Origin of the sequence: Arthrobacter sp. TWP1-1, from assembly GCF_049897845.1 — a bacterium.
Classification (GTDB): domain Bacteria; phylum Actinomycetota; class Actinomycetes; order Actinomycetales; family Micrococcaceae; genus Specibacter.
Genome location: NZ_JAFCXC010000005.1, coordinates 115,344 through 229,848 on the forward strand (window position 1 = coordinate 115,344; position 114,505 = coordinate 229,848).

At 60.9% G+C, this 114,505-nt stretch carries 108 protein-coding genes and 3 tRNA genes (2 of these 111 only partly in view); 83 read left to right on the plus strand and 28 right to left on the minus strand.

Going from position 1 to position 114,505, the window contains the following annotated elements; all coding sequences use genetic code 11:
- Positions 1-938: the 3' portion of a lactonase family protein gene (locus ACP7B9_RS10965; protein ID WP_425863300.1), read on the plus strand. It extends 139 nt beyond the left edge of the window; 938 of the gene's 1,077 nt are visible here — the last part of the coding sequence; its start codon lies off the left edge, out of view; the stop codon is at positions 936-938.
- Positions 939-995: 57 nt separating this feature from the next.
- On the opposite strand, the gene ACP7B9_RS10970 is transcribed toward ACP7B9_RS10965, so the two are convergent.
- A complete protein-coding gene (locus tag ACP7B9_RS10970) occupies positions 996-1,706 on the minus strand; it encodes a GTP pyrophosphokinase (RefSeq protein ID WP_425863301.1) in 711 nt (236 codons plus the stop codon).
- 251 nt (positions 1,707-1,957) lie between these two features.
- Here ACP7B9_RS10970 and ACP7B9_RS10975 point away from each other — a divergent pair, with 251 nt between their 5' ends.
- The 3 genes from ACP7B9_RS10975 (at position 1,958) to ACP7B9_RS10985 (ending at position 5,884) form a co-directional block, all read left to right on the plus strand.
- A complete protein-coding gene (locus tag ACP7B9_RS10975; protein ID WP_425863303.1) occupies positions 1,958-3,343 on the plus strand; it encodes a glycine--tRNA ligase in 1,386 nt (461 codons plus the stop codon).
- A 2-nt stretch (positions 3,344-3,345) separates the two neighbouring features.
- Positions 3,346-4,335 (plus strand): GNAT family N-acetyltransferase, encoded by a 990-nt coding sequence (locus tag ACP7B9_RS10980; protein WP_425863305.1) that lies wholly within the window; start codon positions 3,346-3,348, stop codon positions 4,333-4,335.
- Between the two features lie 250 nt (positions 4,336-4,585).
- Positions 4,586-5,884, plus strand: a complete 1,299-nt coding sequence (locus ACP7B9_RS10985; RefSeq protein WP_425863307.1) for a YibE/F family protein — start codon at positions 4,586-4,588, stop codon at positions 5,882-5,884.
- Here the strand turns inward: ACP7B9_RS10985 and ACP7B9_RS10990 are convergent.
- From ACP7B9_RS10990 to ACP7B9_RS11000, 3 genes are read right to left on the minus strand one after another with little or no spacing between them, the layout of a single operon-like run.
- The gene (locus ACP7B9_RS10990; protein WP_425863309.1) at positions 5,819-6,973 is read right to left on the minus strand and encodes an FAD-dependent oxidoreductase; all 1,155 of its coding nucleotides are present in this window, start codon (positions 6,971-6,973) and stop codon (positions 5,819-5,821) included. The two genes, ACP7B9_RS10985 and ACP7B9_RS10990, sit on opposite strands and share 66 nt — an antisense overlap.
- A complete protein-coding gene (locus tag ACP7B9_RS10995) occupies positions 6,966-7,709 on the minus strand; it encodes a class I SAM-dependent methyltransferase (protein WP_425863311.1) in 744 nt (247 codons plus the stop codon). Before ACP7B9_RS10995 ends, ACP7B9_RS10990 begins: the two co-directional genes overlap by 8 nt.
- Positions 7,702-8,874 carry a type III polyketide synthase gene (locus ACP7B9_RS11000; RefSeq protein ID WP_425863313.1) on the minus strand — a complete coding sequence of 391 codons (1,173 nt, stop codon included), beginning with the start codon at positions 8,872-8,874 and terminating at the stop codon, positions 7,702-7,704. The genes ACP7B9_RS10995 and ACP7B9_RS11000 overlap by 8 nt, the downstream gene beginning before the upstream one ends.
- Before the next feature lie 515 nt (positions 8,875-9,389).
- Between ACP7B9_RS11000 and mgtE the strand changes: the two genes are divergently transcribed.
- Positions 9,390-10,748: a magnesium transporter gene (mgtE, locus tag ACP7B9_RS11005; RefSeq protein WP_425863315.1), complete on the plus strand. Its 1,359-nt coding sequence runs from the start codon at positions 9,390-9,392 to the stop codon at positions 10,746-10,748.
- 81 nt (positions 10,749-10,829) lie between these two features.
- Here the strand turns inward: mgtE and ACP7B9_RS11010 are convergent, their stop codons facing one another.
- Positions 10,830-11,402: a TetR/AcrR family transcriptional regulator gene (locus ACP7B9_RS11010; protein ID WP_425863317.1), complete on the minus strand. Its 573-nt coding sequence runs from the start codon at positions 11,400-11,402 to the stop codon at positions 10,830-10,832.
- A gap of 354 nt (positions 11,403-11,756) precedes the next feature.
- Here ACP7B9_RS11010 and dusB point away from each other — a divergent pair, with 354 nt between their 5' ends.
- On the plus strand, positions 11,757-12,938 hold the full coding sequence (gene dusB, locus ACP7B9_RS11015) for a tRNA dihydrouridine synthase DusB (protein ID WP_425863318.1): 1,182 nt from the start codon (positions 11,757-11,759) through the stop codon (positions 12,936-12,938).
- Positions 12,939-13,041: 103 nt separating this feature from the next.
- Complete coding sequence (locus ACP7B9_RS11020; RefSeq protein ID WP_425863320.1) at positions 13,042-14,316, plus strand: deoxyguanosinetriphosphate triphosphohydrolase; 1,275 nt, start codon at positions 13,042-13,044, stop codon at positions 14,314-14,316.
- Positions 14,317-14,341: 25 nt separating this feature from the next.
- On the opposite strand, the gene ACP7B9_RS11025 is transcribed toward ACP7B9_RS11020, so the two are convergent.
- Positions 14,342-14,677 carry a hypothetical protein gene (locus ACP7B9_RS11025; protein ID WP_425863322.1) on the minus strand — a complete coding sequence of 112 codons (336 nt, stop codon included), beginning with the start codon at positions 14,675-14,677 and terminating at the stop codon, positions 14,342-14,344.
- A 202-nt stretch (positions 14,678-14,879) separates the two neighbouring features.
- Between ACP7B9_RS11025 and dnaG the strand changes: the two genes are divergently transcribed.
- From dnaG to ACP7B9_RS11040, 3 genes are all read left to right on the plus strand, one after another.
- Positions 14,880-16,892 (plus strand): DNA primase, encoded by a 2,013-nt coding sequence (gene dnaG, locus ACP7B9_RS11030; protein WP_425863323.1) that lies wholly within the window; start codon positions 14,880-14,882, stop codon positions 16,890-16,892.
- A 61-nt stretch (positions 16,893-16,953) separates the two neighbouring features.
- Positions 16,954-17,029 (plus strand) — tRNA-Asn (locus ACP7B9_RS11035).
- A gap of 119 nt (positions 17,030-17,148) precedes the next feature.
- Positions 17,149-17,221 (plus strand) — tRNA-Asn (locus ACP7B9_RS11040).
- A 107-nt stretch (positions 17,222-17,328) separates the two neighbouring features.
- On the opposite strand, the gene ACP7B9_RS11045 is transcribed toward ACP7B9_RS11040, so the two are convergent.
- Complete coding sequence (locus ACP7B9_RS11045) at positions 17,329-18,549, minus strand: multidrug effflux MFS transporter (protein ID WP_425863325.1); 1,221 nt, start codon at positions 18,547-18,549, stop codon at positions 17,329-17,331.
- Positions 18,550-18,879: 330 nt separating this feature from the next.
- Here ACP7B9_RS11045 and ACP7B9_RS11050 point away from each other — a divergent pair, with 330 nt between their 5' ends.
- The 6 genes from ACP7B9_RS11050 to ACP7B9_RS11075 all read left to right on the plus strand — a co-directional run bounded on the left by ACP7B9_RS11050 (position 18,880) and on the right by ACP7B9_RS11075 (position 24,152).
- Complete coding sequence (locus tag ACP7B9_RS11050) at positions 18,880-19,719, plus strand: phage holin family protein (RefSeq protein WP_425863327.1); 840 nt, start codon at positions 18,880-18,882, stop codon at positions 19,717-19,719.
- Between the two features lie 104 nt (positions 19,720-19,823).
- Complete coding sequence (locus tag ACP7B9_RS11055; protein WP_425863563.1) at positions 19,824-20,465, plus strand: CDP-alcohol phosphatidyltransferase family protein; 642 nt, start codon at positions 19,824-19,826, stop codon at positions 20,463-20,465.
- Complete coding sequence (locus tag ACP7B9_RS11060) at positions 20,462-21,349, plus strand: DMT family transporter (RefSeq protein ID WP_425863329.1); 888 nt, start codon at positions 20,462-20,464, stop codon at positions 21,347-21,349. Before ACP7B9_RS11055 ends, ACP7B9_RS11060 begins: the two co-directional genes overlap by 4 nt.
- Before the next feature lie 56 nt (positions 21,350-21,405).
- Positions 21,406-22,611 (plus strand): glycosyltransferase, encoded by a 1,206-nt coding sequence (locus tag ACP7B9_RS11065; RefSeq protein ID WP_425863331.1) that lies wholly within the window; start codon positions 21,406-21,408, stop codon positions 22,609-22,611.
- An 81-nt stretch (positions 22,612-22,692) separates the two neighbouring features.
- Positions 22,693-22,766 (plus strand) — tRNA-Ile (locus ACP7B9_RS11070).
- Positions 22,767-22,955: 189 nt separating this feature from the next.
- Positions 22,956-24,152, plus strand: coding sequence for an acyl-CoA dehydrogenase family protein (locus tag ACP7B9_RS11075; protein ID WP_425863565.1), 1,197 nt, complete (start codon positions 22,956-22,958; stop codon positions 24,150-24,152).
- Between the two features lie 35 nt (positions 24,153-24,187).
- Here the strand turns inward: ACP7B9_RS11075 and ACP7B9_RS11080 are convergent, their stop codons facing one another.
- On the minus strand, positions 24,188-24,760 hold the full coding sequence (locus tag ACP7B9_RS11080; protein ID WP_425863333.1) for a M23 family metallopeptidase: 573 nt from the start codon (positions 24,758-24,760) through the stop codon (positions 24,188-24,190).
- 346 nt (positions 24,761-25,106) lie between these two features.
- Between ACP7B9_RS11080 and rpsB the strand changes: the two genes are divergently transcribed.
- The 6 genes from rpsB (at position 25,107) to ACP7B9_RS11110 (ending at position 30,776) form a co-directional block, all read left to right on the plus strand.
- Positions 25,107-25,982 (plus strand): 30S ribosomal protein S2, encoded by an 876-nt coding sequence (rpsB, locus tag ACP7B9_RS11085; RefSeq protein WP_425863335.1) that lies wholly within the window; start codon positions 25,107-25,109, stop codon positions 25,980-25,982.
- Positions 25,983-26,145: 163 nt separating this feature from the next.
- Positions 26,146-26,973, plus strand: coding sequence for a translation elongation factor Ts (gene tsf / locus ACP7B9_RS11090; protein WP_425863336.1), 828 nt, complete (start codon positions 26,146-26,148; stop codon positions 26,971-26,973).
- Positions 26,974-27,183: 210 nt separating this feature from the next.
- Positions 27,184-27,939, plus strand: coding sequence for a UMP kinase (pyrH, locus tag ACP7B9_RS11095; RefSeq protein WP_425863338.1), 756 nt, complete (start codon positions 27,184-27,186; stop codon positions 27,937-27,939).
- Between the two features lie 140 nt (positions 27,940-28,079).
- Positions 28,080-28,637, plus strand: a complete 558-nt coding sequence (gene frr, locus ACP7B9_RS11100) for a ribosome recycling factor (RefSeq protein WP_425863340.1) — start codon at positions 28,080-28,082, stop codon at positions 28,635-28,637.
- Positions 28,638-29,221: 584 nt separating this feature from the next.
- Positions 29,222-30,112, plus strand: a complete 891-nt coding sequence (locus ACP7B9_RS11105) for a phosphatidate cytidylyltransferase (protein ID WP_425863567.1) — start codon at positions 29,222-29,224, stop codon at positions 30,110-30,112.
- A gap of 64 nt (positions 30,113-30,176) precedes the next feature.
- The gene (locus ACP7B9_RS11110) at positions 30,177-30,776 is read left to right on the plus strand and encodes a DivIVA domain-containing protein (protein ID WP_425863569.1); all 600 of its coding nucleotides are present in this window, start codon (positions 30,177-30,179) and stop codon (positions 30,774-30,776) included.
- 10 nt (positions 30,777-30,786) lie between these two features.
- On the opposite strand, the gene ACP7B9_RS11115 is transcribed toward ACP7B9_RS11110, so the two are convergent.
- The 4 genes from ACP7B9_RS11115 to ACP7B9_RS11130 all read right to left on the minus strand — a co-directional run bounded on the left by ACP7B9_RS11115 (position 30,787) and on the right by ACP7B9_RS11130 (position 34,861).
- Complete coding sequence (locus tag ACP7B9_RS11115) at positions 30,787-32,283, minus strand: cation acetate symporter (protein ID WP_425863341.1); 1,497 nt, start codon at positions 32,281-32,283, stop codon at positions 30,787-30,789.
- The gene (locus ACP7B9_RS11120) at positions 32,280-32,672 is read right to left on the minus strand and encodes a hypothetical protein (protein WP_425863343.1); all 393 of its coding nucleotides are present in this window, start codon (positions 32,670-32,672) and stop codon (positions 32,280-32,282) included. The genes ACP7B9_RS11115 and ACP7B9_RS11120 overlap by 4 nt, the downstream gene beginning before the upstream one ends.
- Positions 32,673-32,688: 16 nt before the next feature.
- Entirely contained in the window at positions 32,689-33,414 is a 726-nt protein-coding gene (locus ACP7B9_RS11125; RefSeq protein WP_425863345.1) for a LytR/AlgR family response regulator transcription factor, read from the minus strand.
- 211 nt (positions 33,415-33,625) lie between these two features.
- Positions 33,626-34,861 carry a sensor histidine kinase gene (locus tag ACP7B9_RS11130; RefSeq protein ID WP_425863347.1) on the minus strand — a complete coding sequence of 412 codons (1,236 nt, stop codon included), beginning with the start codon at positions 34,859-34,861 and terminating at the stop codon, positions 33,626-33,628.
- A gap of 135 nt (positions 34,862-34,996) precedes the next feature.
- Here ACP7B9_RS11130 and ACP7B9_RS11135 point away from each other — a divergent pair, with 135 nt between their 5' ends.
- Positions 34,997-35,365: a DUF485 domain-containing protein gene (locus ACP7B9_RS11135; protein ID WP_425863571.1), complete on the plus strand. Its 369-nt coding sequence runs from the start codon at positions 34,997-34,999 to the stop codon at positions 35,363-35,365.
- A 3-nt stretch (positions 35,366-35,368) separates the two neighbouring features.
- Positions 35,369-37,021 carry a solute symporter family protein gene (locus ACP7B9_RS11140; protein WP_425863348.1) on the plus strand — a complete coding sequence of 551 codons (1,653 nt, stop codon included), beginning with the start codon at positions 35,369-35,371 and terminating at the stop codon, positions 37,019-37,021.
- A gap of 259 nt (positions 37,022-37,280) precedes the next feature.
- On the opposite strand, the gene ACP7B9_RS11145 is transcribed toward ACP7B9_RS11140, so the two are convergent.
- The 3 genes from ACP7B9_RS11145 to ACP7B9_RS11155 all read right to left on the minus strand — a co-directional run bounded on the left by ACP7B9_RS11145 (position 37,281) and on the right by ACP7B9_RS11155 (position 39,031).
- Positions 37,281-37,958 carry a hypothetical protein gene (locus ACP7B9_RS11145; protein ID WP_425863350.1) on the minus strand — a complete coding sequence of 226 codons (678 nt, stop codon included), beginning with the start codon at positions 37,956-37,958 and terminating at the stop codon, positions 37,281-37,283.
- Positions 37,959-38,032: 74 nt separating this feature from the next.
- Positions 38,033-38,437 carry a DUF4383 domain-containing protein gene (locus ACP7B9_RS11150; RefSeq protein ID WP_425863351.1) on the minus strand — a complete coding sequence of 135 codons (405 nt, stop codon included), beginning with the start codon at positions 38,435-38,437 and terminating at the stop codon, positions 38,033-38,035.
- A gap of 123 nt (positions 38,438-38,560) precedes the next feature.
- Positions 38,561-39,031 carry an Lrp/AsnC family transcriptional regulator gene (locus tag ACP7B9_RS11155; protein WP_425863353.1) on the minus strand — a complete coding sequence of 157 codons (471 nt, stop codon included), beginning with the start codon at positions 39,029-39,031 and terminating at the stop codon, positions 38,561-38,563.
- A 142-nt stretch (positions 39,032-39,173) separates the two neighbouring features.
- Between ACP7B9_RS11155 and pdhA the strand changes: the two genes are divergently transcribed.
- From pdhA to ACP7B9_RS11175, 4 genes are all read left to right on the plus strand, one after another.
- A complete protein-coding gene (pdhA, locus tag ACP7B9_RS11160; RefSeq protein ID WP_425863355.1) occupies positions 39,174-40,346 on the plus strand; it encodes a pyruvate dehydrogenase (acetyl-transferring) E1 component subunit alpha in 1,173 nt (390 codons plus the stop codon).
- Positions 40,343-41,353 (plus strand): alpha-ketoacid dehydrogenase subunit beta, encoded by a 1,011-nt coding sequence (locus tag ACP7B9_RS11165; RefSeq protein ID WP_425863357.1) that lies wholly within the window; start codon positions 40,343-40,345, stop codon positions 41,351-41,353. The genes pdhA and ACP7B9_RS11165 overlap by 4 nt, the downstream gene beginning before the upstream one ends.
- A 2-nt stretch (positions 41,354-41,355) precedes the next feature.
- Positions 41,356-42,765, plus strand: coding sequence for a dihydrolipoamide acetyltransferase family protein (locus tag ACP7B9_RS11170; protein WP_425863359.1), 1,410 nt, complete (start codon positions 41,356-41,358; stop codon positions 42,763-42,765).
- 108 nt (positions 42,766-42,873) lie between these two features.
- Positions 42,874-43,242 (plus strand): SPW repeat protein, encoded by a 369-nt coding sequence (locus tag ACP7B9_RS11175; protein WP_425863361.1) that lies wholly within the window; start codon positions 42,874-42,876, stop codon positions 43,240-43,242.
- A 187-nt stretch (positions 43,243-43,429) separates the two neighbouring features.
- On the opposite strand, the gene ACP7B9_RS11180 is transcribed toward ACP7B9_RS11175, so the two are convergent.
- A complete protein-coding gene (locus ACP7B9_RS11180) occupies positions 43,430-44,023 on the minus strand; it encodes a TetR/AcrR family transcriptional regulator (protein WP_425863362.1) in 594 nt (197 codons plus the stop codon).
- A 115-nt stretch (positions 44,024-44,138) separates the two neighbouring features.
- On the opposite strand from ACP7B9_RS11180, the gene ACP7B9_RS11185 reads away from it, so the two are divergent.
- The 7 genes from ACP7B9_RS11185 to ACP7B9_RS11215 all read left to right on the plus strand — a co-directional run bounded on the left by ACP7B9_RS11185 (position 44,139) and on the right by ACP7B9_RS11215 (position 52,018).
- Positions 44,139-45,746, plus strand: coding sequence for a carboxyl transferase domain-containing protein (locus ACP7B9_RS11185; protein WP_425863364.1), 1,608 nt, complete (start codon positions 44,139-44,141; stop codon positions 45,744-45,746).
- 7 nt (positions 45,747-45,753) lie between these two features.
- Complete coding sequence (locus tag ACP7B9_RS11190) at positions 45,754-47,895, plus strand: biotin carboxylase N-terminal domain-containing protein (protein ID WP_425863365.1); 2,142 nt, start codon at positions 45,754-45,756, stop codon at positions 47,893-47,895.
- Position 47,896: 1 nt separating this feature from the next.
- On the plus strand, positions 47,897-49,060 hold the full coding sequence (locus tag ACP7B9_RS11195; RefSeq protein ID WP_425863366.1) for an acyl-CoA dehydrogenase family protein: 1,164 nt from the start codon (positions 47,897-47,899) through the stop codon (positions 49,058-49,060).
- Positions 49,061-49,082: 22 nt separating this feature from the next.
- Positions 49,083-49,898 (plus strand): CoA transferase subunit A, encoded by an 816-nt coding sequence (locus ACP7B9_RS11200; protein WP_425863368.1) that lies wholly within the window; start codon positions 49,083-49,085, stop codon positions 49,896-49,898.
- 2 nt (positions 49,899-49,900) lie between these two features.
- On the plus strand, positions 49,901-50,554 hold the full coding sequence (locus tag ACP7B9_RS11205; RefSeq protein WP_425863370.1) for a CoA transferase subunit B: 654 nt from the start codon (positions 49,901-49,903) through the stop codon (positions 50,552-50,554).
- 147 nt (positions 50,555-50,701) lie between these two features.
- A complete protein-coding gene (locus ACP7B9_RS11210; protein WP_425863572.1) occupies positions 50,702-51,160 on the plus strand; it encodes a MaoC family dehydratase in 459 nt (152 codons plus the stop codon).
- Between the two features lie 48 nt (positions 51,161-51,208).
- Complete coding sequence (locus ACP7B9_RS11215) at positions 51,209-52,018, plus strand: HpcH/HpaI aldolase/citrate lyase family protein (protein WP_425863574.1); 810 nt, start codon at positions 51,209-51,211, stop codon at positions 52,016-52,018.
- A gap of 150 nt (positions 52,019-52,168) precedes the next feature.
- Here the strand turns inward: ACP7B9_RS11215 and ACP7B9_RS11220 are convergent, their stop codons facing one another.
- Positions 52,169-52,744: an NADPH-dependent FMN reductase gene (locus ACP7B9_RS11220; protein WP_425863372.1), complete on the minus strand. Its 576-nt coding sequence runs from the start codon at positions 52,742-52,744 to the stop codon at positions 52,169-52,171.
- 129 nt (positions 52,745-52,873) lie between these two features.
- Between ACP7B9_RS11220 and ACP7B9_RS11225 the strand changes: the two genes are divergently transcribed.
- The 4 genes from ACP7B9_RS11225 (at position 52,874) to ACP7B9_RS11240 (ending at position 57,127) form a co-directional block, all read left to right on the plus strand.
- A complete protein-coding gene (locus ACP7B9_RS11225) occupies positions 52,874-53,371 on the plus strand; it encodes a MarR family winged helix-turn-helix transcriptional regulator (protein WP_425863374.1) in 498 nt (165 codons plus the stop codon).
- 42 nt (positions 53,372-53,413) lie between these two features.
- Complete coding sequence (dxr, locus tag ACP7B9_RS11230) at positions 53,414-54,628, plus strand: 1-deoxy-D-xylulose-5-phosphate reductoisomerase (RefSeq protein ID WP_425863376.1); 1,215 nt, start codon at positions 53,414-53,416, stop codon at positions 54,626-54,628.
- 39 nt (positions 54,629-54,667) lie between these two features.
- Positions 54,668-55,999, plus strand: a complete 1,332-nt coding sequence (locus ACP7B9_RS11235) for a M50 family metallopeptidase (RefSeq protein WP_425863576.1) — start codon at positions 54,668-54,670, stop codon at positions 55,997-55,999.
- Positions 56,000-56,089: 90 nt separating this feature from the next.
- Positions 56,090-57,127 (plus strand): LacI family DNA-binding transcriptional regulator, encoded by a 1,038-nt coding sequence (locus ACP7B9_RS11240; protein WP_425863378.1) that lies wholly within the window; start codon positions 56,090-56,092, stop codon positions 57,125-57,127.
- A gap of 3 nt (positions 57,128-57,130) precedes the next feature.
- Here ACP7B9_RS11240 and ACP7B9_RS11245 read toward each other — a convergent pair whose 3' ends face one another.
- Positions 57,131-58,771, minus strand: a complete 1,641-nt coding sequence (locus tag ACP7B9_RS11245; protein ID WP_425863380.1) for a GH32 C-terminal domain-containing protein — start codon at positions 58,769-58,771, stop codon at positions 57,131-57,133.
- A 326-nt stretch (positions 58,772-59,097) separates the two neighbouring features.
- Between ACP7B9_RS11245 and ACP7B9_RS11250 the strand changes: the two genes are divergently transcribed.
- The 8 genes from ACP7B9_RS11250 (at position 59,098) to ACP7B9_RS11285 (ending at position 67,438) form a co-directional block, all read left to right on the plus strand.
- A complete protein-coding gene (locus tag ACP7B9_RS11250) occupies positions 59,098-60,678 on the plus strand; it encodes a glycoside hydrolase family 68 protein (RefSeq protein ID WP_425863382.1) in 1,581 nt (526 codons plus the stop codon).
- A gap of 216 nt (positions 60,679-60,894) precedes the next feature.
- Entirely contained in the window at positions 60,895-61,518 is a 624-nt protein-coding gene (locus ACP7B9_RS11255; RefSeq protein WP_425863383.1) for a MarR family transcriptional regulator, read from the plus strand.
- Positions 61,519-61,646: 128 nt separating this feature from the next.
- The gene (locus ACP7B9_RS11260; protein WP_425863385.1) at positions 61,647-62,189 is read left to right on the plus strand and encodes a hypothetical protein; all 543 of its coding nucleotides are present in this window, start codon (positions 61,647-61,649) and stop codon (positions 62,187-62,189) included.
- Between the two features lie 4 nt (positions 62,190-62,193).
- The gene (locus tag ACP7B9_RS11265) at positions 62,194-62,487 is read left to right on the plus strand and encodes a YciI family protein (RefSeq protein WP_425863387.1); all 294 of its coding nucleotides are present in this window, start codon (positions 62,194-62,196) and stop codon (positions 62,485-62,487) included.
- A 129-nt stretch (positions 62,488-62,616) separates the two neighbouring features.
- Complete coding sequence (ispG, locus tag ACP7B9_RS11270) at positions 62,617-63,783, plus strand: flavodoxin-dependent (E)-4-hydroxy-3-methylbut-2-enyl-diphosphate synthase (protein WP_425863578.1); 1,167 nt, start codon at positions 62,617-62,619, stop codon at positions 63,781-63,783.
- A complete protein-coding gene (locus ACP7B9_RS11275) occupies positions 63,740-64,633 on the plus strand; it encodes a GNAT family N-acetyltransferase (protein WP_425863388.1) in 894 nt (297 codons plus the stop codon). Before ispG ends, ACP7B9_RS11275 begins: the two co-directional genes overlap by 44 nt.
- A gap of 252 nt (positions 64,634-64,885) precedes the next feature.
- The gene (locus tag ACP7B9_RS11280) at positions 64,886-66,913 is read left to right on the plus strand and encodes an FAD-dependent oxidoreductase (protein ID WP_425863390.1); all 2,028 of its coding nucleotides are present in this window, start codon (positions 64,886-64,888) and stop codon (positions 66,911-66,913) included.
- Positions 66,914-67,438, plus strand: a complete 525-nt coding sequence (locus ACP7B9_RS11285; RefSeq protein ID WP_425863392.1) for a PadR family transcriptional regulator — start codon at positions 66,914-66,916, stop codon at positions 67,436-67,438.
- On the opposite strand, the gene ACP7B9_RS11290 is transcribed toward ACP7B9_RS11285, so the two are convergent.
- The 3 genes from ACP7B9_RS11290 to ACP7B9_RS11300 all read right to left on the minus strand — a co-directional run bounded on the left by ACP7B9_RS11290 (position 67,435) and on the right by ACP7B9_RS11300 (position 69,356).
- Complete coding sequence (locus ACP7B9_RS11290) at positions 67,435-67,710, minus strand: hypothetical protein (RefSeq protein ID WP_425863394.1); 276 nt, start codon at positions 67,708-67,710, stop codon at positions 67,435-67,437. The genes ACP7B9_RS11285 and ACP7B9_RS11290 overlap by 4 nt on opposite strands.
- Positions 67,711-67,794: 84 nt before the next feature.
- Complete coding sequence (locus tag ACP7B9_RS11295; RefSeq protein ID WP_425863396.1) at positions 67,795-68,550, minus strand: ABC transporter permease; 756 nt, start codon at positions 68,548-68,550, stop codon at positions 67,795-67,797.
- Positions 68,547-69,356 (minus strand): ABC transporter ATP-binding protein, encoded by an 810-nt coding sequence (locus ACP7B9_RS11300; protein WP_425863398.1) that lies wholly within the window; start codon positions 69,354-69,356, stop codon positions 68,547-68,549. The genes ACP7B9_RS11295 and ACP7B9_RS11300 overlap by 4 nt, the downstream gene beginning before the upstream one ends.
- Before the next feature lie 220 nt (positions 69,357-69,576).
- On the opposite strand from ACP7B9_RS11300, the gene ACP7B9_RS11305 reads away from it, so the two are divergent.
- The 3 genes from ACP7B9_RS11305 (at position 69,577) to ACP7B9_RS11315 (ending at position 72,929) form a co-directional block, all read left to right on the plus strand.
- Positions 69,577-69,801: a hypothetical protein gene (locus ACP7B9_RS11305; RefSeq protein ID WP_425863400.1), complete on the plus strand. Its 225-nt coding sequence runs from the start codon at positions 69,577-69,579 to the stop codon at positions 69,799-69,801.
- 356 nt (positions 69,802-70,157) lie between these two features.
- Complete coding sequence (locus tag ACP7B9_RS11310; protein ID WP_425863402.1) at positions 70,158-71,951, plus strand: proline--tRNA ligase; 1,794 nt, start codon at positions 70,158-70,160, stop codon at positions 71,949-71,951.
- A 177-nt stretch (positions 71,952-72,128) separates the two neighbouring features.
- Positions 72,129-72,929 carry a sulfite exporter TauE/SafE family protein gene (locus tag ACP7B9_RS11315; protein WP_425863404.1) on the plus strand — a complete coding sequence of 267 codons (801 nt, stop codon included), beginning with the start codon at positions 72,129-72,131 and terminating at the stop codon, positions 72,927-72,929.
- On the opposite strand, the gene ACP7B9_RS11320 is transcribed toward ACP7B9_RS11315, so the two are convergent.
- The 3 genes from ACP7B9_RS11320 to ACP7B9_RS11330 all read right to left on the minus strand — a co-directional run bounded on the left by ACP7B9_RS11320 (position 72,926) and on the right by ACP7B9_RS11330 (position 76,771).
- Positions 72,926-73,912 (minus strand): aminoglycoside phosphotransferase family protein, encoded by a 987-nt coding sequence (locus ACP7B9_RS11320; RefSeq protein WP_425863405.1) that lies wholly within the window; start codon positions 73,910-73,912, stop codon positions 72,926-72,928. The genes ACP7B9_RS11315 and ACP7B9_RS11320 overlap by 4 nt on opposite strands.
- Before the next feature lie 65 nt (positions 73,913-73,977).
- Positions 73,978-74,709 carry a VIT1/CCC1 transporter family protein gene (locus ACP7B9_RS11325; RefSeq protein WP_425863407.1) on the minus strand — a complete coding sequence of 244 codons (732 nt, stop codon included), beginning with the start codon at positions 74,707-74,709 and terminating at the stop codon, positions 73,978-73,980.
- A gap of 91 nt (positions 74,710-74,800) precedes the next feature.
- Positions 74,801-76,771 (minus strand): DUF4439 domain-containing protein, encoded by a 1,971-nt coding sequence (locus ACP7B9_RS11330; protein ID WP_425863408.1) that lies wholly within the window; start codon positions 76,769-76,771, stop codon positions 74,801-74,803.
- A gap of 168 nt (positions 76,772-76,939) precedes the next feature.
- Here ACP7B9_RS11330 and rimP point away from each other — a divergent pair, with 168 nt between their 5' ends.
- The 5 genes from rimP (at position 76,940) to rbfA (ending at position 82,682) form a co-directional block, all read left to right on the plus strand.
- A complete protein-coding gene (gene rimP, locus ACP7B9_RS11335; RefSeq protein ID WP_425863410.1) occupies positions 76,940-77,569 on the plus strand; it encodes a ribosome maturation factor RimP in 630 nt (209 codons plus the stop codon).
- Between the two features lie 2 nt (positions 77,570-77,571).
- On the plus strand, positions 77,572-78,543 hold the full coding sequence (gene nusA, locus ACP7B9_RS11340) for a transcription termination factor NusA (RefSeq protein ID WP_425863412.1): 972 nt from the start codon (positions 77,572-77,574) through the stop codon (positions 78,541-78,543).
- Between the two features lie 211 nt (positions 78,544-78,754).
- Positions 78,755-78,979: a YlxR family protein gene (locus ACP7B9_RS11345; protein WP_425863414.1), complete on the plus strand. Its 225-nt coding sequence runs from the start codon at positions 78,755-78,757 to the stop codon at positions 78,977-78,979.
- A gap of 176 nt (positions 78,980-79,155) precedes the next feature.
- On the plus strand, positions 79,156-82,101 hold the full coding sequence (gene infB / locus ACP7B9_RS11350; protein WP_425863416.1) for a translation initiation factor IF-2: 2,946 nt from the start codon (positions 79,156-79,158) through the stop codon (positions 82,099-82,101).
- A gap of 149 nt (positions 82,102-82,250) precedes the next feature.
- Entirely contained in the window at positions 82,251-82,682 is a 432-nt protein-coding gene (gene rbfA / locus ACP7B9_RS11355; RefSeq protein ID WP_425863418.1) for a 30S ribosome-binding factor RbfA, read from the plus strand.
- 101 nt (positions 82,683-82,783) lie between these two features.
- On the opposite strand, the gene ACP7B9_RS11360 is transcribed toward rbfA, so the two are convergent.
- The gene (locus ACP7B9_RS11360) at positions 82,784-83,881 is read right to left on the minus strand and encodes a ScyD/ScyE family protein (RefSeq protein WP_425863420.1); all 1,098 of its coding nucleotides are present in this window, start codon (positions 83,879-83,881) and stop codon (positions 82,784-82,786) included.
- Between the two features lie 394 nt (positions 83,882-84,275).
- On the opposite strand from ACP7B9_RS11360, the gene truB reads away from it, so the two are divergent.
- The 8 genes from truB (at position 84,276) to ACP7B9_RS11400 (ending at position 92,749) form a co-directional block, all read left to right on the plus strand.
- Positions 84,276-85,277 carry a tRNA pseudouridine(55) synthase TruB gene (gene truB, locus ACP7B9_RS11365; protein ID WP_425863422.1) on the plus strand — a complete coding sequence of 334 codons (1,002 nt, stop codon included), beginning with the start codon at positions 84,276-84,278 and terminating at the stop codon, positions 85,275-85,277.
- Positions 85,274-85,705, plus strand: coding sequence for a hypothetical protein (locus ACP7B9_RS11370; protein WP_425863424.1), 432 nt, complete (start codon positions 85,274-85,276; stop codon positions 85,703-85,705). Before truB ends, ACP7B9_RS11370 begins: the two co-directional genes overlap by 4 nt.
- Positions 85,702-86,127 (plus strand): hypothetical protein, encoded by a 426-nt coding sequence (locus ACP7B9_RS11375; protein WP_425863425.1) that lies wholly within the window; start codon positions 85,702-85,704, stop codon positions 86,125-86,127. The genes ACP7B9_RS11370 and ACP7B9_RS11375 overlap by 4 nt, the downstream gene beginning before the upstream one ends.
- Positions 86,124-87,302 carry a GNAT family N-acetyltransferase gene (locus tag ACP7B9_RS11380; RefSeq protein ID WP_425863427.1) on the plus strand — a complete coding sequence of 393 codons (1,179 nt, stop codon included), beginning with the start codon at positions 86,124-86,126 and terminating at the stop codon, positions 87,300-87,302. The genes ACP7B9_RS11375 and ACP7B9_RS11380 overlap by 4 nt, the downstream gene beginning before the upstream one ends.
- Positions 87,303-87,384: 82 nt before the next feature.
- Positions 87,385-88,326, plus strand: coding sequence for a bifunctional riboflavin kinase/FAD synthetase (locus tag ACP7B9_RS11385; protein WP_425863428.1), 942 nt, complete (start codon positions 87,385-87,387; stop codon positions 88,324-88,326).
- Between the two features lie 176 nt (positions 88,327-88,502).
- A complete protein-coding gene (rpsO, locus tag ACP7B9_RS11390; RefSeq protein WP_044579107.1) occupies positions 88,503-88,772 on the plus strand; it encodes a 30S ribosomal protein S15 in 270 nt (89 codons plus the stop codon).
- A 368-nt stretch (positions 88,773-89,140) separates the two neighbouring features.
- On the plus strand, positions 89,141-91,381 hold the full coding sequence (locus ACP7B9_RS11395; RefSeq protein WP_425863429.1) for a polyribonucleotide nucleotidyltransferase: 2,241 nt from the start codon (positions 89,141-89,143) through the stop codon (positions 91,379-91,381).
- Positions 91,382-91,384: 3 nt separating this feature from the next.
- Complete coding sequence (locus tag ACP7B9_RS11400; protein WP_425863431.1) at positions 91,385-92,749, plus strand: M16 family metallopeptidase; 1,365 nt, start codon at positions 91,385-91,387, stop codon at positions 92,747-92,749.
- A 91-nt stretch (positions 92,750-92,840) separates the two neighbouring features.
- On the opposite strand, the gene ACP7B9_RS11405 is transcribed toward ACP7B9_RS11400, so the two are convergent.
- Positions 92,841-93,122 carry a MoaD/ThiS family protein gene (locus ACP7B9_RS11405; protein WP_425863433.1) on the minus strand — a complete coding sequence of 94 codons (282 nt, stop codon included), beginning with the start codon at positions 93,120-93,122 and terminating at the stop codon, positions 92,841-92,843.
- Between the two features lie 2 nt (positions 93,123-93,124).
- Positions 93,125-94,240 carry a GTP 3',8-cyclase MoaA gene (moaA, locus tag ACP7B9_RS11410; protein ID WP_425863435.1) on the minus strand — a complete coding sequence of 372 codons (1,116 nt, stop codon included), beginning with the start codon at positions 94,238-94,240 and terminating at the stop codon, positions 93,125-93,127.
- 180 nt (positions 94,241-94,420) lie between these two features.
- On the opposite strand from moaA, the gene glp reads away from it, so the two are divergent.
- The 20 genes from glp (at position 94,421) to dapF (ending at position 114,335) form a co-directional block, all read left to right on the plus strand.
- Entirely contained in the window at positions 94,421-95,764 is a 1,344-nt protein-coding gene (gene glp, locus ACP7B9_RS11415; protein WP_425863437.1) for a gephyrin-like molybdotransferase Glp, read from the plus strand.
- Between the two features lie 53 nt (positions 95,765-95,817).
- Positions 95,818-96,261, plus strand: coding sequence for a cyclic pyranopterin monophosphate synthase MoaC (moaC, locus tag ACP7B9_RS11420; RefSeq protein WP_425863580.1), 444 nt, complete (start codon positions 95,818-95,820; stop codon positions 96,259-96,261).
- Positions 96,258-96,758 (plus strand): MogA/MoaB family molybdenum cofactor biosynthesis protein, encoded by a 501-nt coding sequence (locus tag ACP7B9_RS11425; protein WP_425863439.1) that lies wholly within the window; start codon positions 96,258-96,260, stop codon positions 96,756-96,758. Before moaC ends, ACP7B9_RS11425 begins: the two co-directional genes overlap by 4 nt.
- A complete protein-coding gene (locus ACP7B9_RS11430; protein WP_425863441.1) occupies positions 96,748-97,242 on the plus strand; it encodes a molybdenum cofactor biosynthesis protein MoaE in 495 nt (164 codons plus the stop codon). Before ACP7B9_RS11425 ends, ACP7B9_RS11430 begins: the two co-directional genes overlap by 11 nt.
- Positions 97,243-97,252: 10 nt before the next feature.
- Positions 97,253-98,011, plus strand: coding sequence for a 4-hydroxy-tetrahydrodipicolinate reductase (gene dapB, locus ACP7B9_RS11435; protein WP_425863443.1), 759 nt, complete (start codon positions 97,253-97,255; stop codon positions 98,009-98,011).
- Between the two features lie 24 nt (positions 98,012-98,035).
- The gene (locus tag ACP7B9_RS11440) at positions 98,036-98,488 is read left to right on the plus strand and encodes a hypothetical protein (RefSeq protein WP_425863581.1); all 453 of its coding nucleotides are present in this window, start codon (positions 98,036-98,038) and stop codon (positions 98,486-98,488) included.
- Between the two features lie 31 nt (positions 98,489-98,519).
- Entirely contained in the window at positions 98,520-99,308 is a 789-nt protein-coding gene (locus tag ACP7B9_RS11445) for an alpha/beta fold hydrolase (RefSeq protein WP_425863445.1), read from the plus strand.
- A gap of 92 nt (positions 99,309-99,400) precedes the next feature.
- On the plus strand, positions 99,401-100,306 hold the full coding sequence (dapA, locus tag ACP7B9_RS11450; protein WP_425863446.1) for a 4-hydroxy-tetrahydrodipicolinate synthase: 906 nt from the start codon (positions 99,401-99,403) through the stop codon (positions 100,304-100,306).
- A gap of 2 nt (positions 100,307-100,308) precedes the next feature.
- Entirely contained in the window at positions 100,309-102,000 is a 1,692-nt protein-coding gene (locus ACP7B9_RS11455; protein WP_425863448.1) for a ribonuclease J, read from the plus strand.
- 258 nt (positions 102,001-102,258) lie between these two features.
- On the plus strand, positions 102,259-105,183 hold the full coding sequence (locus tag ACP7B9_RS11460; RefSeq protein WP_425863450.1) for a DNA translocase FtsK 4TM domain-containing protein: 2,925 nt from the start codon (positions 102,259-102,261) through the stop codon (positions 105,181-105,183).
- 55 nt (positions 105,184-105,238) lie between these two features.
- Positions 105,239-105,850: a CDP-diacylglycerol--glycerol-3-phosphate 3-phosphatidyltransferase gene (gene pgsA / locus ACP7B9_RS11465; protein WP_425863452.1), complete on the plus strand. Its 612-nt coding sequence runs from the start codon at positions 105,239-105,241 to the stop codon at positions 105,848-105,850.
- Positions 105,851-105,852: 2 nt separating this feature from the next.
- Positions 105,853-106,347, plus strand: coding sequence for a CinA family protein (locus ACP7B9_RS11470; RefSeq protein ID WP_425863454.1), 495 nt, complete (start codon positions 105,853-105,855; stop codon positions 106,345-106,347).
- A 148-nt stretch (positions 106,348-106,495) separates the two neighbouring features.
- Positions 106,496-106,936: a helix-turn-helix domain-containing protein gene (locus ACP7B9_RS11475; RefSeq protein WP_044579143.1), complete on the plus strand. Its 441-nt coding sequence runs from the start codon at positions 106,496-106,498 to the stop codon at positions 106,934-106,936.
- Positions 106,937-107,080: 144 nt separating this feature from the next.
- Positions 107,081-107,302, plus strand: coding sequence for a DUF3046 domain-containing protein (locus ACP7B9_RS11480; RefSeq protein ID WP_425863456.1), 222 nt, complete (start codon positions 107,081-107,083; stop codon positions 107,300-107,302).
- Positions 107,303-107,650: 348 nt separating this feature from the next.
- The gene (recA, locus tag ACP7B9_RS11485) at positions 107,651-108,703 is read left to right on the plus strand and encodes a recombinase RecA (protein ID WP_425863458.1); all 1,053 of its coding nucleotides are present in this window, start codon (positions 107,651-107,653) and stop codon (positions 108,701-108,703) included.
- A gap of 8 nt (positions 108,704-108,711) precedes the next feature.
- Entirely contained in the window at positions 108,712-109,239 is a 528-nt protein-coding gene (locus tag ACP7B9_RS11490) for a regulatory protein RecX (protein WP_425863460.1), read from the plus strand.
- A 113-nt stretch (positions 109,240-109,352) separates the two neighbouring features.
- The gene (locus ACP7B9_RS11495) at positions 109,353-110,702 is read left to right on the plus strand and encodes a lytic transglycosylase domain-containing protein (RefSeq protein ID WP_425863462.1); all 1,350 of its coding nucleotides are present in this window, start codon (positions 109,353-109,355) and stop codon (positions 110,700-110,702) included.
- Between the two features lie 141 nt (positions 110,703-110,843).
- Positions 110,844-112,391: a tRNA (N6-isopentenyl adenosine(37)-C2)-methylthiotransferase MiaB gene (gene miaB / locus ACP7B9_RS11500; RefSeq protein WP_425863582.1), complete on the plus strand. Its 1,548-nt coding sequence runs from the start codon at positions 110,844-110,846 to the stop codon at positions 112,389-112,391.
- Positions 112,388-113,335 (plus strand): tRNA (adenosine(37)-N6)-dimethylallyltransferase MiaA, encoded by a 948-nt coding sequence (gene miaA / locus ACP7B9_RS11505; protein ID WP_425863464.1) that lies wholly within the window; start codon positions 112,388-112,390, stop codon positions 113,333-113,335. The genes miaB and miaA overlap by 4 nt, the downstream gene beginning before the upstream one ends.
- Before the next feature lie 82 nt (positions 113,336-113,417).
- Complete coding sequence (dapF, locus tag ACP7B9_RS11510) at positions 113,418-114,335, plus strand: diaminopimelate epimerase (RefSeq protein ID WP_425863466.1); 918 nt, start codon at positions 113,418-113,420, stop codon at positions 114,333-114,335.
- Between the two features lie 62 nt (positions 114,336-114,397).
- On the opposite strand, the gene ACP7B9_RS11515 is transcribed toward dapF, so the two are convergent.
- A protein-coding gene (locus ACP7B9_RS11515; protein WP_425863467.1) for a class I SAM-dependent methyltransferase crosses the window boundary here: on the minus strand, positions 114,398-114,505 show its 3' end. It continues 480 nt past the right edge of the window; the window shows 108 of its 588 coding nt (coding positions 481-588); the start codon falls outside the window, past its right edge — the gene reads right to left on this strand; it ends in the stop codon at positions 114,398-114,400.

Sequence of the window (114,505 nt, forward strand, 5' to 3'; positions counted from 1 at the left end):
CTTCGTTCGTCATTGCCGGTGGTAGTTACCTGCTCGCAGCAGAAGAAGGGCCCCAAGGCAAGGTCGTAGCCGTGGATCCAGTGACGCTGGATGTTGCTGGCCGGGTGCCGACAGGTGGTGCCGATTCCTGCCATGTGGCCTTGATCGAAGACCAGGTGTGGGCCGCTAACTACTCCTCGGGAAATGCGTCCGTGGTGCCGCTGTCCGCATTGATTGCGGGAGAACAGGTTTCGCCGCGGATTCTGGCACACCCTGGAAGCGGGCCCCTGCCAGAACGCCAGGGTGAATCCCATGCGCATCAAGTGACGGCCACACCGTGGGGAACTGCCCTTGTGGCCGATCTGGGTGCGGACCGTGTCGATGAATATGCGCTGGCCGCTGGTGGGTTCGCACTGCTGGGCTCGGCACAATTGCCACCGGGCGCCGGCCCTCGACACGTTGCTTTGAAGGGAGACTTCCTTCTCGTTGCAGGCGAGCTTGATGGATACCTTCATGTCCTGCAGCGAACGTCACGAGACGCCGACAGTGACCACTTTTGGCGCTGGCTGTTCAAGTCTCCCTTGGCAGGAAGCGCTCAGGCCGTGGAAGATTCTGAGGAGTTTTACCCCTCGCATATTGAGTTGTCGGAGGATGGTGGCAAGCTGTACGCCGCCGTCCGTGGACCCAACACACTGGTTGTCCTGGACGTCAGTGGTTTGGACGTCAGTGGCCTTGATAGCTCCACGACACCGGCACCGCCCCGTTTCTTGGGAGCAGTGTCCAGCGGCGGCAATTGGCCCCGCCACTTCGCGCTGGATACGGCGAACGGAAAGATCTACGTTGCGAATCAACTCTCCAACAACGTGGCAGTCTTCGCGCTGGACGGCCACGGCTTGCCGGGTGCGGAACCCGTACAATCGCTGGAGTTCGGCAGCCCCACCTGCATCTTGATCGCCTGATCCTGAGCCGAATGGATCCCGAGCCGAATGGTCCCGGAGCCGAAGGGAAACTGCGGCCTAGCCGTGGTTTCCCAGCTCTTCGGAAGTGCTTCGAGCAACTTTGCCCTGGACTTCATCGTGGATTCGTTCCATCTTTGTGTCGAGCCGGCTGGCTACCGCCGCCGCATCCTGAAGCTCCGCGAGTATGGCTGATGGGATGGCGTGATCATATTTGTAGTAAATCTTGTGTTCGAGGCTGGCCCAGAAATCCATTGCCACGGTGCGGATCTGCAATTCAACATGCATGTTCTGAATTGACTCCGAGAGGAAGATTGGCACCTGAACAATGAGGTGCAGGCTCTTGTAACCATTGGGTTTGGGGTTGGCGATGTAATCCTTGGTCGCCACCACCGTAATGTCTTGCTGCGAGCTGATCATCTCGGCAAGCCAGTAGGCGTCCGACTTGAAGCTGCAGACAATCCGAACACCGGCCACATCAAGGACGTTCTTGCTCAGCGACTCAAAGGTGAGCGGTATGCCTCGGCGCCGGGCCTTCTCAAGAATGCTTTCGGGAGACTTGAGACGAGAGTTGACGTGTTCTATAGGACTGTAATCATGCAGATGCTCGAACTCGGTTTTGAGGATGTTGATCTTGGTCATGATCTCCTCTATCGCGAACTGATAGTTGAGCATGAAGCGTGCCAAGCCATCACGCAGCTCTTTGCCCTCAGCCATTCGTTGAATGACCACCGGATCAACGCTGTCGAACCATTCGTTTAGCTCGCTCATCCAAGAGTCTCCTGATAGTGCATGAGTAGTGTCATTGCCGCTTCCCTCGTGACATCTGTGTCGATGAGTCTGCCAATAATAAGCATATGTAACTGGGGACTTGCCTGTGGCGCTACGTTCGCGGCTCATGGCGCGCCAACGTGTCACCGCGCACACGGAACCCGGAATAATTCACCCAAACACGAACCCACCGGTAGTCTTGTCAACGGACGGACCGCACCCAGCGGCCTCGTAAATAATAGGAGTAAAAAGTGGCGCCTCAGTCCAAGCTTGATCTGGTCATTTCACTCGCGAAACGTCGCGGCTTTGTTTTTCAGGCCGGTGAGATTTACGGCGGCTCGCGGTCGGCCTGGGATTACGGACCCCTCGGTGTAGAGCTGAAGGAAAACATCAAGCGCGAATGGTGGCAGTCATTCGTTCGCGGGCGCGAGGACATGGTGGGCCTTGATTCCTCCATCATCCTGCCCAAGGCAGTCTGGGAAGCCTCCGGTCACGTCGCAACGTTCACCGACCCGCTCGTCGAGTGCACCCAGTGTCACAAGCGCCACCGCCAGGACCACCTCGTTGAGGCATTCGTGGCGAAGAAGAAGCGCCAGCCCGAAGATGGCATGAGCGAAATCGTCTGCCCCGATTGCGGCACCAAGGGCCAGTTCACGGAACCGCAGTTGTTCTCCGGTCTGATGAAGACGTTCCTTGGCCCGGTCGACAGTGAGGCCGGCATGGCCTACATGCGTCCGGAAACTGCGCAGGGCATCTTTGTGAACTTCAACAACGTGCTGACCACCAGCCGCAAGAAGCCCCCGTTCGGCATCGGCCAGATCGGCAAGGCCTTCCGCAACGAGATCACACCCGGAAACTTCATTTTCCGCACCCGTGAATTCGAGCAGATGGAAATTGAGTTCTTTGTACCCGGCGAAGACGCCGAGAAGTGGTTCAAGGAATGGGTTGAGCTGTGCTGGGACTGGTTCATCGATCTGGGCATCAACCCTGAGAACATGCGCCGCTTTGACGTCCCCGAGGACGAGCGCGCCCACTACTCCGCCGGCACCATCGACTTTGAGTACAACTTCGGCTTCCAGGGTTCCAAGTGGGGCGAGCTCATGGGTGTCGCCAACCGCACCGACTACGACCTCGGTTCGCACACCAAGGGCTCCGGCACCGACCTGAGCTACTTCAATCAGGCCACGGGCGAACGCTTCACCCCGTACGTCATTGAGCCGTCCTTCGGCCTGACGCGTTCCATGATGGCGTTCCTGGTGGACGCATTCGTTGAGGACGAGGCACCCAACGCCAAGGGCGGCGTGGACAAGCGCACGGTTCTGAAACTGGACCCGCGCCTTGCCCCCGTCAAGGCTGCCGTACTGCCGCTGAGTCGTAACGAGGACCTGTCCCCGAAGGCCAAGGAGCTCGCCAACACGCTGCGCAAGCACTGGAACATCGAGTTCGACGACGCCGGCGCCATTGGCCGTCGTTACCGTCGCCAGGATGAGATCGGCACGCCGTTCTGCATCACGGTTGACTTCGACACCCTCGAAGACAACGCCGTGACCATCCGCGAACGCGACACCATGAGCCAGGAGCGCGTGCCCCTGGACCAGGTTCAGAGCTACCTGGCTACCCGCCTTCTGGGTGCTTAGGCATGGCTGAACTTTCATACCGGCCGTGGCAGGACGGCGATGACCTGACTCTCCTTGAGATTTGGGGAGACGCCGATTCCGCCCCGGCCGGACAGTTCCGCGCCGCGCTGACGACGGCTCAGGACGCCAATCCGTGGCGCCGCACCATCGTGGCCGAGGATCAGGGCATCCCGGTCGCGGCCGGCGTCGTCTATTCCACCAAGTTGCACCCGAACCGGCTCTGGGTCTTTGTTGAGGTTGCCAAGGATCACCAGCGCGCAGGCGTCGGAGCCACCTTGCTGACCATGCTTCGCCGTGAAGCTGACGGAGCCCTTGCCTCAGGGTTGGTAAGTACGACGGCGTTGCGCACCAAGGTTGCCCCCGGCACCTCGGGTGCGGCGTTCGCCGAGGCGATGGGATTGGCTGTGCTGCAGCGCAATCGTGTTGTTGAGGTTGGCCCCGGCGCGCTCAAGCTGCCCGTTTTCGGTGAAGGTACCGAGGAAGAGGCCACGGCACGCGTGCAGGATCTGGCCACCGGCTCGGTTGAACTAACCGATGTTGTGGGCCGATACTACGAGTCCGTGAACCAGTGGGATCCCACAGGAACCCTGAGCGCCGGCGTTGTTCAGCGCATGTTCTTGGACGATCTCACGGGTGCCCACGGTGCACTTGTCCTACGAGCCGAGCCCGAAAGTGCCTTTGGCGCGTCCGTGGCTCCCAGCAAGAAGGGCAAGATCCAGGCCTTTGCGCTGAGCTACTCACAAGGCAGCATCGAGACGAATGAGGACATTCCGGCAAGCGCCTCCGAGGTGTTCCTCGGTGTGGAGCCCACGCTGGAAAACGATGTCGCCGTGCAGGCCGTCTACGATCTGCTCGCGCTCATCACCCACCAGTACCCGGTGCTGTTGGAACTCGACGACTCCATGGACGCCCTCGCGGCCGTGGTCAACCCCATGATTTCCGTGGGTGCGGCCAAGGTCCGAGGCACCGAAACCCTCGTCGTCGGCGAATAGCACCACCACCGCTGGTCGAGCCTGTCGAGACCCTCGCGGGCTGACCGGCATTTTTCCGGCGACTATCCGACACCTCGGCCGCTAGCGGCCTTAGATGTCTCCTTTACGTCGCCTACAAAAAATGCCGGCTCAGCCCGCGTACTGGCCTCCGGCTCCCGCCCGCTGGTGGTCCGTTCCGCCGGTGATCGAGCCTGTCGAGATCCATCCCGCAAGCACGTCGCACGCACAACCGAAGGACTGAATTCAGCCCATGGGTCATTCACATTCGCATGCTGATGAAACGCCGTTGACGCGGCCAGAACTGCGGCGTCGCAAGGCGCTGCGACGGCGGGCGGTGGTACTGCTGAGCTGGATTCTGGTGCCGCTGGCCGTCCTGACGGTTGTGGCCATGGTGGTCATGTGGCCAAGCGCCGATTCGGGCAAGGCCCCCGCGTCGAATCCCTATTCCGCCGCTCCGGGCGCCAGCATCGTGAAGGGTTCTGTGACTCGCACGGTTTCCGAAGACTGTGCCCTCAATGCCGGCGGTTTGGCTGGAACCAGCTGTTTCATCGCTTACACGGCTGTTGCCGGTGGCGCGGATGTTCCGGTTGTGGTCAGCCCCGACATCGAGGCCTCTCGGGCGGTCAGGGCGGGCGATAAGATCAGCTACCTCGACCTTTCCAAGCTTCCTGGTATCACGGGTGCCGAGAATTCCGGCGCCAAATATGTGTTCATGGACTTTGTCCGCACCTTCCCCATGGGCCTGCTGGCCCTTGTGTATGCCGTGGTGGTTGTTGCCGTGGCGCGCTGGCGTGGCTTGCGGGCCATGGTTGGTCTTGGTGGCGCCTTCGCGGTCTTGGCGTGGTTCATTCTGCCCGCACTTGCTCAGGGGCAGTCCCCGCTCATGGTTGCGCTAGTTGGGTCCTCGGCCATCATGTTTGGCGTGCTGTATTTTGCCCACGGCTTTTCCGTGCGCACCTCCACGGCGCTACTCGGGACGCTCTTTGGCCTCGCAGTGACGGCCGGGCTGGCGGCGTGGTCGGTGGATGCGGCCGCGCTCACCGGAACCACCGGTGAAAACGCGTACCAACTGGCCAACATGACCAATGGCATGTCGTTGTCCGGCATGATCCTGTGTGGGCTGGTCATCTCCGGCCTCGGCGTCCTTAACGACGTCACGATCACCCAATCGTCGGCCGTGTGGGAACTGCACGAGCTGGCCCCACACACGAGCGCCCGGGAACTGTTTACCTCGGCAATGCGCATCGGCCGCGACCACATTGCCTCCACCGTTTACACCATCGCGTTCGCCTACGCCGGCAGCGCCCTGCCCGTGCTCTTGATGGTCTCGCTCTTTGAGCAGCCGCTCCTGACAGCCCTGACCGGTGCCGAACTTGCCGAGGAAATTGTGCACATCTTGGTGGGCTCGATCGGCCTCGTGCTGGCCATCCCGGTCACCACAGCCGTCGCTGTCGCCGTCGTGAAGGCCACGGGAAAATCTCCCTCAGCCGCGCCCGTCCAAGCCGTGCATGGTGAAGCGGCGGACAGCAAGGTTTTGGACCCGGCGTAACCGGAAGATCGGTCTGAGGATCGCGTGCAAAACGTGTAAGAACGACGTCGGATAGGCCCGTCCCAGCGCCATGTTCAGCCAGGCTTGGCGCGAGGCCCTGCGGCTGGCTTGCCGCCGCTGACGCTCAAACAGCTGGAGCCGTTTGCCGGTTCTTTCACCGCGGAGGGCCGCCACGATGATCGGGGCCAGGGCGGCGGCATCCAGCCAGCCAAGGTTCATGCCCTGCCCGCCGATGGGGCTGATCTCATGCGCAGCATCGCCCAGCAACGCGATCCGACCCGCAACCATCCGCGTTGCCAGGGTTGACCGGACTCCGAACGCGCTGAGCATGCTATTCGCTGCGGGGTCCACACGCGCCCCGGTGCGTTCCTCGATGAGTGCGGCCAGATCCGTGGCGGTGGCCCCCGCCAACAGGGAGTCGGTGTGGACAACCCACCGGCGTAGACCGCCCGGTACAGGAAACGATTCCACAATTCCGCCCGGTTCCAGATGCAAAACCGCGGCCGCCCCATCCCTACCGCTGTCAGGGAAATCCCCCATCAAATACGTGTCGGGGTAATCGCGCCCGGTAGTAGGAATGTTCGCCAGCTTCCTGATGGTTGAGCGTGCACCATCGGCGCCAATGACCAGCCGCGCCTGAAACGTGGCAGCCGCATCTCCGCGATGGTGACCGGCAAGCGTGACGAACGTTCCGGCGTCGTGCAGGGACGTGACGCACATGCCGCGCACCAGGGCCGCAGGGTCAAGTGCAGCAACCCGGGCGGCCAGGATCGCCTCGGTACGAGCCTGCTTCAGGCTCAGCACGAACGGCCACGTAGCTGTTGCCTGAGCGAAGGACAGCTTCGCCACCTCACGCCCGCCCCTTCGCGCCACGCCAAGGGGGATCCGCACCCCCTCGGCCACCATGGACTCGGCGACCCCCGCGCGTTCCAAGGCACGAAGGGCAGGCGGGTGGATGCCGATGGCGCGTGAATGCTGGCTGGGTTCGGTGCGCTTTTCGAGAATCCGAACCGACAGTCCTTCCTGCAACAGCAGGGCACCCAGATACAGGCCCACCGGTCCGGCGCCCACAATGACGACGTCAAACATGGGGCTTCGATGGGCTGAGCAGCACAAGGTTTCGGTAGGGAAGGGCCGATTCCACACGCCAACCAGGCGGCAGGACGGCGCGCAGTTCCGGGGCCGTATAGCTGCGGCGGATCGAGGTCAGCCCGTCGGTGCGGATGAACGACCCCGGGAAGAATGGCAGCGTTCCCACCGAGAACAGGGCATAGGCCAGTGGGCTGCGGACAATGTCGCTGTGGATCACAGCCCGACGCGCCAAGAGGGCCGAATCGTGCAGCAGGCCCTGGAATTCCCCCGGCGTGAGGTGGTGCAGCATGTGGTTGGAAATGACGACGTCGAACATGGCGCCTTCGGCGACGAGGCTGGCGCTGTGGGCGCAGCGGAACGTCACGCCGGGCTGGGGTGTGCTGGTAGTGGCGGTCCGGGCGAAGTCGATGGCTCGGGAGTCGGGGTCGATGGCAGTGATGGCAAGGCGCAGGCCGTCCCGGGCGGCCCACCGGGCCAGATCGGCGGCGATGTCCCCGCCGCCGCAGCCGATGTCGAGCAAGGTGGTTTCCTGCGTGGGTGAGAGTAGCGGCTTGATTTGATGCTTATAGACGCTGTGCCAGCGCGATACGACGCGGTTGATGAGGGGGAATTGAGCGTAGGTGCGGGCCAGCTTGGCCGGATCGCAGCCGGGCTTGTCCATCTCCTCAACGGCGTTCTCGTCCCGTGTTGAGAGAATCCACCTTTCGAAAGTAGCGGGGAGCGCCTCAGGCATGAGCTGCGAGTGCCTCGTCGTGGTCGAGGAGTAGGGCAGGGCTAATCTTCGTGAACAACCCCGTCTCCACGGTGAGCCCCGGCCCGAAAGCCATGGCACAGATGCTCTCCCCGGGCTCCGTGGCCGGTTGCTCGAGAATGTGTTTGAGGACAAACATGACAGTCGCACTGCTCATGTTGCCGTACCGGCGCAGGGTTTCCCTTGCCGGAATCAGCTGCTCCTCGCTGAGCTCCAGTTTCGCTTCCACCTTGTCGAGGATGCTTCTGCCACCGGGATGGATAGCCCAATGACGGATGCTGCCATAGGGGAGCGAGGCAAGCTCTGGAGATTTCGCCAATAGCGGCTCCAAGGCGCCAACAATGTGCTCGTCGATGATCTTTGGAACATAAGTGTCAAGCACCATTTCGAAGCCGTGGTCGCCGATGTTCCACGCCATCGAATCCTCGCCCACGGGCGTCAGCACAGTTTCAAAATGGTCGAGTTCAATGACCGGGGCGGATAAGGGAAGCTCGCGTGCGGTGATCACGGCGGCTGCGGCACCGTCGGCGAACAGGGAGGAGCCCATGATGGTGTCGGGATCATTGGAGGTGCGCACATGCAAGGAACACAGCTCCACTGAGACCACCAGGACCACGGCCTCCGGATCGGCTTCGCAGAACGCCTTGGCTGCGCGCAGTGCCGGGAACGCCGCGTAACAGCCCATGAACCCCAAGTGGTAGCGCTGCACAGAGGGGTGCAAGCCCAAGGCACGCACCACCTTATAGTCGGGACCGGGATTGAAGAACCCGGTGCAGGACACCGTGATGACATGCGTAATGTCGGCGGCGGTCAACCCCTCGGCAGCGGCAACCGCCTTGCTCGCCGCCTCAATGAATAGCGGGGCGGCCTCGGCGGCAAAGAGATCGTTGCGTTCCTTGGTGGTGGGGTTGAGCAGCAGCCCCGAGGCGCCGTCGTAGAACATGGGGTTCTCACCCTGGAAGGCTGTGCTCAGCTCACGCACCGCGGTATGCCGGGTGTCGATCGCGGCCGAATCGAAGCAGGTGCGCACCAACCTCTGGCCTAGCCGGCTCAGCCCCGGTTGGGCGGCAAACACGTCCCTAGCCTGCTCTTGAATCAGGATGGTGGGCGGAACTGCGGTTTCCAAAGACCTCAACGTGACCGTCATAGTCCATTCTTAGTGGCCCGCGGTGCAGAACACAATGGCTCGCCCCACAGGGTGGGGAACGCGATTCGTGCGCCTTGGCGCCGTGGCCTAGGATTGTAGACATACCCGGTGATCTGCAATGGATCCCTTATATGGGTAGTCAAAGTGCCCATTGGGGCCTGGTGTAGTTGGAGGTGGGACGCACGCATGGAAGACGGACATAGTCGATCTACCGCGCCGCGCGAGCCTCGCCTGCGCCAAAGGAAAACAACCTCCTCATAGTTCCCCACGCTGTAGCCGCACACGGATGATTTCCGTGTTGTAGGCACTGCGCTCTGGCGAGAACTCCCGAATTTCTTGATCGGGCCATGCAGGTGTGCTTCCTTTCCGGCCCGGTTCCGCGCGGTGGCGGTCATGAGAGTTTGACACCAAACACCCATTTTTTTGCATACAGCCATGGCCACTGCCATGGCAGACACCGCCGCGGCCAGCCCCGTGGCGCGTCGTCGTATGCACCCACCGGAGGGATTCGGATCATGATTAAGTACCCCATTCAGACCTTTGACGACAGCGCGGAGCGCCTAGGCAAGGCCCTCGGTGCGCAGGACCTCGTTGCCGTTTCAGGCGCCCTGGCACCGTTGGACATCTCAGAAACGCTCGAACAATTGGAACGCCTGAACACCATCGAGCGGGCGCTCGCCTACCGGACCCTGGCCAAGGGGCGTGCAGTTGAAGTCTTTGAGCGCCTCGACACTGCCTTGCAGGCTGACCTTGTTTCCGGCCTGCAGGAAGCAGAGGTGGCCGAAGTCTTTGCCCAGCTGAGTCCCGACGACCGCGTGGCTTTGATGGATGAACTGCCCGCATCGCTCGCCAACCGGCTGATCTTAGGTCTCAACGAGAAGGAACGGGCCCTGACCAGCACGGTCCTTGGCTACCCGCAGCGTGCGGTGGGGCGTTTTATGAGCCCGGAATTTGTCACCACACATCCGCATCTCAGTGTCGCCGAAACGTTCGCCCGCGTGCGCAACCAGCTCGACGACGCCGAAAGCATCTACACGATTCCCGTCACCGACACCGGCCGTCACCTGGTGGGTGTGATCTCCCTCCGCGATGTCCTGCGTGCCGATGATTCAGCCCTGATCTCCGAGCTCATGAAGAAGCCGTTGAGCATTGCGGCCACGGAAAGTGCCGAGGAAGCCGCCCGCTACTGCGCCGACGCAAAGGTTCTGGTGCTGCCCATCGTTGACGCCGAGGATCGCCTCGTCGGCATTTTGACAGTTGACGATGCCCTGCAGATTCTGGAAGATGCTGAGACCGAGGATGCTGCCCGTTCCGGCGGTACCGAACCCCTGCGACGGCCATACCTTGCCACCCCTGTTGGCAGTATTGTGCGGGCCAGGGTTGTGTGGCTGCTGGTACTGGCACTGGGGGCGACGCTCACGGTGCAGGTCATTGGCGCGTTCCAGGCAACGCTGGAACAGCAGGTGGTGCTCTCGCTGTTCATCCCCTTGCTGATTGGCACCGGCGGCAACACCGGTAATCAGGCAGCCACCACCATCACCCGCGCCTTGGCCCTGGGCGATGTGCGCCCGAACGATGTCTTCAAGGTGTTTGCCCGCGAAGTTCGGGTTGGTGCCTTCCTCGGCCTGTTGCTGGGAACCCTCGGATTCACGATTGCCTCCCTCGCATTCACGGTGCCGATTGGCCTTGTTATCGGCCTGACGCTGCTGGGCGTGTGCACCATGGCGGCCAGCATCGGCGGCCTCATGCCCTTGCTCGGCAAGGCGGTCAAGGCCGATCCGGCAGTATTCTCCAACCCGTTCATTTCAACCTTTGTTGATGCGACCGGGCTGATCATCTACTTCCTGATTGCCACCACCATCCTTGGCCTCTAACTCCAAAAGTACGACGCCGGGGCGTCACCTTCGCGGCGAAGGTGACGCCCCGGCGTCGTGGGCGTGGGCTACCGGCCCAAACTACGCGGCGAGTTTCCCTGAAAACGTGTAGAGAATCGCGGCCGAGACCTCGGCAACGTCGGTCTCCGGGCTGAAGAGCAGCCATTCGAGGCCGCCCATAAGTGTTGCCCCGAAAATGCCGCCAGCCATCAGGAGCCGGCTGGGCTCTGACGTAGCTGCGGGGACAAGTGGTGCCAAGGCCGTGCCGATCTCGCTAATGGCCTCCCGACGCAGGGTCTGCACCGCATCTTGCCACGCCCTGTCGGTGCGGAAAATTTCCGAGGCCATCAGCTTGGCCAAGGCCCGGTTCTCGGCAATCAAGGTCAGCATATCCGTGACCATGGCCTCGATGGCGGCAAAACCTGCCGCAGACTGCCGGGCCTGCGAAAGTGTCTCGGCCAGTGTGCTCACGCCGGTGGTCAACAGCTCTTCAAACAGCTTGTCCTTAGAGGAAAAGTTGTAGTAAACGCTGCCCTTGGCCACACCGGCCCGCTCCGCCACTTGTTCCATGGTGGTCCCGGAAATACCGTTAACGGCACCGAGCTCCAGCGCTGCGGACAGGATTGCCATCTTCGTGGGGGAGATGCGGGGCACTGGATTTCCTTAGTTTTTTAGAAGAACACGAGCTGCGCTGAGGGCGTTCACGGCCACCGACGCGATCGCGAGAATCGCGAGAAGTTCAGAGAATGCCACCGATACCCACAACCGGGAGTCTATTCCACCAGTCGTCAGCTCGCTAAGTCCACTCATCACCGGATAGGTACCGCCGGAGTGGCTTGGCTGCAGGATTAGCAGCACAACGATCAGTACCGCCCGCCGTGAGTTTGTTCACGTTGCTGACCATGAGAGCGCCCGAATTCCGGCGTGTCAGGGCGGAGTATGCGGTCGTGGCCTATCTCGCGTGGGGGAGTGGACGCTTAATTTGGCGGGATTTGAGAGAATTGTCAGGTGACTCTTACCGACATCCCCACCAGCGACACCAAACTGGACCTCCCGCCCTTGAAGCTGGGCAATATCACCGTGGAAACTCCCGTGGTGCTTGCCCCCATGGCCGGAATTACCAACAACGCGTTCCGCAGGCTCTGCCGCGAACATGGTGGTGGTGTCTTTGTCTCCGAGATGGTGACCTCCCGCGCCTTGGTAGAGCGCACGCCCGAGTCCATGCGCCTGATCAGCCACGACGAGGACGAGAAGATCCGCTCCGTACAGCTGTACGGCGTCGACCCTGAAACCGTGGGCAAGGCCGTGCGCATGCTGGTGGAGGAAGATCATGCGGACCATATCGACCTGAACTTCGGCTGCCCCGTGGCCAAGGTGACCCGTCGCGGCGGTGGCGCTGCCCTGCCGTGGAAGCTGGATTTGTTCACCTCGATTGTGCAGACCGCCGTCCGCGAGGCGTCCAAGGGTGGCCTGCCGCTGACCATCAAGATGCGCAAGGGCATCGACGAGGACCACCTGACTTATCTTGAAGCTGGCCGTATTGCGCGCGACTCCGGCGTCGCCGCGGTTGCGCTGCATGGCCGTACAGCGAACCAGTTCTACTCGGGCAAGGCGGACTGGGACTCCATTGCCCGGCTCCGTGAAGCCCTGCCGGATGTGCCCGTCCTGGGCAACGGCGACATCTGGAGCGCAGAGGACGCCATTGCCATGGTCCGCCAGACCGGTGTTGACGGTGTGGTGGTTGGTCGTGGTTGCCAGGGACGCCCTTGGCTGTTCGGCGATCTGATGAACGCATTTGAGGGCAGCGATGACCGTCACCAGCCCGGAATGGGCGAGGTTTCCGCTGCCGTGTACCGTCACGCCGAGCTTTTGGTTGACACCTTCGACGACGAAAACAAGGCCCTGCGCGACATCCGCAAGCACATGGCCTGGTACTTCAAGGGGTATGTGGTGGGCGGGGAACTCCGGGCCAAGCTCTCCACGGTTCCCACGCTGGAAGTCCTGCGTGAACTGCTCGATCAGCTGGACACCACCGAAGGCTACCCGGGTGTCGACGCCGAGGGTCCCCGTGGCCGCGCTGGCACACCCAAGCGCACCGCACTTCCTGCCGGTTGGCTGGATGCCCGGACGCTCAGTGGTTCACAAAAGGTTGAGCTGGTCGGCGCCGAGCTGGACGTCTCCGGCGGATAACCGCCCTCGTCCCGCGCTCTCGCGAGAGTGGGGCTGGGCGTCGTGGCTGTGGACAGCCTGCAACGTCCCCGAGCATTCTCGCGTTGGCCCTAAACTTAGGGATATGTCCTCCGATTCGCAGCCAGTGTACTTGCCCCACGATCAACAGCGGTGGGTTCAGGAGGCCCCAAAAACCAGCTTCCGCACGGTGTTTGAACGCGACAGGGCCCGAGTGCTGCACTCCTCGGCCTTGCGCCGTCTCGGTGCCAAGACGCAGGTGGTTGCACCTGACACGGACGATTTTGTCCGCACGCGCCTGACCCACAGTCTTGAAGTTGCCCAGATTGGCCGCGAACTGGGCCGTACCCTTGGCTGCGATCCCGATGTAGTGGACACCGCCTGCCTTGCCCACGATCTTGGCCACCCGCCCTTTGGTCACAATGGTGAATCGGTGCTCAGCGAGCTCTCCCATGACATTGGTGGATTCGAAGGCAACGCCCAGACTCTGCGTTTGTTGACGCGCCTCGAGTCGAAAGTTTTCACGGCCGACGGCGGATCGGCCGGCCTTAATCTGACCCGCGCGTCCTTGGATGCCTCCGCGAAATACCCGTGGCTTGCCCAGGACGCGCCCCTGATTGACGGGCTGCGGACCAGTAAGTTTGGCGCCTACGCCGACGATCTTCCGGTCTTTGAGTGGTTGCGTCGCGGCGCTCCGGAAGGCAAGAGCTGCATCGAGGCCCAGGTTATGGACCTGGCCGATGACATCTCTTATTCCGTCCACGACGTGGAGGATGCGATTGTCGCCGGGCATGTGCAGCTGAAATGGCTGTCCAACCAGGATCAGCGGAACCGCGTTTTGGGTTACACCCAGCAGTGGTACCTGCCCACGTTGGACACCGCCGAAATTGACGAGGCGCTCCGCCGCTTGGAGGCCACCGATGTGTGGGTCCGCCATGCCGATGGCAGCCGTCGCTCCATGGCGGCGCTGAAGGACATGACCAGCCAGCTGATCGGCCGCTTCTGCCAGAGTGCTGTCGGCGCCACCCGGGACATTTATGGGCCCGACCGCCTGGCCCGGTACGCGGCCGACGTCGTGGTACCTCACGAGACCATGCTGGAAATTGCTGTCATGAAGGGCCTTGCCACAACTTTCGTCATGACCACCGATCACCGCCAGCCCATCTACCAGCGCCAGCAGGACATCCTCAGTGAGCTGGTGGCCGTCCTCAGTGCGACGGGCGATGCTCATCTTGAGACCATGTTTGCCGCTGATTGGCGGGATGCGGCCGACGACGACGCACGGCTGCGGGTGGTTATCGACCAGATTGCTTCACTGACGGATGTATCGGCACTTGCGCTGCACGAACGTTTGGTGGGGATGGAACGGACGCTCCTGTAGCGGCAAAGTTACAGGAGCACGAAGGCTACAGGGTGGGTGTGTAGCCGGCCATCATGGTCGTGATGTTTTCCAGCTGGTCCGGGCTGGCCATCGAATAGACCGCGGCAATGACCGTGGTCAGAAGCACCGAGAGGCCAATGGCCGCGGCAACCGCGATCGCAATGACCTTGGTGTCATCGTCAAGGTGACCGGGCATGATCAAGGCCGGATCGATCAGGTTGGGTGCCGAGTCGAAGGAACCATCGGAGAGCCTGGCTACGACCTGCCCGCGGGCGCGGTCGAGGCGCAGGGACGAAATGGCACTGCCGTGACGTGCCAGTAGAATGTCTGATCCGACACTATGGCGTGTGGCCTGAAACAATGTGGGGCTCCCAAGAAAGAGGCGAAAAGTTGATTTTCGGGTGGAAATCAACCCGAAGTCCGCGCCGTTGGGGGCCAATCAATTCTATCGGCGGAACCCGCTGAACAAGTACCCGGAGCATGGTGATTCCCAACACCGGAGCTGTGTCCACAGGCTCGGCCGGCCGGACCCCGTCCGGGGGAATCTCCCGTAAACTGAAAGTGTGGCTGGGTTGATTAAACGTGAAGATATTGATGAAGTGCGTACGCGCACCGACCTCAAGGAAATTGTTGACGCCTACGTCACCTTGAAATCGGCAGGAATTGGGTCATTCAAGGGATTATGTCCTTTTCATGATGAGCGCAGCCCCTCATTCCATGTGCGCCCACAAATGGGATATTTCCATTGTTTTGGCTGCCAGGAAAGCGGCGACGTTATTTCCTTCATTCAGAAAATGGATCACATTTCATTTTCCGAAGCCGTGGAGAAATTGGCCGGGCGCATCGGCTATGAATTGCGCTACGAGGACGGCGGCACCGGCCCGCGCCGTGAAGACATTGGCCGCCGGCAACGCCTTCTGGACGCGCACAAGATCGCCGGGGAATTCTTCCGCGAGCAGTTGTTGACCCCGGCTGCCGCTACGGGCCGGCAGTTTCTCAGTGAACGCGGCTTTGACCGCGAGGCGTCCGAACGCTTCGGTGTGGGCTTCGCCCCGCAGGGCTGGGATGCCTTGTTGAAGCACCTGACGGGCAAAGGCTTCACCCAGGATGAATTGAAGCTGACGGGAATGTTTTCCGAAGGCAATCGTGGCATTTATGACCGTTTCCGCGGCCGGCTCATGTGGCCCATCCGGGATATTGCCGGGGACACCGTCGGCTTTGGTGCCCGGAAACTGTTTGAGGACGATCAGGGACCCAAATACCTCAACACCCCGGAGACAACGCTCTATAAAAAATCCCAGGTCCTGTACGGAATTGACCTGGCCAAACGCAATATTGCCTCCAAGCGCCAGCTCGTAGTTGTTGAGGGCTACACCGACGTGATGGCCTGCCATTTGGCCGGCGTCGATACGGCCGTGGCGACCTGCGGTACCGCCTTTGGTGCGGATCACATCAAGGTGGCACGCCGATTGCTCTCCGACGACGGCAGCGGTGGTGAGGTGGTGTTCACCTTCGATGGTGACGCCGCCGGGCAAAAGGCAGCGTTGAAGGCTTTCGACGAGGACCAGCGCTTCACGGCACAGACTTATGTGGCCGTCGAGCCGTCCGGGGCTGATCCGTGTGAGCTCCGTCAGCGCAAGGGCGATGAGGCCGTTCATGGGCTGATCCGATCGCGCAGGCCACTCTTCGAATTCGCTATCCGCTCCACACTGGCCAAGTTTGATTTGAGTACCGTGGAAGGAAGAGTCAGCGGGCTGCGCGCGTCCGCTCCCGTGGTTGCCGCTATTCGCGATGGCTCCACCCGGATGGGCTATAGCCAGGAACTGGCCGGCTGGCTGGGCATGGCCGATCCCAATGAGGTCCTGCGCGCCGTCAAGACAGCGGAGCGCAGATTGCACAGCCAGCCCGAAACCAAGGGGGCCGGCCACGGGCAGCAGCCTCCCGCCGTCGGGCATCAACTGGGAAGTACCCAAGGCGCACCGCAGCATGGCTCACAGGGTGACTCACGGGGCGGGCCTCAGCGTGCGTCGCATCATGAGCCTGCCCAGAATGACGCCATGTCACATGACGGCGTGCCACAGGCTGAGGCCCGGCCAACCATTGCGCGCCCAGATCCGCGGGATCCACAAGGGCGGATGGAGCGTGAGGCGCTGGAGGTTGTGCTGCAGCATCCCGGGATCTTGACCGCGGGAAACTGGCAGCATTTTGCCGCGACGGAGTTTGTGATTCCTGCCTACAAGGCGCTGCAGCAAGGTCTTGGCTTGGCGGGGGAGTCGCAGGTTGCATCGTCCCAGTGGCTGGAGGCGGTTCGTGCGAATGTTCCTCCGGAGCTGGAGTCGCTGGTCGCAGAACTGGCGCTGAGCCCTCTTCCGGCAACTGGGGAGGATACTCTCACGCGTTACTGCCGGGACATTCTGAACAGGCTCTTCGAGCTGCAGATCACAAGGCTGAAGGAAGAACGTCTTGGGGCCCTGCAGCGCATGGATCCGTTGGTAGATCCCGAGAGTTACCAGCTTCTACAGAGGGAGTTGATGGAGCTGGAAACGGCCCGTCGGCAGCTTCGCGGAGACCAGTAGCGCCACAGGGACACTCGATTTCACAAAGGGCCGAGCCTTTGTTATTGTTGTTCCTGCACGATCCCCTATAGCTCAATTGGCAGAGCGTTCGACTGTTAATCGAAAGGTTCCTGGTTCAAGTCCAGGTGGGGGAGCCAAAGGCAAAAAATTGTCTCCGGCCTCGATGTAGGCCGGAGACAATTTATTGTTTTCGTGTGTGGAAAATAGCGGTTTTGATTTATGCCGGTATTTACTGCTAAGATTTATATCGCTTCATTCCCCTATAGCTCAATTGGCAGAGCGTTCGACTGTTAATCGAAAGGTTCCTGGTTCAAGTCCAGGTGGGGGAGCATTTCAAATAAGAACCCCCGTACTCCATGGAGTACGGGGGTTCTTTGCATTGGTGATTACGTTGCGCGGCTGCCAGACCAATCCAGCAGCCGCGCAGCGACCGGCGCTAGATTTTCGGCACGGTGCGTGGCCGGACAATGAGCCACAGAGCGGCCATGGCCAGCAGGCTGCACGCGCCCATGATCAGGCCCATGGGCGTTGCCGTGGTGACGCCCACCAGACCCACCACGGGAGTAATCAGCCCGGCGAAGCCAAAGGTTGCTGCTCCCAGCAACGATGCTGCCGTGCCGGCCTGCTTGCCGTTACGGGCCAGCCCCATGACCTGCACGGACGGGAACATGAATCCTGTGGCGCAGATGAAGAACCACAGCGGCACCATGACGCCCCACAGGCCAAAACCAAGCTGGTCGAAAACCACCATCGTGATCGCTGCCGCCACTTGAGCCACGGTGGCCCACGCAATGATCCACTGTGGACCGGAGTGACGCATGATCCTTGAGGCAATCTGGACACCCGCAACAATGCCTAGGGAGTTAACCGCAAACAAGAAACCGTACTGCTGCGCGGTGAAGCTGAACGTGTTCTGGAACAGGAAGGTTGACGCCGAGAGGTAGGTGAACAAGCCTGCAAAATTGAGCCCGCCTACAAAGAGGGTGCCCACAAAGATCCGGTCGCTGAACACCGCCTTATACCTGTCGGCGACGCGCACGCCGTCGGACTGGCGCTTCTCCGGCGGGAGGGTTTCAATGATGAATACGGAGGTGGCCACCACAACCAGGGCGCCATATGCGGCCAAGAACCAGAAGATGCCGGGCCAGTCCATGATGCCCAGCAGCTGCGAACCAATCACGGGGGCCAAGATCGGGGCCATGCCGTTGACTAGGGCCATGCGGGAGAGCATGCGCACCAGCTGGTAGCCGCCGAACAGGTCGCGGACCATGGCCATGGCGACCACACCGCCACCCGCTGCACCGATGCCCTGGAGCACGCGGAACACGCCCAACATGGTGATGTCGGTGGACATGGCGGCACCGATCGATGCGCCCACATGCAGCGCGGTGGCCAGGATCAGTGGAAGGCGCCGGCCGAACTTGTCGCTGAATGGGCCAATTACCAGCTGACCGGCGGCAAAGCCGATCGTGGTGGCGGTCAGAGTCAGCTGAACGGCCGTGGCGCTGACACCCAGTTCGTGGCCGATGACAGGAAAGGCAGGCAAGTAGAGGTCAATGGTGAACGGGCCCAGGGCGGTCAGCAGCCCCAGCACCAGGACGTAGATCAGTTTCTGCCGGCGGGATAGGGCATCGCCTGGATGAGCGGTGGTGGTCAAGACTGGATTCCTCTATGGCTGTGATGTGTAGGGCTGTGATGTGGGCGCGGGTGTGGACCGCCCCGGTTGAGCCGCCCAATGGACCATGCTAGTGCCATTAAACGTCGGTAAATGCGGACGTTGAAATGTTTCATGGCAGCGCCCAAAACCGACAACACCACATGCTCCTTTACTATTCCGCAACATCACCGCGGCAAGGCACGGCCCGCCCAAGGTGCCGTGGATGGTAATTTTGACAGTACGGCAGCCCCACGCGAAGTGAGCCTGCAAAGATTTAGGGTTAGCGCAGTCCCTTGGGGCTGGTGCGCCCACACGACGGAGGCGGTCTCAGTGACGGATGTGCAAAAGGACGCGCATATCGCAGCGGATGAACACCAGAAGGCACAAGGATCGGTGTTAGTGGATGCCGTAAAGACATCACTTCGGCTGGTTCCACGCCAGCTCAACGATGAACTTGAGCTGGCCAAGTTGGAGCTGGGGGACAAGAAATCACGCGTAGGCGGTGCGGCCGTATTTGCTGCCGTCGCCGTGGTCTTCCTGGCCCTGCTGGTCATCGCATTGGTGGTCGCGGCCATTGCGGGGCTCGGCACAGTTTTGCCGCTGTGGCTCTCCGCGCTCATCGTCAGCGCCGCACTCCTGGTCATTATTGGCATCAGCGCGCTGGTTGCCTATAAGAAGTTCAAGTCCTTGCTTCCGCTGGTGCCCGAGCATGCTTGGCGCGGAGTTCGGCACGATCTGGGCATTGCGAAGGAGGGGCGCGATTTTGATCCCGCAGCCCTTGATCCTGAGCCATTGTCACGTGAAGAGAAGAAGGCAGCCAAGGCAGAAGCCGAGGAAGCTAAGGCGAAGGGTGCCACGGAACGGGCTGCCAAGGACGCCGAGGGTGGTCCCAAGGCCACCGCTGCTGAGCTGATCAAACGCACCACGGCCCGCCGTGAGCACTTGCTGAGCCTGCGCGAAGAACTCGTCAGCGAAGCAGACGTCAAGAAGCAGGCAACGTATTTCCTAGAAACGGCCAAGACCAAGGCCAAGGATTCGGTAACTCAAGCCGCCCACGGCGTTGTAGGACAGGCAGTAGAAAGCGTCAAAGAGCGGTGGAAGCCGTTGGTCATTATGGCCGTGTCGGCGACTGCTTGTGCTCTGTTGCTGCGAAAGTTAATGAAGAAGTAGTTCCGCCGACCGTTGCCTCGTGCACGGATCCAAGGCCGCTGTCACTCCAGCGGTACCTTGTGCTGGTTAGCCTGGCACGACCGAAGAGCAGGGAGGTGACCGAGATGTCCGGCAGTTCCAGTACCCGCCCGGAAAATTCCAACGCGATCATGACCATCCCCAACCTCATCACCGTTGTCAGGTTTCTCGGCACGCCGTTGTTTGTTTGGCTGGTGCTCTCCCGCCATGAATATGGTTGGGGAGTTTTTGTTCTCGCCATCATGGGCTGCACCGATTGGATCGACGGGTTTGTTGCACGCAAGCTCAACCAAACGTCCCAGCTGGGCCGGATCATGGACCCGCTCGCGGACCGGGTCGCACTGGTAGCTGTCTCCATCACCTTGGTAGTGGCCAACATTCTGCCCTTGTGGTTGTTGCTGCTCTTGGTAATTCCCGACGTCGTACTTCTGAGCGTGACGCTGTACTTCTTCCGGGGAGACGCCGATCTCAAGGTCACCATGCTGGGCAAGACCAGGACGGCCGCTCTGATGATCGGCACGCCCATGTTGTTGCTCGCCAAGGCCTTGGACTCTGACTTCACCTTTGTCCTTGCCTGGGTCTTCCTTGGCGCCGGCATGGTGATGCACGTGATTGCCTTTAGCCAGTACTTTGTTGCGGTTACGGCCAAACACCGCGAACTGCACCACCCTGGAACGTCTGAACCCAAGACCAACGAGCCCGAAGCACCCGAACAGGGCCGCCCATGATGTGGATTGCCGTCTTGTGCGCCGTGGCGGGAGCCTTCTTCCTCGCCTTTGGAGCCCAGCGCCAGGGGAGTGCTGTACAAAACAACACGGGCGGCCTGGCCCTTGGCGGGGCCGGCTTTTTGCGGCTGTTGCGAAACCCTCGCTGGGTTCTGGGGCTGTTGTTATTGGGGGCCGGGACGGTACTCAATGTTGTTGCACTAACGTTGGGCACCTTGACGGTGATTCAACCGATCGGCGCCATAGCGTTGGTCATAACGACGATCGTTAATTCGCGGGATCAGGGAATTAGGCTCAACCGGGCAACGGTAGTTTCCATTACAGCCTGCGTGGCTGGAAGTGCCCTATTTGTCCTGATGGCAGTCAATGTTGTTCGTGAAAATACACATGTTGATCCCAATCAGGAGCTGACGGTTGTCATGCTGCTAGCCGTCGTCGTTATTGTCTTTGGCGGGTGTCTTGTCCTTTTCAAGCACCGTCTGAAAGCCTTCTTTTACATTCTCGGATCCGGAGTTCTTTTCGGTTTTGTGGCCGTCCTGACCCGCATCATCTCCAAGCAGATCTTTGATCCGAATGGACTATTTCTGCTCAACGTCCAGTGGTACTCGATCTTGGCAATTGCCGCGGCCGGGGGATTGGGCAGTTGGTTTGTGCAAAGTGCCTACTCCAGCGGACCGCCAGACTTGGTCATCGCCGGCCTGACGGTCATCGATCCCATGGTTGGTGTTGCCATCGGCATCATCATTTTGGGTGAGCTTCGCGACGATGTGCCGCCAGTGGTGGCGATTGCCATGGCTGGGGCGGCGTTACTTGCTATCGTTGGGGTAATCGCGTTGTCCAGACACCACCCCGACGTGGTGAAGCGGCGTAAAGCTGCAAAGAAGTAAACAACGTAAGTAACGCCGCCCACTGGCCGGCAAACCAGCCATCAGGAGTTCTAAACGTGACATCCACGCCGAGCGAAGGCGCCCAAAAACCGCTGACCATCTTGATTGCGGCCGATACTTACCCGCCCCACATCAACGGTGCGGCGCAATTTTGCTTCCGCCTGGCAACCGGCATGAAGGCGCGCGGCCACAATGTGCACGTCATGGCTTGCCGCGCGGACACCGGTCCGATGTTTACCGAACAGCGTCCCGAGGCTACGGTTCACCGCCTGCGGTCACGTGCCGTGCCCACTCATGAGTACTTCCGCATCAGCCTGCCTTGGGAGATCAAGAAGGACATCGCGCGGATGTTCGACGTCATCAAGCCCGATGTTGTGCACGTGCAAAGTCACTACATGATCGGTGAGCACGTTGTCTACGAGGCTGCCCGCCGCGGCATCCGCATTGTAGCCACGAACCACTTCATGCCTGAAAACTTGAACCCGTTCCTGCCGTTCCCGCAGTGGTTCAAGAACATCGTTGGACGCGTTTCATGGCGCGACATGGGCAAGGTCATGAGCCGCGCCGACGTTGTCACCACGCCGACTCCACTTGCCGCCAAGGCAATGCACGAGCACGCATTCCTGCGGAAGGTTTTGCCGCTCTCCAATGGCATCGAGGCCGGAAACTATGAATTGGCCGAGGGTGAAACTGCGCCCCGGAATTCCTATCCCACCGTCGCCTTCGTGGGTCGATTGGCAGAGGAAAAGCATATTGACGTCCTCATCGACGCCATCGCCGCGACGCCGGCTGACCTGAACCTGCATCTTGTAGTTGTTGGTGGAGGTGAGGTGAAGGCAGCCCTTAAAGCTCAGGCTGCCAAACTGGGGCTTGCCTCCAGAGTGGCATTCACCGGTCTGATCAGTGATGAAGAACTGCGCGAGGTATACCTCAAGGCCGATCTGTTCGTCATGCCGGGCACCGCCGAACTGCAGTCTCTAGTTACCTTGGAAGCCATGAGCGCATCCACCCCTGTGGTTTTGGCCAACGCCATGGCGTTGCCACACCTCGTGGAGGACGGCGTCAACGGCTACTTGTTCAAGCCCAACGACAAGGAAGACCTGGCGGAGAAGATCACCACGATCATGCGCCTGTCGCCCGAGGATCGCGCAGCCATGGGAACGGCCAGCCATGACATGGTTGCCCGCCACGGTTTGCAGAAGACCCTTGACACCTTCGAAGACATTTATCGTGGCGGAAGCTACGAGGATCACGCAGTTTAAGCGTTGACCCCTTAGGATTGTGGGAGTGCTTTTCCTTGGTGCAGCATTATTGTGCGGCAGTCGGGAGACAGCATCTTGCATGGGGCTATAGCTCAGCTGGTTAGAGCGCAGGACTCATAATCCTAAGGTCCTCGGTTCAAGTCCGAGTGGCCCTACGTGCGCAAGATCCCCGGAATCATGATGATTCCGGGGATTTTTTGCGTTAACCACCGCTCCGGCATGGGGGCGGGGTGCGGAAGGGGTTGAATGTTGCTCACGTCACGCCAGTGCTGTATGTTACTGATGAGTAACATGTTCGGCTTCAGCCGGACTGCGACTGTTCAATGATGAGTTCAAGCAAAGGAATGCCCGTGTCCAAGGCAGCTGTAGACCTAAACAACCTCCCCTACGCCGATGGTGACTTCTATGGATTTGAGCAATTGCTCTCCGAGAAGGAACGGGAGCGTCTGCAGGAGATCCGTGATTTCCTGGCCAAGGAGGTCAGGCCCATCGCCGTTGACTGCTGGAACCGCGGCGAATTCCCCATGGAACTAATTCCCAAGCTTGCAGAAGCCAACCTCATGAGCCCCGTCCATCATCAGGGTTACTCGAATGTCTTCGCTGGCATCGTCCATGCAGAATTCACCCGCGCCGATGCGTCCATCGCCACCTTCATGGGAGTCCATGACGGCCTGTTTACCGGCTCAATTGAGGCACTGGCTTCGGAGGAACAAAAGGCCGCGTGGCTGCCGGATATCTACGCTATGAAAAAGATCGGCGCCTTCGGCCTGACGGAACCCCTTGGCGGCTCGGATGTTGCTGGCGGTACCCGCACCACTGCGGTTCGCGACGGTGACAACTGGATCCTCAACGGTGCCAAGCGCTGGATTGGCAATGCTACGTTCTCCGATTGGGTGGTCATCTACGCTCGCGACCTAGCCGACAACCAGGTGAAGGCGTTCATGGTTGACACCTCGCTTCCGGGCTACAGTGCCACCAAGATTGAAAACAAGATCTCCCTCCGCACGGTCCAGAATGCAGATATCTTGCTGGAGAACGTGGTGGTTCCGCACGAATTCAAACTGGCCGGTGGCAATAGCTTCCGTGACACCAACAAGGTCCTGAAGGTCACGCGGCTCGCAGTGGCATGGCAGGCGGTGGGTCAGCAGCTGGCTGCGTTCGACGTTGCCCGGCGCTACGCCGTGGAGCGTCAGCAATTCGGCCGCCCCATTGCTTCCTTCCAGATGGTCCAGGATCAGCTGGTTCAGATGCTCGGCAACACTGTCAGCTCCATGGGCATGATGGTCCGCTTGGCTCAGCTCGAAGATCAGGGCTTGGCCAAGGATGAGCAATCGGCGCTGGCCAAGGCCTTCACCACGGCCCGCATGCGCGAGACCGTTGCTATGGGCCGTAACCTGCTCGGTGGCAACGGCATCGTCACCGACTATGAAATGGCCAAGATCTTCGCCGACGCTGAGGCAATCTACTCCTACGAGGGCACCTACGAGATCAACACCTTGGTCACCGGCCGGGCCATCACGGGAATCTCCGCAATCGTCTAACTTGGCATGCAACTGAACCTCCCCGAGTGGGAGGTTCAGTTGTTTAACGGCAACAACACCGAGGGTCGCAGATCCATGATGAACTGCAACGGATCCAGATACTCCTCACCACGGCGTACGCCCCAGTGAAGGCAGCTGGTCACGCCAGCGCCAGCCTGGTCGCAATGTGTTGGCCCCTCCACCGTGCCGACGACCTGCCCGCGAGTCACTGAATCGCCGGCCTTGAGCGGTGAGGCGACCGGTTCAAAACTCAGCCTCAGCCCATCGCTCACCGCGATGGTCAGCACCTCCCTATTAACTACGACGCCGGAGAAAGTCACCACCCCGGCGACTGGGGCAAGGACGTTCACTCCTTGTGGCGCGGCCAGGTCCACACCACGATGGCCGCTGAGCCACGGTTGAGCGGGCGGATCGAAGTTATGAATCACTGCAGGGACACCCGCCAAAGGCCACCCCCATGCCAGTGAGGTAGGTAAGGGAATGGCTGCCATTGAATAAGAGAACGCCAGGGGAGCATTGGCAGGTGCGGCAGGGCCCGGCAAAGCCGCCAAGGTCAGCAATGCTGCGGCCAGTAACCGCAACCTCCGGAAGGTGAAAAAGGTACTCATGGAACAAGCGTGGCTCCGAAACGCGGACCGGGGAGGTGACTTAGCAAGAATGTGGGCAATTTGGCAGTAATCGGGTCCTGTGGGGGACTGACTTTGGTCAGCCAGTGTTGCCGTTTTGTAGTAACATTGGGGGAGCAGTGCGCTGTTTGTGCGCTGACTACGCGCACCCCACCCTGATGAGGTCTCAAGAAAATTCTTGGACACTGCTGATGGATTGTGCCCATACGGTCCGCCTCACGGCGGTTTATGGAATGCACGATGGGTGCCAGGAGCTAACGAACCAACCGGGCAACCGACTGGTTCTACATGCTAAATAACCGTTAAATTATATTGAAGGAGCGCCGGCATGCCCGTCGTAACAATGCGCCAGCTGCTTGACAGCGGCGTCCACTTTGGACACCAGACCCGTCGTTGGAACCCGAAGATGAAGCGATTCATCCTCACGGAGCGCAACGGCATCTACATCATCGACCTGCAGCAGTCACTGTCTTTCATTGACCGCGCTTACGAGTTCGTAAAGGCTACCGTTGCACACGGCGGCACCGTACTCTTCGTTGGTACCAAGAAGCAGGCTCAGGAAGCAATCGCTGAGCAGGCTACTCGTGTTGGCCAGCCCTACGTAAACCAGCGCTGGTTGGGTGGTATGCTCACCAACTTCCAGACGGTTTCCAAGCGTATCGCTCGCATGAAGGAACTCGAAGAGATCAACTTCGAAGACGTTGCTTCCTCGGGCCACACCAAGAAGGAGCTCTTGCTCCTCAAGCGTGAACTCATCAAGCTGCAGACCAACCTCGGTGGTATCCGCAACCTGACCAAGGCACCGTCCGTGCTCTGGGTTGTTGACACCCCGAAGGAACACCTCGCCATCGACGAGGCACACAAGCTGAACATCCCGGTTGTTGCCATCTTGGACACCAACTGCAACCCCGACGAAGTTGATTTCCCGATTCCGGGTAACGACGACGCCATCCGCTCCGTTGCACTGTTGACCCGCGTAATCGCTGACGCTATCGCTGAAGGCCTGATCGCCCGCAACAACAAGGCAACCGGCAACGAAGAAGCACCGGCTGAGCCCTTGGCTGAGTGGGAGCGCGAACTCCTCGAAGGCGACAAGGCTGCTGCTCCCGCCGAGGCTGCTGTAGAAGCACCCGTTGAAGCTGCTGTTGAGGCTCCGGTCGAAGCTGCTGTTGAAGCACCGGCTGAAGCTGCAACCGAGAAGTAACATCCTTTCCTGGCGGTAAAGTGCACGGGTCAACCCGGCAGGCTACAGCCAAGTCAAGGAACCAGATGCTGGCAGGATCGCACCGCTCACAAGGCAAAGCGGTCCTGCCAGAACTGGCCTAAAACTGATTTACATACTCAAACATCTACACTGAGGGGTTCATATGGCGAACTACACCGCCGCTGATATTAAGGCTCTGCGCGAGCGCACGGGCGCTGGCATGATGGACGTCAAGAAGGCTCTCGACGAGGCCAACGGCGACGCCGACAAGGCCATGGAGCTCATCCGCATCAAGGGCCTCAAGGGTGCTACCAAGCGCGAAGGCCGCTCAACTGCTGAAGGCCTCGTTGCCGCAGCTGTTGATGGTGGCGTTGGTGTCATGGTTGAGGTCGCTTGCGAAACTGACTTCGTTGCCAAGGCTGCTCCCTTCATCGAATTCGCCAACAAGGTTCTGGCCACGGCCGTCTCCTCCGGCGCAGCCGATGTTGAGGCACTGCTGGCCGTTGACGTCGACGGCGAGCCCATGTCCGAGGCTGTCATTGCAGCCGGCGCACTCTTGGGTGAAAAGGTTGCCATCCGCCGCCTTGCCCGCATTGAGGGTGCAACTGTTGACGCTTACCTGCACAAGACCTCCAAGGACCTTCCGGCCCAGGTTGGCGTGCTGTTCGCTATTGACGGTGACAACCAGGAAGTTGCTCACGACGTAGCCGTGCACATTGCTGCCATGTCCCCGACGTTCCTGACCCGCGACGAAGTTGCTCCCGAGGTCGTTGAAAGCGAACGCCGCATTGCAAGCGAAACCGCACAGGCCGAAGGCAAGCCGGAAGCTGCCATGACGAAGATCGTTGAAGGACGCCTGACCGGCTTCTTCAAGGAGATCGTCTTGGTAGACCAGCCCTTCGCGAAGGACTCCAAGAAGAGCGTTGCCGCTGTTCTGGAAGAAGCAGGCGTCAAGCCTGTTGCCTTCGCACGTTTCCGCGTCGGCGCATAACCAACGCAAAATGCTCTAAAAGATGTGACGTAGAAGGGGCAATCGCAAACCGCGGTTGCCCCTTCTTTGCGCATTTCGTCCGCTAAGATTTTAGACGCACCACTTTGCCCGGTCTTGGACCTGGTAATCACCGCACATCTGCACGCCAATAGCTGACGCACGGCACACCAACGCGCCGTCAGCCAAATGCTGGTACCCACGGAAGGCACCATGACCACGAATACTTCGCAGAACGCGCCCACCACCCCCGCAGCAGGAACCACCAAGCGCCGTCGTGTGTTGCTCAAGCTCTCCGGCGAGGTATTTGGCGCGGGCAAGCTGGGCGTTGATCCTGACACCATCCGTGGCATCGCCAAGCAGATCGCCAGCACCGTGGACACAGTTGAGGTGGCCATCGTTGTAGGTGGCGGCAACTTCTTCCGCGGAGCCGAGCTCTCCGCCTCCGGAATGGACCGCTCGCGCGCCGACTACATGGGCATGCTGGGTACCGTCATGAATTGCCTCGCTCTGCAGGACTTCCTGGAGCAGGCCGGCGTTGACACCCGTGTCCAGAGCGCCATCACGATGGGTCAGGTCGCGGAGGCTTACATCCCGCGGCGCGCCATCCGTCACCTCGAGAAGAGCCGGGTTGTCATCTTCGGCGCCGGTGCTGGCCTGCCGTACTTCTCCACCGATACCGTTGCAGCTCAGCGTGCACTGGAAGTTCATGCTGACGTGGTGCTCATGGCTAAGAACGGTGTTGACGGTGTCTACACGGCCGATCCCAAGAAGGATCCCACCGCCGTCAAGCTTGACCACTTGAGCTACGACGAGGCCATGGCACGCGATATTCGCGTCATGGACCAGACTGCTTTCAGCCTGTGCAAGGACAACAACGTCACCATGCTGGTCTTCGGCATGGAAGGCGAGGGCAATGTTGCCCGTGCCATCCTTGGCGAGGAACTGGGCACCCTGGTCACCCCGTAACAAACCCATCCCAGCCCCATCCCAGCCACGCTGCCGTGTGGCTGGGATGTAGGCCGTGTTGCTCACGGTAGGATGGTCTCAGAATTGCCGTAGGCATTGCCGCGGAAAAGAAGTGTCTTTATTTATTGAGGGAGAAGCGCGTGATCGAAGAAGCATTGCTCGAGGCCGAAGAGAAGATGGACAAGGCCATTGAGGTTGCCAAAGAGGAATTCTCCGCGGTCCGCACAGGCCGTGCCAACCCCGCCATGTTCCACAAGGTCATGGTGGACTACTACGGTGCGCCCACGCCGCTGCAGCAGCTGGCTTCGTTCTCCGTCCCGGAAGCCCGCACCTTGCTGATCGCCCCGTTCGACAAGACCGCCTTGCATGAAATCGAACGTGCGTTGAGCTCCTCCGAGGTGGGCGCTAACCCGTCCAACGATGGCAACATCATCCGCATCAACATGCCGGAGCTGACCCAGGAACGCCGCAAGGAATACGTCAAGTTGGTTCGCACCAAGGGTGAAGACGCCAAGATTTCCGTTCGCAACATCCGTCGCAAGACCAAGGAGCAGCTGGACCGGCTGGTCAAGGATGGCGACGCCGGTGAAGATGAGGGCAACCGCGCCGAGAAGGAACTGGACGCGTTGACCAAGGCTCACACCGACAACATTGACGAATTGCTCAAGCGCAAGGAAGTCGAGCTACTCGAGGTCTAATGACGGACCCCAAGAGTACGCTGGCCGGTTCCCCCGTGGAGCCGGCCGCGTCCAATCCACCGCCCGAGCTCATGCCTGCTCCGGCTGATTACCAGTTCTCCTCGCGGAAGGCCCGCCGTCAGGCTGAATTGACGGGCATGATTCCCATCATTGTGCCCAAAAACGCGGTGACCAAGGAAATATCACAGCCTGACGCAACGGTGCCTGACGCGGCTGAGTCCGAGATCGCAACGTCTGAGAAGGACGACGCCGACACTGGCTCAAGCGATCTCCCCGCCGACACTGTGGCCAATAAAAAGGCCGACACTGAGGTGGAGCAGGCGGAATCTGTACAGGTTGAGACTGTTGTTTCCCCTGCCGCCGGTGTAGTCGAGACTGACGTCGCTGGCAAGTTGTCGGATGACAAAGCCAAGTCGGCTGACAAAGCAGTGTCGGATGATGTGTCAGCCTCCGAAGGTGAGACATCCGCCGTCGAACTTTTAGTGGAAGATGAGCCGGAAACGGAAACCGGTCCGCGTCCCGTTTCTGCGTTGCAGGTGACCGGCCTTCCAGTGATCCCGGCTCCACAGGGTCCGGTTGGGGTCATGCCCACGGCCGCGACAACTCCCAAGGCTCTTCGTACCCCGAAAGCCGGCAGGGATCTTCCTGCAGCTATCAGTGTCGGAATCGGCTTGCTGGTTCTGGTCATCGGATCGATGTTGTTTTTCCCCGTTGCGTTCGTGGTCGTCGCCACCGCATTTGCCTGCTTTGGGGTGTGGGAAGTCAACCGTGCCATCGCAAGCAAGGGCATCAAGGCGCCGATCACTCCAGTCATGGTGGGGACGCTGGCCATGCCGGTTTCGGCCTATTTTGCCGGTGCCGAAGGCCTCCTCTTTGCCTTGGTTGCCAGTGCTGGGGCCACGGTTCTTTGGCGGTCTCTTGACTCTGAACCGGGTGCCGTCAAGAGTATTCTTGCTGGCGTCTTCTCGCTCATGTGGATTCCGTTCCTCCTCAGCTTCGTCTTCTTGATGATGAGAGGGGAGCAAGGACCGGTGCTTGGCCTGACCCTGGACCTTGGCAACATCAGCCCCGGCGTGTTTGAAGTGCTCATCATGCTCTTGCTGGTGGTCGCCAATGACACGTTCGGCTATTTGGTGGGCGTGATCTTCGGCAAGCACCCGATGGCACCGAAAATCAGTCCCAAGAAGTCGTGGGAAGGATTCGCCGGCTCCCTCGGCGGGGCCACCCTCGTGGCCATACCGGTCACCATGTTCCTGCTCGATCAGCAATGGTGGGTTGGGCTTGCCCTGGCCATCGGCTTGGTTCTTGCCGGAACAGGTGGCGACTTTGCCGAGTCCATGGTCAAGCGTGAGCTTGGCGTGAAAGACATGAGCAACTTGTTGCCCGGCCACGGTGGAGTCATGGATAGACTCGATTCAATCTTGTTTGCCGCACCGGTGGCATACGCCATCTTTACCGTAGTGGGCCGGCTCTGAGCGCCGCGCCCCGGTGCCTGGCACCGTTCGTTGCAATTCGTAGAGAAAAGTTCAAGGAATGACTGTGACAGTGGATGAGACCCCCCGGACCAACTCCAAATTCAAGTTGGTTGGTCCCAAGGAAGTTGGCTATAACGTCAAGCAGGTGGACGTGTTCTTGGAGCGCGCCCGGGCATACTTCCTGAATTCCGACAGCAGCGGCAAGGCCATCACCAGCCTCGATGTACGTACAGCTTCCTTTGACCCTGCCCGTGGCGGATACAGTGCCCAGGCCGTGGATGCTGCCATGGACAGGATCGAAGATGAGTTTGTTCTTCGTGAGAAGGAATTGCTGATCGCTGCCGATGGTGAAAAAGCATGGATGATGAAGATCGGCAAGACGGCCTCCGTGCTGCGCGCCCGGCTTCACCGCGCCGACGGTGAGCGGTTCCGCCGCGCCAGCCGCAAGGGCGTCCCGAGCTACAACATCAAGGACGTTGACGTTCTCTGCCGCGAGCTGCTGGTCTACATCGAGGACAACGGCCAGCTCAGCGTTGACGTTGTGCGCCGTGCCGTATTTGCCCCTGAAAAGGGTGCGGACGGTTACGAGGAAAGCCAGGTGGACGCCTTCTTGGACCGCGTGGTTGAGCTCATGGCCTCGATCGATCCGCTGCCCGCCAAGTAGTTCGCGAGGGCTACTGCTTTCGTGGATTTTCCACGGCCAGCGGCCGTTCGGGAACATGCAGCTTGGTCATGAAGCGTGCCACCGTCGAGCTGCGGCGGTGAGCTGTAGCCTTCGAGACCAGGATCGTGACAAGAAATGCCACGGGGACAGTCCAAGCAGCGGGCTGGGTCAGCACATCGCGCCACGGTGATTCCAGCCCAATGCGGGCTCCGGCCAGGATTGCTGTCCCACAGAGCACGCCGCCGGTCAACATGCCGGCGACGGCACCAGCATCCGTGAGCCCTCGCCACCAGATTCCCAGCAGGAGCAGCGGGCAAATTGTTGATGCCGTGAAGGCAAAGACGAGCCCCACACTTCCGGCTAGGGCCAGTGAGTCCGTCATCATGGCGACACCAAAGGGCACGACGGCGGCGATCACAGCAGCGATCCTGAATCCTCGCACGCTCCCGCCCATCACATCCTGGCTAATGACGCCCGCTAGGGAGACCACCAGGCCCGACGTGGTCGAGAGAAATGCAGCAAATGCGCCAGCCACCACCAGGGCGGTTAACATGTCACCGCCCAGCCCTCCGATGAGCCGGCCCGGCAGCAGCAGGACTGTGGCGTCCGGATTGCCGTTGAGGGCCAGATCTGGCAGGAACGCCCTGCCTAGGACACCGTAAATGGTCGGGAAAAGGTAAAAGAGGGACAGTAATCCCAAAACGATCAGCGTAGTGCGGCGGGCGGCCGCGCCGTCGGGGTTTGTATAGAAGCGCACCAGCACGTGGGGGAGTCCCAGCGTGCCGAAGAGGAGTGCGATCATGAGCGAGAGCGTGCGGTACGTGGACCCTCCGGTCAGCGGCTCTGCCGGAGGGAAAAGTTCCACGCCCTGGGGCACCACGGGTGCTGAAGCTGAACCGCCGGTAACCATCAGGAGCATGAAGACGGCGGGGACGGCCAGAGCTGTCAGTTTCAGCCAGAATTGAAATGCCTGGACGAACGTCATTGAGCGCATCCCGCCCGTGACAACTGTCAGGCACACAATGACCACCACGGCCCCCGCCCCCACCCAGGAGGGCAAACCCGTGGTGATGCGAATAGTCAGGGCGGCACCATGCAACTGCGGAACAATATAGAACCAGCCCACGGCAACGACAAGGATACTGGTGACATAGCGGGCGGTGGTTGATTCGAGCCGGGCTTGGGCAAAGTCGGGGATCGTATAGGCTCCCGAGCGGCGCAAGGGCGCAGCCACAAAGAACAACAGCATCAAGTAACCGGCCGTGTAGCCGATGGGAAACCATAGCGCATCGATTCCTGACATCACGATGAGTCCGGCAATGCCAAGGAAACTGGCGGCGGAGAGATACTCGCCACCGATGGCCGAGGCATTCCACCACGGTTTCACCGTACGGGAGGCTACATAGAAATCACTCGTGGTGCGGGAGATCCGCAGGCCGTAGAAGCCTATGATGGTGGTGGCAAGGGAGACAAGGATGAGTGCCGTGTAACCAATGGCCGGATTCACTTTTCGTCCACCAGATCTCGATAAGCCAATTCATTCTTGGTGGCAGCCCGGACGTACAGCCAGGCGCAGGCACCGATGATTGGATACACGCCAATCCCCAGAACCAGCCATGGCACGGGGATACCGACGATCCGCCAGTCGGCAATGGCCGGGACCCACCGCACGGCGCCCCAACACAGCAGCAGGGAAGCAATGAACCCGGCAGAGACCACGAGTGCAAGGCGCAGCTGGGACCGGATGAGGGAACGCACCATGACCTCACCGACGGCCGTATGCTCGGCGACTTCCTGGGACACCGTGACCCCTGATGAAATCTGGTGCGCCTGGCTGCGTGGTGACGCCACCCGCACCCTGCCCTTGGCCGGCGGTCGGGTGGGGCCAATGCTCATGGCAGGAATCCTAGGCTCATGCCAGCGGCCGGACGCGCGTCGCCTGTAGGCGCTCACGCAGTACGGGTACATGCCGACGGCTCACTGGGAGCACGGCGTTGCCGACCGAAACTGTGGGTTTGGCTGCGCTAAGTTTCAAGGCTGTCACGAACCCCATGCAGACAAGGTATGAACGGTGGATCCTGATAAAACCAGATTCCGCCCAACGCTGTTCCAGATCCGCCAAAGGAACCCGGATCAGGTAGCTGGCCTCGGCCGTGTGCAGACGGGCGTAGTCGCCTTGGGCCTGAACAAATTTAACCTCGTCCAGGCGAATGATTCGGCTGACCCCGCCTTGGTCAACCGTGATCAGCTCAACGTCGTCAACAGCCGACGGGTGGGCTACAAGCTCAACAACGCGGTCCACAGTGCGGGTCAGTCGGTCGGTACGCAAGGGCTTGAGCAGGTAGTCCACGGCTGCCAACTCGAAGGCTTCCAAGGCACGGTCGTCGTCGGCCGTCACAAAAACCACTACGGGCGGGTTGCTGCGTTTGCCGATGACTTCTGCCAGCTCCAACCCCGAAAGGCCCGGCATATGGATGTCAAGGAACACCGCATCCACTGTGTATTTCTCCAGTAGGTCAAGGGCTTCTGCGCCGTTTGAGGCACGGTGAATTCGCCCTACACGGGGGTCGCGCCCCAGTAAGAAGGCCAACTCTTCAACCGCCGGTAGCTCGTCGTCAGCGACAAGGACGTTAATCATGCGCCTAAGCCTATCCGCCGCGGGGCCGCAAGCGAGCGCAGCGAGATTGGGGAGGCGGATAGGCGCTATCCGCCGCGGGGCCACAAGCGTGGGCCCACGCCCGCGAGGGGCCCGTCGCGAGCTTGCGAGTGATGGGAGCGGGTGGGGAGAAGCGAGGTTGGGGAGGCGGGGAGGCGCTATCCGCCGCGGGGCCACAAGCGAGCGCAGCGGACTAGGCGTCGTGGCCGGGCTGGTTCTTCGGCACGGTCATGGTGATGAGCATGCCATGCCCCACTCCCGTGTCCACAGTGAGTCCGTGCTCGTCTCCATAAACTTGTCGCAGCCGGGCATCAACGTTGCGCAGTCCGACGTGGTGTCCGTCTTGTTGGCCCGCGAGGACAAGCCGCAGTTGCTCCGGATCCATCCCCACGCCGTCGTCCTCAATGGTCACCTCCGTATAGGAGCCCAGATCACGGGCACAAATCTGCACCAGTCCCTTGCCTACCTTGGCCTCAAGTCCGTGGCGAACCGCATTTTCCACGAGCGGCTGCAGGCTCAGGAATGGAATCACGGTGCTCAGGACTTCGGGGGCGATCTGCAAGCTGACCTGCAAACGATCGCCAAAGCGGGCATTCTCCAGCAACAGGTATCTGTCGATGCAGCGCAATTCCTCGGCGAGAGTTGTGAAATCCCCATGCCGGCGGAAGGAGTAGCGGGTGAAATCGGCGAATTCCACCACAAGGTCGCGGGCTCGTTGCGGATCGGTGTTGATGAAGGAGGCGATGGCGTTGAGCGAGTTGTAAATGAAGTGCGGGCTGATCTGGGCGCGGAGGGCGCGAACCTCCGCTTCGGCCAGAAGGGTCCGCGAGGAGCTGAGCTCGGCGATTTCAAGTTGCGCCGAAACCCAGGCGGCCACCTCGTTGGTGGCTCGGACCAGCCCCGCCGTGGGTGACTTCGAGAGGATAATGACGGCGCCCACGGCCCGGGAATCGACCTTGAGCGGACTAATGACGGCGGCCTTCAGATCACTGTCGTGCAGCGGCAGCCCAAGCGCCTCGCGCAAAGGGGCATCCAGAGTGGCCACTTGGGTGCGGCCATTACTCAGTGCCCTGGCTGCCAACCCCATTACGGCGGCGGATTCGGGTTGTTTTGCCGCGGTGCCGGATCCGTCCCACGCGAGCAGGCGGGCGTCGTCGGTCATGGCGAAGGCCGCACAGTTGAGCAAGGTGCGCAATTGCCGACTCGCCTTCAACGCACCTGCCGGTTCCAGCCCGTTGCGCAATTGTTCGCCAGCCACCGCAGCCGAGTGAAGGGCCGCAAATGTGGCGTGTTCAGCTTCCGTGCCGAGCTCGCGGTGAGAGCGGGAAAGGCGAAAGCCAAGAGCCGCCACGACGGCTATCGCGGCGACGACGGCGGCGATGGCTGTGATGAGCAGGAGGGTGGAATCGTTGAGCACTTCAGTGGGCATGGTGACAAGACTAGCGGGGGACTGCGCCGTTCGGCGCAGCTTGCATGCCGTTCACCGCGACGGCCCTCCAATGAGGGGTGAATGTGAGCCGCAACACTTCATAGTGAAAGGGATCACATCACTCAAGGAGGAATGATGGGTAAATCAGCCCACGCAAGCCAGCCTGGCCCGGTGGACTTTGTTGCAGAGCAAAGTTCCCCGGCGTTTCAAGAGCTTCGCAAGTCCCATAGAAACTTTGTTTTCCCCGTAGCCGTCGGATTCCTCGTCTGGTACTTCGCCTACGTGCTGTTGGCCGCCTACGCACACGACTTCATGTCAATCAAGGTGTGGGGCAATATCAACATTGGCCTGGTCTTGGGCCTACTGCAGTTCGTCACCACCTTCGGCATCACCACATGGTATGTCTCATATGCCAACCGCCGGCTGGACCCCCAAGCTGCGGTTATTCGCCAGCGCCTGGAAAAGCAGATCGACGACGCCAACATGGACAAGGAAGAGGTTTAGTACATGAGCCTGACCTCCGCACTTAACACCGTTGCCCCGCTCGCGAAGTCCCTCGGCGAGCAGACCAAGGAACATTCATGGATCAACATCTTGATCTTTGTTGGCTTCGTTGCCATCACGATGATTGTGGTGTTCCGAGCTAGCCGCAATAACAGCACCGCCGCTGATTACTATGCGGCCGGCCGATCCTTCTCAGGCGGCCAAAATGGTACAGCCATTGCTGGTGACTACCTCTCGGCGGCATCCTTCCTTGGCATTACCGGGGCCATCGCCGTCAATGGTTACGATGGCTTCCTCTACTCCATCGGCTTCCTCGTGGCCTGGCTTGTGGCCCTGTTGCTCGTCGCCGAATTGCTCCGCAACACCGGCAAGTTCACCATGGCGGATGTACTCTCCTTCCGTTTGAAGCAGCGCCCTGTTCGCATTGCAGCTGCCACCACCACCTTGGTTGTTTGCTTCTTCTACCTGTTGGCCCAGATGGCCGGTGCCGGTGGACTGGTTTCCCTGCTGCTGGGCTTGGACAGCTCCAACAAGGCAGGACAGAACGTTGTCATTGCCGTGGTTGGCGTCCTCATGATCGTGTACGTACTGATCGGTGGCATGAAGGGCACCACGTGGGTCCAGATCATCAAGGCGTTCCTGTTGATCATCGGTGCGGCCATCATGACCATCATTGTGCTGGCCATGCACGGCTTCAACCTCTCAACCCTCATGGGTGCCGCCGTTGAAACATCCATCAATGAAGGTGGCGTGGGCGAAGCATTGCTGAACCCGGGTGCCGCGTACGGCAAGGCGCCTCTTGACTTCATTTCCCTGGCGTTGGCTCTTGTCTTGGGAACCGCGGCTCTGCCGCACGTGCTGATGCGTTTCTACACGGTCCCCACTGCTAAGGAAGCCCGCAAGTCTGTTGTTTGGGCGATCTGGCTTATCGGCGGCTTCTACATCTTCACCCTGGTTCTTGGCTACGGTGCCGGTGCCTTGATCGGCAAGGAAGCCATCCTGGCTGCTCCCGGTGGAGTCAACGCTGCCGCACCGCTGTTGGCCTTCGTCATTGGTGGACCGGTCCTGCTTGGCTTCATCTCAGCCGTTGCATTCGCCACGATCCTCGCCGTTGTTGCTGGCCTGACCATCACCGCGGCAGCATCCTTTGCGCACGACATTTACTCAAATGTCATCGCCAAGGGTGAGCCCAAGCCTGAAATGGAAGTCAAGGTTGCTCGCCGCACGGTTATTGTGATCGGTCTGGTCGCCATCGGCGGCGGTATCTTGGCCAACGGCCAGAACATCGCCTTCCTCGTGGCCTTGGCCTTCGCCGTCGCTGCCTCGGCTAACCTCCCTACCATTGTCTACTCGCTGTTCTGGAAGAAGTTCACCACGCAGGGCGCCCTGTGGAGCATGTACGGCGGCTTGGCCTCGGCCATCCTGCTCATTGCGTTCTCCCCGGTGGTGTCCGGCAACGCCAAGGCCATGATTCCCGGCGTTGACTTCTCCTGGTTCCCGCTGGCCAACCCCGGCATTATCTCCATCCCGCTGGCGTTCTTCCTCGGCTGGTTGGGTACCGCGCTGGATAAGGGCACCGAGAACCCCGCCATCCAAGCTGAGATGGAAGTTCGCTCCCTGACCGGCATCGGTGCCGAGAAGGCAGTGGACCACTAGTCCCCACGCCCTCCCCAATGACGGGTCGCAAGCGACCCGTCATTGGGGCCCCTCGGGCGCGTGGGCCCAATTAGCGGTTTGGGGGGCCCAGTTCACCCGTCATTGGGGCCCCTCGGGCGCGTGGGCCCAATTAGCGGTTGTGGGCCCACCACCCAGATGGGTGAGAAGCGCCGTCGTCCATATGGAAGAAGGCCCTGTTCGTGCGTACTTTACGCAGGAGCAGGGCCTTCTTCATGCCACCACCATCGAGGTATCTGTTCTAGTGGTGGTGGCCTTGGTTTTTCAATTGCTCAATATTGCTAGGAACACCGGGACTGTTTTCCGTGCTTTTGTGTCCCGAGTGCGGCACGGCAAGTTCACCCGCCGTGGATGCCGCCATTCCTACCGTCGTAATTCCGGCAACAAGAATGGAGGCCGCAAAAAGAGAGCCAACTACGGCCATGGCAGAAGGGTCTTTTCCAAACTTGATGGACTGGCCGATCCGCAGTTCAGTGTTTCTGCGCCACCCCAGAACGGCTATGACAGACAGTTCCAAGACCAACAGCGAGGCCACGGTGACATCGAAGGTTCGCGTCGACGTTGGCCACCGCCACAAGCCCTCCAGAAGTCCAATCAAGTGCACGCCGGCCGCCAATGCAACTACCAGCCGAAGCGCTGAGGCGTTCGGAAGAGCCCCTTTCCGGAACGACACAAATGCGTAGGCAAGCGATGATAGACAGTAGATTCCCGAGAGAATTCCGGCCGCCCATGAAGAGGCAGCTGAGATCCAGATGATGTTTCCTGCCGGGTCGGCTAGGCCCGTCGCCGCCCCGCCTAATCCGATGATCAAACTCGATGTGGCGGCGCTTGCCAAGGCCGCGATGCCCAGCAGGGCCAGACTGATGTACAGCGAAGACAGCTGTGTACCGGTTTGGCTCCTGCGCTCCACTGTTTTCAAGCTCGGAGTTGGAAACCCGGAAGACCCCCGTCTGGCAAGGGACGGGGCTCCCGTGTGCTGGGCGGATGTCATTCTCAGATGGTTCGAGCGGCTACTGCGCGGTCCTGAGAGAGACCCACTGCCAGCAGAACCAACGCGCTGCCCAGGTGTAGTACGTTGTCAGCGCCGTTGAGAGCGATGATGTTCAACGATGTCCCTGGCAGGAACAGTCCCACTATTCCTACAAGCAGGTAAACCGAACCGACAGTGGAGTTCATGGTCTTAGCGGCTGCCACTGAGGACAAACCAGCGATCAAAAGTGCTGCGCCGATGGCAAGGTGAATGATGTTGTGCAGCGGGTTGACCTCAAAGATGATCAAGTTTCGGCCCTCGGTAGCGAAGAAGCCGATTCCGCTGGTGACGAAGAATCCTACGATGCCAACCAAAAGGTAAACAGCGCCGAAAACGGTGGCAAGTAATCTATTCGGTGAAGTGCGCATGATGACTAGTCCTTTTCCTTACGACGAATAATGGTTCACTTCGTCGTGTCCTGACAGGGTTCAAAGTGAACCCATGACAGTGATTCGGAGCCACGAGTGATTCTGGATTGGGTGTTGGACTAACTATTTATCCAATTCCCGGCCAAGGAGGGGAGTGAGGCGGAAAGGGACCAGCTCATTCATAGCCAATGATGTCTCGGTCCGCTCCACGCCGTCGCAGGCAAGAATCTTTCCATTGATACGGAAGAGGTCCTCTGCACCTTTTGAGACCACGCGCACCAACAGGTCTTCCCGGCCACTGAGACCGTGGGCCTCAACAACTTCCGGAATGGCAGCCAGCGCCGCGCCAAGCTGCGGGAGTTTTTGTTGCTGCACATGCACGGAGATGAAGGCCGTTAGCGGGTATCCGAGTGCGGCCGTGCTCACCCTGTGATCGAAGTTCAGAAAGACACCCCGCTTCTCCAGGGAAGCCATCCGGGCCTGGACCGTATTGCGCGACAATCCAAGCCGCTCGGCCATGGCCACCACGGTTTGTCGGGGGTCCTGGACCAGGGCGAGGAGGATGCGGGCGTCGGTACCGTCAAAAGTAGGCATAATGCGCAGACTAGCACGGTCGCCCCAGTGAAAACAGGGCATAATGCTCAGTTTTGAAGCGGGTGATTGCGCCGAATGTGTGACGTGAGTATCGTCACATTCATAGGAACCATCCTCATCACCATGCAGGGAGGCGATCAATATGACTCATTCGCGCCACGAACCCACAGGTCACGCCGCAATGACAATGCACCAACTCATCACCGCAGACGGAAACCGTGTTGCCGATGAAGTGCTGGATCCATTCGTCAGCGACATTGACGATCAAACTCTTCGAAATTTGTACGAAGATATGGTTGTCATCCGCCGGATCGATTTTGAATCCACGGCCTTACAGCGCCAAGGGCAGCTGGCCCTTTGGCCGCCCATGCTGGGTCAGGAAGCGTCCCAGATTGGCTCGGTCCGGGCCCTGGACGAGGACGATTTCGTTTTCCCCACGTACCGGGAAAACGGTGTTGCGTATTGCCGCGGTGCCTCGATGGGCAATGTACTCGGAGTATGGCGGGGCACGAGCAACACCGGCTGGGATCCGTATGAGCTCAACATGGCCACGCCCCAGATCATCATCGGCTCGCAAACTCTGCACGCCACCGGATATGCCATGGGTCTGGTCTTGGAAGGCAAGGAGTCGCTGTCCATTGCGTATCTCGGCGACGGCGCCACCAGCCAGGGTGACGTCCACGAATCCATGGTCTTCGCGGCCAGCTTCCAGGCGCCGGTCATCTTCTTCTGCCAAAACAACCACTGGGCCATTTCCGAACCCGTGGGCCTGCAATCGCATGTCCCGATCGCGGGGCGTGCGCCGGGCTACGGCATACCCAGTCTGCAAGTGGACGGCAACGACGTCCTGGCTGTTCTCGCCGCAACCCGCTGGGCCGCCCACCGCGCCCGCACCGGCGGTGGCCCCAGCTTCATCGAAGCCGTCACGTACCGCATGGGCGCGCACACCACGGCCGATGACCCCACTCGCTACCGTGGCGTTACCGAGCTGGAGGAATGGGGAGCCAAGGACCCGCTTGCCAGGATGCGCACCTTCCTCGTCAACGCCGGGAAGCTCGACGCCGAAGCCGAGTCTGCGATCGCAGCGAAGGCTGACGCTGTGGCCGCCGAGCTACGCGACGCCTGCATCAACCTTCCTGATCCGGAACCAATGAGTGCTTTCGACAACGTGTACGTGGACGAGCACCCTGTCCTTGACCGCCAGCGCGAGCACTACCGGGCATACTTGGCGTCATTTGACGGTTCAACAACTGCAGCTTCAGAAGCACCCACCGCGATGACACCCACTTCGATGACACAAGGACGTGCATCATGAGCAAGTTAAGTCTTACGCAGGCCATCAACGCCGGCCTGCGCCGAGCGCTGGAAGACGATCCCAAGGTGGTCCTGCTTGGCGAAGACATTGGGACCTTGGGCGGAGTCTTTCGCGTCACCGACGGCCTGATGAAGGACTTTGGCTCGCACCGGGTCATCGACACCCCGCTAGCAGAATCGGCCATTATCGGTACCGCGGTGGGATTGGCCTACCGCGGCTTTCGGCCCGTGTGCGAGATCCAGTTTGATGGCTTCATTTATCCCGGCTTTGATCAGATTGTCTCGCAAGTCGCCAAGATGCATGTCCGCACGCACGGCAAGGTTCGAATGCCCCTGACCATCAGGGTGCCGTTCGGCGGTGGAATTGGCTCCCCGGAACACCACTCCGAATCTCCCGAGGCCTATTTTGTGCACACCTCGGGATTGCGGGTCATTAGCCCGTCCAATCCCCAAGACGCCTACACCATGCTGCGCCAGGCCATCTCCAGCGATGATCCAGTGCTCTACTTCGAGCCCAAGCGCCGCTACCACACCAAGGGTGAGGTGGATCTGGAGATGCCGCTCGCCTCGGCACCCCACATGGGTGCCGCCCGGGTAGTCGCCGCCGGAACAGATGTCACCCTTGTTACGTATGGTCCGCTGGTGCGGACCGCTCTCGACGCCGCAAGTGCCGCCGCCGCAGAGGGCATTTCCATCGAGGTCATCGACCTTCGTTCGCTCTCACCCGTGGACTACCCGCCGATCATGGAATCAGTCCGACGCACCGGCCGTCTGGTCATCAGTCACGAGGCAGGCCAAACACTGGGACTCGGCGCCGAAATCGCCGCAACGATCACCGAGCGCTGTTTCAATTACCTCGAATCGGCGCCTGTACGGGTCACCGGCTTCGACATCCCGTATCCGCCGTCAAAGTTGGAGAAGCACCACCTCCCCGACCTCGACAGAATGCTCGACGGCGTTGACCGCGCCTTGGGCCGCACCAACTCACACACTGGATTGGACGACTAACCATGATCGCTGAATTCAAGCTGCCGGATCTGGGCGAAGGCCTCACCGAATCCGAGATTGTCAGCTGGAGCGTGGCCGTCGGAGATTCCGTAGTCCTCAACCAGGTCATCGGTGAAGTTGAAACCGCTAAAGCCGTGGTGGAGCTACCCTCACCGTTCGCAGGAGTCGTCACCGCCATTACGCATGAGCCGGGGACCATGGTGGAAGTAGGCGAAGTAATCATCGCCTTCGACGTTGCCGATCAAGCGGGTGGCAGCCTGCCGGCCGGCCTGACAAGCCCCCCGCCCGCTTCGCGGACGCCCGAAGCCGCTCCCGGGGGCCTGTCAGCCCAGCCGGCCGAGGCTGTTGATCCCAGTGAGTCGACGCGGAAGCGGGTTCCTACGCTTGTGGGGTACGGGGCTGATCCGGAATCATCTTCTGCTCCGGTGCGGCGGCAGCGGGTGTTTGCTTCCCCGGCAGCTGCAACCTTGTCTGCTGTTGATGCTGGGGCGTCTGTTCGCGTGCAGACAGACAGGCCGCGGTCTACGCCTCCTGTGCGGAAGTTGGCCCGAGATCTTGGCATTGAGCTGGGAATGCTGGCCGGTTCAGGGGAGCGAGGGCTCATCACGCGCCAGGACGTGGTCTCGTTTTCCGGGAACACAGCGGGTGGAGACGTGCCAGCGGTGGAGGGTACGCCGTCGAACATTCCAGCGCGAACGCAAGGCGTAGGGGAGCGGGAAGTCCGGACGCCCATCAAGGGCGTGCGCAAGTTCATGGCCCAGGCCATGGTGGAGAGTGCATTCACGGCTCCCCACGTCACCGAGTTCCTCACCGTGGATGTCACCGCTGGCATGGATTTTCTGGCGAAGCTGCGCTCGCAGAAGGAATTCGCGGGGGTCAAGGTTACGCCGCTGACGCTGGTGGCCAAGGCGGTAAACCTGGCCATTGCCCGGCATCCAGCCTTGAATTCTCACTGGGATGAGGCCCGTCAGGAGGTCGTGACCTTCAATTACGTGAATCTGGGGATTGCCGCGGCAACTCCACGCGGGCTGGTGGTGCCGAACATCAAGGAAGCACAGTCGTTGGGACTCCACGGGCTGGCTGTAGCACTGGGAGGGCTGGCCGATACGGCGCGGGCCGGCAAAACACAGCCCGCCGATCTTGCCGGCGGAACCTTCTCCATTACCAACATTGGGGTGTTCGGTATTGATGCCGGCACGCCTATTCTCAACCCGGGTGAAGCTGGCATTCTCGCTATGGGTGCCGTGCGCAAAACTCCGTGGGAATACCACGGTGAGGTGGCGCTGCGGCAGGTCATGACACTGAGCCTGTCCTTTGATCACCGGCTGGTGGACGGTGAACAGGGCTCGCGGTTCCTTGCGGACGTGGGTGCCGTGATGGCGGATCCGGCCATGGCGCTGGTACTGGGCTGAAGTGCTGCACGAATGCAACGCTGGGGCTCTGGCTACGCCGAAGGGACGGACGTATATTTATAGATGACCCCCACTGTTGGGAGCCACCTTGTAAGGAGGTTGGTATCAATGAAGAAGTGGAATCGCTGGCAAGACTATGTTGTAGTGATCGCTGGCATGTATGCGGCGCTGTCGACCCTGTGGACAACGCAGCAGAACAGTTCCATGGTCATGATGATCGGATGCGGCGTCCTGCTGATGGCAACGGGTGTTTGGAATCTGATGAGCCCAGGGCAGCCTGTCGCTGAATGGGTGCAGATGGTCCTTGGCGCCTTGCTGGTTGTCTCCCCGTGGCTGGCAGCTTACACAGCACATGAGGCAGCAACCTGGAATTCATGGATCGCGGGCGGCGTGGCAGTTGTCGCCGGAGTCCTTGCGTTGCAGCCAAGCATGCATCAACATGCAGAAGGTCATCACGGAGGCATGGCAGCACACTAGTAGCCTCAAACTATTTATTGGCCCAGAAGCGCCGAGGAAACTTGGCGCTTCTACTTTGGGTCAAGCGAACCCTCAGCGCCGAATCTATTAAGCAGTACCTGCGGGTATTTAAGGAAAATACCCGCAGGTACTGCTTAAAGGAATCGCAAGGAATCGCCAGAGACAGAAATTGGCTAAGTAGAGCCGCTTACAGCCCGGTCAACCCGGCCCAGGCCATGGCTTCCAGGACCGGCCGCGCCGTGGCTGCCGGTTCACGATGCATCTGGACACTATGCGGCGTGGAGTTGATCAGGCCAAAGACTGCGTGGGCCTGAAGGCGGCGGACCGCGGCGTCACGCTCGGGAAATAAACGGCCCAGCGCGCCAACCCACAGCTCAACGTATGCGCGCTGCAGGGATCTCACCGCGGAGCTGTCTTCTTCCCCGAGGCTGTCAAAGTCCCGGTCCTGTACACGGATCACATCCGGCTTGGTCACGGCAAAATCAACGTGAAATGCGACGAGGGCGCGCAAGGCAGCCGCGGCATCGGGCGTCGACTCAACCACGGACTTCCCTCCAGCCAGAAGGTCCTCGCTGACGCCAACCAGCAACGCACCCAGCAGCGCCTGCTTGCCGTTGAAGTGCCGGTACACGGCGGGTCCGCTCACGCCGGCTGCCGCGCCTAGGTCCTCGATGGACACGCCCTTGAAGCCACGCTGGGCAAATAATGACGCCGCGGAATTGAGCAGCACCGTTCGCCGGTTGGCTTTGGCCTGGGCGCGTGCGTTTGCCGGTTGTGCCACCTTCGCTCCTTATGTGCTGGACATGTGCTGGACATCACGGAAATCACAGACTAACCTGAATTTCAGTTAGTGATTATTAACTTAGTGTAGTGGTGAATGAGCGGATGAGGGGTCGATGGAGACTTTGATGAGCCAGGTGGAGCCGGCCGGTGAGGTGTTTGCGCGCAACGATGCGCAGCAGCGCGAGCTGGTGGCACAATTGCGCCACCACCTGCGGACCACTGCCCTTGGCGGTCCGGAAAAGTCGCGTGAGCGCCATACATCGCGTGGAAAGCTCCTGCCGCGAGACCGGATCGATCACCTGCTCGATGACGGCAGTCCCTTCCTTGAGGTCGCACCGCTCGCTGCCCATGAAATGTACGACGGCGCGTCCCCCGGGGCCGGGGTCATCGCCGGCATCGGGGTGGTTCAGGGCCGCCACGTGATGATCGTGTGCAACGACGCCACGGTCAAGGGCGGCACGTATTACCCGTTGACGGTCAAGAAGCACCTGCGGGCCCAGGAAATTGCGTTGGAAAATCGGCTGCCCTGCATCTACCTGGTGGATTCTGGTGGAGCATTTCTGCCCAAGCAGGACGAGGTGTTCCCAGACAAAGAACACTTTGGCCGGATCTTCTTCAACCAGGCCCAAATGTCTGCACGGAAGATTCCGCAGATCGCTGCCGTGATGGGTTCCTGCACAGCGGGCGGCGCCTATATGCCGGCCATGAGCGATGAAACCGTAATTGTCCGCAACCAGGGCACCATCTTCCTGGGCGGACCGCCCTTGGTGAAAGCGGCCATCGGCGAAATCGTCACGGCGGAGGAGCTCGGCGGAGGAGACGTACACGCGGGAATCTCGGGCGTCGTCGACCATCTGGCCGAAAACGATGAGCACGCGCTGGCCATCATTCGCGACGTCATTGCAACGCTGCCGCACGATCCGGCACCGGCCTGGGCCGTGGTGGAAAGCAAGGAACCGGCGGCCAATGAAGAGGAGCTGTACGGCGCCGTCCCCACGGACCTGAACACGCCCTACGATGTCCGGGAGATCATCGCCCGGGTGGTCGATGGCAGCAAGTTCCACGAGTTCAAGAAAAGCTACGGCACCACGCTCGTCACCGGCTTCGCCACACTCCATGGGCATCCCGTGGGTATCATCGCCAACAACGGCGTGCTCTTCAGCGAGTCCGCGCTCAAGGGTGCCCACTTCATTGAACTGTGCGATCAACGCGGCATCCCGCTGATCTTCCTGCAGAACCTCAACGGATTCATGGTCGGCAAGGACTACGAACACGGTGGGATCGCCAAACACGGCGCCAAGATGGTCACGGCCGTAGCCACCGCACGGGTGCCCAAGCTGACGGTCATTGTGGGCGGATCGTTCGGCGCAGGCAACTACTCCATGTGTGGGCGGGCCTACTCACCAAGGTTCCTGTGGACGTGGCCGGCGTCCCGCATCTCCGTCATGGGCGGGAATCAGGCATCATCAGTTCTGGCCACCGTGAAAAGGGACCAGCATGAACAGCGTGGTGTGGAATGGTCCGCCGCGGAGGAAGCCGAGTTCAAGGCTCCCATCCTGGCCCAGTATGAGGACCAGGGCAGTCCTTATTACGCCACCGCCCGGCTCTGGGACGACGGCGTGATCGACCCCGCGGACACCCGCACCGTGCTCGGGCTCGCCCTGGATATTTGCGCCCGAACGCCCCTGCCCGAGACCTCCTTCGGCCTCTTTAGAATGTGAGCCACTCATGACTTCCGCTTCAGAGAGTGCGCCGGTTGAGCCGGCGCCATTCACCACCGTCCTGGTGGCCAACCGCGGTGAAATTGCCTGCCGCGTTATTCGCACGCTTCGCGCCCAAGGCATCCGCTCGGTGGCCGTCTATTCAATGGCCGACGCCGGAGCCCGCCACGTGCGCGAGGCCGACGTTGCGCTGTGCATAGGTCCGGCAGCCGCGTCCGAAAGCTACCTCAATATCGACGCCGTGATTGCCGCGTGCCGTGAATCCGGGGCCCAGGCTGTCCATCCCGGGTATGGTTTCCTGTCCGAGAACCTCGACTTTGCCCAGGCCCTCGCCGCTGCCGGGATTACCTTCATTGGCCCCAACATTGAGGCCCTGAATGTCATGGGCGACAAGATCCGGTCCAAGAACCACGTCAGCGCCGCAGGGGTGCCCGTGGTGCCTGGTATTTCAGAACCGGGACTTACGGATGCAGATTTGATGGTTGCCGCGGAGGGCATCGGCTATCCGCTGTTGATCAAGCCATCGGCTGGTGGTGGCGGCAAGGGTATGCATAGTGTGTTCTCCCCGGAGGACTTGCCGGCGACCTTGGCCACGGCCCGCCGGGTCGCGGCGGCAGCCTTTGGCGATGACACCTTGTTTTTGGAACGCCTCGTCGCCAACCCCCGCCACATTGAGGTGCAGATCCTCGCCGACAACTTTGGAAACGTCGTTCATCTGGGGGAGCGCGAATGTTCCTTGCAGCGCCGCCACCAGAAGGTCATCGAGGAGGCGCCCTCACCACTGCTTTCTTCCCTCGATGATGGAGAGTCCACCAGGGAGCGCATCGGTGCAGCGGCGTGTGCGGCGGCGGCCAGTGTGAACTACACAGGAGCTGGAACCGTTGAGTTCCTTGTCTCCAACGACAACCCCGGCGAGTTCTTCTTCATGGAGATGAACACCCGTCTGCAGGTGGAACACCCCGTCACCGAAATGGTGGCTCGCGTGCGCGGGGAAGCCCTGGACCTCGTGCAGTGGCAAGTGCGCATTGCCGCCGGGCAGAAGCTCACCTTCTCCCAGCAGGACGTCAGCCTAGAAGGGCACGCCGTCGAGGCGCGTGTATATGCAGAGAGTCCGGCCGATGGATTCCTCCCCGCCACCGGGACCGTTGCGGTGCTGGATGAATCCGTTGGGTTGGGTCCCGGAGTCCGCGTCGACAGCTCCCTGATGCGGGGGCTGGAAATCTCGGCCAACTACGACCCCATGCTCTCCAAGGTCATCGCCTGGGGCCACGACAGGCAGGAAGCACTCGATCGCCTGGACGCTGCCCTGTGTGACTATGTTGTGCTGGGCGTCCCCACCAACGTTGAATACCTACGCCTGCTCTTAGGTGATCCCGACGTCCAAGCCGGCAACCTCGACACCAATTTGATCGAACGCAAACTCCCGGACATGACCTTTCGCGCGACGGGGGCCGCCGAGTATGCCGCGGCCGCCCTGGTTGCACGTTCCCCGCTGGTCGAGCTTGGGGTCACGGGTGCACCGCTGGTCGAGCTTGTCGAGACCGTGGCTTACCCGGATCCTCCGCCACTTCGACCGTGGCAAAGGACCGACAACTGGCGCATCGGCGATCCCGCGCCCTGGCGCATGACGTTTGCGGCGCCTGGCCGCACCGGGGTGGTGACGGTCAGCGGCACGGGGGCCAACAGCGCTGCGGAAAGTCCCGACGTCGTAAGCGTCAGCGGACTGGGGGCGGGGAACCAGGATGTGCACGCGTCGATGGACGGCTACAACGTGGGCATGGCCGGGGACACCGTGTTCCTTGGCAGCGGTGGATTCAGTGTCGCGCTGCAGCGTTTGGATCGTGACGAAGCCATCGCGCGAATGCTGGCCGGTCTGGAGCGGAAGGATGCGGCGGCGGATCCGCAGCTGCGCAGCCCCATGCCGGGCACCGTGACCATGGTCAGTGCCGCCACGGGGGACAGGGTTGAGGTGGGTGCCGTGATCCTTGCCGTGGAGGCCATGAAGATGGAGCACCAGCTTGTGGCGACGATCGCCGGGACCGTGCACGTTCACGTAGCGGTCGGCGCCCTGGTCAAGGCTGATCAGGTGGTGGCCCATGTGGTCCCGGATGAACCGAACAATTCAACAACAAGCCCTGAAGGGGAATGACGTGCCAAATTTTGAGCTCAACGACGAGTACCAGGACCTCAGCGACATGGTGCGGGACTTTGCCGACAACGTGGTGGCCCCGGTCTCGGCCAAGCACGACGAGGATCACAGCTTCCCCTATGAGGTTGTGGCGCAGATGGGGGAGCTGGGACTCTTCGGGCTGCCCTTCCCCGAAGAATTTAGTGGCATGGGCGGGGACTACTTTGCACTCTCACTGGCCCTGGAGCAGCTGGGGAGGGTAGACCAATCGGTGGCCATCACGCTGGAGGCGGGCGTCTCCCTCGGGGCCATGCCCGTATACAGATTTGGCACGGATGCTCAAAAAGAGACATGGCTGCCGGCCCTGACCTCCGGGGAAGCGCTCGCAGGCTTTGGCCTGACCGAACCCGACGCCGGATCGGACGCCGGGGGCACCACCACCAAAGCGCGGCTGGAGAATGGTGAATGGGTCATCGACGGCAGCAAACAGTTCATCACCAACTCCGGCACGTCCATTACAAAGTTTGTGACTGTCACGGCCGTCACGGGTACTTCCGAGCGCAAGGACGGCTCGGTGAAGAAGGAGATCTCCACCATCCTTGTGCCCAATGGGACACCCGGCTTCACGGTGGAGAAGCCGTATAACAAGGTGGGTTGGAACGCCTCTGACACGCATCCGTTGAACTTCGCCAATGCTCGCGTGCCGGAGGAGAATCTGCTGGGTGAGCGCGGCCGGGGCTACGCCAACTTCCTGTCCATCCTGGATGAGGGACGGATTGCGATCGCAGCCCTTGCCACCGGTGCTGCCCAGGGGTGTGTCGATGAGGCCACCCGCTATGCCAAGGAACGCAGCGCCTTCGGTCACAACATAGGCCACTACCAAGGCATCTCCTTCAAGATTGCCCGCATGCAGTCCCGCGCGCACGTGGCCCGCCTGGCCTACTATGACGCCGCGGCGCGCATGTTGGCCGGCAAGTCCTTCAAGACCGAGGCGGCCATCGCTAAGATGGTCGCAAGTGAAGCCGCCATGGATAATGCGAGGGATGCCACGCAGGTCTTTGGCGGTTACGGTTTCATCAACGAGTTCTCTGTGGCGCGCCACTACCGTGACTCGAAGATTTTGGAGGTAGGGGAAGGCACTACGGAAGTGCAACTGATGCTCATCGCCCGCGAACTGGGCTTGTAAAAGAAGCGAAAGGCACCATCACATGATCAACAAAGTCGTTGCATCGTCCGCCGCCGCCATCCATGACATTCACCAGGGTGCCTCCCTCGCCGTCGGAGGTTTTGGCCTGTGCGGCATCCCCGTGGCACTCATTCAGGCCCTGCATGACGCCGGCACCTCAGGACTGGAGACCATCTCCAATAACTGCGGTGTAGACGACTGGGGACTAGGGATACTGCTCCGCGACGGTCGAATCCGCCGCACCATCTCCTCCTATGTGGGCGAGAACAAGGAATTTGCGCGGCAGTTCCTGGCCGGTGAGCTGGAAGTTGAACTCACTCCGCAGGGAACGCTTGCCGAGAAGTTGCGCGCAGGCGGTGCTGGCATCCCGGCTTTCTACACTGCGGCAGGTGTTGGCACCCAGGTTTCCGACGGTGGCCTTCCGCGCAAGTACGACGGCGCAGGGGGCGTTGCGATTGCCTCGCCACCGAAGGAAGTCCGCACCTTTGGTAACGCAGACTTCGTGCTGGAGGAATCGCTGACCCCGGACTTTGCACTGGTCCACGCATGGAAGGGCGATCGCCACGGCAACTTGGTCTTCCATGCCACAGCCATGAACTTCAATCCGCTATGCGCCATGGCCGGGCGCATCACGATCGCCGAGGTGGAAGAACTCGTGGAGCCCGGCGAGCTGGATCCTGAGTGCATCCACGTGCCCGGCATCTTCGTCCAACGGGTTGTTCATATTCCGGCCGGGACACCGGGTAGTGAGAAGCGCATTGAAAAGCGCACTGTTTCGGTGGAGCCGCTGGTCGAGCTTGTCGAGACCCAGGCATCCAACACGGTAAAGGAAGCGTAATCATGGCACTAACACGCAATGAGCTGGCGGCACGGGTGGCACGGGAACTGCATAACGGGCAGTACGTGAACCTGGGGATCGGCATGCCAACCCTGATACCAAATTTCATTCCCAGCACGGTGGAAGTAGTGCTGCACTCGGAGAACGGGCTCCTTGGCATTGGACCCTATCCTTTGGATGCCGATGTTGACCCGGACCTCATCAATGCTGGTAAGGAAACCGTCACCGCGAACAAGGGGGCCTCGTACTTTGATTCGGCGCTGTCATTCGGCATGGTCCGCGGGGGGCACATCGATGTTGCAGTCCTCGGCGCCATGCAAGTAGCCGCCAATGGCGACCTGGCCAACTGGATGATCCCGGGCAAGATGGTCAAGGGCATGGGTGGGGCCATGGACCTGGTGTTCGGGGCCAAGAAGGTCATTGTCATGATGGAACATGTAGACAAGTCCGGGGCACCGAAGATCGTTGCGGAGTGTAGCCTGCCCTTGACAGGAAAACGCTGTGTGGATTTGATTGTCACCGACATGGCCGTCATTGAAGTCACCCCGGACGGGCTGGTTCTGAAGGAACTGGCACCGGGAGTCACCGTTGAACAGATCGTGGCCGCAACGGGTGCCCCGCTGAACCTGGAGATGCATGATGTGGACAACGTATGAGTAGGGCACGCATGAGTAGGGGCACGTATGAATGAGGGACACGCCGGCTGGCCCAAGGACCAACCCTCGCCAACCGTCGTCGAGCCTGTCTCGGTGGTCGAGCCTGTCGAGACCCCGGCCGAGACCCAGGCCGGACCGCGGGTGGTCATGCAGCGCGGACTGTTCTTTGAGGAACTGGAGATCGGGGTGCTGTATCAGCACCGGCCCGGGCGCACCATGACCGAGACCGACAATGTCCTGTTCACCACCATGACCATGAATACGCAGGCCCTGCACCTCGACGCCGCATGGAGTGAAGGGCAACCGTTTGGGCAGCGCCTCATGAACTCCATGTTCACTCTGGCCACCATGGTGGGCCAATCAGTAGCGCAGCTGACGCAAGGGACCATCGTGGCGCAGCTTGGCATGGGGGAGATTTCCTTCCCGCACCCACTCTTCCATGGCGACACCCTGTACACGGAGACCGTCGTGACAGAGAAGCGGCTCTCTGCCTCCCGGCCCGGCCAAGGGATCGTGACCATGGAACACACCGGACGCAACCAGTCCGGCGTCGTGGTTGGAAAAGCCAGCAGGACAGCACTATTTTGGCTTAAGCCGACCGACTAGAACAGCAACTCAAGGGAGCACACAACTTTGCGCAAAACAGAAGTCACCATGGGGCCGGCGCTGCTGTTCGCGCCCGCAGATCGGCCCGAGAGATTCATCAAGGCTGCGGAGCGCTCCGATACCGTGATCATCGATTTGGAAGATGCCGTTGCGCACGAGGCCAAGGCTGAGGCGCGCGAGAACATGGTCAAGAGCGGGCTTAACCCGGCGTCCACCATGGTGCGGATCAACGCCTTGAACACCAAGGATGCTCGTCTTGATCTTGCTGCCGTGGACCGCAGCAAGTTCGACACCATCATGATTGCCAAGGCCTCCGACGTCGATTCCATCGCGGCGCTTACACGCTACAAGGTGGTCGTGCTGTGTGAGACCGCTGCGGGTATCTTGGCCGCGCCCAGACTTGCCAAACTGTCCAATGTGGTGGCCTTGATGTGGGGAGCCGAAGACCTCGTGGCTTCGCTGGGCGGGACCTCAAGCCGATTCACCACGGGACCCTATGCCGGGACCTACCGCGCCGTGGCCATGCAGGCGCGCTCGCAGCTGTTGTTGGCGGCGGGCGCTGCCGGCAAGCCGGCCATCGATTCCATCTACGCGGACTTCGCCGATCTGGACGGGCTGGCGCAGGAAGCGGACGACGCCGTCGCTAGCGGCTTTGGCGCCAAGGCCTGTATTCACCCCTCGCAGGTTGCCGTTGTTCGGGACGCCTACCGTCCTAGCGATTCCGAGGTGGCCGCGGCCAGGGAATTGTTGGCGGCCGCTGAAGAGGCCGGAACGGGTGTTTTTGCTTTCAAGGGCAAGATGGTCGACGGACCCATCCTCCTGCACGCAAAGAAAATAATCACCCGCTCAACTCTCTAACCCAAACGCCGCACCACTTTCAGGGGTTTAACCCATTACGCTCCCGCAATGCATGCGGGAGCGTAATGGGTTAAACCCCCCCCAAAGGTGATGCGGAGTTTAGTAAAAATAGCCGGAAAGTGATGCGGCGTTGGGTCTGAAGCGTGGTGCTTAGACGGCAGCCAAGGACTCTTCGCGCACAGACTTCAGGGCGTGGGTCCAAGAAACGAGCTGATCCAACATCGGAGCAACCGAGGCGGCCTGCAGTTCGGTGGGCTTGAAGGTGGAGAAATTCTCGAAGTCGGTGAACAAGGAGAACATGCCCGTCTTCTGCACGTGGGCAACCTGGAGCTCGGAAAGGATGCCGCGAAGGTGCTCGATGGCGCGGACACCGAAGGCCGAGCCGTAGCCAACCATGCCGGCAGCCTTGTTATTGAACTCAACGTTCAAGTAGGAGATGGCGTTGGCCAAAGCCGGCTGAACCGAGTGGTTGTATTCGCCGGTGATGAAGACATAGCCGTCGAATTCGGCGATCTTGGCGGAGAAAGCCTTGGTGTGGTCGTTCTGGTAGTTCTGGTAACCGGCCGGGTAGGCCTCATCCAGAACCGGCAGGTTGAAGTCCGCGATGTCTACCAATTCGTAGTCGGCATCTCCGCGCAGCTGAGCCTGGGCCAAAACCCACTCTGCAACGCCTGCGTTGATACGGCCGGGGCGGGTTGAACCGGTGACAATGGCGATCTTAGTCATGTGTTTCTCCTTGAGATGGGGCGACCCGCAACCTTGAGTAGATGACGTGTCAACTAAAACTTGATGTTTCTATCCTGCATCAGACATACTTGATATGTCAACTACTTAACTTTTTGTTCGCGAGGAACCATGAATACGTCGGAACCCACCGCAGCTGCACGCGCCGAGCCGCGATGGCTCACAGCCAAGGAACGCCAGTTATGGCTGGCACTTGTCGAGTTCACTAACGGACTTCCCCGTGCAATCGACCGGCAGCTGAGTCAGGATTCAGAAGTTTCCGGCGTTGAATATTCAGTTCTGGCAGCGGTCTCCGAGGCGTCCCCAGACGGTGTGCGGTCCAGTGACTTGGCTGCACAACTGCAATGGGAGCGGTCGCGGGTATCGCACCTGCTGCGCCGCATGGAAGCGCGGGGGCTGATCGGCAGGTGTGCCGCCAGCGCTGACGGTCGAGGCCAGGAAATTTCGCTCACCGAGGAGGGCTGGGCCACGATCCGAGGCGCTGCCCCAGGTCATGTAGGGATGGTTCGCGAGACAATTTTCGATCCCATCAGCGTTACCCAGCAGGACCAGCTACTCAGCGCCATCGGCAGCATCCGCGAAGCCTTCAAAGAGCGTGGGCTCTGGTGACCGGGTAGGGGGCCGGGCCGCAAGTACGGAATACTTGCACTTATGGCGAATCGTAAAGTGATCATCCTCGGCTCCACCGGTTCCATCGGCACTCAGGCGATTGACGTCGTCGAGCATGCCACGCTGGAAGACGGCGGTCCACGCTTCACCGTGACGGCCCTCAGTGCTGGCGGCGGAAACTTGGATCTGCTGGCCCGGCAAGCTGTCCAGCTGCAGGTTTTGGCCGTGGGCACAGCCGCGGACGACGCCGGGACCTTGCGTTCGCTGATCGACTCACATGCCGCCGCGGCCGGCTTGGCAGGCTTCGCGCCGGAAATCCTGACCGGCCCGGACGCGTCGACCGTGATCGCGGCGTGGGGGGCGGGAACCCCCGAGGGTGCCGACGTTGTGCTCAACGGCATCACCGGCTCCATCGGCCTGGCACCCACATTGGCTGCCCTTGGCACCACCGCCATTTTGGCGCTGGCCAACAAGGAATCGTTGATCGTCGGCGGGGCCCTCGTCAAGGACGCCGCCTCTCCGGGGCAGTTGGTTCCCGTTGATTCCGAGCACTCCGCGTTGGCCCAGGCCTTGCGCTCAGGTACGCCGGCCGAGGTGGACAAACTCATTGTCACCGCCTCCGGAGGTCCTTTTCGCGGACGCACTCGCGAGGAACTGGCCGATGTCACGCCGGAACAGGCACTTAAGCACCCGACCTGGGACATGGGGCCCATGGTCACTACCAACTCTGCAACCCTTGTCAACAAGGGGCTTGAAGTCATCGAGGCCCACCTCCTTTTCGATGTCCCGCTGGACCGGATTGAAGCCGTAGTCCACCCGCAGTCGGTCGTTCATTCCATGGTGCAGTTCACCGACGGCTCCACCTTGGCACAGGCCTCCCCGCCGGACATGCGCCTGCCCATTGCCTTGGGCCTGGGGTGGCCGGAGCGGGTTCCCGGCGCTGCGCAGCCGTGCGACTGGACCAAGGCAACCACTTGGACGTTTGAGCCGCTGGACAACGTGGCCTTTCCCGCCGTCGAGCTTGCCAAGGATGCGGCTCGGCGGGGGAGCACCTGCCCAGCCGTGTACAACGCGGCCAACGAGGAGGCCGTCCATGCCTTCCATGCCGGACGCATAGGCTTTCTGGATATTGTGGATACCATTGCCCAGGTTCTCAGTGAACACACACCCGGTTCGCAGCTCACGCTCGAGACCGTGCTGGAAGCTGAGACGTGGGCGCGGGCGCGCGCCAACGAGCTGTTGTCCGCCAAAGGCTGAGAATTTCCGCGGCTGAGAATTTCTGAAACGAGAAAGTAAATTGTGACTGTATTGCTTTTTATCGGCGGAGTGGCCTTCGTGGCCATTGGCATCGCCGTGTCCATCGCCTTGCACGAGGTGGGGCACCTGCTGCCTGCGAAACTCTTCAATGTTCGCGTGACGCGCTACATGATCGGCTTCGGTCCAACGGTATGGTCACGTAAAAAGGGCGAAACCGAATATGGCATCAAGGCCATTCCGGCGGGCGGCTACGTTGCCATGATCGGCATGTATCCGCCGAACCCCACGGACGGCAGCGTCCGCCCCTCCAGCACCGGCATGTTCCAGACGCTGGCAACGGAGGCCCGCAGTGTTGCCCACGAAGAGGTGGGTCCCGAGGATTCCGGACGGGTTTTTTACAAACTTCCCGTCTGGAAAAAGATCATCATTATGCTTGGTGGTCCGTTCATGAACCTGCTCATCGGCGTGGTGCTCACGGCCGTTCTGCTCATGGGCTTCGGTTCCGCGCAGGCCACCACAACGCTGTCCGAGGTCAACGCCTGCCAGATCGCTTACGGCGAGCCTGTGCCGAGCGACCTGACGAATTGCACCCCAACTCCAGCTGCCGCTGCCGGCCTGCAACCCGGAGACACCATCAAGTCCTTCGACGGCGTGGCCGTCACCGACTGGGCTGCTTTCACCGAGAGGGTCAGGGCCTCCGCCGGCAAGGATGTCCCGCTGGTGTACGAGCGGGCTGGTCAAACCATCTCCACCACGATCACCCCCGTTCTCACCGCCCGGCCCGTTATCGATTCCAACGGAATCGCCGAGGTTGATGCCACCGGAACTGCCGTCACCGTCCAGGCTGGATTCCTCGGGATCGGCCCCACCGCCGCCATGGTGCGGGAACCGGCGTCGGCAGTGCTGCCTGCCGTCGGGAACAACATCGCCCAGATCGGCGGGGTGGTCTTCCAGCTGCCGCAGAAACTCGTTGGCGTGGCCAAGGCGGCCTTCAGCTCAGAGCCGCGCGATCCCAACGGCCCCATCTCGGTGGTGGGCGTAGGCCGTGTGGCCGGCGAGGTGGCCGCCATGGAGGAGATTCCAGTCAGTTCGCGGGCGGCAACCTTGATCGGTTTGCTGGCCGGCGTGAACCTGGCACTGTTCGTGTTCAACTTGATTCCGCTGCTCCCGCTCGACGGCGGACACGTCCTGGGTGCGCTGTATGAAGGCGCACGCCGTCGCGTGGCCAAGATCTTCAAGCGCCGGGATCCGGGACCCTTCGACATCGCCAAACTGCTGCCGGTTACCTATGTGGTGGCCATTGTCATGATGGGCATGGGCGCACTGTTGATTTATGCGGACATCGTCAAGCCCGTCAACCTCTTCGGCTGAGTCAGGTGGCCTTGAGGCGGACCGTACCGGGAGAGGTCCACGTGCGGTGGCGATGCCATGAATGCGCACCGCAGCTGAATATAATGAAGCATGGACAATAAGGTCGGGGCAGCCGCCCGCGTGGGCATTCGTGACGTTGCGGCGGCGGCCGGAGTTTCGCCCACGACCGTGTCCCATGCGCTGAGCGGGGCTCGCCCGATTAATGATGACACCCGGGCGCGAGTATTGGATGCCGCCGAGCGTTTGGGTTATTCTCCAGACCCGAGAGCACGAGGTCTGCGAAGCGCACGCACCTACACGATTGGGCTGCTCAGCGACACCATTGCGGTGACTCCCTATGCCGGTCTCATGATTAGTGGCGCGCAGGATGCCGCCGGTGAACACCAGAGTGTCCTCATGGTTCTTGACTCACATGCCATCACCGAGCAGGAACAGATGGGCATTCGGACCCTGAAGAATCATCGGGTTGATGGGGTGGTCTATGCGCGCATGTACCACCAGGAGGTCATTGTGCCGCCGGAGCTGGACGATGTCTCGGTGGTGTTGGCCAACGCTTCAACGTCCGACCCGCGTTTCTCCTCGATCGTCCCGGATGAGGTGGGGATCGGTCTGGATGCGACCCGACACCTGACAAGCTTTGGACACCACCGGATTGGTTTCACTACTGTTCCCGAAGCCGTGCCAGCGGCCTGGGGTCGCGAGCGCGGCTATCGTCAGGGGCTGAAGGAAGCGGGAATCACTGTTGATGAATCGCTGATCGTGGCGACCAGTGGCGACGCGGCCGGTGGGCGTGCTGCCGCTCGCCTCCTGTTGGATCGGCCCCACCGCCCCACAGCCATCTTCTGCTTTAACGATGAGGCGGCCATGGGCGTTTACCAAGCGGCCCGGGAACTTGGATTGTCCATCCCGCATGATGTTTCGATTGTTGGTGTAGACGATCTTCAACTGATTTCGCGTGCCCTAGTGCCCATGTTGACCACCATTGCGTTGCCCCACTATGAAATGGGGCGCTGGGCGGTGTCCCAGCTCTTTAGGCACGCTGGTGGGGGACAAACAGACGCCATTCAGAAGCAGCTTCGTTGTACCCTGATTCAGCGCGATTCAGTTGCGCCTCCCTCCAGCCAATAATTCCTAGCGGGTTGGGGCGGCCACGGCCAGCGGATTGAGGGTGGCCGACCGTAGCTGGGTATCGCCACCAAGCGATTCGACACTGAGCTGATGTTGTCCCGGCAACAGGACGGATACCGAACTCAGTGATGCCTCGCCGTCTTGGGCGAAGATCTCTACCGAGGCCGTATCAACAACAACATCAAGGCTGAGCTCGCCATCACGTAGAGGAACCTTTTCGCTACGGATCTGGCGGTAGGCTTCTGGCATCCCGGCGGCGATCGTGTCGGAATCGCGGGCCAAGGACAACGTCTGGTCGTGGAAGTTGTAACTGATCGTGACGAACGATCCATCGGTATCTTCCAACTTCACGCGTGCTTCCTTGGCCGGATGCTCCGCATCCGGTGCCAGGGTCAGGCGCAATCGATAGGCAGCCGTGGTCGGCTGTGGCAAGCTGACGGAGTCGTTCGGCTGAAGCTGCTGTGCATCTGCCTGTTCGGCCCCACCTTCGAGCTCAGCGACGGCGTCGATGGGTTTCGAGTTCAGCTGAGGGTGCCCATCAACAGTGCGCAACGTCAGCTGGCGTACGGTGGACATGCTGCCGCCGGACCAGTCTTCTTTTGGCAGTGCTCCGGCATACGCCCAGTTGTTCATCCAGCCAATCGCATAGCGCTGTGCGAGCGGATTTTCTGCGTTCGGGTCGTCCCAGGTTACGGCCGCGTAGAAATCAGATCCGGCATCGAGCCAGCGGGGGTCATCTTGCTCCGGGACAAAGTTCTTCCCGTCCCATGAGCCGGTCCAGTAGGTGTAGCCGGTGGTACGGCCGGTGCTCTCACCGTTGGCGCTGATTCCCAGCACCCAGGTTGTGCGCTCCGGGTCGCCATCCACGGCCATCTCGAACAAGTCGGGGCATTCAATGACCCCAAGGCCACTACGCTCAAATCCCGACTGATAGGTCCAAGTCTTCAAATTTGGGGAGGTATAAAACCCAACCTTGTTACCCTCGGCCAACAGCATGAGCCACTGAGAGCGTTCTTTGTCCCAGACGATCTTCGGATCACGCCAGGCTTCTGCTCCGGGGTTGTCCATGACCGGGTTTCCTTCGTAGGACCTGAACGAGTAGCCGCCGTCTGTTGAATAGAACAAGGACTGGCGTTGCACTCCATCAACTTGCTGGGTGACCAACGAAATTACGGCATCCTTGCCAAATCCTGCGGTGTTCTGGGTGTCAACCACCGCGCTTCCGGTCCAGATGTCGCCAAGACCGTTGGTGTACTTCTCGATGGCAACGCCCTCGTCTTTCCAATGCACTAGGTCGGTCGAGGTGACGTGATACCAAGATGTGCCGTTTCCCTCCGGGTAATCGGCGTTGTAGAGGTAGTAAAAGTGCCATAGGCCATTGAGGAAAAATGGACGCTGTGGATCGTTCATCCAGTTTTGGGCCGGTGTCAAGTGCGTCGCAGGACGATATTGCGACCAATCGTGCGGCCGCTCAAATTCCTTGGTGTCCGTGGTGGGGGACTGGTTCGCGGGGCGGGGCGTATCTTCCGAGGGCCGCATGAGCACCAGGGTTGTGATCGCACCGAGAACCAGCACCAGAGTCACGGCACAGATCATGGCTATAGCGAAGAAGGATAACGGGAAGCGGCGTCGTGAAATCGGCATAGGTCTTTCGGAGGCATTGATCTTTCGGGGGATGAGTGCAGAAACTCCACCAGTGGACGGCAGAGCTTCTGCTTCGTCGCAAAAATGTGGGGAGAGAACGTGCATCACTTCGAGTGACCAGAAACCACGGTAACTGACAATCAAAACGTTTTGCCAACAAATGTGACAAAGATTCCAAAACGTTTTGGTAGCAATGTGATTTATGTTCCAAATCGTTTTGCAAACCTTGACTTAACCTGTGAATCTGCTTAGTTTTGCCTGTGGAGAGAACGTGCAACCTGTTTGAGTAACTGTCAGATTCCTAATCGAACCAAAGGTAAACGATCGTGAAAAAGACACGCACCATGAGCAGCCGGCTGGTCGCCATACTCGGCTTGGGGGCACTCAGTGCCACCCTGGTCGCTGGACCAGCACTAGCCACAACGGACGTTGTTCCGGGCTACCCGGCACCAACCGAACACACGCAAGAGGCGTACAGCCCCCTCGATGACTTCACTGCACGGTGGACTCGCGCCGACGCCAAGCAGATGAAGGCCATGTCCGATCCGACGGCCGGCTCGCGGGAGAACTCCATGCCCGAGGAGTACACCATGCCGACGGTTTCTCAGGACTTCCCCGACATGAGTAACGAAGAGGTCTGGGTCTGGGATACCTGGCCACTGGTCGACGAAGCCGCTAACCAGTACAGCGTCAATGGGCAAGAGATCATCTTCTCGCTGGTTGCCGATCGCTCGTTGGGCTTCGATGAGCGTCACCAGTATGCGCGCATCGGCTACTTCTACCGTCCCGCAGGTGTTCCTGCCGATGAGCGTCCCGAAAACGGCGGCTGGACCTACGGCGGTCAGGTCTTCGATGAAGGCGTCACCGGCAAGATCTTTGAGGATCAGTCCTACAGCCACCAGACCCAGTGGTCCGGTTCGGCACGCGTCACCAAAAACGGTGAAATCAAGCTGTTCTTCACCGACGTTGCGTTCTACCGCGACGCCGCTGGCAATGACATCAAGGCCTATGACCCGCGTATCGCACTGAGTGTAGGGCACGTACATGCCAATAAGAATGGCGTGAAGTTCACCGGTTTCGACAAGGTCACTGACCTGCTGCAGGCCGACGGCAAGCTCTACCAGAACGCTGAGCAGAACCAGTTCTTCAACTTCCGTGACCCGTTCACTTTTGAGGACCCGGCCCACCCGGGCGAGACCTACATGGTCTTCGAAGGCAACACCGCTCAAAAGCGTGACCAAGCCCAGTGCACCGCCGAAGACCTCGGCTACCGCGAGGGCGAGACCAACGGCGAAACCGTCGCCGAGGTCAACGCATCCGGTGCAACGTACCAGATCGGTAACGTGGGTCTGGCCCGTGCAACTAACAAGGAGCTGACCAAGTGGGAGTTCCTGCCACCGATCTTGTCGGCAAATTGTGTCACCGACCAGACCGAGCGTCCGCAGATCTACATGAAGGACGGGAAATACTACCTTTTCACCATTAGCCACCGCTCAACCTTCGCTGCTGGCATCGACGGCCCGGAAGGTGTGTACGGCTTTGTTGGTGACGGCATCCGCAGCGACTACCAGCCGTTGAACCGCGGTTCGGGCTTGGCCCTGGGTAGCCCCACCAACCTGAACTTTGCTGCCGGTACGCCGTTTGCTCCGGACTACAACCAGCACCCGGGACAGTTCCAGGCATACTCGCACTACGTGATGCCTAACGGTCTGGTGCAGTCGTTCATCGACACCATCGGAACCTCGGACAACTTCGTGCGTGGCGGTACCCTCGGCCCGACCGTTCGCCTAAATATTGAAGGCGCATCGGCTACTGTTGACCGCTCCTACGGCAATCTTGGACTCGGTGGCTGGGCGGACATCCCTTCGAACCGTGAGCTCAAGATCAACAACGGTGTAGCTAAATAATTAGCGTAATCCGCATTCGGAATTACTGAGCTGACAAAAACGGTCGGTGTACCTTCATCACAAGTGAAGGTGCATCGACCGTTTTGTTAACCCTGAAAGTTTGACGGTCCTCAGCGATTCAAGTGCGGCGGGGTGCGGAACCTAGCCATACCCCACGTTGAAGATTGTCATCCAAAAATAGTTGATTACTCAAGATCAGTGGAATATGGTTGTTATATGTTTGTGCTGACAATCGACCAACGGGGTAGTCGTACCCACGGTGACAAGGTTCCTCATCTGTTGACGGTTCTGGCAGGTGTCGAGACTGTTGTGCGCTTCGAACGGTCCGTGGGCGATGAAGTCCAGGGCGTCATAGACGACCCAATCGCCGTTGTTGATGCGGTAGCAAGAGTGTTGCGAGAACGTGATTGGTACATCGGCATTGGAATTGGATCGGTTGAACTTCCCCTTCCATCAAGTTCCCGTGAAGGGGCGGGAGATGCCTTCATTGCCGCGCGTGAGGCGGTCGATGCCGCGAAGAAGACCGGGGAGCGTGTACCGGTTACTGTAAGGACCGCGACAGCTTCGGAATGGGCGAACGCCGCGGAGGCGGTTCTTGTCCTCTTCGGGGACGTGGTCCGGCGGCGATCCGAGGCCGAATGGCGCGTTCTTGATGCGCTCAATGCGTCGCCGAATGCCACGCAAAAAGTCGTCGCCGTCCACTTGGGAATCACTCCGCAGGCCGTCAGTAAGGCGATCGTGCGTTCCGGGCGCCTGGAAGAAATCAATGGTCGCAGGGCTGCGTCGCTCCTATTGGAACAGGTAGAGCTGGGACACGTCGAGGGAACCACTAGCGTTTGATCGTGTCTTGCACGGCTTTCAAAGCATTCAAAGAACTGCTGCCGCCGAATGTCACCCCCGGCCGTTAGTGTGAACATCACAGCTATCCCGGCAGCTGCGGCGCAGAATTGTTGGGGCAAGGAGGTTCCATGGATGTAATTTGGATCGCCACGGCACTTGTCGTGGCAGTGGTTGGCGGCTGGCCGGTGACGGCCGGCATCCTCAAATTTGCCAAGTCCAAAACCGTCCGGGCTGTGGATGCAGCGGAATTGGGCGAGAGCTCAGGGCTCGTCCAGGATCCCGAGCCGGGAGCGGAAGCTGCGGTAAGTATCGACGCAGCGGGGGAGCCGGCGTCGGACGTTCCAAGTGACGATATTCCAAGCGACGACATTCCCTTGGAAAACGAACCCGAAAATGCCTCGTCTGAGACGCCGGTGCAGCAGCCCAAAGTGGAAGTCCTGCGCGGGGGCCTGCTCATTGGTTTCCTTGAACGCGCAGCGGTCGCCGTGGCTATTTTGGCGGGACAGCCTGTCGCGATTGCCTACGTAGTGGCCATCAAGGGTCTCGGTCGGTATCCGGAATTGAAGGACACACCGGCGGCTAGCGAGCGGTTTATTATTGGCACACTGGCCTCAATGTTGTGGTCTGCCAGTGTTGCGGTCCTCACAAAAACCCTGCTGCCTATAGGCTAAGCCCATGTCTATTTTTGCCGTTGAATACGTTTATGGTCCGGAAGCTGAAGCAGCACGAAACGAACACCGTCCCCAGCACCGCGAATGGCTCGCCGCATTGGCCGAGTCTGAAATCTTGCTAGCCTCTGGCCCGTATGCCGACGGAGCGGGCGCATTGCTGATTTTCCGGGGCGATGACGAGGCCGCGATTCAGGAACTCGTAGCCCAAGATCCCATGACCGTCGGCGGCGGGGTTACAGGCCTGAAGATTTCGGGCTGGAACCCGGTCATCGGCCAACTCAGCCGCTACGTGGCCTAGACCTCATTTGTCCTCGTAGGCGCGGGATCGAGCCTACAATCAAGGGTAGATACTGCGAGATTCCTTAGTCGTGCCACAAGCCGGTGCAACTGCCGCAATATTTGATAGATGAACTTCAAGGAGCACATTTTGACCTCGGTCAGTCTAGGCATGCCGCCATTGCCACCACCCGTTCTCACCCCTCGGCGCAAAACCCGGCAGATCAAGGTCGGCCCGGTTGGCGTTGGTTCGGACTCGCCCATCAGCGTGCAGTCCATGACCACCACCAAAACCACCGACATCAATGCCACGCTGCAGCAGATTGCGGAGCTGACAGCGTCTGGTTGCGACATTGTGCGAGTGGCCTGCCCGGCACAAGATGACGCCGATGCGTTGCCTATCATTGCCCGCAAGTCGCAGATTCCTGTCATCGCAGACATTCATTTTCAGCCCAAGTATGTTTTTGCTGCCATCGAAGCTGGCTGTGCTGCTGTGCGTGTGAACCCGGGAAACATCCGTAAGTTTGATGACCAGGTCAAGGAAATTGCTCGGGCCGCCAAGGATCATGGCACCTCTATCCGTATCGGTGTCAACGCCGGTTCGTTGGAGCCTGGCATCATGAAAAAGTACGGCAAGGCAACACCTGAGGCATTGGTGGAATCAGCCATCTGGGAAGCGTCCTTGTTTGAGGAACACGGCTTCCACGATTTCAAGATCTCCGTCAAGCACAATGACCCCGTCATCATGGTTGCCGCCTATGAGATGCTCGCCGAGCAGGGCGATTGGCCCCTGCACCTCGGCGTCACCGAGGCCGGCCCCGCATTCCAGGGCACCATCAAGTCCGCCGTGGCGTTTGGTGCACTTCTCTCCAAGGGGATTGGTGACACCATCCGTGTTTCCCTCTCCGCACCGCCGGTTGAGGAAATCAAGGTCGGCAACCAGATTCTGCAGTCCCTGAACCTGCGCCCGCGCAAGTTGGAAATTGTTTCCTGCCCCTCCTGTGGCCGCGCCCAGGTGGATGTGTACAAGCTGGCCGAAGAAGTAACTGCCGGTCTTGAAGGCATGGAAGTGCCGTTGCGTGTTGCCGTCATGGGTTGCGTTGTCAACGGTCCCGGTGAGGCCCGCGAGGCTGATCTGGGTGTGGCTTCCGGCAATGGCAAGGGCCAGATCTTCGTGAAGGGAGAAGTCATTAAGACCGTTCCCGAGGATCAAATTGTTGAGACACTCATTGAAGAAGCAATGAAACTCGCCGAACAGATGGAGTCCGACGCGGATGACACGACTGTCCAGGGTGGCCCCGTGGTTAGCGTTTCCTAAGGGAACGCACCACGAACCGGTGCGCGTTCTTGTCCACCAGGACACGGACGCGCTCCGGGCCTTGATCGCGCGCGATCGCGTGGCGAACGTCTTTGTCGACTCTCTTGTCAGTGAAAACAACAGCGCCGTGCCAGCGTTTCCAGGGTCCATCATGTTGGGTTTTTTTGAGGACGACGGCGTGACGCTGGCGGCCGCGTGTTGGGTCGGTTCCAACGTGGTTCCCATTGAGGCGGACGCGGATCATGCCACCTATTTTGGGCAATGGATCGTTGCCCACTGGCGACCTCATGCCTCCATTTTTGGGCCGGCCGAAGCTACCTTGGCCTTGATGGATGTGCTGCATAAGGCAGGCATCCAGGCTCAGGAAATACGTGCTAATCAACCGCTGTTGACCATTTCCGGCCAGCCTCTGATCGAAGCAAATCCTTCCCTTGGCGTCAGCGAGACGGACCAGTTCGGCGAGATCCTCGTCGCTGCTGCCGCCATGTTTGAGGAGGAAGTTGGCTATTCGCCATTTCTGGGCGGCGAAGGGAATTACCGCCGCCGCGTTGCCTGGCTGATCAATCATGGCTATTCCTTCAGCCACAACGAGCCCCGTGGCGAAGTCATCTTCAAGGCGGATCTGGGCGCCGTCACTCGGTATGCAACGCAGGTGCAGGGCGTCTGGATGAATCCTCGTTACCGAAGCCAAGGCTTGAGCGCTGGTTATATGGCGGCCGTCGTCCTTCTGTCCCGAGCCCATGCGCCAGTCACGAGCCTGTACGTCAACGATTACAACACCCGGGCGCGGGCGCTCTACGACCACGTGGGTTTCGAACAGGTCGGCACGTTCGCCACCGTCCTGTTCTAGAACACAGCCCCTCCCGCTGCTCCCACAGTCCGGCCGCCGGTGTTTCTGCGTTGACCCGTCAGATAATGCCGTTTTGGCGGGCCATAGCGGCATTATCTGACGGGTCGACAGTTCGGTGAGGCAGGGGAGTGCCCGGCGAGCGGATATCCCTGCCGAACTGCCCCCGAACCGCCGCAAGCCACACAAAGATGTAGCCCACGTCACCATTTCTGCGCTACGATTATGCAACTTGTTGCGCAAAGGAGTGCATGAATGAACGCTGGCCAGTTTCCCCACCTGTTCGCCCCCCTCGACCTCGGCTTTACTACATTGCCCAACCGGGTCCTGATGGGCTCCATGCACGTTGGCCTGGAGGAACAGCCGGGCGGCTTTGAGCGCATGGCCACCTTTTACGCCGAACGGGCGCGTGGCGGCGTCGGTCTGATGGTCACCGGAGGAATCTCGCCCAACGACGCCGGACGGCCCATGAAGGGTGGTGCCAAGCTAAGCACCGCCGAAGAAGCCCAACAGCACAAAGTTGTCACGGATGCGGTGCATGCCGAAGGTGCCAAGATCGCCCTCCAACTGTTGCACTTTGGCCGCTACGCCTCACATGGGCAGCTCGTGGCCCCGAGCGCGGTTCAGGCGCCCATTAGCCCGCTCACACCACACCCGCTCAGCGTCGACGAGATTGAGCAGACCATTGAAGACTTCGCCCACGCTGCGCAGTTGGCTCAGTCTGCAGGGTACGACGGCGTCGAAATTATGGGTTCCGAAGGCTACCTGATCAATGAATTCGTGGCCCGACGGACCAACCACCGCAGCGATGAATGGGGCGGATCCTACGAGAATCGGATGCGCTTCCCCGTAGAGATTGTCCGCCGCGTCCGAGAACGGGTCGGCGAGAACTTCATCATCATTTACCGGCTGTCCATGCTGGACCTAGTTGAGGACGGCTCCACCCTGTCGGAAGTGATCCAGCTGGCCCAAGCCGTGGAAAGGGTTGGGGCCACGATCATCAATACCGGTATCGGCTGGCACGAGGCCCGCATTCCCACCATCGCCACCTCGGTGCCACGGGCCGGATTTGCATGGGTAACCAAAAAGCTCATGGGCTCTGTAGGCATCCCGCTGATCACCACGAACCGCATCAACACGCCGAACGTGGCGGAGCAAATCCTCGCTGACGGCACAGCCGACATGGTCTCAATGGCCCGCCCATTTCTTGCCGATCCATTCTTTATGCGCAAGGCCAAGGAGGGCCGAAGCGATGAAATCAACAGCTGCATCGGCTGTAATCAAGCCTGCCTAGACCACACATTTGCGGGTAAGACCTCCTCCTGCCTGGTCAACCCCCGGGCCTGCCACGAAACTGAACTTGTCATCGAGCCAACACCGGATCCCAAGAAACTCGCGGTGGTAGGTGCCGGCCCGGCCGGTTTGGCCTTCGCCGTGACAGCAGCCGAACGGGGCCACCACGTCACACTTATTGATGCTGCTGCCGAGGTTGGCGGGCAGTTCAACATTGCCAAGCAGATTCCCGGGAAGGAGGAATTTCACGAAACCATCAGGTACTTCACCCGCCAAGTGCAGCTGCGCGGCATCGAACTGCGTCTCAACACCAGGGCCAGTGTGGAAAGCCTCCTCGCGGAAGACTTTGACCAGATAGTCCTCGCCACCGGCGTCACGCCACGCACTCCAGAGTTCGACGGCGTCGACCACCCCAGCGTGCTGAGCTACCTCGATGTTTTGCGGGACAAGAAGCCTGTGGGTACCAACGTGGCCATCCTCGGCGCTGGTGGGATCGGCTTCGACGTGGCCGAATACATCACCGCACACGGCACCAGCGCAACTCTCGTTCCGGAAAAGTTTTACCGTGAGTGGGGCATTGATCCCGAGTACGCGAATGCCGGCGGCATCACCACGCCCGCCCCGCCCCGCCCCGATCGCCGGGTTGGCCTATTCCAGCGCAAGGCCACCAAGGTTGGCGCAGGACTGGGTAAAACCACAGGGTGGATCCACCGCACCGAGCTGAAGGCCAAAGGGGTCCAGATGGTGCCCGGGGTTGAATACCAAAAGATTGACGACGCCGGACTGCACCTGCGCGTCAACGGTACCGACACGGTGCTCGCCGTGGACACCGTCATCCTCTGCACCGGCCAGGACCCCCGGCGCGAACTGTTGGCGGGGCTGGAAGCAGGGGGCGCCGTCGTACATCTGATCGGGGGAGCGGATGTGGCGGCAGAGTTGGATGCTAAGCGGGCCATTGATCAGGGCACGCGATTGGCGGCACGAATCTAGATGTCGCTACCACACGCAATATTGACCTCGCTTCTGGAACGGCCGTGCACGGGGGCTGAATTGGCGCGGCGTTTCGATAAGTCGCTGGGGTATTTTTGGCAGGCGACGCACCAACAGATTTACCGGGAGCTTGGAAAGATGGAGCAGGCCGGGCTGGTGGCGGCGCTCGGACTGCCATCGAGCCGCGGGCAGCAACGCTATTTTGAGGTCCTCGATCCGGGACGTGCCGAGCTTCAACGGTGGTGTGGCGGGCAAGGCGATCCGCGACCCATGCGGGACGAGCTGTTGGTGCGGATGCGTGCGGCAGCAGTCCTTGGAACCGTGGATGTCACCGACGAACTGCGGCGGCATCAGCATTTGCACACAGAGACATTGCAGCGCTACCGGCTCATTGAGCTCAAGGATTTCCCGCCTGGTACGGCACGCTCCGCGGCAGATGAATTGCAGCTGGCAGTGTTGCGGGCAGGCATTGCGTTCGAACTTTCCTGGCTCGCCTGGTGCGAGCAGACCCTGATAGATCTCTAGCTGCTGCTGGTAGTTTCCTGAGCTGCGGCCTGTGCCTTGAGCGTGTGCGCAGTATCTTCGAGCATGGTCGCTGCCCGGACAATTACAGGGGCGTAGGAAGAGCGCCATGCGTGCTTGAAAACGAAGGCGTCCGGTCCTTCCCAGCGCAACTGGGACGTTATCCGGGTGTTAAGTTCATTCTTGACCGTCAGCAAGATGTCGTGAGCATGCTCGAGATCCAGAGCAAACCTTCTCAGATCCTCCGGGTCGGCGCCTTGAAAGCCGGTGCTCATTGAATCTCCTGTTATTGCCGTGACATTGCACCTCAACTTTAGGACGAGGGGACGTTGGAAGGCGATGGGCAGAGCTACCCATCCTCAAGCGGTCCGCCGTCGGAGGGTCAGCGAGGCAAGGAGCAGGACCACCACCACGAAGCCTGCGATCACCAGCAAATCAACGGTGAGGGCGTCGGTGGGTTCTGCGTGGGCGGCAACTTCCTGCAGGCCGTGCACTGCGTAGCTCAACGGCAGCACGTTGGAGATGGCCTCAAGGACCCCGTTCATCTGTTCCCTGGCCACAAATAGCCCACAGAGCAGGATCTGCGGAATGACCACAACGGGCATGAACTGGACAGCCTGAAATTCCGTGGTGGCAAAGGCTGAGCACAGCAGGCCAAGAGCGACGCCCAGAACGGCCGTGAGGACAGAAATCAACACCACCCAACCAGCATTCCCATCAATCTTCAGCCCAAAGACCCAATAAGCTGTCCCCGTGGCGACGAGCGCTTGCAGCGCCGCCATGATGGAAAACGCGAGGGCATAGCCGAAGAGCAGATCGGCCTTATGGATCGGCGTGGTCAAGAGTCGCTCCAGCGTGCCAGAAGTTCGTTCCCGCAGCATGGTGATCGAGGTGACGAGAAACATCACCACGAACGGGAAAATCCCCAGCATCATCAGCCCCACCCGGTCAAAGGTGCGCGGCATTCCCGGCAGTAGCGTCTCGTTTTGGTAGAGCCAGTAGACCAGCGCCAACAAGATGGCAGGAACCACCAGGATCATGCCGATGCTGCGTGGATCTCCCTTGAGCTGGCGCAACACTCGGGCGCATGTTGCCCACATCATTCTCAGATTCATGATGCCGACCTTTCCTGCGACGCGATGGATTCTTGAATCAGGTGCAGAAAGGCGAGTTCCAGATCGTCAGTGCGTCCGTTCTCCCTCAGTTGGGCAGGTGTGAGCTGCGACAGCAGCAAGCCATCGCGCAAAAGCAAGAGCGAATCGCAATGCCCGGCCTCTTCCATGACATGGCTGGAAATGATCAGCGTGGTTCCCTCGGAGGCCATGGCGGCAAATTGTTGCCACAGGTCTGCGCGCAGCACAGGATCCAGACCGACAGTTGGTTCGTCCAAGACCAATAACTTCGGCTTACCCACCAGCGCACATGCCAGGGATACCCGGCTAAATTGCCCGCCGGACAAACTGCCCGCTCTCCGCTTGGCCAGCTCAGAAAGTCCGACGGCGGCCAGCACTGCCTGTGCCTCGTCCCGGCTGCATCCGTGAACGGCGCCGAAGTAACGTACGTTGTCGATGACGCTCAGGTCCCGGTACACGCTTGCCGCCTGGGTGACGTATCCGACGTCGTTCCTGTTCAAAGGATCGCCGGCGGGCCGGCCTAGGACGGTGACCGTGCCGGCCGTAATCTTTTGGACACCGACCAAGGCGCGCATGAACGTGGTTTTACCGCTGCCGGAAGGGCCGAGCAGGCCGGTAATACGACCAGCGGGGATGCTACATGTGATATTCGCCAGCACGGTGGACTGCCCGCGATGTACGCGTAAGCCCTCAACATTGACGCTGACCGGGCCTGTCATTCCAGAGGGATCGGCCGGAACTGGAGCAAAGGGAGGTTCGGGGGCAGGCAACGCTGCGCGATGTGACATCTGGGCTCCAAGGCTGCCGGTAAATGGTCGTGTCAATACAAACTATCGCCGGGGCAGGGGAGTGTCCACCCTCCACACTGACTGTGCATGACTCATAGGGAAATAACTGGTTAGTCCTTGAAGACGTGCAGCCAGAGCGCGTAGCTTGGCAATGGTGCACCGCCTAGATGCACCTTCCACGCACAAGTGGAACAAGGGAACACTGAAAGGACTCACAGTCATGGCAGTTTCGGTTAATTTGGCAAAGGCACTGGACAAGGAATTTGAGGATAAGTCCCTCAAGGAAATTCTCGACGCTTCACCGGCAGCACTGGCAGGAATCACCGATGCCAAGGCCGATTCCCTCAAGGAACTCCTAGGCATCAAGACCATCCGCGAGCTCGGCAGCAACAAGTACTTCGCAATAGCTGGAGTGCTCGTGGCGCTGGAGAACAAGGCGGGCTAGTCCCCACACCCTCCCCAAGTGCAGCCGCTGGCGCGCCTGTACTTGGGGCCCCTCGGGCGCGTGGGCCCAATTACCGGGGTCTTTGAGATCTGGGGCCCAAGGTAAGCGGTGGGTGCAGCCGCTGGCGCGCCTGTACTTGGGGCCCCCTCGGGCGCGTGGGCCTAATTCAGCCAACGTAAGCGGCGAGTGCAGCCGATCGCGGTATTCATCCGCGGAGTTTTTTTCTCCCCATTTCCCTTGACTTTCCCTTGACCTAGGGGCCCGTGTGCCAGGGTACGGACTGAACCGGTAGATTAGTACCTGTCCGTCCTGATCGAGGGCGGCGCACACATACTTCAAGAAATGGAACATTTCGCGTGGCACTTCGCCTTTCCAAACTCTTTCTACGTACCTTGCGTGAAGATCCCGCCGACGCCGAGGTAGATAGCCACCGGCTACTCCTGCGCGCCGGCTACATCCGCCGCGCGGCTCCCGGCATCTACACCTGGCTGCCGCTGGGACTGCGCGTGCTGCGCAAGGTTGAAGCCATTGTGCGTGAAGAGATGGACGCCATCGGTGCCCAGGAAGTGCACTTCCCCGCGCTGTTGCCCCGCGAACCGTACGAGGCAACGAATCGCTGGCAGGAATACGGCGACAACCTCTTCCGCCTGCAGGACCGCAAGGGTGCCGACTACCTGCTGGCTCCCACACACGAGGAAATGTTCACGCTTCTCGTCAAGGACCTGTACTCCTCGTACAAGGACCTGCCGCTGAGCCTTTACCAAATCCAGAACAAGTACCGCGACGAGGCCCGTCCTCGCGCAGGACTACTGCGTGGCCGCGAGTTCGTCATGAAGGATTCCTACTCCTTTGACATTGACGACGCCGGACTGGACGCCAGCTACTTGGCTCACCGCGGTGCCTACTTGCGTATCTTTGAACGCCTTGGCCTGGAAATCATCCCGGTCGCCGCAACTGCTGGCGCCATGGGTGGTTCCAAGAGCGAAGAGTTCCTTCACCCCATGACCGTTGGTGAAGATACCTTTGTGCGTTCACCCGGAGGTTATGCAGCCAACGTTGAAGCTGTGACCACGGTTGTCCCGGAAGAGATCGACTTCAGCAACGCCCCGGCCGCACAGGTTTTGGACACGCCCGAAACGCCCACCATCGACTCCCTCGTCGCTGCCGCCAATGCCGTGGCACCCCGCGCCGAAGGCGAATGGACCGCAGCGGACACCTTGAAGAACGTTGTTCTCGCCGTTGACCTGCCCACGGGCGAGCGTCAGATCGTGATTGTGGGCCTGCCCGGCGACCGCGATGTAGACCTCAAGCGCATCGAAGCTAACATCGGTGCCCACCTGTCCATCGGTGGAGAAGTTGGTGTTGAAGCAGCCGGCGAAGCCGACCTGAAGAAGCATGCAGGACTTATCAAGGGTTACATCGGGCCAGGCCTGACCCTCGACGCAGCCGTACTCGGCGCCGAAGCTTCCACGAAGCTCCTGTACCTTGTCGATCCGCGCGTTGTCTCCGGAACCACGTGGATCACCGGAGCCAACGAAGAAGGTAAGCACGTCTTTGGCCTCGTGGCCGGGCGTGACTTCACCTGGGACGGCACGGTTGAAGCTGCCCAGGTTCGCGAAGGCGATCCGGCTCCCGACGGTTCCGGACCCCTCGAGGCCGCCCGCGGCATCGAAATGGGCCACATTTTCGCACTGGGCCGTAAGTACGCCGAGTCCCTAGACCTGAAGGTTTTGGACCAGAACGGCAAGCTCGCCGTCGTGACCATGGGTTCCTACGGCATCGGCGTCACCCGCGCAGTCGCTGCTCTGGCTGAATCCAACCATGACGACAAGGGCCTAATCTGGCCTGCCAAGGTTGCACCGGCGGATGTTCATGTGGTTGCCGTTGGCCGTGGCGAGGAAATCTTCGCCGCAGCAGAACAGCTCACGGCAGATCTTGAAGCCGCCGGCCTGGAGGTCATTTACGATGACCGCCCCAAGGTTTCCCCCGGCGTGAAGTTCGGCGACGCTGAACTCATCGGTGTCCCCACCATCCTGGCCGTAGGTCGCGGACTGGTTGACGGCGTCGTGGAAATCAAGAACCGCGCCACCGGCGTTGCCGAAAACATCGCCGTCGACGAGGCCGTTAAGTACATCCTCGACCAGCAGTAACCAGCCGCCGGACCCGGCGCGCACTTCCGCCAGCTGCCCCTCGCGGGCAGTAAGATTTCTCGCACGTTCACCAACCTCGTTCCTCGGCTGGTGCCCGTGCGTGGAAATCCATCCCCGCTCCGGGGCTGCTGGCTCTCGTGTGCGCCGGGTCCTTCGACGTCCGCAGAAGGGGACGCAATGATTTCCGGGTTTGAACACCTCACCATGGCCACGCTCTTGTTGATCATCGTGGCTGGTTTTGCTGCCGGCTGGATCGATGCTGTGGTGGGCGGTGGCGGGCTGATTCAGTTGCCCGTGATGTTGATGATCCCGGGCATTACGCCCGTACAGGCCTTGGCCACCAATAAGATGGGCTCCATCTTTGGTACTGCTACGAGCTCGGTGACTTACTACCGGCGCGTGAAACCTGACATGCGCACGGCCCTGCCCATGGCGGGTGTGGCGTTGATCGGTAGCGTGGGTGGTGCGGTCGTCGCAGCTAGCCTGCCCGGCTCGGTTTTCAAGCCGATCATCGTCGTTGCCCTTGTTGTGGTGTTGTTGTTTACGGCGCTTAAACCGAATATTGGCGAGCTTACGGCGCTGCGTCATTCGGGCAGCAAACACTATGTGGTTGCCGCTTGCATTGGCGGAATTATCGGCTTTTATGATGGCCTGATAGGTCCTGGAACCGGTTCTTTTCTGGTCATCGCTATGGTGACCCTCATGGGCTACGCGTTTCTGGAAGCCAGTGCCAAGGCAAAAATCGTCAACCTGGCGACGAACGCCGGCGCACTCATGTTCTTCCTGCCGCACGGTTCATTGCTGTGGGGAGTTGGCCTGGTCCTTGGCGGTGCCAACATGGCCGGTGGCTACCTGGGCGCGCGCACAGCTGTGAAGCAGGGCAGCAAGTTCATCCGGATCGTATTCCTTGTTGTCGTCGCCGTCCTGATCGTCAAGCTTGGCATCGACGTGGTCAACGAAAATATTCTCAGCCGTTAGGACAGCACGCTGAGCTCATGCGCACTCGGTAAACCCGGTAGCGTCTTCCCCGCCATCGTGCTGGCCACCCACAACGACCGCTGGGCGTCACCGCTATGTCCCGAATTCTCCAAGTACCACAACGCGTTTTCGACCTCACGGACAACGCTCCAGGCGGCGGCCAGGTCTTCGTCGAGGCCCGCGGCTTGCGCCAGTTGTGAGGAACGACGGCGGAGCGCAGCTTCCACGTTTCGCTGCGGCAGATCCCCAAGCCGATTCCAGAGGCAGGGTGCGACGGCGAATTCGCCGTCGCCAATCTGGGCCTGCGGGTCGATCGCTACATAAGCGTTGGAACCGGGCTTCGCCAGGATGTTCAGGTAGTGGAGGTCTGTGTGGACCAGAACGTCGTTACTGCTGCGGCGGGAAACGGCTCCCCGGGTTTGGCAGAGTTCTAGAGCGGCCTCAAGGAGCCAGCGGGGAAATGGTTCGGAGAGATCGCTCCAACGCTGTGGCAGTTCGTCGCAATAGCGTTCAGCCGTAGCCGCGATGTGGGGGAGCTGTTGCCATTGTTGGCGGTCGTCGGGACGAATGCTCAGGGCCCGGACAAGTCCGCCCCATAGGGAAATCGCTTCCTCCATGGGGAGTTGCATGAGGGATCGGCCGGCATCGAGCCGCTCCATGAGGGTTGCCCCGATCGATTCATCACCCTCCATCATCCGAACGATTCCGCGGCCGTCCCACAGTTGCAGGGCAACGGGTTCCAGAAGTGCCTCGTCAAAAGGGAAAGCAACCTTCAAAGCGGCCGGTACTCCGGCTGTGGTGAGGACCGGAACCACAATGCCCGTGTGCCCATGCCAGGGCATGGTGCCAGCCGGCAGATCAACACGCAGGTCCCATTGCTTCAGGGCTTGGGCGATCAGGGTTGGCAACTGGTCCAGCCACGTCCGACCCTCGGGGGTTTGTCGGTGGCGCAACCGCAACGGTTCAGGAATTTCGACTCTCATGGACACATCCTCGAGCTTAGCCGGTGGCACCCGGGTGGGCCCGTCGCCGTCGTACTGGAAAGGCTCTAGCCGACCAGTCCGCTGGAGCCCAGCAAACTGCCGATGGCGAACGTTGCGGCGAGGGCCAACGCGCCGCCGAGCACCACACGCGCGGCGGCCCGGATGCGAGAACCGCCGCCGATCATGGCGCCGATCCAGCCTGTGATGCCCAGTGCCAGGAGCACGGTGATAAAAGTGATGGGCACGCGGATGCTTTCGGGCGGCAGCAAGATGGCCAGCAGCGGCAGGATGGCGCCGAGAATGAAGGCGATGGCGGAAGCAAAGGCGGCGTGCCACGGGCTGACCACATCATGGACGTCCAGATTGAGTTCGGCGGAGAGGTGGGCGCCGAGGGCGTCGTGCTCGGTGAGCTCATCGGCTACGAGCGCCGCTGTGGCGGGGGAGAGGCCCTTCTGTTCATAAGCGCGCGCAAGGCCTGCGAGGTTCTCCCTTGGGGAACGTCTCAGTTCCGTCCGTTTGGCGGCGATCATGGAGTTTTGGCTATCCCGTTGGCTGCTGACGGAAACGTACTCGCCCAGGGCCATGGAGATGGCGCCGCCAACAAGTGCGGCCATTCCAGCTGTGAGGATGGGGCCGGATTCTGTCGTGGCACCGGCAACGCCGACGGCCACGGCCGCGACGGAAACAATTCCGTCATTGGCGCCCAAGACGCCTGCCCGCAACCAGTTCAGGCGCTGGGCGATTTCCCCTGTTTTCGTGAGCTCTCGGGGAGGTGTTAGCTGGTCTGCTCGCTTCATAGATAAAGCAAACCACCAGCTAGTTTCCAGCGCTAGCAAGGAAAGGATGTCCTCGCGAAGGCTTGGCTATCCTCACGCCAGGACGTACGAATCAGGCGTCTGGCATGCCTGCGAGAGCGCCTACCGACCCGCCCCAGAAGACCTGGGATTGGGTTGAGTCAAGCAGCCAGGCGACGGAGATTTCACGAAGCTCGGTGATGTTCGACGGCGTCTTGCCGTCGGCAGGTGCCTTGGGCGTCGCCGTGCCTGCTGTTTCGCCGGAAGGGGCCGTGCTCAGTGCTGCCAGATCCGCATAGATGCGGGCCAGATCCGATTCCAGCCCGGAAAGAGCAGTCGCGGGTGCGGTGGTGAACTGGTCATCGAGGGTGAATCCGGCGACAGGGGCAGCCAGTGGGAGGCACCGCACACGAAGTTCCTCGTTGAGGACCTTGAGTTTGTCCTCGTGGCGGGCAAGGAGTGCTTTTGACTTGCTAAATTGAGGCTCCGTCAGGTGTGTGGTGGCCACCTGGTATGCGTAAATGGCCTTCTGTTCACCCAAGGCCGCGGCCCGCAATGCGGAATCGATGGTGGCGCCGGGGCGTGGATCCAGGGCCGACTTGCACTCGGGACCCTCTGGAGCGGCGAAAGTAACTCGTGCGGGCAGGAAATTCGAGGAGGGCGGCGTGCTGCCAGCTGCCGAACTCAGGCTTTGTGCCAGCACAAGCTGACTGGTTCCGGCTGCCGCAAAGACCCGGCCCATAGCCTGCTCTGCCGACAAAGCACTCTCCAGGAGTTCACCGCCGCTTGAGTTCAGCGCAACGATGAAACCGTCCAAGGACACCGGTGCTTCGGTAGCTGCAGCCGTAGCCGTTGAAGTGTTTGGCGGCAGCCCATCACCCAGCGCGGCCGATTGGGCTGCCAAGAATGTTGCAGTCTGATTCAGAATCTCCGCAACCTTTGGGGTAGCGGTTGAGCTGGCCAAGGTCGAAGCTTGGCCCATCAGGGAGTTTGTCTTGTCCCAAGCTGCTTGGCGGTTCAGTTCGGTCTGCGACTGCGCCAAGGCGGCGTCGTTTTTGCCCGCCAGAACCGTTCCCATGCCAACGACGATGGCCACTATGACGACCATGAAGAGGGAGGCCTTCAAGAAGGCCAGAAGCCGGCTTCGCTTCTTTGCCGACGGCTTGGCGTCAGGGGTGGATTTAGAGGTCGAATCAGAGGTCGCCAATTTGGGGGATTCGGCTGCGTTCACGGCCGTGGCCGCAAGTACGGGAGCGGCTTGTGTGGCGAGAGCAGCTGTGGCCGGCTGCGCATCCGGCTTCTGCTCCGCCAGTCGCCGTTCGCGGCGCGACATAGGTGCCGACTCGTCCGACTCCTTGGACGTCTCGGCTGCCAATGCGGTGTCAGATGCGTCAGCGGGTTCTATTTCAGGAACGTCGCTGGGCTCAATGTCGTCGGCCGATTCTGTTGCCTGTGTTGGCGCGTCATCGTCTGTTGTTGCAGCATCGGTTACTGCAGGGGATTCTTCGCTGTCTTGGGAGTCGGGTTCAACCGGTGTTGAGGCCGGCGGCACCGATTCTTCGGACTCTTCGGACTCCTCAGCGGGTTCTACTTCGAGAACGTCGCTGGGGGACTCCTCAGTTGCGGACTGGTCCTCGGACTTCTCAACGCCTGCTTCGGCAACGGTCGCAGCTTCTTTGTCCTCGACTTCATTGCCCTCGGCAGAAACAGGAGAAACAAGGGAATCTTCGATGAGTGATTCCTCCGCGGAGGCGTCATTATCGTCAACCTCGACCGCGGCGGAAGGCGGGCTCGACGCGGCTGGTGAGTGTCCGGCGTCGTTGGTCTCAGTACCAGAACCAGAATCAACGTCTTCGATCTCAACGCCCGGGCCGGGGACGATCATGCCATCGGTGCCGATGAGCAGGAGAGCCGGGGCGGCAGTAGCGGATTTCGCGGGTGCTCCGGCAGGCGCAGTCGCGCGGCGAGGACCCTTGCGCGGGCTCCTTCCCGACGGGCTGCCGGGCACAGCAACATCTGCGGGAATGGGAGAGTTCGGCTCGGCCTGAGAATGTGGATTGGTCACAACTGCTGATCATCTCACGAGTGCCCTGTACGGTGCACAATGGCTGGCAACTGTTGTCGAAACTGAACAACAATGCGTCCATAGTCACACCCCAGCGGTTCAGCGTACGGGCCGGAAACTCGGTAGTCTATATAACTACAACAACATCAATAGGGAGGCGTGCGTTTTATGACGAAGCCGGACAGGTCCAAAATGACCGCACGCTCAGGGAATGCGCCCTCAGCATCGGATGCCATCGCTGAAGCGCAAAGGCTTCATGCATTCCTTACCCCTACGGTCGAAGCCGCGAATCTGTATCTAGAAGACGTTAAGGTGCACTTCGCAGGAGCTCACCGTACTGTCTCCATCATTGTTGATCTGCCTGAAGATGAGCCAGGCGGAGTGGGCCTTGATGCGATTTCCTCAATTTCACGGGAACTCTCCGACGCCATGGATACCGATCCTAACGATGACGGCAGCGCCTACGATCTGGAAATATCCTCACCCGGAGCAACCCGACCCCTGACTGAACCCCGCCATTGGCGCCGCGCACTGGGCCGCATGGCCAAGGTCAACGCCTCGGATCGGGAAAACTTCATGGGCCGAATTCTGGCCGTTGAAGACGATGGTGTGCTTTTCCGCCCGGAACTTCCGGTGAAAAAGGGCATGAAAGCCAAGCAGGGTGAACCTGAAAAGATCTTGTTTACGGTGATCCGCCGTGGTGTTGTTGAACTGGAATTTGCTCGCCTGGATGAGGCTGAGCTCGATTTGGAATTTGAACCGACAAGCGGCAACGCGGTCGATGGAGAGGGAAACTGACCATGGATATTGATATGAGCGCACTTCGCGAACTGGAGCGCCAACGGGAAATCCCCTTGGATGTGCTGATTCCCACCATTGAGCAGGCCTTGCTGATGGCCTACCACAAGTCGAGCGACGCCCACGATATGGCCCGCGCCGAGCTTGATCGCAAGAGCGGCCACGTCACCATTTGGGCTGCCGAGCTCGACGACGATGGCAATGCCATCGGTGAATTCGAGGACACACCCAAGGGCTTTGGCCGCATTGCTGCCAGCACCGCCCGCCAGGTCATCCTTCAGCGTCTTCGCGATGCCGAAGATGATGCAGTTGTGGGCGAGTACCGCGGTAAGGAAGGCGAACTCGTCGCCGGCCAGATCCAGCAGGGCAACAACCCGAACATGATTCAGATTGACCTGGGCGCCGTTGAGGGCGTTTTGCCTCCCAACGAGCAGGTGCCCGGCGAGGTCTACCGCCACGGAAACCGCATCCGCACCTTTGTGGTGGATGTTCACCGCGGCACCAAGGGCCCCTCGATCACGCTGTCACGTTCCCACCCCGGCCTCGTGCGCAAGCTCTTCGAAATGGAAGTTCCCGAGATTGCCGACGGCACCGTCGAGATCGTCGCCCTGGCCCGCGAAGCCGGTCACCGCACCAAGATGGCTGTTCAGGCCAACAAGGCCGGCGTTAACGCTAAGGGTTCCTGCATCGGTGAGATGGGTTCACGCGTTCGCGCGGTCATGACCGAGCTCAACGACGAGAAGATCGACATCGTTGATTTCAATGAGGATCCGGCCACGTTCATCGCCAACTCGCTCTCACCGTCGAAGGTGATTTCCGTCACCATCCTTGATGAGGCTTTGCGTTCAGCTCGCGTGGTAGTTCCGGATTATCAGCTGTCTTTGGCTATCGGCAAGGAAGGCCAGAACGCACGCTTGGCCGCCAAGCTCACAGGATGGCGCATCGACATCGTCTCCGACGCCGCGGCGGTTTAGGTCTGCGGTCGGCCCGCGCGGTAGAATAAGAAGAACCGGGCCCGAAACTGCCCTGACACCCTAAGTACATGAAGGCACAGCACAGTTGGCAAAGAAAGTAATTGCAGCGCAGTCAATTGACGCGCATGGCGATGCGGTCGAAGCTGACGAGTCTGTACGGACATGTATTGGGTGCAGGAAAAGTGGGGCACGGATTCAACTTGTTCGGCTAGTGCGATCAACCAACAGCTCCGGTGAAACGGAGGCATTGGTTGATGTTCGACGTCGTATACCTGGCAGGGGCGCTTGGCTGCACCCCAGCGAGGAATGTTGGAAGCTAGCGATCAAGCGACGCGCTATTGGCAGGGCCCTTCCGGGGGTCACCAATATCGGAGACGTTGAAGCGTTTGCACAGAATGGTTTGCCGCAACTGGCAGGCCACGTCATACGAACCTAATTGTCCCTTTTGTGAAAGCGGGTCAGAAAACCGATGGAAACCCGATGAGTACCCAGCGATGAGTGCCCAAAAATGAGCATCTTTGTGCTCTCTCATACCGCCCATTCCAACGTGGAATGTTGCAGTAAGAATTAAACGGTTCGTACCTGTCCGGTGCGGGCCGAGACAGGAGTAATGTGGCCAAGGCCCGCGTACACGAGCTTGCAAAAGAGCTCGGCATCACCTCAAAAGAAGCAGTAAGTAAGCTGCAGGAGTTGGGCGAATTCGTTCGTTCAGCATCCTCAACCATTGAGGCCCCCGTCGTGAAGAAACTTCGCGACGCATTCCCCACGGCAGCCCCGGCTGCCGAGTCAAAGCCTGCAGCAGCCGCACCGGCTGCTCCCAAGGCTGCTGAGTCCAAGGCACCCGCTGCCGCCCAGGAATCCGCACCGGCCGCGCCCAGCGCCGTCGTTCCTGGTCCGAAGGCTCCCGCGCCGGCTGTAAAGCCTGGCGCCAAGGCAACTCCGGCTGCTCCGGCACCCGCCGCTGCAACTCCGGCCCCGGCAGCTCCCGCTGCTGTTGCACCTGCTGCTCCCGCAGCAGCAACCCCCGCCGCTGCACCTAAGGCCGCTGCCCCCAAGGCTGCTGCCCCGGGTGCTCCGCGTCCGGGTAACAACCCGTTTGCAACCTCACAGGGTATGCCGCGTTCAGGCAGCCGCCCCGATCGCAACGAAGGTCGTAGTGACAACCGTGGCGACAACCGCGCACCCCGTCCGGCTGGAGCCGGCGCAGGTGCTGGTGCCGGTGCTCCGCGCCCCGGCAACAACCCGTTTGCACCGTCACAGGGCATGCCTCGCCCGGGTTCCTCACGCAACGCTGAAGCTGGCGCTGGTGGACCCCGTCCGGGTGGACCCCGTCCCGCAGCTGGCGCTGGTGGACCTCGTCCGGGCGCACCGCGTCCGGCCGGTGCCCCCGGTGCCGGTGGACCCCGTCCCGCCGGTGGCGCTCCGCGTCCGGGTGGAGCCCGTCCCACACCTGGCATGATGCCCAACCGCACCGAGCGCCCCGCTGCGCCCGGCCGCGGAACTGACCGTCCCGGTGCTCCGGGCCGTGGACGTCCGGGTGCTCCCGGTGCTACTCCCGGTGGCGCTCCAGGTGGAGCTCCCGCCGGTGGTGGCTTCGGCAAGGGTGGCCGCGGTCGCGGTGGTACCCAGGGTGCCTTCGGTAAGGGCGGCGCAGGCCGTGGCAAGCAGCGCAAGTCGAAGCGTGCCAAGCGCCAAGAACTAGAGCAGATGAGTGCTCCTTCACTTGGTGGCGTAACGGTTCCCCGCGGTAACGGCATCACCGTTATCCGCTTGCGTCGTGGTGCATCCATCTCGGACTTTGCCGACAAGATCGAGGCAAACCCCGCAGCATTGGTGACGGTACTCTTCCACTTGGGCGAAATGGCTACCGCCACGCAGTCCTTGGATGAAGACACCTTTGCACTCTTGGGTGCCGAGCTGGGCTACAAGGTCCAGGTCGTTTCCCCTGAAGATGAAGAGCGCGAACTGCTCAGCAGCTTCGACATCGACTTTGAAGCCGAGCTTGAAGCAGAAGGCGACGACGATCTTGAGGTTCGCCCGCCGGTTGTCACCGTCATGGGTCACGTTGACCATGGTAAGACCCGCCTGTTGGACGCCATCCGCAAGTCGGATGTTGTCGCCGATGAGCACGGTGGCATCACCCAGCACATCGGTGCCTACCAGATCGTGCACGAGCACGAGGGCAACGAACGTCGCATCACCTTCATCGATACACCCGGTCACGAGGCGTTCACCGCCATGCGTGCTCGTGGTGCCAAGGTCACCGACATTGCCGTTCTGGTAGTTGCCGCTGATGATGGCGTCATGCCGCAGACAGTTGAGGCGCTTAACCACGCTCAGGCTGCTGGTGTGCCGATCGTTGTTGCAGTGAACAAGATCGATAAGGAAGGCGCCAACCCGGAGAAGATCCGTGGCCAGCTGACCGAATACGGCTTGGTTCCTGAAGAATACGGTGGCGACACCATGTTCGTTGACGTATCCGCACGCAACGGCATCAACATCGAGGAACTCCTCGAAGCTGTGCTGTTGACAGCTGATGCTGCCTTGGACATGCGCGCCAACCCGAACAAGGACGCTCGAGGCATCGCCATCGAAGCCAACTTGGACAAGGGTCGCGGTTCCGTGGCAACTGTCCTGGTTCAGTCCGGTACTTTGCATGTCGGTGACACGATTGTTGCCGGTACCGCACACGGCCGTGTTCGTGCCATGTTCGATGAGAACGGTGACGTCATCACCGAGGCTGGACCCTCGCGTCCGGTCCAGGTCTTGGGTCTGTCCAACGTTCCCCGTGCAGGTGACACATTCTTCGTTACAGGAGATGAGCGTACGGCCCGCCAGATCGCTGAAAAGCGTGAAGCAGCAGACCGTAACGCAGCACTGGCCAAGCGCCGCAAGCGCATCAGCCTGGAAGACTTCGATCAGGCCGTTGCTGACGGCAAGGTTGACACTCTTAACCTCATCCTCAAGGGTGACGTTTCCGGTGCCGTTGAGGCCCTGGAAGACTCGTTGCTCAAGATCGATGTTGGCGAAGGCGTTCAGCTCCGCGTTATCCACCGCGGTGTCGGTGCCATCACGCAGAACGACGTCAACTTGGCTACTGTCGATAACGCCATCATCATCGGCTTCAACGTCAAGCCTGCTGAGCGTGTTGCTGAACTGGCTGACCGTGAAGGCGTTGACATGCGCTTCTACTCGGTCATCTACGGCGCCATCGATGACATTGAGCTGGCTCTCAAGGGCATGCTCAAGCCTGAGTACGAGGAAGCCGAACTGGGTACCGCGGAAATCCGCGAAGTATTCCGCTCTTCCAAGCACGGCAACATCGCTGGTTCAATCGTCCGTTCCGGCATCATCCGCCGTAACACGAAGGCCCGTGTCCTGCGTGCCGGCAAGATCATCGGTGACAACCTCACTGTTGACTCGCTCAAGCGCTTCAAGGATGACGCAACCGAAGTCCGCACCGACTTCGAGTGTGGTATTGGTTTGGGATCGTTCAACGACCTGCAGGCCGAGGACATCATCCAGACGTACGAGATGCGCGAAAAGCCGCGCGTCTAGTCCCCACGCCCACCACACCGCGGAGTGGGCCCACCACGCCCCGGCGTGGACCTCAGTTGGCTGGGTGCCCATGTGGGCGCCCAGCCAACTTTGTATTCCCTAAGATGGTTTAAAACCGTCAGCATCTTTCCAGAATTTAGGAGTTCATCATGGCTGATTCAGCCCGCGCGTCCAAGCTGGCACAGCGCATCAAGGTTGTCGTGGCCGAGGGCCTCCGCACCAGGGTCAAGGATCCGCGCGTCGAAGGCATCACTGTCACCGACGCCCGTGTCACCAACGATCTGCAGCACGCCACCATTTACTACACGGTATTTGGTGACGAGACTGCAACCACTGAAGCAAAGATCGGTCTCGAGCGTGCCAAGGGTGTGCTCCGTGCCGAGGTCGGCAAGAACATCACCGTGCGTCTGACGCCCACCTTGGAATTCATCGCCGATGTGATCCCGGAGAACGCCTCAAACCTTGAAGCCCTCCTGCGCGTTGCCAAGGAGCGCGATGCCAAGTTGGCTGAGCTGTCCGCCAACGCCGAATTCGCCGGCGAGGCAGATCCCTACAAGTCCGCTGAGGACGACGAGGCCTAGCCAAAACGCTTGGCCAAACACGCTTAGCAAAAAGTACGACGTCGGCCATCACCTTTCTCGCGAAAGGTGACGGCCGACGTCGTTATTTAAGGAACGTGAATTTATCGCAAGCGCATGGTGACCAGGCTGCCCCCAGTTGCTGCGAGGGCGTTGGTGAGGGCAACGAGCGTATTGCCTTTGACCTGCACATCAGAGGCCATCATGGCCGGCAGGACGTTGACAGTACACCCGTTTTTCACGGTGCTGACGCCATCACCAAAGAGCTGGGCAACATAGACCGTGTTGTCCCGACTTACGGCAATGCCGGTGGGAGCAGCCAGGTTTTCGGCCAGAAGCTGCGTTACCCCACTCTGCAAGTGGACTCGGTAGACTTTTCCGACGCCCAGACCTTCCCCGGGAACGCCGGGCAAGACCGTGTAGTAGAGCCACTGGCCCTTGACCGTGACATCCGTCGGGACTGGCTGCGCATAATAGGTCAGCCCCAGCATGCAGTCCGGAACGATCATCCCCATTTGAGCAGCAAGTGCAATTACGGCTGCGTCAATCTCGATGGGTTCCGCTCGGAGAGCCTTGACCAGAGTCACATCGCCGTCGTCGGTCACATGCAAGATGGCATTGGCGCCGGCATCGCCCACGTATACGCCGTCGTCACCGGGTACGGATGAATAGGGATGCGAAAAGAGCTCGCCCGGGGACTGCATGTACGGGGCGAGGTCCAGACACTCATCTGAGGCGTCTCGGACACCGTAGATAGTGTCACCATCGGGGTTGTCGGTGGCTTCGAACTCACTCAAATCGGTGATCTGCGTTGTGACGCCGGCACTCGTGATCTTCATGAGCCGGGCCGGCAGCAAGACGCCGCCAGGCTCCGGCCCCGCGCCCTGGTCATTGTTGAAGTAGTAGGTGGTCCCGTCTTGGTAGGAGACGCCAGCAATTTCCTGCCCTGGCGCATTGACCAGCACGGACTTTTCGCCCGTTGCGGAAATGCTGCTGAGCAGTCCGGCGAAAGATTCGGCCACGAGAAAGCTGCCGTCGGGGCCAAAAGCCACCTTGAGTGGAGAGACCAAGCCTGAGGTGATCTCAGTGACTGGACCAGGAGTTGGACCAGGAGAGTTGCCGGATTGGGCCAATGCTGGCCCGGCGGTCATGATCATGGCACAGGTGCACGCGGCAGCAAGTGTTGCAATTCTTGATCTCATTATTTTCCCTTAGGGGGAGGGCCCTGTGATGACGGGCTGGTTCGGCTACAAACACCAAAGCCAAGAAAGTGTCGGCCTCAATGTGCCTACCTTTTCAGGTGACTGGATCGGTGTCCCCCAGAACCATCAGTCCCACTACTCCGATCCCGCAACCGGCTAGGCCACGCGGAACGAGCACCCTAAGTCTAAATCTGGGTCTCGATCGGGGTCAAAATAGATTTTCCACCAGGGAACTCGCCACGGAACCCACCTCGCAAACCCAGCGGAGGAATCGAATGGATTGTCGCGGCCGGGCATATTGGAAGTGATATTGCTCTCCCGTGCAGGGTGCCGTCTGCTGCCAACGTGGACCGGCATCATCAGGAGTGTCCGCTGTGCGGATATACTTCAAAGCGTGCTTTCTGGACTGGTAGTAGTAGACAAACCGCAGGGATGGACCAGCCACGATGTGGTTGGCCGAATGCGAAGGCTTGCAGGGACCCGAAAAGTGGGTCACGCAGGCACCTTGGACCCCATGGCTACCGGCGTGTTGGTGATTGGCGTCAATAAGGCCACCCGCCTCCTGACCTACATTGTGGGCACCTCCAAAACCTATGAGGCCACCATTCGCCTCGGTGCCACCACCATCACGGACGACGCCGAAGGTGAAGTTACGGCAACGTCGGCCACCGATGCGGTCACCGATGAGGCCATCGAGGCTGGAATCGCGAAACTCCGCGGCCCCATTTCGCAGGTGCCCAGCAGTGTCAGCGCCATCAAGGTCAACGGCGAGCGAGCCTATGCCCGGGTACGTGCCGGCGAAGAGGTCAAGCTTGCTTCCCGGCCGGTCACCATTCACTCCTTTGACGTGCTGGCCATCCGCCATGGCGTCGAGGCTGTGGCCACGGCTGATTCCGTGGACATTCCTGCGGACATTCCCGCGGACGCTCTAGCGGACGACGGCGTGCGCTACGTCGACATTGACGTCACCGTGCGCTGTTCTTCCGGAACCTATATCCGAGCCTTGGCCCGGGACCTTGGGTCCGATCTGGGCGTTGGCGGTCACCTCACCGCCTTGCGCCGCAGCGCCGTCGGGCCGTACACACTTGACCGCGCCCGCACCCTTGAGGAACTGGCCGAGAATCTGGAGATTCTCGACATTGCCGACGCTGCTCGCGCACTCATGCCAGTGCGTGAGCTAACCGCCGCCGAAGCCAACGAACTTTCCTTCGGGCGCCGCATTCCGGCCAGCCCCGAAGGAACTCACACCACCGAGGAGCCCGCGGCGGCCTTCTCCCCGGACGGAACGCTGGTTGCCCTTTTGGCGGACGCTGGCAAATATGCCAAGCCCGTCCTCGTCTTCCCGCCGGATCCCGAAGCCAAAGCCGCCGTCGTCACCGAAGGGCCCACGCAGTGATCCTTGACGCCTGGTTCATTATTGGCGCCATCGTTGGGTTGGCCTCCACCATCGTGTGTGTCGTTGCGGCGGTGATGAAAAAGAAACCCAACGATGTCACGCTCCTGGCCTTGGTCGCCGTCGAACTTTTCATGATTGCCTACGCGATCGGTTCGCTGGTTCGCTTGGTGAACGGGGTTCCACTCGTGGGCGAACCGTGGGAGTTCTGGGGTTATATCTTCACAGCGGCGGCATTGCCCGTGGCCGGTTTCTACTGGGCCATGATGGAACGCACGCACTGGTCGAACTACGTCATGGGCGCCGTGGGAGTCACGGTGGTAGTCATGCTGGCCCGCATGGCTCAGATTTGGTATGGCACGGGCCTCTCCGCCCTCTCCGCACAAGCCGCGCCGGCACTGGAATCACTTCAGCTAGGACTTGGATTATGAGCACTCCCAACACAGCCAATCAGGAAACGCCAACGGGCCGAACCTCGGGGCCCGGCCGGCTGCTGATCACGGTCTACGGAGTGTTCGCCATCTCTGCCACGGCCCGCGCGCTCCTCCAGATCGCCACAAAGTTTGATGAGGCCCCCGTGGCCTACACACTTTCCGCCTTCGCCGCGATCGTCTATATCGTTGCAACCGTCTCGCTGGCCAAGCCCGGCGCCAGATGGGCCACGATCGCCACGGTCGCCATCTGCATCGAACTTCTCGGCGTCCTGGTGGTTGGGGCCCTGAGCCTCTTCGATCCGGCCGCCTTCCAGCACGCTAGCGTCTGGAGCAAGTTCGGCCAGGGCTACGGCTACATTCCGCTGTTGCTGCCCATCGTCGGCTTGATCTGGCTCTACCGCCACCGGGAAGTGAAGTGAGTGCGCTAGAAAGTCTGGCGAATAACCCAGTTCTGAGCGACGGTGTCACAACCCTGCGTCGCTTCAGCGCTGCGGATGCGGAAGAATTTGCCGCCATTCACCGTGATCCGCTCAACATCAGGTGGACAGGTTCCCTGGCCACCATGGATACCGTGCAGGCGACCGGATACATCGACGGACACATCGCTGCAGGATGGGCAAATGGCACGGGCCTGCGCTTTGCCATCACTGAGCGCATTCAGGGAACCCCCGAGGTAGTGGGGACCTTGAGCCTGCAGGAAGTTTTCGCAACAGTGAAGGGCGGATCGGCGCGTGTGGGCATCAAGATGCTGCCTTCCGGTCGAGGCACGGGAGCCGCCCAGCGAGCCATGGAGCTATTGTGCGGCTACGCGTTCGGCAATCTTGGGCTGACGTACCTGCACTGGTTCTGTACGGCTGGGAATCGCGGAAGCACTTCGCTGGCGGAGCGCTGTGGATTTGTCCTTGCGGCGCAGATTCCCGGAATGGGCCATGTTGACGCGGAAGTGGCCCCCGGCCTGATCTACAGCCAGACCGCCGTCCAATGGGACAGGCGGGAGGATCGTCTGGACGTGGCCCCTTTGGTGCCCGAACTGCGCGGAGAAAGTGTGGTGCTGCGTGCCTTGACCATGGCCGATGCCCCGGTGTTGGTTGAAAATTGCCGCAGTCTGGAAGCCATCCGGTGGACCACCGTACCGATCGGCTACTCCGCGGACCACGCAGAATACTTCATCAAGACCATCACCGTGGATGGCTGGACGACGGGGGAGACGCTGACCTTCGCCGTGGCTGACGCAGAAACGGATGAGTTCCTTGGCACGATTGACCTGCAGTGCAAGAATCCCGGAACGGCCAGCGTTGGTATCAATATGGGCCCTCACGCCCGAGGTACGGGGGCTTCCGAAGAAGCCGTTCGGCTGCTCCTTGACTACGCCTTTAACCATCTCAATCTCAGCTACGTGCACTGGAGCGCCATGGTCGAGAATTGGGCCAGCCGGAAACTTGCCTGGAAGTTGGGATTTCGTTTTGAAGGCCTCCTCCGCGGCGCCTACAACGATCGCGGAAATCCCACCGATCTGTGGCAATTCTCGCTGGCCGATGGCGAACCAAGCACGCCACAGCACGCATGGGACGGACCTGTTCTCCCTAGCAGGTAATCTTGGAAGGGTCTTGACCCATCCGTGACAAATCCGGGCGCGACCATCAAGCGCCGAGCAACTAATTGAACGAGGAACAGTAGTGCAGATTTGGAACTCCATGGAGGAAGTTCCCGAGAGCTTTGGCCCTTGCGTGGTCACTCTGGGAAACTTTGACGGGCTGCACCGCGGGCACCAAGAAGTCTTGGGGCAGGTCCGTGCCGAAGCGGCGCGGCGCGGTGCACTCTCGGTTGCCCTGACCTTCGATCCGCACCCGGCCAAGATCCACAGGCCAGAAACAGCACCGGAACAGATCATGGGCCACGCTGACAAGCTCGCCGCCATGGCGGAACTCGGGCTGGATGCTGTTCTCGTTCTGCCCTATACCCTCGAATTTGCCCAGCAAACGCCCGAGGAATTTGTTCGGAACGTGTTTGTGGATGGCCTTGGCGCATGTGCCGTCGTGGTTGGCCACGATGTTCGCTTCGGTAAGGGAAACACCGGCGACCTCTCAACCATGGTGAGCCTAGGGGCTGACCTAGGATTCGACGTCGTGGTTGTCAACGATGAGGGCCATGACCGCCGCTGGTCCTCGACCTGGGTGCGCGAGGCCTTGCGGAGCGGCGATGTTGACACGGCCGCCGGAGTGTTGGGGCGCGCCCACACCATGAGTGGAGAGGTGGTGCACGGCGCCGCCCGCGGGCGTGAACTGGGATTTCCCACCGCGAACCTCTCTCCCGATGCCTGCGGCATCATTCCCTCCGACGGCGTGTATGCCGGGTGGCTGACGGACACCGATGGACACCGCTGGCCGGCCGCCATCTCCGTAGGATCAAACCCAACATTTGTTGGGGTCAGCCGGCAGGTTGAGGCCTATGTGATCAACAGGCCCGAGGAGTCGGTGGAGGACTTCGACCTGTACGGGCAGCACGTCGTGGTCGAATTTGTGCAGCGTTTGCGGGGCATGGTCGCCTACACCGGCCCGGAGGCTCTCATCGAACAAATGCACCAAGATGTCGTGGACACCCGCGTAATTCTTGGCTAAGTGACACACCACACTGAGTTCAAGCTCACCCGCTTCGACAGAACCAGACTTTCTGCACTAAACTGAAAGGTGGAATCTGGCTGCAGTCCGTGGTGGCTGGATTCAACTGTGTTAGGCCAAGAAATTGATCCGACGCGCAGTTCAACATGTTCACGGCACATTCATAGGAGTTACTTGTGGCACTTGAAGCCGCTGTAAAGCAAGAAATCATGCAGGCTTTCGCAACCAGCGAAGGCGACACCGGTTCGCCCGAGGTTCAGGTAGCGATGCTCTCACGACGCATCTCTGACCTGACCGAGCACCTGAAGATGCACAAGCACGATCACCACACCCGCCGCGGCCTCATGGGCCTGGTTGGTCGCCGTCGTCGCCTGCTTGGCTACCTGAAGGACACCGACATCGCCCGCTACCGTACGCTCATCGAGCGCCTCGGTCTGCGCCGCTAGTTATGTGACCAAAGGCGGCCTTCCTCGTACTTGAGACTTCGTGTCTGGGTGTTGGAAGGCCGCCTTTCACAGTGTAGAAACCTATATTGTGAAGAGTGTGCCGTCTGCTCCGGTAGGCGGCACACCAGCACTGCCAACTCCTGCGTAGCAAGGACGAACCCGCCGCATTCACGCATTCGTGGTCCTCGGTAGTGGCCTCCGGGAAGAAGCGCTTAGACGCTTCTCGCCCGTGGGCCTCGATCGAAGACCGGATGTTGTACAGAGAGCCACAGCACGATCCGGTGGTGATCCTGGGAAGAATGCACGGTGCCGATCCTTGGCAGGGGTTCAAAGACGAACATCTACCGAGAAATGGAGGTGACTCTCATATGGAGGGTCCCGAGATTCAGTATTCAGAGGCTGTCATTGACAACGGCCGCTACGGCAAGCGGGTTGTCCGCTTCGAGACCGGCCGCCTTGCCCAGCAAGCCGCCGGCGCAGCCATGGTTTACATTGACGAAGACACCGTTCTGCTGTCGGCCACCTCGGCCGGCAAGCAGCCGCGTGAAGGCTTCGACTTCTTCCCGCTGACCGTTGATGTGGAAGAGCGCATGTATGCTGCTGGCCGCATCCCGGGCAGCTTCTTCCGCCGAGAAGGCCGCCCCTCAACGGAAGCCATCCTGGCCTGCCGTTTGATGGACCGCCCGTTGCGTCCGGCATTCGTCAAGGGCCTGCGCAACGAAGTTCAGATCGTTGTTACGGTTCTGGCTATCAACCCCGACGTGCTTTACGACGTGGTAGCTATCAACGCTTCCTCCATGTCAACGCAGCTCTCGGGCTTGCCGTTCTCCGGCCCCATCGGTGGCGTTCGCGTTGCCTTGATCGACGACGGACAGGGCCCCCAGTGGGTTGCTTTCCCGAAGCACTCCGAGCTGGAAAACGCCGTGTTCAACATGGTTGTTGCCGGCAAGGTTGCCGGTGACGACGTTGCCATCATGATGGTGGAAGCCGAAGCTACCGACAACTCCTGGAACCTCATCAAGGAAAAGGGCCACCAGGCCCCCACCGAAGAGGTTGTCTCCGAGGGTCTGGAAGCGGCAAAGCCGTTCATCAAGGCACTGTGCGACGCTCAGGCTGACTTGGCTGCTCGCGCCGCCAAGCCCACCATGACGTTCCCGATCTTCCTTGACTACGAGGATGACGCTTACGCCGCCGTTGAGAAGGCTTCGGCTACCAAGCTGGCAGCCGTGTTCACCATCGCCGACAAGCAGGAGCGCGACAACGCCTCCGACGCTTTGAAGGATGAGACTCTGGCTGCATTGGCCGGCAACTTCGCAGGCCGCGAGAAGGAACTCTCCGCAGCGTTCCGTTCGGTGACCAAGCAGGTTATCCGCCAGCGCATCCTCACCGAGCAGGTTCGTATCGATGGCCGTGGCCTGACGGACATCCGCCAGCTCACCGCCGAGGTTGAGGTTCTTCCTCGCGTTCACGGTTCGGCAATCTTCGAACGCGGCGAGACCCAGATCCTGGGTGTCACCACGTTGAACATGTTGAAGATGGAACAGCAGATTGACTCGCTGAGCCCGGTAACGCGCAAGCGCTACATGCACAACTACAACTTCCCGCCGTACTCCACCGGTGAAACCGGCCGCGTGGGCTCGCCCAAGCGCCGCGAAATCGGTCACGGCGCCCTGGCCGAACGCGCCATCGTGCCCGTTCTGCCTTCGCGTGAGGAATTCCCCTACGCCATCCGCCAGGTATCCGAGGCATTGAGCTCGAACGGCTCAACGTCCATGGGTTCCGTTTGTGCATCGACCCTGTCGCTGCTCAACGCTGGTGTCCCGTTGAAGGCCCCCGTTGCCGGTATCGCCATGGGCTTGGTCTCCGACCAGGTTGACGGCCAGACCCGCTACGCTGCCCTGACCGATATCCTCGGCGCCGAAGATGCTTTCGGTGACATGGACTTCAAGGTTGCCGGTACCGCAGAGTTCGTTACGGCCATCCAGCTTGATACCAAGCTCGACGGCATCCCGGCCTCCGTTCTGGCTGCTGCACTGAAGCAGGCTCGCGAAGCTCGCTTGCACATCCTCAGCGTTCTGACCAGCGCCATCGACGTACCGGACGAGCTCTCCGAGTTCGCGCCTCGCGTCATCGCGGTCAAGATCCCCGTTGACAAGATCGGCGAGGTCATTGGGCCGAAGGGCAAGATGATCAACCAGATCCAGGAAGACACCGGAGCTGACATCTCGATTGAAGATGACGGCACGGTCTACATCGGTGCAACGAACGGTCCGTCAGCTGACGCCGCTCGTTCAGCGATCAACGCAATCGCCAACCCTCAGATTCCTGAAATTGGCGAGCGTTACCTGGGCACAGTTGTCAAGACCACTACGTTCGGTGCGTTCATCTCGCTCACACCGGGCAAGGATGGTCTGCTGCACATCTCCGAGCTCCGCAAGCTGGCCAATGGCAAGCGCGTGGACAACGTTGATGACGTAGTTTCCGTTGGCCAGAAGATCCAGGTGGAAATCACCAAGATCGATGACCGCGGCAAGCTCTCCCTCTCACCGGTTGTTGCCGATGGAGAGAACGCTGATGAAGATGTAGCTGCCGAAAGCGCTGCTGAATAATTCATGGCGATTACCCTTTTGCCGCTGTTAAGCGCAGCTGATGGCATGAACGGCAGCGACTCCACACTCATCTCGGGCCAGAGCGGCGGTGCCATTGTGCGCCGCTCGGTCCTGCCCGGGGGAGTGCGAGTCCTCACCGAGTCCATGCCCGGTCAGCGCAGTGCGACAATCGGGTTTTGGGTTGGTGTTGGCTCTCGGGATGAAACCGAGGGCCAACACGGCTCAACCCATTTCCTTGAGCACTTGTTGTTCAAGGGCACCAAGCGCCGTACCGCCTTGGAGATTGCCTCCGCCTTTGACGAGGTGGGTGGCGAGTCCAACGCGGCCACGGCCAAGGAAAGTACCTGCTACTACGCACGCGTGCTGGATACCGACCTGCCCATGGCCATCGACGTCATCGCCGACATGGTCACCTCCGCCGTGATTGACCCGGCCGAGCTTGAGCAGGAACGCGACGTCATTCTTGAGGAAATCGCCATGGATGGCGATGACCCCACGGACGTGGCGCACGAACAATTTGTTGCAGCTGTGTTGGGCGACCATGCTCTTGGCCGCCCCATTGGCGGCACACCCGAAGCTATCAAGGCTGTGCCTAGGGCTTCGGTATGGGACCACTACCAGCTGCATTACCGACCCGACACCTTGGTCATTACCGCCGCGGGCGGCCTGGACCACGATGAGGTTTGTGCACAGGTGCTTCAGGCGCTGCGCACGGCTGGATGGTCACTTGACGAAGGAATTGCTCCGGCACCGCGCCGCTCGAGTGATCCCGTTGAAGTGTCCGGCACTGCCGGATTGCATGTGGTCAACCGACAGGTTGAACAGGCCAACATCATCATGGGTTGCCCGTCGCTGCGCGCCACTGATTCGCGCCGTTACGTCATGAGCGTGCTGAATTCCGTTCTGGGTGGCGGCATGTCCTCGCGCCTCTTCCAGGAAATCCGCGAAAAGCGGGGACTGGTTTACTCCACGTATTCCTTTGCCTCCTCCTATGCCGACACCGGCTACTTTGGCATGTACGCAGGCTGCGCACCGGCCAAGGTTGGCCAGGTCATCGGCCTGCTCACCGCAGAACTGGAAAAGCTGGCGGAGCATGGCGTCAGTGATGCTGAGTTGTCCAAGGCGCTGGGCCAGCTTGCTGGCGGCATTGTCCTGGCTCTCGAGGACAGCGGCTCCCGCATGTCGCGACTGGGCCGGGCCGAACTGGTCACCGGCGAATTCCTGGACATTGATGAGTCACTGGATCGAATCCGCAAGGTCACAGCCGCAGAGGTGCAGGACCTTGCTCGTGAATTGGCCGGTTCTCCGCGCACCATAACTGTGGTGGGTCCGTTCGAGGAAACCGAAACCTTCGGTCTGACGCTCTAACCGATAGCTTAGTTTTCGCGCCCGTTCCCCAATAATGCGCCCCGTCTACGGGTAGCGAAAACGGGGGACGGGCGCGAAAGCCATTTAAGGCTTAGCCGCCGGCGAAGGGCGGGAGGACGTCGACGACGTCGCCCGCTTCCAAGACTGCCGACAGGTCCCGGGCGGCCACCTCGTTGACGAGGAAACTGCACCGGGTCAGGATGTCTGCCAGCGGGGGAGTGTGAGGAGAGGCCGACGTCGGAAAGCTCGCCACGAGCGTGGCCGAAAGCTCGGCAAGGGTGAAGGGTTCCGTTCCGGCCAGCGTGGCGACGTCAACGAGCTGTTCCTCGACGCCAGTGGCGGCCGCTGCTGCGGCAAAAAATCGTACGTTCACGCTCATCCTCCGATGGCACTCATGCTGCGGTCGGGCTGGACAAAATCGGCGTCGCCTAGGCCTGGATGGCCCATGCCGTGTGCGCGCGGCTTGGCCCACATGGCATCCATCCAGCGGTTGGTGACGGCGTCGTCGTCGGCCGCCGAGGTGCCTGCCCGCAACAAGGCCAGCAGATCAACTTCGGTCAGTGAAAATAGGCAGCTCATGACCTTGCCTTCGGCCGTGATGCGGGTACGGCGGCAGTCGGTGCAGAACGGTTCGGTGACGGAGGCGACGATGCCCACGGTGCCCAGGAGTTCCGTTGAACCGTGATGCCGAACCTCGAAGCGCTCGGCGGGTGCCCCATCCCGGGCGCGCGGATCGGGTGACAGCTCAAAGTCGCTTGCCAGCAGTCCACGCATTTCGGCAGCCGTGATCATGCCCTCGCGGGTCCAGCCGTGATCGGCATCAAGCGGCATCTGTTCGATGAATCGGAGCTCATATCCGCGGTCAAGACTCCACTGCAGCAGCTCGGCCGCGTGCCCGTCATTGATGCCGCGCAACAGCACGGCGTTGATCTTGATGGGTGCCAGCCCGGCGGCCGATGCGGCCTCGATACCGGCAAGAACCTGGTCAAGGAACGGCCGGCGCGTCAGTTGCAGGAAGGCGTCGTGATGCAGTGTGTCCATGGAAACATTGAGCCGCGTCAGCCCGGCGTCGGCGAGCGCCTGCGCCCTTTTCGCCAGCCCAACACCGTTGGTGGTCAAGGAAATAGGTAGATCGGGGTGATTCTGGCGCAGCGCCGCAATGATCTCAACGAGGTCAGCGCGAACCAGTGGCTCGCCACCTGTCAGCCGTAGTTCCCGGACACCCAGCCGGTTCACGCCAAGGCCAACGAGCCGGACAATTTCGGCCGCAGTGAGCAGCTTGTCCTTCTTGAGCCACTCGAGCCCGGCCTCGGGCATGCAGTAGCTGCACCGCAGATTGCACTTGTCCGTCAACGAGAGGCGCATGTCCGTGGCGGCGCGACCAAATTGGTCCAGCAGACCGTTCTCTTCACCGCCAGTGCGCGGCAGGCCAGCTCCCGGGGAGCCAGGGCGCACTACCGGTAGGCCCAATGCCACACGTTCGCTTTCCATCCCTCAACGCTACGCCATTATTGGGCGCCCGGCGCTGTCGCGTCCACTCTTTGGTGCCCAATGGCCATGAATGTGAAGAACGACGGCGCCACCTGCCCTTCCGTGCCGCGTACGTCCCAGCCGGCTCGCCTAGGATTGGGGGGAGAGGGAGCGCCGCGCTGCCCCCGCCGGGAGGACACCATGCGTAGAACAGTTGCCGAACACCAGCACGCCGTTGAAGAACTCTTGCGCCGGAGCTGGGCCGATCTCCCGGGCTCCGCCACCAGAGGGTCAGACACGGCCGTTGCCAACACGGAACTGACAGCTAATACGGAACTGCCGCTGATGCAGGCACGTGGGCGCGTGCTGGCCACGGATCTGACCGCCCCCGTGGACCTGCCGCCCTTTGCCAATTCGCAGATGGATGGCTATGCCGTCCACGTGGACCATAAACAACCACGAGACGTTGATTCAAAGAAATCAACCAGCTACGGGGTCGTCGCCACCATAGCGGCTGGTGCGGTACCGGCCCCGCTGGTTCGTGGAACGGCGGCACCCATCATGACCGGTGCAATGATTCCGGCCGGGGCCAATGCCGTGATCCCGATCGAGCAGGCAATCCCAGATCATTTTGGCGCAGCCGGCGAAACCGTTGACCTTCCTCCAACGGCGCCCGGCACCTTTGTCCGGGCCCAGGGGAGCGACGTTCGGCGAGGAGATACGGTCATTGCCGCCGGAACACTGCTCAATGCCGCCCATCTGGGGTTGGCGGCGGCACTGGGCATGACCCAACTTCCGGTCAAACGGAAGCCTCGGGTCCTGCTGCTGACAACCGGTGACGAGGTGGTATCGCCAGGAGATCCCGTGGCCGCTGACGGACTGCCGGCCGGGATGATCTTCGATGCCAACGAATCATTGCTGCGTGCCAGCTTTGAGGCGGCGGGTGTGGATGTGGTCAAGTCCTTGGTTGTCAGGGATGACCCCGAAGGTTTGCTCCAACTCCTCGACGACTTTGTGGCCGGCTCGGTCTCCGGGGCTTCCTCGGAACCTGGTTGCGAGCTGATCATTTCGGTAGGGGGCATCAGCGCTGGAGCTTTTGAGGTGGTCAAACAGGCCCTGACGCTGGCCAAGGACCACGCACAGGTGGATTTTGGGCACGTAGCCATGCAACCGGGAGGTCCTCAAGCCGCGGGCAGCTACAGAGGTATTCCCTTTCTTGGTTTTCCGGGCAACCCCGTCAGCGCCTTTGTGTCTTTCGAAGTCTTTCTCCGCCCGGCGTTGTCCGCCCTCATCGGCGCCCCGGCACTGCGGCCACGTGTGCTCGCCACATTGGAGCACGCTATGAGCTCTCCGGCGGGAAAGCTCCAGATTCGCCGCGGCATCTACTCCGGGCCGGAATTCGAATCGGCAGCATCCGTGCGTGAAATTGGTGGCCCGCAATCCCATTTGCTGTCCGCCCTGGCCCAAGCCAACGCCTTCATCACCATTCCAGCAGGCGTCACCGAATTGCAGGCCGGCGCAAAAGTGGAAGTATTGCTGTTGTGACTACCTCAGATACACCTTCCCTGACCCACCTGCGGCACGACGGAACTGCCGCCATGGTGGATGTTTCCGACAAAGCCGTCACCACCCGTGAGGCCACCGCCACCGGCACGGTGAACACCACGGCCGCCGTCATGAAATTGCTTGGCGCGGGAGGCCTGCCCAAGGGTGACGCCCTGGCCGTGGCCCGGGTTGCCGGCACTATGGGGGCCAAAAAGACGCCTGAGCTGATTCCGCTGTGCCACCCGTTGCCGATCTCCAAGGTCACAGTCGATTTTGAACTGGGTGAAACGTTCGTGACAGTGCTGGCAACCGTGAAGACACGGGGAGTCACCGGTGTGGAGATGGAAGCGCTGACAGCCGTATCCGTCGCGGCGCTCAGCGTGTACGACATGATCAAGGCCGTGGATAAGCACGCAGTCATTTCCGGCATCCAGGTGCTGGCCAAGAGTGGCGGCAAGAGCGGCGACTGGGTTGCCGGCGAAGGTCAGCAGCCATGAGCGCCTGCGAACCCGGCAACCATCTTGGTACGGCGGCTGTCATTATTGCCTCAACCCGTGCGGCCATGGGTACCTATGAAGACCTCACCGGCCCCGTCATCGCCGAATGGCTGGGGGAACACGGCTTCGACGCCATGGACCCCATCGTTGTTCCCGACGGGGCTCCAGTAGGCGCGGCTCTGCGAGCAGTGCTGACGCAACATCCCGCCGTCGTTCTGACCAGCGGCGGAACAGGACTGAGCCCGGATGACCAGACACCGGAGATGACCCTGCCGCTGATCGAGCGGGACATCCCGGGCATCATGGAGGCCGTTCGTGCGGCCGGGATGCTCAAGACACCCATGGCCGCCTTGAGTAGGGGACACGCCGGACTGGCTGGCCGGACGCTGATCGTGAACCTGCCCGGTTCTCCCTCCGGCGTCATGGACGGGCTGGCAGTGCTGGACCCCATCATCAAACACCTCTGCGAGCAAGTTGGCGGCCATCATGGGCACTAGTATCGAAATCGTTTTTGCCGGACTCAGCGCTGAACCCATCTCCGTGGACTCCGCCATCGCCGCGGTGGAATCGGACACCGCCGGGGCCGTGGTCTCCTTCAGTGGTATTGTGCGAAACCACGACGGCGGCAAGCAGGTGGCGCGGTTGAGTTACAGCGCGCATCCCCTCGCCACCGGCGTGCTCCGCGCTGTGGTTGCTTCCCTCGTGGAAGACAGCAGCGGGGGAGCCATCCTCGATCCCAGCGGGCACCCCGTGCGAATTTGGGTGGCGCACCGCGTGGGACCCTTGGAAATCGGTGAGCCCGCCCTAATCGCCGCCGTTGCCTCCTCACATAGGGCCGAAGCATTTGAGCTGTGTTCCGCGCTCGTGGAACGCATCAAGGCCGAGGTGCCCATCTGGAAAGAGCAGTTCTTCACTGACGGTTCGGTGGAATGGGTGGGGGCCGGGCAGCTGCCGGATCAGGCAGGGACGGAAACCCAGTAGTCTTAAACGCATGAGTGAATTGCTGAAGGTTGCCGTACTCGGTGCCAAGGGACGAATGGGAACGGCCGCTGTAGCGGCCATTGGTGCTGCACCGGATCTGGAATTGGTGGCAGCCTTGGGTCGCAACGATTCCCTAGAGCAACTGGTTGAGCTGGGTGCCCAGGTTGTGGTGGATCTGACCGTGCCGGATTCAACGGAAGCCAATGTGCACTTCGCCATCAAGCACGGCATTCACGCCGTGGTTGGCACCACCGGTTGGGATGCCTCACGGCTCTCCGCGCTGGAAGAACTCCTGGCACAGCACCCCGAAACTGGCGTGTTGATCGCCCCTAATTTTGCTCTCGGATCCGTGCTGGCAACCCGCTTCGCCGCCCAGGCCGCACGGTACTTCGACTCGGTCGAAATCATCGAGCTCCACCACCCACGCAAGGTCGATGCGCCTTCCGGCACGGCGTTGCGCACCGCCCAGCTGGTGGCCGCAGCCCGCGCCGCCGCAGGTGTTCCGGCGGCCCCCGATGCCACCGAAACCGAGCTCGACGGCGCCCGCGGCGCCTCGATCGACGGCATCCCCGTGCACAGCGTCCGCCTCGCCGGCCTCGTTGCACATCAAGAGGTGCTGTTGGGCAGTCACGGCGAAGCCTTGACCATCCGCCATGATTCCTTCAACCACGAATCGTTCATGCCCGGCGTCCTGCTCGGCGTACGGACCGTTGGAACCCGCCCCGGCCTGACGGTTGGCCTTGACGGCTACCTGGATCTGGAGGGTTAGGCCGTGGCAAACGCATTCGCCAAAATGAAAATCTCCAAAACTAAAATCTGGGTCGGCCTGATCACCCTGCTGCTGGTGTTTTACATCGTGGTCATGATGCAGCGCGCTGTGCTGCTGCTCGGCGACTCGGACTGGATTGCCAAGCTGCTGGGGCTTTCCTACTTCGTCATCCCGCTCGTGGCGGCGTGGGCCTTGATCAGCGAGATCCTCTTCGGCGCCCGAACCGAAAAGATGGCCAACGTCCTTGAAGCTGAGGGCGGTCTTCCCGAGGACAACCTGCCCCGGACTCCCGCCGGCCGGATCGTCCGCGAAGCCGCCGATGCAGAATTTGAAAAGTACAAGCTGGAAGCCGAGGCTGCCCCGGAAGACTGGCGCTCCTGGTTCCGACTTTCCTGCGCCTACGATGCCTCCGGGGATCGCAGCCGGGCCCGCAAAACCATGCGTGACGCCGTCGCACTTTTCCGCGCCCACCCCTAAGCTGAACCGCCGCCACCAGGAGGGCTCACCCATGGCCATTGCACACAACCCGCACGACGGCGTCGAGCTTTCCTATGACGTGGTCGGGGAGGGCGAGCCCATCCTGTTGGTCCACGGCAGCGCCCTGAGTAAGGCGATCTGGCGCGGATTTGGCTACACCAAGGCCCTTCGGGAGACCTACCAGGTCATCGCCATGGACCTGCGCGGACACGGCCGTAGCGGCAAACCGCACGCCCAAACCGACTACCTCATGGACACGTTCGTGGCCGACGCACTCGCCGTTCTTGATGCGGCCGGCGCGCACCAAGCACACTACGGCGGATATTCGGTGGGTGCCCGCCTTGGCTTCTCACTCGCCGTCGCCGCTCCCGAACGGCTCCTCTCGCTGACATCGTTGGGCGGCACCTTCCGGATCCAGCCCGGCAGCATTGGCCGGCTGTTCTTTCCCGAGTACGACGCCGCCCTCGGCTCGGGCGGTATGCCCGCCTTTATCGATGGGTGGGAGGCTGCCATCGGCGGGCCTCTGGATGCCCAAACCAGGGCGGCTTTCTTGGCCAACGATGGCCCCGCGCTCAGGGCCTACTTTGCCCAGACGGAGGCCGATCCGGCCATCCCGGAAGAAGACATTGCCGAAATTGCGCTGCCTGCACTGCTGATGGCTGGCACCGAGGACCGGGCCCGGTTGGCGGATTCCACGCGTGCCGTTGAACTCATGCCCAATGCACGCCTCGTGGAGCTGCCTGGCCGCAACCACGGAAACACGCTCATCCCGTCCGGTCCCGTGCTCGATCAATGGCTGCCGTTCCTGCGCTCGCTCTAAAATCGCGGGTGTGGGCCGGTGTGGGCAATACTGCAGGCCGATTTGTGGACGGCGTTGCGCAAAATCACCGCCGAGCAGGTAACGTTTTAGCTATGTCTGCAACTCAAATCTCCTCCCGCCCGTTTGGTACTTTGGTGCCCGCCATGGTCACCCCTTTCACTGCCGATGGGGCAGTGGATTACAAGGCGGCCGGCGAGCTCGCTAACAAACTTATCGACGGCGGCTGTGACGGCATTCTTGTCACGGGCACGACCGGCGAAACCTCCACCCTGACGGACGAGGAAAACCTGGGCATGTTCCAGGCCGTGATCGACGCCGTTGGCGGCCGTGCCCGCGTCATCGCCGGCACCGGAACCAACGACACCCGTCACTCCATTAGCCTGTCCCAGCGCGCGGCGAAGCTGGCCATCGACGGACTGTTGATTGTCACCCCGTACTACAACAAGCCCAGCCAGGCCGGTATCCAGGCCCACTTCGAAGCCATCGCCGGTGCAACTGACCTGCCCGTGATGCTGTACGACATTCCCGGCCGTGCCGGGGTGCCCATCCACACGGAGACCATCATTAAGTTGGCTGCACACCCGCAGATCACCGCCTTGAAGGACGCTAAGGCCGACTTCACCGAAACCAGCCGCGTCCTGGCCAACACCGACCTTGATGTTTACTCGGGCGACGACGGACTGACGCTGCCGCTGATGGCCGCCGGCGCCGTCGGACTTGTCAGTGTCAGCGCCCACATTGCTCCCCAGCAGTTCCGCGCGCTCATCGATGCCGCGGCGGCTGGCGACTTCGTCACCGCCCGCCAGATCCACTTCGCACTGGACCCGATCATCCGTGCCGCGATGGGCCATGTTCAGGGCGCCGTGGCTGTCAAGCAAATTCTTAAGTGGCAGGGAATCCTGTCCAACTCGGTTGTTCGCTTGCCCCTCGTGGAGCCGAGCGAAGCCGAGATCGCCATGATCAAGGCTGACCTTGCGGAAGCTGGAATGGAACTCTAAACATGACCCAAACGACTGAGCCGGGCCTGCGGACTCCGCCGGAATTGGCCAAGGGGACCCTGCGGATTGTTCCGCTCGGTGGCATCGGTGAAATCGGCCGGAACATGACAGTCTTTGAAATGGACGGAAAGCTGCTCATCGTTGACTGCGGCGTCCTTTTCCCCGAGGAAGATCAGCCCGGTGTTGACCTGATCCTCCCGGATTTCTCCTACATTAAGGATCGTCTCGAGGACGTGGTGGGCGTTGTGCTCACTCACGGCCATGAGGACCACATTGGCGCCGTTCCGTACCTGTTGCGCCTTCGCAATGACATCCCCTTGATCGGTTCACAGCTGACGCTTGCCTTCATCGAGGCCAAGCTGACCGAGCACCGCATCAAGCCGTGGACGCTGACCGTCAAGGAAGGCCAAGTGGAACAGCTCGGCCCGTTCCAGTGCGAATTTATTGCCGTCAACCACTCCATTCCGGACGCCTTGGCTGTATTCATCCGCACCGAGGGTGGCTCTGTGCTGCACACGGGCGATTTCAAGATGGATCAGTTGCCGCTGGATGGGCGCACCACCGACTTGCGCCACTTTGCCCGCCTGGGTGAGGAAGGCGTTGACCTGTTTCTGGTGGACTCCACCAATGCGGACGTTCCCGGCTTCACCACCAGCGAAGCGGAGATCGGCCCCACACTTGAAGCACTGTTTGGCAAGGCCAACAAGCGCATCATCGTGGCCAGCTTCTCCTCACACGTGCACCGCGTCCAGCAGGTCTTGAACGCCGCCGTCAAGCATGACCGCAAGGTGGCCTTCGTCGGGCGTTCTATGGTCCGCAACATGGCCATTGCCGAAAAACTGGGCTATTTGCATGTACCAGCCGATGTTCTGGTGGACCTGAAGAACGTCGACTCGCTGGAGGATAACAAGGTTGTCTTGATGTCCACAGGTTCACAGGGAGAGCCGATGGCCGCGCTGTCGCGGATGGCCAATGGTGACCACAAGATTGCCGTGGGCAAGGGTGACACCGTCATTTTGGCGTCCTCCCTGATCCCTGGCAATGAAAACGCTGTTTTCCGCATCATCAACGGTCTGCTCAAGCGCGGCGCCGACGTGATCCACAAGGGCACGGCCAAGGTGCATGTGTCCGGCCACGCTGCCGCAGGGGAGTTGTTGTACTGCTACAACATCCTCACCCCCAAGAACGTCATGCCCGTGCACGGCGAGACTCGCCACTTGATCGCGAACGCCAACATCGCCATCTCCTCCGGTGTTCCGGCCGAGAACGTCTTGTTGACCGATGACGGATCTGTCATCGATTTGAAGGACGGCGTGGCACAGATTGTTGGCCAGGTCGAGTGCGGCTTTGTCTACGTCGACGGCCAAAGCGTTGGTGAAATTACCGATGCTGACCTCAAGGACCGCCGCGTTCTCGGGGATGAGGGGTTCATCTCCATCATCACCGTTGTCAACCGCGCAACGGGCAAGATCGTCTCCGGCCCGGACATCCACGCCCGTGGAGTTGCCGAGGACGATTCCGTCTTCGATGACATCAAGCCCAAGATCGCTGAGGCACTTGAAGAAGCTGTCATGGCCAACACCGATCACACAACACACCAGCTCCAGCAGGTGGTGCGCCGCGTGATCGGCACCTGGGTCAACAGGAAACTGCGCCGCCGCCCCATGATCATCCCGGTGGTTCTGGAAGCCTGACGAGTCCCGCAGACAGACGGGCCACTCGCGGGCAGTAAGATTTCCTCGGCCGCGGCCGGCCTCGCTAAGAGATTTCCGAGGGTTCCCCGCTGAGCTTGCGAAGCGAGGGAAGGAAATCACGCCATCCCCGCTCCGTGGCCTGCCTGTCTGCTGGGTGAGCCAGTCGAGACTTGCGCGGGCCGCAGTTGTGCCCGTCACCACGGGCACTTCGGCGGCTAAATCCGCATGATTCCGCGCTGCGGGCGGTACCGTTGAACTATGGCGACTCGTTCTTCCCCCGCCCGTTCGTCCACCGGTCAGAAGGGCAGCGCTTCTTCGCGCACCCCCAAGACCACCAAGACGCCGGTCGCACGCAGCAAACCTTCCGCATCCGCGCCGGAGGTTCACTTGGTGTGGCCCGTGCGCATGGCGGTGGCCGTCTGGCAAGGATTAGGCCATATGGTCGGCGCCGCAATCCGCCGCATGGGCACCGACAAGGGCGGCATGCCCGCTGAGGAACGCCGTGACGGTGCCGGGCTCCTCTTCTTCCTTCTGGCTTTGGTGACCGCAACTTTTGAGTGGTGGGGCCTGACCGGACCCGTTGCCGATTCCGTGCGCGGGGTTTTCCAAGGCAGCTTCGGCTGGTTTGCAGTGCTGCTGCCGCCGATGTTCCTGATCTTCTCCGTGTTGGTGTTTCGTCAGCCAAGCAACATGTCGACCAACAACCGGGTTGCCCTGGGCTTTTCCATCCTCACGCTTGCCGGTTGCGCTCTGGCGCATGTCGCTGCCGGGAACCCCAACATTGGTGACGGCTTTGCCGGGATCAGCGCTGCCGGCGGCATGGTCGGTGCACTTAGCGGCGGGCTCGTAGCCAACCTTGGCTCCATAACCGCCATCATCTTCTTCTCGATCGTGGCCTTCGCCAGTGTCCTAGTCCTGACTAACACCCCGGTGCGCCATATTCCGGCCCGCCTGCGCGGCATTTACGAAAAGCTCATGGGCGCCGAGCCTGGCTACGCCGGCGAGAACCCGGCCGACGGGCATGATCAGAGTTACCTCTACGAGCATGAAGGCGAGCCGAAAAAGCCCCGCGGCCTGCGCGCACGCCAGAAGGCTGCCCGGGAAGCCGAGTACGACGACGTGGTGGGCACCGAGGCCTTCGCAACCGCGCTCGTCGAGGTGGACGACGACGGCACGGACGTTTCGGCGTCGGACTCGCCTTCCCTGCGGCCCGGGGTCCGCCGGCCAACCCGCGACCAGCTGGCCGCAGACAAGATCAAGGCTCGTCAGGGTCTGCCCACCACCTCGGACGTGTTCGATGGCCAGCAGGATTCCGAGCCTGTCACCGAGGCGATCGGCATTGTGGCCCTCAATACGGCTCGGGAAACTGCCGGCGCCGGTGTGTACGATCTCAGCTCGGCAGCCACCCAGACCATTCCGGCCCCGCCCTTGGCGCCACCCGCACCGATCCCGGCTCGTTCGGAGCAGCTCCAACTCTCAGGCGATGTCACCTACACGTTGCCCGATTCGGAATTCCTGCCGGCGGGCCCTCCTGGCAAGGATGCCACGGAGGCGAACGACACCGTGGTGGCAGCGCTGACGGACACCATGCAGCAATTCAATGTCGACGCCAAGGTCACCGGCTTCAGCCGTGGGCCGACCGTGACCCGATACGAGATTGAGCTCGCGCCTGGCACCAAGGTTGAGCGCGTGACGGCGCTGAGTAAGAACATCTCCTATGCCGTCGCCTCCTCGGATGTACGCATTTTGAGCCCCATCCCCGGCAAGAGCGCCATCGGCATTGAGATTCCCAACGCCGACAAGGAAATTGTTGTTCTCGGTGACGTGCTGCGTTCGGCGAATGCCCGGCGCACCGAACACCCCATGGTCATGGGCGTGGGCAAGGACGTCGAGGGTGGCTTTGTTGTAGCCAACCTTGCCAAGATGCCCCACCTGCTCGTGGCCGGTGCCACGGGTGCCGGTAAGTCATCGTTTGTGAACTCCATGATTGTTTCCATTCTGATGCGGGCCACCCCTGATGAGGTGCGCATGGTGATGGTTGACCCCAAGCGCGTTGAATTGACGGCCTACGAAGGTGTTCCGCACCTGATCACTCCCATCATCACGAACCCGAAGAAGGCAGCCGAAGCGCTGCAGTGGGTGGTTCGGGAGATGGACCAGCGCTATGACGATCTGGCTAACTACGGCTTCAAGCACATTGACGAGTTCAACAAGGCTGTCAAGGCCGGCAATGTGCACCCGCCCGTTGACTCCAAGCGCGTTGTGCGGCCTTACCCGTACTTGTTGGTGATTGTGGATGAGCTCGCCGACCTGATGATGGTTGCACCCCGCGACGTGGAAGATTCCATTGTCCGCATCACGCAGCTGGCCCGTGCGGCCGGTATCCACCTGGTGCTGGCCACGCAGCGCCCGTCCGTGGACGTGGTGACGGGTCTGATCAAGGCCAACGTGCCCTCCCGCATGGCCTTCGCCACCTCCTCTGTCACAGACTCCCGGGTGGTCCTTGACCAGCCCGGTGCCGAGAAATTGCTGGGCCAGGGTGACGCGCTGTTCTTGCCCATGGGCAAGTCCAAGCCGGTCCGTGTCCAGGGCGCCTGGGTGACGGAAGCAGAAATCAAGGCAGTGGTTGATCACGTCAAGGGTCAGCTCAAGGCCACCTATCGCGAAGATGTTGCTGTCGAGGCGCCGAAGAAGGTCATCGAGGATGACATTGGCGACGACATGGACGTGTTGTTGCAGGCCACGGAGCTCGTGGTCACGACCCAGTTTGGCTCCACCTCCATGCTTCAGCGAAAGCTTCGTGTAGGTTTCGCCAAAGCCGGACGGCTTATGGACCTGCTCGAATCTCGCGGTGTGGTGGGTCCCTCCGAGGGATCCAAGGCGCGCGACGTGCTCGTCAAGCCAGACGACCTTGCCGAAACCTTGGCCGCGATCCGCGGCGACGGAGGTCCCGTGGGAGGGGCAGCGGGCAGCCCGGCCGGGGGGTCCGCCGTCGAAGCTGCAATGGCTGCACCTGCCATTGACCCCAAGATCGCGGCACTTGCGGACAACGCCAACGCCAACCATGGCTGGGGCGGCGACCTCGTGGCTGAAGACTTGGCCAGCCGCCCGCAGGCCGTTGAATACAACGATGGTGACGACGACGAAGGTAGTGAAGACGCATGGTCATTGACCGGACGCTAAGCCCCTCCGCTGCCGCAAATGTTCCCGTAGGCCTATTTACAGATAGCCTTGCACTGTGAGTGAAACGGTGGCGCCGCGCCCTTCGAACTGGAATCTTCCCAACGCATTGACCCTTTTGCGCATTGTGCTGGTGCCCTTCTTCATCTGGGCGTTCGTAGCCGACGACGGCGCGTACGGCCCGTTGCGCTGGATCTCCGTGGCCCTGTTTGTTGTGGCCATCTACACCGACAAGCTCGACGGCGATATCGCCCGGGCACGCGGTCTCATCACCAGCTTTGGCAAGATTGCCGACCCCATCGCCGACAAGCTGCTGATCGGTTCAGCGTTGATCATGTTATCGGCCGTGGGGGAGCTATGGTGGTGGGTCACCATCGCCATGCTGGTGCGCGAGGTTGGCATAACACTGTTGCGCTTCGTCGTGATTCGCTATGGCGTCATGGCCGCCTCCAAGGGCGGAAAGCTCAAGACTGTCATGCAGACCGTCGCCATTTTCGTCTACCTGCTCCCCGTCACTCCGGCCGTGAGCTGGCTTTCAATCCTTGCGCTCGTGATCATGTTGGCCGCGCTGGCCGTCACGGTTGTTACGGGAATTGACTACGTGGTTAAGGCGTGGCAATTACGTAATGCCGGACGATCCGGGCGTACCTCCGGGCAGGTGAAGAGGTAACTGTGCTGACTGAAACAAGCTTGGCCACGCTGGTGGCATCCGCCATCGCCGCGGATATAACAGTGGCTACCGCGGAATCGTTGACCGGGGGCATGGTGGCGGCAACGATCATTCAAGTCCCGGGCTCCTCGGGCATGTTGCAAGGCGGCATCATTGCCTACCAAAACAGCGTCAAGGAACGGCTACTGGGAGTTTCCGCCTCACTGCTGGAGACCCAAGGTGCCGTTGATCCGCAAGTGGCCTGCGCCATGGCGTTGGGTGCCTGCACGGCAGCCGGTGCTCGCGTTGGAATTTCCACCACCGGTGTTGCCGGTCCGGATCCGCACCAGGGCAAGGACGTCGGCCACGTTTTCATCGGCGTTGCGCTGGACGGAGAGTCGAAATCCTACGAATATCACTTCGCCGGGGATCGTGAAATGATCCGCCTGCAGGCCACGCAGGAGGCCATTTCTCTCCTGCAACAAGTTATTAACGCTGCCGGGGAACAAAAGTTGTGACCAGATAGTTAGTCATAGTGAACGCAAAGTGCCTCCATCCCCTCTAGGATGGGAACACCTAACGGGCAAAGCGTTTGGCGGAAGATCCGTCAGATGCTGGCAGCTTCGATGAAACTGCAGCGATCTAACAAGGAGTAAGGCGATACCAATGGTGAAACAACCCGTATCCGTAAACGGCGTGGTGCGCTGGCGGGATGTGGGTTTAGCAGACGAAAAACCACATCAGCAGAAGGAGCGCAAAATGGTGGTTCTACGCCACGAAATTGGGGACGTTCTGCGAGATGTGCGTCAGCGTCAAGGCCGCACACTCCGTGAAGTCTCACACAATGCACGTGTCTCTCTCGGCTATTTGAGCGAAGTGGAGCGCGGCCAAAAAGAAGCCTCCTCCGAGCTGTTGGCTTCAATTTGTTCCGCACTTGAAGTGCCGCTGTCACTCATGCTCCGCGAAGTGAGTGATCGTCTGGCCATCGCTGAAGGCGTGGCCATCCCGGACACTGTTCCCCAGGAATTCTCTGCCCGCTACGGCAGGGACCTGAACGAGGAACTCTCCGACGAATTGAGCAAGGGCTTAATGTCCAACGCTTTCTAAATCTGCCGGCCCTCATTGAGGTCCCCGAAGTAAAACTGGATCCCGTCTCTGGCGGGGTCCAGTTTTTCTTGCCCAAATATTTTGGCCCAGTACATGGGTACTTGGCCGCGCCTGGTGCGGCAGCAGGCGTGCGAGAATAGTGGCGTGCGACTAAGCGAATTTTGGCGATTAATGGACGATGAGTTCAGCCCCTCCTATTCCCGAGTACTTGCCCGGGATCTAGTGCTCGCTGGCGTCGGAGGCAATACGGCCAGCGATGCTTTGCGCGCAGGTTTTGATCCCAAGGAAGTCTGGATCGAGGTCTGCAAGATGCAAGACGTCCCGCCGTCACGGTGGCTCGGCCGGGACATAGTCCCGAAAGACTGACCCTAGAACTGAGTTAATTTCTCCGACACGCCGCCATAATTGCGTGACTTGCTCGAATATCTGTTCGATCAAATCTATAATAAGTTCTATGCTGCGGTGTGGATGGCCGAAAAAGTTGTCCACAGATTCTGGTCTTGAGCAGGGATATGGCAGACAATGTCAGACCCTTGAACTAGCGTTTTAGTTAACGAGACAAGCCTGCCGGAGCAATTTTCCGGTGAGACGCACGGGAAACCGGCGAAGAAGAAAAACTGCATGTGCATTGCAACAGACCACTAACCGTGTCCTGCGCTTACCGCGCGGTGGCAAGGGGCCGGAAACGGCGCATAGGAAAGACCGAGGTGAATCATGGCCGCTCCCGCAGACCGTGAAAAAGCGCTGGCAGCAGCACTGGCCCAGATTGACAAGCAGTATGGCAAGGGCTCCATCATGCGCTTGGGTGACGACGTTCGCGCACCCATCGAAGTTATCCCCACGGGTTCCATCGCCTTGGACGTGGCCCTGGGCATTGGCGGCCTGCCGCGCGGCCGTGTTGTTGAGATCTATGGGCCGGAATCATCCGGTAAGACCACCTTGGCCCTGCACGCTGTCGCCAGCGCCCAGAAGCTCGGTGGCCTTGCTGCGTTCATTGACGCCGAGCACGCCCTCGACCCCGAATACGCCGCGAAGCTCGGTGTTGACACCGATGCGCTCCTCGTCTCACAGCCGGACACCGGCGAGCAGGCGCTGGAAATCATGGACATGTTGATCGGTTCGGGTTCCCTGGACGTCATTGTCATTGACTCCGTCGCAGCCTTGGTGCCCCGCGCCGAAATTGAAGGCGACATGGGTGACAGCCACGTCGGTCTGCAGGCCCGCCTCATGAGCCAGGCCCTGCGTAAGATCACCGGTCGTCTGAGCCAGACCAAGACCACAGCTATTTTCATCAACCAGCTGCGTGAAAAGATCGGTGTCTTCTTCGGCAGCCCTGAAACCACCACCGGTGGTAAGGCCCTGAAGTTCTACGCCTCGGTCCGACTCGACATTCGCCGCATTCAGACCTTGAAGGAAGGTGCGGATGCTGTTGGTAACCGCACCAAGGTCAAGGTTGTCAAGAACAAGATGGCTCCGCCCTTCAAGATCGCCGAGTTCGACATCATCTATGGTGTGGGCATTTCGCGCGAAGGCGGCATCATCGATATGGGCGTCGAGCACGGCATTGTTCGCAAGTCCGGTTCTTGGTACACCTACGACGGTGACCAGTTGGGCCAGGGAATGGAGAACTCACGCCGTTTCTTGAAGGACAACCCGGAACTTGCCGACGAGTTGGAGCGCTTGATCAAGGCCAAGCTGGGCGTTGGCGTCACTGCTGAAACTGAAGCTGAGTCTGCGCCGAAACTCAAGGCTGTTGACGGCTTCTAAGCCCAGTTATGAATAACGCTCGACCAGCACCGGAACTTGACCCCGACGCCAATCCGGCGTCGGTGGCAAGGGGCATTGTGTTGCGCCAACTGACGCACTCGCCCAAGAGTCGATTCCAGCTGAGCCAGAAACTTGCCGAACGCCACATCCCCGAGGATGTGGCCGAGGCGGTGCTTGACCGCTTTGAGACTGTGAATCTCATCGATGACGCCGAATTCGCTGACATGTGGGTGCGCAGCCGGTCACAGCACAAGTCGCTGGCGCGCGGAGCATTGAAGCGGGAACTGGCCGAGAAGGGCATTGACCCGGAATTGGCGCAGCACGCCCTGGAACAGATTGATGATGATACCGAGCGCCAGCAAGCCAAGGAATTGGTGCGCAAGAAGCTTCACGGATCGATCGATCTTGCCGAACGCAGTGAGCGGGACAAATACACCCGCCGCTGGGTCGCCATGCTGGCTCGTAAAGGATTCAACCCCGCCGTTGCCTTTGACGTTGTTGGTCAGGTCATCGACGAACACCTTTTGGAAGAATAGGCAAAGGCGTGGGAGAGTCGCGCCCTTGGCTGGGCGCGGTGTTTTGTGCCCTGCGTTGTGCCTTGAGGCCCTTGGCTGGGCGCGGTGACCCGGAACGGTTATGCTAGCGGCATATGACAAAGCAACTGTTGACCTTCCGCCGAATACTGGCCGTCTCCGTGACGGCCGGTTTTTTACTGGCTTCAACTGTTGCCGGTCCAGCATTGGCCCAGGATGTCCCGCCGTCGGGATTCCCCAGCTGGTCCGACGTTGAAAAGGCCAAGGGTGATGCCGCAGCCACCGCCGTCCAGGTAGCCAAAATCTCCCAGTTGTTAGACTCGCTTGAAGCCGAGGCCGGGACTTTAGGTGAGGCCGCGGTCAAGGCCGGGGGCGACTTTGCCACCACGCAGGCCAAGCTCGATGCCGCCACCGCAGAAGTCGGGGTCCTGAATGCCCAGTCGAAGCGGGCAGCCCAGGAAGCTGAGCACTATAAAGAAGCCGCAGTTGCCATCGCCGTGCAAAGCTACAAAAGTGGCGGCACGGGGCTCGACCTCTTCTCCGCACTTTCAGCCTTGGAATCGCCCCAAAGCCTCAATGGCGTGGAAATGCTCCATCAAGTCGGAGAACGAGCCGCCGTCAAACAGGCATTGGCATTGCAGTCCAAGGCCACAGCGGAGTCCCTTGAGAAGACGCGTCAAGCAGCCGTTGCTGCACAAGCGGAACTAACAGGGCAGGCTCAGGCAGCGCGCACTGCGGCCGTCGACGCGCAGACAACAGTGACTGCACGCCTAGACGCACAGAAAGCCCAAAGCGACACCCTCGTAGAGCAGCTGGCGTCGTTGAACAACACCTCTGTTGCCACGGAGCAGGAGTACCGCAGGGGCCAGAATGCGGTGGCGGCCTACGAGCAGGTGCAGGAAGCAAAGCGGCAGGCGGCCGCTGTCGAAGCCGGGCGGCAGGCCGCAGAAGCTGCGCAGCGTGCGGCCGACGAAGCCGCGAAGCCCCAGCCCGCTGTTCCTGCACCCAACCCGGTTGTGCCGAACCCCGCGCCAATTCCAGCACCAGTACCAGCACCTGCGCCGGTCCAGCCCGCGCCGAGCACACCAGCGCCAACCACGCCCGCGGCGCCGAGCCCTGGTGGTTCCGTTGATCCCGGTGTGCCTGGGGGAGCTGTCAATGACCCCGCCGGCGCGAAGGGCTACGCTTCGGCCCGTTTGGGTGCTTACGGTTGGGGTCAAGGTGAGTTCCAATGTCTGAATCTCTTGTGGGAGCGGGAATCTAATTGGCGCACCAACGCGACCAACCCGTACAGCGGCGCCTATGGGATCGCCCAGGCTCTGCCGGCAAGCAAATACGCCCAGACAGGTGCCGACTGGCTCACCAATTACCGGACCCAGGTTGATTGGGGCCTTGGCTACATCAAGGGACGCTACGGTTCGCCCTGTGGTGCTTGGGCGCATTCGGAAGCTATCGGCTGGTACTGAGTTCACACGCTCGCCGCCGGTTCTTCAGCTTGGACGGTTTAGCTGTTCGCTGGTGGTAGGTCTTAAGGTGTATTAGTGAGCCTGATTCAGAACAGCGTTGATTCTTCCGCAACCGCAGCCAGCCCCCAAAGCACCAGCACCATTGCAGGTGGGCCCGGCCATCCTCGCACCTATCAGGTGCGCACCTACGGCTGCCAGATGAACGTGCATGATTCCGAGCGCATGGCTGGCCTGCTGGAGACGGCCGGTTTGGTTGCCTTCGATGATGCTGGCGCCACAGGTGAGCTTGACGGGCGCGGCCAGCCCGTGGGGCCCAGCCCCGACGTCGTTGTTTTCAACACCTGCGCAGTCCGCGAGAACGCGGACAACAAGCTATACGGCAACCTGGGCATGCTGGCCCACGTCAAGGAATCTAACCCGGGCATGCAGATCGCCGTGGGTGGCTGCCTTGCCCAGAAGGATCGCGACACCATCCAAAAACGTGCACCATGGGTGGATGTTGTCTTCGGGACCCACAACATCGGTGCGTTGCCGGTCCTGCTGGAGCGCGCCCGGCACAACGCCGACGCTGAGATGGAAATCCTTGAGTCCCTGGAGGTGTTCCCTTCCACGCTTCCCACCCGCCGCGACTCCGTCTACGCCGGCTGGGTTAGCATCTCCGTGGGCTGCAACAACACCTGCACATTCTGCATCGTGCCCTCCCTGCGCGGCAAGGAGCGTGATCGCCGCCCCGGTGAGATCTTGGCCGAGATTCAGGCCCTGGTGGACGACGGCGCCATTGAGGTCACGCTGCTGGGCCAGAATGTGAACTCTTACGGCGTGGAGTTTGGCGACAAGCTCGCCTTTGGCAAGTTGCTGCGCGCCTGCGGCGAGATCGAGGGCCTGGAACGTGTGCGCTTCACCAGCCCGCACCCGGCCGCCTTCACCGACGATGTCATTGAAGCCATGGTCGAGACCCCCAACGTCATGCCTCAGCTGCACATGCCCCTGCAATCGGGCTCGGACAAGGTCCTCAAGGACATGCGCCGTTCGTACCGATCAGGAAAGTTCCTTGGCATCCTGGACAAGGTGCGCGAGCTCCTCCCAAACGCTGCCATCTCCACCGACATCATCGTTGGGTTCCCCGGTGAGACGGAGGAAGACTTCCAGGAAACGCTCGACGTCGTAGAGAAGTCACGCTTTGCCACGGCGTTCACGTATCAATACTCCAAGCGCCCGGGCACCCCCGCCGCGGACCTGCCCGACCAGCTGCCCAAGGACGTGGTTCAGGAACGCTTCCTGCGACTCACCGCCTTGCAGGACAGAATCGCAGCAGAGGAAAACGCTAAGCAGGTGGGCCGCGAGGTCGAGGTCATGGTTACCGCCGATTCCGGGCGTAAGGCCACCCAGACCAACAGGCTCTCCGGCCGTGCGCAGGACCAGCGGCTGGTTCACTTCAGCGTTCCTGAGGGCGCCGAAACTCCCCGTCCCGGAGACCTTGTCACCGTGACCATCACCGAGGCTGCGGCCTTCCACCTGATCGCAGATCCCGCAACGGTTGGCGATTTCAAGCTCCGCCGTTCGCGGGCCGGCGACGCCTGGGACTTGGCACAGGCAGCGTCCTGCGGTGTTCCTTCCGCGGCCACGTCCGACGGCGCAAAGCCGAAGGTCAGCCTTGGCATGCCATCCCTGCCGGTCCGCACAGCGTGAGCGCACGCTCGTCCCGCAACCTCGAATCGGCCTTGCCGGTAGTGGCCATCGTCGGCCCCACCGGCTCGGGCAAGTCAGAACTGGCTTTGCAACTTGCCGAGCGCTTTGACGGCGAAGCCATCAATGCCGATTCCATGCAGTTTTATCGGGGCATGGATATTGGCACTGCCAAGCTGCCAGTTGCAGAACGCCGTGGCATCCCGCACCACCTCATGGACTTTTTGGGTGTCCGTGAAGACACGACGGTTGCCACCTTCCAAGACCTGGCCAGGACGGCGATCGCAGACATTCGTTCACGCGGAAGGCTGCCCATTCTCGTCGGTGGATCGGGCCTGTACGTCAGGGCGGCCATTGATGTGCTTGAGTTTCCCGGTACAGACGCGGACGTCCGCGCCAAGCTGGAAGCCGAACTCGAGACTGTGGGCCTGGCGCCGCTGGCGGCCCGCCTTGCGCTCGTGGACCCGGTTTCCGCTGCCCGCATTAGCGACGGCAAGCGTGTTGTCAGGGCGCTAGAAGTGTATGAGCTGACGGGCCGGCCCTTCAGCTCCTTCATGCCCGAACGAGACTACATCAGCCCCACGGTTCAGATCGGACTCAACGGCGACCGCGCGGAACTTCACGGACGTCTGGCGGCGCGGGTCCACACCATGGTTGAGCGAGGGCTGCAGCAAGAGGTGCAGGATCTCATCCCGGAAGGGCTCCGAGAAGGCCGCACCGCCCAGAAGGCCCTTGGCTACCAGCAGTTTCTCCGTGTCATTGATGGCGAATCCACAGTGGCTCAGGCCAGCGAGGAAACGATCGTGGCCACTCGCCAGTTTGCCAGGCGCCAGCTGACCTGGTTCCGTGCGGACCCGCGCGTGCAGTGGCTGGACTGGGCGCAGGACGATCTCGCAACTGCGGCAGCGGCCTTGGTGACCCAAGCGAAAGCCTCGTCAGGAGCGTAGCCGCCATCCGGCGTCGTGCTTCAGCGCCTCATTACCCAAGGGCCAGTGCGTCGGGGGAGCAAAGGTGCCTTAGGCTTAATCCATGACTGACATCTCGGCACCCTTGACAGGCATGCGCTTCTCCAAAGGCCATGGCACCGGCAACGACTTTGTCCTCGTGGCTGATCCCGACGGTGATCGGAATCTTTCGCCCGAACAGATCGCAGCGCTGTGCGACCGCCGCCGTGGCCTGGGCGGCGACGGCCTGATCCGCGCCGTCCGTTCGCGCCACGTGCCGGAGGGTATTGAGTTGCTGGAAAGCAACCCCACCGCCGAATGGTTCATGGACTACAACAACGGTGACGGTTCGCGTTCGGAAATGTGCGGCAACGGCGTGCGCGTCTTCGTGCACTTCCTCATCAGCGAAGGGCTCGTGGCTCTGGGCGCCGGCGAGGAGCTGACTATAGGCACCCGGGCGGGCGTGAAGGTTGTCTCGCGCACGGACACTGGTTACCGCGTTGACATGGGCCCGTGGGATTTCATCTACCCGGAGGCGCGCGAAAAAGGGATGGACTCGCTCGTTGACGCGGTGGGGCTCCCGGTTGAACGGCCCGCACTTTCCATCACCATGGGCAACCCGCATACAGTCGTGGCACTGGCCGATCTGGAAGCGTTGGCCGGCACCAAGCTGACCGAGGCCCCCATTGTCACGCCAGTTCCCCCATTTGGCACCAACGTCGAGTTTGCCGTACCTGCCCAGCCTCTTGTAACGGACGACGTCGGACACATCAGCATGCGCGTCCACGAACGTGGCGTGGGGGAGACCCTGTCCTGCGGGACCGGCGCCTGTGCTGCCGCTGCCGCAACCCGTTTCTGGGCCGGCAGCGATGCCCCCGACGTCTGGGCAGTGACTGTCCCTGGAGGCGTGGTTGGCGTGCGCTTCTTCCCCGGCCCCGACGGGCGCGAACACGTTGAACTCAGCGGCCCGGCGGTCATTGTGGCCGACGGCGTACTGGCCTGAAAATAGAGGAAGCCGCCGGAACCTGATGGTTCCGGCGGCTTCCTCTATTTTTGCGGCTACGGCTACGGCTTGGTGCGGGTGACTTTGAGAATCCGGAAGGCCTTGTTGGTGGAGTCGCGAACAACCTTGAACCCGGCCTCCGGGAACTGCTCGTTGAGTTCGGCCGTCAG

Coding starts and splice junctions, on each gene's coding strand:
- ACP7B9_RS10970 (WP_425863301.1), bottom strand. CDS start 1,706: ATGAGCGAGCTAAACGAATGGTTCGACAGCGTTGATCCGGTGGTCATT.
- ACP7B9_RS10980 (WP_425863305.1), top strand. CDS start 3,346: ATGGCTGAACTTTCATACCGGCCGTGGCAGGACGGCGATGACCTGACT.
- ACP7B9_RS10985 (WP_425863307.1), top strand. CDS start 4,586: ATGGGTCATTCACATTCGCATGCTGATGAAACGCCGTTGACGCGGCCA.
- ACP7B9_RS10990 (WP_425863309.1), bottom strand. CDS start 6,973: ATGTTTGACGTCGTCATTGTGGGCGCCGGACCGGTGGGCCTGTATCTG.
- ACP7B9_RS10995 (WP_425863311.1), bottom strand. CDS start 7,709: ATGCCTGAGGCGCTCCCCGCTACTTTCGAAAGGTGGATTCTCTCAACA.
- ACP7B9_RS11000 (WP_425863313.1), bottom strand. CDS start 8,874: ATGACGGTCACGTTGAGGTCTTTGGAAACCGCAGTTCCGCCCACCATC.
- mgtE (WP_425863315.1), top strand. CDS start 9,390: ATGATTAAGTACCCCATTCAGACCTTTGACGACAGCGCGGAGCGCCTA.
- ACP7B9_RS11020 (WP_425863320.1), top strand. CDS start 13,042: ATGTCCTCCGATTCGCAGCCAGTGTACTTGCCCCACGATCAACAGCGG.
- ACP7B9_RS11055 (WP_425863563.1), top strand. CDS start 19,824: ATGTCCGGCAGTTCCAGTACCCGCCCGGAAAATTCCAACGCGATCATG.
- ACP7B9_RS11060 (WP_425863329.1), top strand. CDS start 20,462: ATGATGTGGATTGCCGTCTTGTGCGCCGTGGCGGGAGCCTTCTTCCTC.
- ACP7B9_RS11075 (WP_425863565.1), top strand. CDS start 22,956: ATGCCCGTGTCCAAGGCAGCTGTAGACCTAAACAACCTCCCCTACGCC.
- ACP7B9_RS11080 (WP_425863333.1), bottom strand. CDS start 24,760: ATGAGTACCTTTTTCACCTTCCGGAGGTTGCGGTTACTGGCCGCAGCA.
- rpsB (WP_425863335.1), top strand. CDS start 25,107: ATGCCCGTCGTAACAATGCGCCAGCTGCTTGACAGCGGCGTCCACTTT.
- tsf (WP_425863336.1), top strand. CDS start 26,146: ATGGCGAACTACACCGCCGCTGATATTAAGGCTCTGCGCGAGCGCACG.
- pyrH (WP_425863338.1), top strand. CDS start 27,184: ATGACCACGAATACTTCGCAGAACGCGCCCACCACCCCCGCAGCAGGA.
- ACP7B9_RS11105 (WP_425863567.1), top strand. CDS start 29,222: ATGCCCACGGCCGCGACAACTCCCAAGGCTCTTCGTACCCCGAAAGCC.
- ACP7B9_RS11120 (WP_425863343.1), bottom strand. CDS start 32,672: ATGAGCATTGGCCCCACCCGACCGCCGGCCAAGGGCAGGGTGCGGGTG.
- ACP7B9_RS11125 (WP_425863345.1), bottom strand. CDS start 33,414: ATGATTAACGTCCTTGTCGCTGACGACGAGCTACCGGCGGTTGAAGAG.
- ACP7B9_RS11130 (WP_425863347.1), bottom strand. CDS start 34,861: ATGCCCACTGAAGTGCTCAACGATTCCACCCTCCTGCTCATCACAGCC.
- ACP7B9_RS11135 (WP_425863571.1), top strand. CDS start 34,997: ATGGGTAAATCAGCCCACGCAAGCCAGCCTGGCCCGGTGGACTTTGTT.
- ACP7B9_RS11140 (WP_425863348.1), top strand. CDS start 35,369: ATGAGCCTGACCTCCGCACTTAACACCGTTGCCCCGCTCGCGAAGTCC.
- ACP7B9_RS11150 (WP_425863351.1), bottom strand. CDS start 38,437: ATGCGCACTTCACCGAATAGATTACTTGCCACCGTTTTCGGCGCTGTT.
- ACP7B9_RS11155 (WP_425863353.1), bottom strand. CDS start 39,031: ATGCCTACTTTTGACGGTACCGACGCCCGCATCCTCCTCGCCCTGGTC.
- pdhA (WP_425863355.1), top strand. CDS start 39,174: ATGACTCATTCGCGCCACGAACCCACAGGTCACGCCGCAATGACAATG.
- ACP7B9_RS11165 (WP_425863357.1), top strand. CDS start 40,343: ATGAGCAAGTTAAGTCTTACGCAGGCCATCAACGCCGGCCTGCGCCGA.
- ACP7B9_RS11170 (WP_425863359.1), top strand. CDS start 41,356: ATGATCGCTGAATTCAAGCTGCCGGATCTGGGCGAAGGCCTCACCGAA.
- ACP7B9_RS11175 (WP_425863361.1), top strand. CDS start 42,874: ATGAAGAAGTGGAATCGCTGGCAAGACTATGTTGTAGTGATCGCTGGC.
- ACP7B9_RS11185 (WP_425863364.1), top strand. CDS start 44,139: ATGGAGACTTTGATGAGCCAGGTGGAGCCGGCCGGTGAGGTGTTTGCG.
- ACP7B9_RS11190 (WP_425863365.1), top strand. CDS start 45,754: ATGACTTCCGCTTCAGAGAGTGCGCCGGTTGAGCCGGCGCCATTCACC.
- ACP7B9_RS11200 (WP_425863368.1), top strand. CDS start 49,083: ATGATCAACAAAGTCGTTGCATCGTCCGCCGCCGCCATCCATGACATT.
- ACP7B9_RS11205 (WP_425863370.1), top strand. CDS start 49,901: ATGGCACTAACACGCAATGAGCTGGCGGCACGGGTGGCACGGGAACTG.
- ACP7B9_RS11210 (WP_425863572.1), top strand. CDS start 50,702: ATGCAGCGCGGACTGTTCTTTGAGGAACTGGAGATCGGGGTGCTGTAT.
- ACP7B9_RS11215 (WP_425863574.1), top strand. CDS start 51,209: ATGGGGCCGGCGCTGCTGTTCGCGCCCGCAGATCGGCCCGAGAGATTC.
- ACP7B9_RS11220 (WP_425863372.1), bottom strand. CDS start 52,744: ATGACTAAGATCGCCATTGTCACCGGTTCAACCCGCCCCGGCCGTATC.
- ACP7B9_RS11225 (WP_425863374.1), top strand. CDS start 52,874: ATGAATACGTCGGAACCCACCGCAGCTGCACGCGCCGAGCCGCGATGG.
- dxr (WP_425863376.1), top strand. CDS start 53,414: ATGGCGAATCGTAAAGTGATCATCCTCGGCTCCACCGGTTCCATCGGC.
- ACP7B9_RS11240 (WP_425863378.1), top strand. CDS start 56,090: ATGGACAATAAGGTCGGGGCAGCCGCCCGCGTGGGCATTCGTGACGTT.
- ACP7B9_RS11245 (WP_425863380.1), bottom strand. CDS start 58,771: ATGCCGATTTCACGACGCCGCTTCCCGTTATCCTTCTTCGCTATAGCC.
- ACP7B9_RS11255 (WP_425863383.1), top strand. CDS start 60,895: ATGTTTGTGCTGACAATCGACCAACGGGGTAGTCGTACCCACGGTGAC.
- ACP7B9_RS11260 (WP_425863385.1), top strand. CDS start 61,647: ATGGATGTAATTTGGATCGCCACGGCACTTGTCGTGGCAGTGGTTGGC.
- ACP7B9_RS11265 (WP_425863387.1), top strand. CDS start 62,194: ATGTCTATTTTTGCCGTTGAATACGTTTATGGTCCGGAAGCTGAAGCA.
- ACP7B9_RS11275 (WP_425863388.1), top strand. CDS start 63,740: ATGACACGACTGTCCAGGGTGGCCCCGTGGTTAGCGTTTCCTAAGGGA.
- ACP7B9_RS11280 (WP_425863390.1), top strand. CDS start 64,886: ATGAACGCTGGCCAGTTTCCCCACCTGTTCGCCCCCCTCGACCTCGGC.
- ACP7B9_RS11285 (WP_425863392.1), top strand. CDS start 66,914: ATGTCGCTACCACACGCAATATTGACCTCGCTTCTGGAACGGCCGTGC.
- ACP7B9_RS11290 (WP_425863394.1), bottom strand. CDS start 67,710: ATGAGCACCGGCTTTCAAGGCGCCGACCCGGAGGATCTGAGAAGGTTT.
- ACP7B9_RS11295 (WP_425863396.1), bottom strand. CDS start 68,550: ATGAATCTGAGAATGATGTGGGCAACATGCGCCCGAGTGTTGCGCCAG.
- ACP7B9_RS11300 (WP_425863398.1), bottom strand. CDS start 69,356: ATGTCACATCGCGCAGCGTTGCCTGCCCCCGAACCTCCCTTTGCTCCA.
- ACP7B9_RS11305 (WP_425863400.1), top strand. CDS start 69,577: ATGGCAGTTTCGGTTAATTTGGCAAAGGCACTGGACAAGGAATTTGAG.
- ACP7B9_RS11315 (WP_425863404.1), top strand. CDS start 72,129: ATGATTTCCGGGTTTGAACACCTCACCATGGCCACGCTCTTGTTGATC.
- ACP7B9_RS11320 (WP_425863405.1), bottom strand. CDS start 73,912: ATGAGAGTCGAAATTCCTGAACCGTTGCGGTTGCGCCACCGACAAACC.
- ACP7B9_RS11325 (WP_425863407.1), bottom strand. CDS start 74,709: ATGAAGCGAGCAGACCAGCTAACACCTCCCCGAGAGCTCACGAAAACA.
- rimP (WP_425863410.1), top strand. CDS start 76,940: ATGACGAAGCCGGACAGGTCCAAAATGACCGCACGCTCAGGGAATGCG.
- nusA (WP_425863412.1), top strand. CDS start 77,572: ATGGATATTGATATGAGCGCACTTCGCGAACTGGAGCGCCAACGGGAA.
- rbfA (WP_425863418.1), top strand. CDS start 82,251: ATGGCTGATTCAGCCCGCGCGTCCAAGCTGGCACAGCGCATCAAGGTT.
- ACP7B9_RS11360 (WP_425863420.1), bottom strand. CDS start 83,881: ATGAGATCAAGAATTGCAACACTTGCTGCCGCGTGCACCTGTGCCATG.
- ACP7B9_RS11375 (WP_425863425.1), top strand. CDS start 85,702: ATGAGCACTCCCAACACAGCCAATCAGGAAACGCCAACGGGCCGAACC.
- ACP7B9_RS11395 (WP_425863429.1), top strand. CDS start 89,141: ATGGAGGGTCCCGAGATTCAGTATTCAGAGGCTGTCATTGACAACGGC.
- ACP7B9_RS11400 (WP_425863431.1), top strand. CDS start 91,385: ATGGCGATTACCCTTTTGCCGCTGTTAAGCGCAGCTGATGGCATGAAC.
- moaA (WP_425863435.1), bottom strand. CDS start 94,240: ATGGAAAGCGAACGTGTGGCATTGGGCCTACCGGTAGTGCGCCCTGGC.
- glp (WP_425863437.1), top strand. CDS start 94,421: ATGCGTAGAACAGTTGCCGAACACCAGCACGCCGTTGAAGAACTCTTG.
- moaC (WP_425863580.1), top strand. CDS start 95,818: ATGGTGGATGTTTCCGACAAAGCCGTCACCACCCGTGAGGCCACCGCC.
- ACP7B9_RS11425 (WP_425863439.1), top strand. CDS start 96,258: ATGAGCGCCTGCGAACCCGGCAACCATCTTGGTACGGCGGCTGTCATT.
- ACP7B9_RS11430 (WP_425863441.1), top strand. CDS start 96,748: ATGGGCACTAGTATCGAAATCGTTTTTGCCGGACTCAGCGCTGAACCC.
- dapB (WP_425863443.1), top strand. CDS start 97,253: ATGAGTGAATTGCTGAAGGTTGCCGTACTCGGTGCCAAGGGACGAATG.
- ACP7B9_RS11440 (WP_425863581.1), top strand. CDS start 98,036: ATGAAAATCTCCAAAACTAAAATCTGGGTCGGCCTGATCACCCTGCTG.
- ACP7B9_RS11445 (WP_425863445.1), top strand. CDS start 98,520: ATGGCCATTGCACACAACCCGCACGACGGCGTCGAGCTTTCCTATGAC.
- dapA (WP_425863446.1), top strand. CDS start 99,401: ATGTCTGCAACTCAAATCTCCTCCCGCCCGTTTGGTACTTTGGTGCCC.
- ACP7B9_RS11455 (WP_425863448.1), top strand. CDS start 100,309: ATGACCCAAACGACTGAGCCGGGCCTGCGGACTCCGCCGGAATTGGCC.
- ACP7B9_RS11460 (WP_425863450.1), top strand. CDS start 102,259: ATGGCGACTCGTTCTTCCCCCGCCCGTTCGTCCACCGGTCAGAAGGGC.
- ACP7B9_RS11475 (WP_044579143.1), top strand. CDS start 106,496: ATGGTGAAACAACCCGTATCCGTAAACGGCGTGGTGCGCTGGCGGGAT.
- recA (WP_425863458.1), top strand. CDS start 107,651: ATGGCCGCTCCCGCAGACCGTGAAAAAGCGCTGGCAGCAGCACTGGCC.
- ACP7B9_RS11490 (WP_425863460.1), top strand. CDS start 108,712: ATGAATAACGCTCGACCAGCACCGGAACTTGACCCCGACGCCAATCCG.
- ACP7B9_RS11495 (WP_425863462.1), top strand. CDS start 109,353: ATGACAAAGCAACTGTTGACCTTCCGCCGAATACTGGCCGTCTCCGTG.
- dapF (WP_425863466.1), top strand. CDS start 113,418: ATGACTGACATCTCGGCACCCTTGACAGGCATGCGCTTCTCCAAAGGC.